The organism is Acinetobacter bohemicus ANC 3994, from assembly GCF_000367925.1.
In the GTDB taxonomy this organism is placed as follows: Bacteria; Pseudomonadota; Gammaproteobacteria; order Pseudomonadales; family Moraxellaceae; genus Acinetobacter; species Acinetobacter bohemicus.
The window spans coordinates 350349-465691 of the sequence record NZ_KB849164.1; the positions used below are offsets into that span (position 1 = coordinate 350349).

The window sequence follows — 115343 nt, forward strand, 5'->3', positions numbered from 1 at the left end:
ACTTCAGTGGTTGGAGCAGATGGTCAAAGCATTTATACCGTAGCAACAGCACAAGATGTAAGTTTCGATAAAGTAACCGTTGGCGGTGTTGTACTAAACAAAGCCAATAATGACATTACGGGATTAAGCAATAAGAACTTATCGGCAGCAGACTTTGCTACACAAGGTCGTGCAGCGACAGAAGAACAATTGAAACTTGTGAGTGATGCACAAGCAGCAACAGATAGTGCAGCAGTGAAGTACGACAGTGCAGTAACGAAAGACAAAGTCACCTTTGGTGGAACGACAACAAGCAGTACAAAAGATGCAACCACAGGCAAGATTACTACGACAGGTGGTACAAGCCTAAGCAATGTAGCTAGCGCAGGTGATTACACCAATATTGCTAATGCAAGCAAAGGTGTTAACGCAGGTGACTTAAACAATGCGGTCATTGATGCAAAAACAGCAGTGACCAACATAGGCATCAAGTTCGGTAATGGTACAAGCTCTAACCAATACAAGTTGGGTGATATCATTAATGTTAAAGCCTCAACAGATGGCAGCATTACCAGTACCACGACAACAGACGGAGTACAACTAGGGTTAGGCAATACCGTTAAAGTTGGTAGTGGTGCTACACAGATCACTGTTGATGGCAGCACAGGAAAAATTGGTGGATTAAGCAATAAGACATGGAATGCAGCCAGCATCACCAGTGGACAAGCTGCGACAGAAGACCAATTAAAGCTTGTAAGTGATGCACAAACTGCAACAGATAGTGCAGCAGTGAAGTACGACAATGCAGCGACAAAAGATAAAGTTACTTTAGGTGGCGGAGCAGCAGGTACCACGATCACCAATGTGAAAGATGGCGCACTGAATGCCAGCTCAAGCGATGCAATTAATGGCAGTCAGCTTTATACGGTATCGAACAGCATTAAAAATGCAATTGGTGGTAGTACGACTATAAATGCAGTGACAGGCGCTATTACTACGACCAACATTGGTGGAACAGGTGCAAACACGATTGATGGTGCGATCAACAGTGTTAGCAATACAGCGAAAGCAGCGAAGACCGAAGTAAAAGAAGGCGACAATATTAAAGTCACTTCAGTGGTTGGAGCCGATGGTCAAAGCGTTTATACCGTAGCAACAGCGCAAGATGTAAGTTTCGATAAAGTAACCGTTGGTGGTGTTGTACTGAACAAAGCCAATAATGATATTACGGGATTAAGTAACAAAGATTTGAAAGCTGCTGATTTTGCAACGAAAGGTAGAGCTGCAACTGAAGAACAATTGAAGCAAGTGATTTCTAGCAACATCACCGAAGTTGTCGATGCTAGTGGCAATAAAGTCAATATTATTGATCAAGTTGTAAACACTAAACTGGATAATACCAATCAAGATTCATTGTTCTTAACTTATAACAAGCAAGGACAGGAAACTACGGATCGTTTGACGATTGGTCAAACTGTTCAGAAGATGAATACAGAAGGTACGAAATTCTTCCATACCAATGCGGACACGTCTAAAGGTGATTTAGGCACAACCAATGATTCAAGTGCAAGTGGTCTAAATTCTACTGCAATAGGTGTCAATGCTATTGTCGCTGCGGGTGCGGATAGCTCAGTTGCTCTAGGTCATAATGCTAAGGTTCAAGGTATACAATCAATCGCAATTGGTAATGGTGCTGAGGCATTAGGTACACAATCAATCAGTATTGGTACGGGGAATAAAGTTAAAGGCAATCATTCTGGTGCAATTGGCGATCCAAGCATTGTTAATGGTAGTAACAGTTATTCTGTAGGTAACAATAACCAAGTGCTTACAGACGATACTTTTGTACTTGGAAATAATGTGACTAAGACAGTTGCTGGTTCTGTTGTATTAGGTACGGGTTCTGCTGCCACAACGGGTGCAGGTGTTACAGGTTATGCGTTGTCTACTGCAACAAATGTAGATAAGACTGCAATCAATAAAACAATGTCAACGACTGGTGCTGTTGCAGTTGGTGATGCAGCAAGCGGTATTTATCGTCAGATTACGGGTGTTGCAGCAGGTACTCAAGATGCTGATGCCGTAAACGTTGCACAATTGAAAGCAGTTGGTAATCAAGTTGTTACGACCCAGAATTCACTTGTAAATAGTTTGGGTGGTAATGCGACTGTCAATAAGAATGGAACCATTACTGGGCCTACCTATAATGTTGCGAAAAGTACTCAAACGAATGTTGGTGATGCGTTAGATGCATTAGACAAAGCCATTGAATCTACAGCTGTAACTTCTAAAACAACAGTGACTAAAGGTCAAAATATTGTTGTGAACAAGAGTAAAAACGTTGATGGTTCAGATAATTATGAAATAGCAACTGCGAAAGATTTAACAGTTGATTCTGTTAAAGCTGGCAACACTGTTCTCAATAATGCTGGTATTACGATTGGTAATAATACTGTTGTGTTAAATAACACAGGGTTAATTATTGCAGGTGGTCCAAGTGTCACAACTCAAGGTATTAATGCGGGCAATAAGCAAATTACCAATGTTGCTGCTGGTACAAATACAACTGATGCTGTGAATAAAGGACAATTAGATTCAGCAATTAATAGTGTGGCGAGTGATGTCACTCAGCTTTCTAATAATGCGGTGAAATATGACACTGCATCTAAAGATAAAATCACATTAGGTGGTTCGAATGGAACCACGATTACTAATCTTAAAGATGGTGCTGTTGTTCAAGGTTCGAAAGATGCTGTGAATGGTGGTCAATTGTGGACTGTTCAACAACAGGTGAGCCAAAACACCAATGATATTCAAGGTATTCAAACCAACATTAGTAATATCAACAATGGTAAGTCTGGTTTAGTGCAGCAACAAACACAAGGCGGCGATATTACTGTTGGTAAAGATGCGGGTGGTACAACACTCAATGTATCTGGTACTCAGGGTGAACGTGTTGTAACAGGCGTGAAAGATGGGGCAATTAATGCAACATCGAAAGATGCTGTAAATGGCTCTCAACTTAATGTAACAAACAATAAAGTGGCTGAATTCTTAGGTGGCGGAGCTGGTTATAACAACATCACTAATAGTTTTACCAACCCAACGTATAAGGTTGATGGCAAAGACTACAATAATGTAGGTGGTGCAGTGGATGCTTTAAACAAAGCAGATCAAGCCTTAGGAAATCGTATTACCAATCTCGGTGATCGTTTAGAACAAGCCTTTACTGAAACCAACCAACGTATTGATGGTATTGAGAAAAAAGCGAATGCAGGTATTGCAGCAGCGATGGCGTTGGAAGCAGCACCATTTGTTGCGGGTAAATTCACGTATGCAGCAGGTGCTTCTTATCATGGCGGTGAAAATGCGATTGGTGTGACTTTACGTAAAACAGCTGACAACGGACGCTGGTCAATAACAGGCGGTGTTGCAGCAGCATCACAGGGTGATCCAAGTGTTCGTATCGGTATCAGTGGCGTAATTGACTAAGGTGTGAGAAGTGGAGAAAAACGTACACAGTTTTTCTCCATACTGCAAAAATTCAAGAGTAATCAATATGAAAAAAGTTATTACAATCGCACTTTCAGCAGCGCTTTTTGGTCTTGCGTTGCCGGTTTATGCAGCAACACCTGTCGCAGTTGAGCAGGAAGATGCTGTCTATTTCCCTGCGATCGAAAAAAGTTATCTTAAACAAGTTAATCGCTATGAATACAGCAATGCTGCCCGGTTAGAAAAAGGGTTAAGTAAGGATCAGATTCGTCACTTACTTGGTAATCCTCAGTTTAGTGAAGGTCTATTTGCAGTTAAAATTTGGAATTATGTTTTAGATATTCGCGTTCCGAATAGCCAAGACTATAAGCGCTGTCAATTACGTATCGATTTCAATAAAAATCTTGCTGAGCGCCTATCTTGGAAAGGTGAAGAATGTGAGGACATGATGCAGCGTAATATTTATGGGCAGCAATCCTCTGAAGTTCAACCAATCACATCAGCGGTGAGCTCGGCAAATATTTTGTTTGCATTTGACCGTTATGATGCCGATGCGATACAGCAAGGTAGGCAAGCAGCGGCAGTAATTGCTCAGCAAATTAAAGGTTCTGATTCTAATCATGCTGTTATTGTTTCAGGCTTTACTGACCGCATTGGTAATACGGGCTATAACCAGAAATTATCAGCGCAACGTGCAAATACAGTGGTGGATTTGTTGGTGCAGCAAGGCATTAATGCTAACCGCATTCAGCTCAATGCCAATGGCTCAACCGAACAATATCAATATTGTGAAGGCAAATATTCTCGTGCGCTGGTGGAGTGTTTGCTACCAAACCGCCGCGTCAATGTAAGTTGGTAATGATTCTTTCTTCTCAACAAACGTGAGTGATGAGATAGATATTCGATAAGAGGGAAAGGATTTTTTTCCTCTTATTGCCCGATTTAAGGATCAAGAGCATGACTGAGTTCGCACAAGTTTTAATCAATATCGAGCGCATTGATTATCAAAATATTAATTTTTTTTATTATCTAAATAGAATCATAGAAAGTGAAGATAGATACTGTATTCTTAAGATCATGAGTAAGTTTATTGAATATACGAATTCTTATTATTATGATAAATATAATTTTTTTATACGTAACTTTCCCGAAGAAATGATAAATATTGTTTATCAAAAACAATCTATTGAAAAATTAAAGAAAATTTATCGAGATTATGAAGGTCATCATATTGAAAAAGATGAATTATGTGAAGAATTAAGTGATTGGATATTAGCTGTACCCGCTCAGGCCTGAGCTGACAATGACTCAACTTTTTCTATCCAGTAAACTTTCAAATAACGCATGTCTACAGAATATTTTTTCTTGATGGGCACATTGAGTATTATAAAATTCAGCCACTTGTCTAAATGAGTCGCGTCTTTAGATAAAAGGAATACGGTGCTCTTTGTTAGCTGTTCTACGTTATTGATTCAAAAGTTATAGCAAAAGCTATTCTTACTTTTGCTGAACATGATCAATGTTAGCTGAATCTGTAATTTTCATTCACTGGCTTTGGTCGGTGTTTCAGCCAAAGATTTTTCAGCATAAAATTCAATCAATCCAATGAGGCCGTGCTGATTTTAAACAACCGAATATTGAACATTTTTAAATTTATGGGTCAGCATAATATCGGTGCTGTATGCACAGTGCTCCCGCCAAACTCAAAACTTCGGTTCATTGATCGAGGTTTTTATCGTTAGGGCTTTTTTTTCTTCACAGTACACGTGCATAGTCAGATTGGCCCCTAAGCGTTATTATAGCGCTCTTCATGTTATTGGAATGTGCTATGAAAATCGTCGCAGATGAAAATCTGGCTTTTACTGAATATTTCTTTGCAGATTTTGGAGAAATTCAACAAGCGGCAGGGCGTACTTTAACCCAAGCAGATGTACAGGATGCAGACGCTTTGTTGGTGCGTTCTGTGACGAAAGTAAATGCGCAGCTGATGGAAAATACCGCAATTAAATTTGTCGGCAGTGCCACGATTGGTACAGATCATTTAGATATTGCAAGCTTAGAAAAACATCACATCGCATGGTCAAATGCGGCAGGCTGTAACGCTCAAGCAGTCGCTGAATATGTCATTACGGCATTGTTATATTTACAGCCCGATTTAATTGAAAAAAATGAAAAATTTACCTTAGGGATTGTTGGCTTAGGAAATGTCGGTTCGCGTTTAGCATGTATGGCCAAGTTGTTGGGTTGGAATGTGATTGGTTGTGATCCCTTTGTGGATAGGGAAACGGTCCAGCAAGTTGAATTGGAAGCATTGTTAAAAACGGCAGATGCCATTTCGCTTCATGTTCCCTTAACCCAAACAGGGGAGCATCCGACGTTTCATTTGATCAATACCGATGCTTTGGCACACATGAAACCTGAAGCGATACTGATCAATTCAGCACGTGGCCCAGTGGTGGAAGAGTCGGCTTTGATTGCTGATCTTCAAAGCACCAAACGCCAAGTGGTGCTAGACGTATTTGAGCATGAACCTGAAATTTCAGCAGAATTACTCAATTTAATTTCTTTGGTCACTCCTCATATTGCGGGCTATAGCTTGGAAGGTAAGGCGCGCGGTACGCAAATGATTTACGATGCTTTCTGCACAACCTTTAACTTTAGCACAAATAAGCAATTTGAAACACAATTACCTGTATGTGATCAATATTTCCAAAATCAGGATTTAAAGCAAGCGCTGAAACAACATCTGAGTCAAATTTATGATATTGCGCGAGATGACTCAAATTTACGTGCCTGTTTAAAAGCGGGCAAAGTCGATCAACAGGCTTTTGATTATTTACGTAAAACCTATCCATTACGTCGTGAATGGGCAGCACACGGAGGCCCTAAAGCATGAGTATGGAAAGTTCTGAAATGGTAGACACTGAAATAGTCAATTATCGGCCCACCTGTGATATTAAAGCTTTAAAAGCACGTGCCAAAATGTATACACAAATTCGTCAATTTTTTGCCGAACGTGAGGTACTGGAAGTAGAAACGCCAATATTGTCTCAAGCGGGTGTCACCGATGTGCATTTAGCGTCAGTTCAGGCACAGCGTCATTTGGGTGGAAAGCAACACACTCATTATTTACAGACTTCACCTGAGTTTGCCATGAAGCGTTTATTGGCCAGTGGTAGTGGGCCGATTTACCAAATTTGCAAAGTCTTCCGTGATGATGAACATGGACGTAAACATAACAGTGAATTCACCATGTTGGAGTGGTATCGTCCAAATTTAAGCTTAAAAGAGTTAATGTTTGAAGTCACTGATTTACTCAATGTGACTTTGGCACATCGTTTTGGCGAAGTGCGTCCAACCATTTTAAGTTATAAACATGCATTTATGGATCGTTTGGATCTCAATCCATTACAAGCCAGCTTAAAACAGTTAAAGGATTGCTGTAACCGTGTCGGTTTAAATCTGGATTTGGGTGATGATCGTTTGGGTTATATCGACTTGTTGTTTTCACATATGGTTGAACCGAGTTTAGGCTTTGATACCCCCGTATTTTTGACCGATTTTCCGGCTGAAATGGCATCTCTTGCCAAAGTCAGAATCGATGAAGATGGCGAGCACGTTGCAGCACGTTTTGAGCTATATATTGAAGGCTTAGAATTGGCAAATGCCTATGATGAACTAATTGATGCTGCGGTATTACGTTCTCGCTTTGAAGCGGATAATTTGGAGCGTGAAAAACTCGGTTTACATGTGATGCCGATTGATGAATATTTACTGGCAGCATTGCCGAATATGACTGAATGTTCTGGCATCGCTTTAGGAATTGATCGTTTATTGATGATTGCAACGCAGCAGATGAAGTTAGAGAAAGTGATTACTTTCCCTGCTGATGTTTCTTGAAATATCGCTAAAAAATATTATAAATCAATCCATTGCGAAACAATGTTTCTCACCCTTTAAAAAAGGGAGGGGAAAGTTCTTCATTTTTAAAGATGAATCGAACTGCTATGCAATGGAGGGATTAAAAAAGCTTCTCATAAGAGATAATGCCGGTCAGTTAAGTATTTTTAAATCCTCCCCAACCCTCCTTTTTCAAAGGAGGGAGTTTCAAGAATATAAAATGATTTTAAATTCTCGATAGTTCCGCTCTTTTTCAAAAATGAAAAGCATTGCTTCGCAAGAGGGGGGATTTTTAAATGAGTAATCATTGAATTACTCTTAACTGATCAGCATTACTCAGAAGAGAAGCTTTTTTCTAAGCTAGACAATTAAAACAGTTTGCTGTGCTTTTAACGCTTCAATTGCTTTGATCCGACGCTGAATAAGCATTTCACCAATATCGGGGCCTTGAATATCGGGTGGCAGATCTTGCGCCTTAATGCCACGAACAACTTCCATCGCATCCAGTACATATTGCGCCTGTGGATATTCACGATTTTCTAAACCGAGACGACCCCGTGAATCACATTCACAAGCTTGAACATAGGCTTCAACACGTTCAGGACGACGTAATACATCTAAACGTTGTAATAAGCGCCATAAAGTGCCCGGTTTAAGGGTTAATGCTTGATGGCATTTTAAATGTTCCTTACAGACCGCAATTGCAAGCTGTTTGGTATGGGTTGGCACTTTAAGTCGATCACAAACCTCAGTGACAGGTATTATGCCTCGTTCTTCATGCATGATATGACGCGGCAATTCATCGACTGGAGTAAGTGCTTTACCTAAATCATGCATTAAAACAGCAAAGCGTACTTCCAATGAATAATTGGCTTTACAGGCTTGTTGTAAAGACATCATGGTATGAATACCACAATCAATTTCTGGATGATATTCAGGGCGTTGTGGAACGCCATAGAGAGCATCTAATTCTGGAAATAAGACTTTTAAAGCACCACAAGCACGCAAAGTTTCAAAATACTCATCAGCATGATCTTCCATCAAGGCGCGGGCAGTTTCTTTCCAAACACGTTCAGGTGTTAAAGCTTCTAATTCGCCTGATTCTGCCAATTGCTGCATCAGTGCTAAGGTTTCAGCGGCAATGCTAAATCCAAATGATTTATAACGTGCTGCAAAACGTGCAATACGCAGAACACGTAAAGGATCTTCTACGAAAGCATCGGACACGTGGCGGAGCACCCGATCAGCCAAATCTTGTTGACCCTTATAGGGATCATAAATATTGCCATCGTCATCCATGGCCATGGCATTAATGGTCAAGTCACGACGGATCAGATCCTCTTCAAGTGTGACACTGACATCAGTATGAAATTCAAAACCATGATAACCATGACCAGATTTGCGCTCAGTACGGGCTAATGCATATTCTTCTTTTGTTTTGGGATGTAGGAAAACAGGAAAATCTTTGCCTACAGGTTGATAGCCAAGCGCGATAAGTTGTTCAGGTGTAGCACCGACAACGACATAATCTTTTTCGTGATAGGGGTGACCGAGTAAGTGATCACGTACTGCACCGCCTACTAAATAAACTCGCATGAAAAAACCTCTATTCTTCAAGCAATCATGCTACAGAATAGAGGTTTTCTCAAGTAAAGAACCTTAGCTTTTTGCTAAAGTTGAATACTAGCCTTCTTGTGACTGTTGAATTTCAGCAACTGTCAACGCTGTCATATTGACCACGCGACGTGTTGTTGCAGTCGGTGTCAAGATATGTACAGGTTTTGCAGCACCCAACAAAATTGGGCCAATCGTTACATTGTTACCTGAAGTTGCTTTTAACAAGTTAAATGAAATGTTTGCAGCATCAAGGTTTGGCATAATCAGTAAATTTGCAGAACCTTTGAAACGTGAGTTCGGGAATGCAAAATGACGAATATTTTCATCAAGTGCAGCATCACCGTGCATTTCACCTTCAACTTCTAGTTCAGGTGCAATTTCACTTAAAATTTCAAATACTTTACGCATTTTTTGTGCACTTGCATCGGTTTGGTCAGAACCAAAACTTGAATGCGATAATAACGCAATGCGTGGAGTCACACCAAAACGACGCACTTCTTCAGCCGCCAAAATGGTCATTTCAGCCAACTGTTCAGCCGTTGGGTTGGTATTGACATAAGTATCGGCAATGAACAAGTTACGATCTTGAAGCATTAACGCATTGAGGGTAAAGAATGTGCTACGACCTTCTTTTAAGCCAATTACGTTTTTCACGAAATCTAAGTGAATGTCATAGCTTGAATATGTACCACAAAGCATACCGTCTGCATGACCATGTTTCACTAACATTGCAGCAATTAGGGTCGAGCGACGACGTGCTTCACGATGTGCATATTCAGGCGTTACACCTTTGCGTTGCATGATTTGATAGTAATCATCGGCAAAAAATTCGTAATCTGGATTTTTCTCTTGATCCACAATTTGAATGTTAACGCCGTGTTCAAGACGCAAGCCCAATTTTTTGATGTTTGCTTCAATAACAGCAGTACGACCAACAAGAATAGGGAATGCTAAACCTTCATCGACCGCAATTTGAACTGCACGAAGCACACGAAGATCTTCACCTTCCGCATAAGCAATACGCTTCGGTGCTGTTTTTGCTTGGGCAAAGATCGGTTTCATCATAAATGCAGAGTTATAAACAAACTCAGACAATTTTTGACGATATGCAGAGAAGTCTTCAATCGGACGAGTCGCGACACCAGAATCCATTGCAGCTTGAGCAATAGCAGGGGCAATTTCAAGAATTAAACGTTGATCAAGTGGGCGTGGGATTAAATACTCACGACCAAAAGATGCAGATTTTTCACCATAAGATGCTGCATCTGCTTCAATGTGTGCCATACGTGCAATCGCATGTACGCAAGCAATTTTCATTTCTTCATTAATGGTGGTTGCGCCAACGTCTAAAGCACCACGGAAGATATAAGGGAAACAAAGTGCATTATTCACTTGGTTTGGATAATCCGAACGTCCTGTCGCCATGATCACATCAGGGCGTACTTCATGTGCATGTTCAGGTAAAATTTCTGGATCTGGGTTTGCTAAGGCGAAAATGATCGGATTTTCAGCCATCACTTTAACCATTTCTTTGGTTAAAATGCCTGCCGCAGAAAGTCCGAGGAACATATCTGCACCGGCAATCACATCTGCCAATTGAGTGCCTTCAATGTCTTGAACATAGCGTTTTTTAGATTCATCAAGGTTGTCACGTTTAGTTGTTAACAAACCACGTGAATCGGCAACGGTAATGTTTTCCTTGCTCGCACCTAAAGCACAAAGCAAATCTAAACATGACAATGCAGCAGCACCTGCACCTGAAGCGACAATTTTAATTTCTTCAATTTTTTTGCCAGTCAATTGTAAAGCATTGAGTAATGCTGAACCGACAATAATTGATGTGCCATGCTGATCATCATGGAACACAGGAATATTCATGCGTTCGCGAAGTTTTTTCTCAATATAGAAACACTCTGGTGCCTTGATATCTTCAAGGTTAATACCACCAAAAGTCGGTTCTAATGCAGCCACGATATCGACAATTTTGTCTGGATCGTTTTCAGCAATTTCGAGGTCAAATACATCGACACCCGCGAATTTTTTAAACAGTACACCTTTACCTTCCATCACAGGTTTAGACGCTAATGGGCCAATGTTGCCTAGGCCTAAAACCGCTGTACCATTTGTAATCACTGCAACCAAGTTGCCACGTGCGGTATAAAGTGCTGCTGTTGATGGGTCGCGTTCAATCTCTAAACATGGCGCTGCGACACCTGGAGAATAAGCAAGCGCTAAGTCATGTTGGTTGACCAGCTGTTTACTTGGAGTAACACTGATTTTCCCTGGTGTTGGGTGTTCGTGGTAGTACAAAGCTTGCTGTTTTAATGATTGATCGTCCATCTGTATCTCTATTGTTGCTTGAGTTGCCCAGCCCGAGCGGGTGGTGGTTTTTTGCTTACTTTAGTCGAATATAACATTTGTTACGACCTTAGCACAGTCGCGAATATACCTTTTTCAAGTAAACTTATACTTAGGTCGGTAGACTTATATTAAGCAGATATAAGTCTACACTTGAGAAGGTATAAGCCTGTGTTGTTCTAAGAAGATAGTTGCTTCACTTTCGGGTAAAGGCTTTGAAAATAAGAAGCCTTGCGCAATGTCACATTTGAGATCTTGTAAGTACTCAAGTTGTTGCTTGGTTTCAATCCCCTCAGCAACCACCATCATGCCCATAGCTTTACCCATGGCAATCATGGCACTGACAATCGCTTCTTGTTTATTTTCACCAATTTTAGAAATAAAGCTTCGATCTATTTTTAATATATCAATTGGAAAATCAGCAAGATAGGATAGTGATGAGTAGCCAGTTCCAAAATCATCAAGCGAGATGTTGATTTTACGTTCTTTGATTTCATCGAGTAGATTTTTAACCGTAATTGAGTTCTCAAGCAGCGATGATTCGGTAATTTCAAGCTCTAGACTTGACCCTGATATTTGGTAAGTTTGAATGGCATAATCAAGGTCTTCAAGCAACTGCCCACGTTGTAATTGTTGGGCAACCACATTGACAGATACACATATATTATTAAAACCTAAATCATTCCAGTGTCTAATTTGTTTAGCGGTTTGTTGTATAACAATTCGACCAATATCTGAGATTAAACTGGTTCGTTCTGCAAGAGGAATGAACGAATTGGGTGGAATAATTCCTTTGGTTGGATGGTTCCACCGGACGAGGGCTTCAAAGCCATAAATATTTTGGTCACTAAAATTAATTTTGGGTTGATAGTAAACAACCAATTCATTGTTATTAATCGCAAGTCTTAAATCGCGTTCTAAATAAATACCTTGTTCAAGCAAGGCTGTATTTTTGTTTGAATAGTAACGAATGGTATTGCCACCTAAGTTTTTCGCTTCGGTTAATCCTTGTTCGGCACAATTATTTAAATAGTCGAGTTGGCGACCATTTTCAGGGTAGAACGCAATGCCCATAGAGAGGGTGATAATATGCTCTTGATCAAAAATATTGAAGGGCAGTGAAAAAGCTTTACTGATCCTTTCACAATGTTGTTGAATCGATGGTCGAATATGTGAAATTTCATAGACAATTGCAAAGTCATCACCATTTAAATGAGCCACAAATAAGGCTTCTGCGTTGGTGAGTCGCAGTCTTTGAGCAACTTGGCGTAATAACTCATCGCCACCACTATTGGATAAGAATTCATTCAAAGGTCTAAAACGATCGATATTGAGACGAATCACGGCAAGCTGCTGAATGGAATCTTTTTGGCTCACCAAATATTGGTGTAATTGATAATTATAATAAAAACGATTCGGTAGGTCGGTGAGCGGGTCGTAATTTTCTAAATAGGAGAGACGCTGTTCTTGTAGTTTACGTTCAGTTAAGTCAGAAACAATACCAATATAGTGCGTTACACGATTTTGCTCATCGGTGATGGCATTAATGTGCATCCAAACCGTGAGTTCTTTACCTGAGAGAAATTTCTCATTCATTTCTCCATCATATTCACCAGTTGTAAGTAATTGATTGATGATTAAATAATGATCATCTCTTTGTTGGGATTTATAGTTTGCAGTAATATCAAATAAATGTTTGCCAATGATTTTTTCTTGTGAAAAACCGGTCAATTTTTCATAAAATGGATTGACGTCAATATAAGCCAGTTGTTCATCGAGTATAAAAATACCTTCCGAAGCCTGTTTTAGCACGCTGGCGGCAAGTTTTAAACGTTCCTGATCGGTGCGTTCTTGCTGAATATCACGACGAATACCGACCATACGTAAAGCTTTTTGATTGATGGGGTCACGGCTAATGACTCTGCCAATATCATGTACCCATTTCCATTTTCCAACACTATTTTGAATTCGATACGTGGCTTCATACAGATCTGATCGACCGCGTAAATGTTGTTTCATCGAAGATTTGAAATGTTCGACATCGTCGGAATGAATAATATTTTGTAGCTGGTGCTGATGCTGTTTTAAAGGCTTTAATGTTTTTTGTTGTTTGGAGTTGGTGATTAAAATTTCCCGATCTTTAATATTCCAATCCCAAGGTCGAAGCCCTGCAATTTCATGTGCCAACACCAGATTTTGTTGCTGATTTTCTAAATCGCTGTTCATTTTAGCCAGATCGAAAGTACGTTCTTTGACTTTTTGTTCAAGCAGCTGATTGTTTAATTGTAATTGCAGTTCAATCTCTTTTGATTTGTTAATTTCGGTTTTTAATTGCTGGCATAACTCATCTGTCCATAGGACTTGTTGCTCTGCATTTTTAACCAAGCGGTTATTTTTGCAATACAGCGCTGAAATACGTTGATGAATACGAGAGCTTGTATTTGCACAAAGTAAAATGACAATCAGGGCAAAATTGATTGTTAAATGGAATAAATAATTTGAGGTGTCAGCAGAAATAAATTGTGAAGCAAGATAAGGTAAAATTGCCGGAATAAAGGCTAAGCAAAAATAATTGAGTCGTTGGGTTAAAAACGTTAACGCAAATGCTTGGCTCACAATCAGCAGTAAAGCCGATAACATCAAGCCATGAATTGAGTTGAAATCATGGTTATATTGCGGCAGATAGTAATAAATGAGAGCAATACCAGCCCCGATACAGCTTCCTATCGCTAAAAATTGAAATTGAAGCCAACGATGTGCATGTTTTAATGAGAAATTACGGGGCTTAAAATAGATACTGGTCATCAGTAAGCTGAAGCAATAAAACAGCGCCGTACTGATAAACCAAAGATTTAAATAGAAGGATGGTTTCGCAAAATAAAATTGATAAATACAATAAATATACAGGGATACAATCACAATACTGACGAGAAAAAATCGGCTAAGACGAATCGTATTGGTAATTTGTGCAGCACTGACATGCTGGTTGATATATTCGTCCTGAATATTTGACATAAAAGCAAAAACCTTATTTTTGTTTTGCGATAAATTAACCCATCAAAATTTACTAGCGTTTAAAAAAAAGCAAAACTTTTTTTAAGTCTATATTTATCATTAGAATCAAGAGTAATAATGTTATTTAAAAAAATCAATCGAATTGCGACTATTTACCTAGAATAAGGTGAACTAAACAGTTAGGTTATAATTTAAAATAGATAAAGCAACAATCGGCGCAGTTTCAGTGCGTAAGACACGATTGCCAATACACCAATTGATGAATCCTACTTTATTTGATAATTCAATTTCACTTTCACTTAAACCACCTTCGGGGCCAATCAGCAGTGCAATATTTGGCGTTGCATTTTCAAGGACATTGATTTGGTCTTTATTTGGCGCAAGTACCAGTTTGGTGGTGGGTAATTCAGTTGCAAGCCAGTCGGCTAATGCAAGTGGGGCTAAAATTTCTGGAACGCGATTCATGCCACATTGTTCACATGCTGCAATTGCAACACCTTGCCAATGGTCTATTTTTTTCTGGTCACGATCATATTTTAAACGCATTTCGCAGCGTTCAGACGTTAAAAGTTGAATTTGTGAAACACCCAATTCAACTGCTTTTTGAATGGCATAATCCATACGGTCGCCTTTGCTCATGACTTGTCCGAGCAAGGTGCTAAAAGCAGGCGTGCGATCATCTGGATTAAAGCTATCGACAGAAACACTTGCTGATTTTTTGGAAATATCAACAAGCGTCACTTCATATTCGCCACCTTGTCCATTAAACAAAGTGGCACTTTCACCGACTTTTGCACGTAATACTTTCACCCAATGGTGAAAAACGGTTTCCGTTAACTCTACATGCGTATTAACAGCCAAATCAGCTTCAATAAAAAAACGCGGCATGTGGTATTACTCTCAAAAATCGGGGAAAAGAAAAATTATGCTAAACCTAAGTCAAGCACAAGTTGACGATTAGGTTCAGTCTGGTTCATGGTGTAGAAGTGCAGACTTGGTGCACCACCTGCAATCAGGCGTTCACACAGTTTCACCACGACTTCATGACCAAAGGCTTTAATGCTTGCGCTATCATCACCATAAGTGGCCAATTGCTTACGAATCCAACGTGGGATTTCAGCACCCGTACCATCTGCAAAGCGAATCAGATTGCTAGCATTGGTAATCGGCATAATGCCGGGCGCTACAGGAAGATCAACGCCTTCTTTTTGTAAGCGATCGACAAAGTAGAAATACGCATCTGGATTAAAGAAGAATTGAGTCAATGCTGAATTGGCGCCTGCACGAGCTTTGGTAATAAAGTTTTGAATGTCTTGATCAAAGCTTTCGGCTTGTGGATGCATTTCAGGATAGGCTGCCACTTCAATATGAAAGTGATCACCTGAATGTTCACGAATGAATGCCACTAAATCAGAGGCATAGGGTAATTCACCCAAGCCCACTTGACCTGAAGGTAAGTCGCCACGTAGTGCAACGATACGGTCAATGCCTTGTGATTTATACAAATCGAGCAATTCGGCAATACGTGCTTTGTCATCACCAATACAAGACAGGTGAGGGGCAACGGGTGTGCCTTTACCATTGAAGTCGTTGATTGCAGCGAGTGTACGTTCACGTGTTGAACCACCAGCACCATAAGTTACAGAAAAGAACTCAGGATTCAGCAGTTGTAATTCTTGATGAACGACACGAAGTTTTTCTGCACCCACATCAGTTTTAGTCGGAAAAAATTCAAACGAAACCGGAATACGTTTGGTCATTTTTCAAATCCTTTTTTTAATACTATTTTAATTGCTTTGACCTCTCCTAAATCCTCTCCTAAAAGGAGAGGACTAACCCTCCATTTAATACTAAAAAGGATTTCCCTCTCCTGAGCGTGCTTTAAGCATTGCTTTAAAGTTCAGCGCAAGTGAGGGCTAGGGAGAGGTATTTATAAAAACTTAGTATTTATATGAGTCAGATTTGAATGGCCCTTCAACAGCAACGCCCAAGTAATCTGCTTGTACTTGAGTTAACTGAGTCAATACGCCGCCAAAACCAGCAACCATTGCTGCCGCAACTTCTTCATCTAATTTCTTAGGAAGTAGTTCTACGCGAATCGCCGCTTGTTTTTGATCTTCAGCAAGATCCGCAAATTTTTCAGCGAACAAGTGCATTTGACCCAATACTTGGTTGGCAAAAGAACCATCCATGATACGTGATGGGTGACCTGTTGCATTACCAAGGTTTACTAAACGACCTTCTGAAAGAAGGATTAAGTAATCGTTATCATTTTCTGTACGATACACTTGGTGTACTTGAGGTTTAACTTCAACCCACTTGTAGCCACGTAAATAGTTGGTGTCAATTTCAGTGTCAAAGTGACCGATGTTACAAACAACAGCGCCTGCTTTTAAAGTATCAAGCATTGCAGCATCACATACGTGGTAGTTACCCGTAGTTGTTACGATCAAATCAGTATTTTGAAGAAGATCAGCATTTACATCTTCTTTCTTACCCGTTTGAACGCCATTTTTGTATGGAGAAACAACTTCGTAACCATCCATACATGCTTGCATTGCACAGATTGGATCAACTTCAGTAACACGTACAATCATGCCTTCTTGACGAAGCGATTGCGCAGAACCTTTACCTACGTCACCGTAACCAATCACAAGCGCACGACGACCAGATAAAAGCATATCTGTACCACGTTTGATGGCATCATTTAATGAGTGACGGCAACCGTATTTGTTGTCATTTTTAGATTTTGTGACTGAATCATTGACGTTGATTGCAGGAACTTTGAGTGAACCGTCTTTCCACATTTCAAGAAGACGTTGAACGCCTGTCGTAGTTTCTTCAGTAATACCGTGGATTTTAGCAATCAGTTCAGGATATTTTTCATGAACAACAGCAGTCAAATCACCGCCATCATCTAAAATCATGTTGGCATCCCAAGGTTTGCCGTTCACATTAATTTGTTGTTCAAGGCACCACATGTATTCTTCTTCAGTTTCACCTTTCCAAGCAAATACTGGAACACCAGATGCAGCAATTGCAGCAGCAGCATGGTCTTGAGTCGAGAAGATGTTGCAAGATGTCCAACGAACTTCTGCGCCCAATTCAACTAGGGTTTCAATCAGAACCGCAGTTTGAATGGTCATATGAATACAACCCAAAATTTTTGCGCCAGCAAGTGGTTTTACAGCAGCGTAACGATGACGTAAACCCATCAATGCTGGCATTTCTGCTTCAGCAAGTTTAATTTCTTTACGGCCGTAATCAGCAAGTGAAATATCAGCAACTTTGTAATCTGTAAATGAAGCAGTAACCGCGTTCATCTGGATCTCCTAGTTATTAAATAACAATAAAAATAGATTGGATCGTTATGTTCGCGGATGCCGTTGTTGATCAAACCCGTATTTCACAGAAGCTTTGACCGAATTGTCGAGCCTAGCGATTTCACATTACTGTTTTTGAAAATCAGCCTGTGAAAAAGTCGCAGCACCCCTCGACGAGTCGCATATTGTACTTGGAAATGGTTGTAGTTCCAATGTCGTTTTGCTTATTATCAACACAATCATTTTTTTTGAATTGTGTTATGGCTTTGAACATCCCTGAATCCCTAATGAACCTTGAAGCAAATGGCGGTATCTATGCGGTATGGATGATGCTGCAACATTTAGGTATAGATGCTGATATTGAGCAGCTGATCGAGGTCTGTGCTTACGATGCAGAACACGGCACAACCACCATTGGTTTGGCGGTAGGTTTAAAAAAATTTGGCTTTAATGTTCAATTTTATACCGATAAAGACCCCGATATTCAGGAACAAGAAAAACTGAGCTATACAGAAGCAGAACAACTAAAACTCCCTGTTTTACCGGCCATCAATTACCAGCAAATTCAACAGGCATTTGAGCAACATAAATTTGTTATTGTCTATTACGATACTTTAGAAGATGTTGGAAACCACTCACTGGTTTATTCTATAGACGAGCAGGAAATCTGTTTCTTTGATAGTTTTGATGCTATGCCTGCATCTGTTTTTGAACAACAGCATCAAGCAGAGGGCATCTGCCGACAAGTGATTCTGATTGATGATTCAAACGCTCGCATGGATACAGAAAAATAAACATTAAAGAAGAAGCTTAAAATGAAAAAGATAATTGGAATATGCATGCTCATTTCCATGCAAATTGGTGCCAATGACAGTACGGGCTATGTTTCTACGGGCGGTGTGCAGTATCTGAAAAATAACAATATTCAAATGTACAGTGAAGACCTATTCATTAGCAAAAATCAGATTAAAGTTGATTATCAATTTAAAAATTTAACCCATAAAGACATCTCTGAAACGGTACTTTTTCCGCTTCCGCCAATAGAGAATTTTTTTGAATCAGATTTTGCGGATACGGAAAAATTGCTAAAGAGCTTTAAGGTGCAGGTGAATGGCAAAAATATTCAGCCAGAAATGCATGTGAGAACATTTATTCAAAAAGATGAGCATTCAAAGCCAATCGATGCAACCGAGCTATTTAAGCAATGTGGATTTACGCAAACTGAAATGCTAAATCCATGGAATCGGAAAACCTATGAATATGAAGTGTTTGAGAATAAATTAAGACACTGTTCAAATGCACAGTTAAAAAATCTTTTGCCAAAGAGCGAAAGTGAAGCAATTGTGTGGTCTTCTCAGGTGATTTACAGTTGGCAGCAAAGCTTTAAAGCCAATTCGCTGACACGTGTACAACACCAATATGCGCCATTAGTGGGTGGTTCAGTGTCTTTGTATCCCGCAGAAGATGAAAAAACTTATTGCATGGATGGTAATTTCAAAGCGGGTTTAAGGAAAGCGAAGTCGCAGCATGCACCTTATTCGGCTTTGGGCTATATTTTAAAAACGGGCGCCAATTGGGCTAAACCGATTGAGCACTTTAAGCTGACTATTGAGCGTGATCCAAACGAGTTGGTCTCTTTTTGCTGGGCTGGAAAGGTGACAAAAATTAGCCCAACACGTTTTCAAATGCTTGAAAATAATTTTCTGCCGAAGCAGGATTTAGAGATTATTTTTGTTCATAAATTTTAAGGAATGCAGAGCAAGAAGCCCATCATTTGATAGGCTTCTTGGTTTAATTTATTCGGCAGCCTTGGCTTTTTCAGACCATTCATCTGCTTTTGCTTCATCTATGTCTACACCTAAACCATGCTCATAGATGCAGACTAAATCACGCATCGCTTGGACTTCACCCAGTTCGGCTGCTTGCTTGACCAATTCAACCGATTTTGCCACATCCTTTTCAACCACATCACCACGACGGTAAAAATTCGATAACTCTAAAATTGCCGCAGGGTGTTTATGTTTACTGGCTTGTTCTAACCAGCGATATGCATGTTCAAAATAGGTTTTTGCCTCTTCAGGATCTTCTTCTAACATATCTTTTGCATAGAAAGTATAACCTTCACCTAACCAGTACATCGCTTCAACATGACCCAGTTGTGCGGCTTTAAGCGCCCATTCTTCAGCCAGTGCGACATGCTCTTCATTTTCACTTTGCATATAAATTTCAGCAAGTTCGAATTGTGCATCACGATTACCGGCCATGGCACGATTAAACAGTTCGGTAGAAATAGGGAGATCAGACATAACAAATCCAAAGGACATAATGTGTATAGCGTAAAGGGTTGGCACAAAAAAACCAATCCGTAGATTGGCTTTTTCAAACTGTTATTTAATTTTCAACGTTTAGATGAGATAGGTTATGCAGCTTAAAATGGCAATCACAATACACGCCATCACCAACTGTTTTGCTTTATGCGCAAAATAGCTTAAACATAAACCGACAAATAAAGCAGAGAAGGTCAGTGCAGCAACCCAATAGCTGATCATATTGCTTAAGTTGCCATGAGTAATACAAATCACCAGTGCAATGATCAATAAGACCCAACCTACAAGCGTTGCAAGTTTAGTTTTTGATGCTGTTAATTCACGACCAAAGATTTGCTTTTGATGTTTTGACATGCAACTTGCTAAAGCAAAAAATGCCACAGTACAGATTGACCAAATCAGGATGAAAAAAATCATGCTTCAGGCTCCTGAGTAACTTTGGCTTTTTTAACGGGTAGACCTTTGTGATTTTTCACTTTCTGATAAGAGTAGAAGAACAGGATTGCAAGTAGCCACATGGCTAAATCAAATGAAGCAATCATCCATTGCCCATTGGTAATACTGTTCCATAAGGCTTGACCACCTGTCATAAAGTTAATGACCGGTAATAGGGCAAATGCAAGCGTTGCAAAAGCAAGTAATTCTAACCATGCTTGACGGTGTGGACGAAGTGCAGCATAAATTAAACTGAGTAGCCAGATGATAAAGAAGCTACGAATTTCCCAGTCTGAACGCATATCCATTTGCGTAGGAATAAAACGGTTGGCATAAAAATATGCAGCACAGGCAATGGGTAAACCAATAATCGCTGTAATATTGGTGACTTCGACGATACGATAACCAAAGGATTTATAGCCTTGTTTTTGTTGCTGCGGTGCACGTTTGACACACCATAGTATTAGACCTGTTGCCACCATCAATGTGCCAACGATACCTGAACAGAACAATAACCAACGTAGGGCTAAATCGACACCACGGGCTTCATGAAGCACGGTCACGACATTGTAAATAGCCATCGGTACAGATGGATTTTTTAGACGTGAACTGTCATCTGTGATGTTTTGACCTGTTACCGCATTAAATTCTAAGCTGTCATAAACATTGCGATGGGCAACACTTTCCCCCAATAGGGCACGTAATTCAATTGTGGCTTGATTGGTATTTGGTGCAATGATGCTGATTGAACCTACAGGATTGTCTTTCCATTTTTGTTGTGCAGTTGCCAAAATAGGCGTTATGTCTGTTAACGGTGCTGGTTGAGCTTCAGGTTTTTGATGCTGTTGACGTTTTTCACCACGTTGTTCGGTATTTTCACCACGAGCTTGTGAATTGTTTTGACGTTTAGTATTACGCCCCTCGGCACGTTCGTTTCTATTTTCTTTATTTTCGACCAGTGCACGACTTTGCTCTTGTAGGAACTGTCCTCGGTTTTCATAAATTTGGTTAATTCCCCAAGGCATGAGTGTAAATAGCAGCAGTAATAAGCCACTAAAAGTAATCATGATATGAAAGGGTAGGGCAAGTACAGCAGTGGCATTGTGTGCATCTAACCAAGAGCGTTGTCCTTTACCTGTACGGAAGGTAAAGAAGTCTTTAAAGATTTTTTTATGGGTAATTACGCCACTAATAATGGCAACCAGCATGAGTAGGGTTGCAATTCCAACCAGCCAACGTGTCCATAGTCGCGGTAAGCCATACAATTCAAAATGGAAACGATAAAGGAAACTACCACCACGGGTGTCTCGTGCTTCAAGCACTTCACCTGTTGCACTATCTAACGTGATTCGTTCACCGCCACGCCGTGCGCGAGGATCTTCCCCAATTTTACGAACAGTAAGGATCGTTGTATTTTGCCTTGCATTCGGAAGTTGAATATTCCAACTTCCAGCATTCGGATGGTTTTTTTGGAGATAATTGAGCGCCACTTGCGTTTGTTGAATTTGACTGTTTTGAGGCACAGATTGGTGTAATTCAGGTTTCATCCAAACAGTAATTTCATTTTGGAAAAAGCTTAAAGTGCCAGTCAAAAATATTGCATACAATAACCAGCCAAGAATTAAACTTGCCCAAGTATGTAACCATGACATGGACTGGCGTGGGCCTTCCGGTTTTGCATCTATACGCATATTAGTTTCCTAAAAACTTATAAATAACAAATAAGAAGATACTTGGAAGAATAATACCTAAACTGGCCTTTAGTGTTTTATTGACGATAAAAACCCAGATAAATGCACATGCCCAAAGTGTAAAAGCAACGAGAGTCGCACTCATTGCAGCACTACCACGAGATTCTGCAAAAGATTGTGCAATAACCACAGCACTTAAACTTGCCAGAACATAACCGCCTAACAGCGCTAGGATAAAACGATAGAAAATCATAAAGCGGTAAGCGAGTAATAACGATTTTTGCTGCGTTTTTTTAGCTGCTGAAGTGGCGAGGTGATTTGTTGCCAAAGCATCAAGTTGGGAACTATTCATCATTTTAAATTCAATTGTGACTAGGCGTGATTATTTATAATGAAAATGATAACAATTATTATTAATGTTTAAAATGATTGATTTAAAAAAATGCAGATTAAATGACATTCCTTTTAGGGCTGTTTATTTTAGAGGGGATGATGTGGCAAGAAATGGCAAATTGGATTGCTGATTGATTTTTGCAGTTGTGAAACAAGAACAGCGACCGAAGTCGCTGTTTTTAGTCCAACAGAGCTTAAGCTTCTTGTTGGATACCTGCCACCAACCAATCTTGGTTAGAACTTGCAGGTTTGGTGAAATGCCAAATTTCTGCAAAAGATTGCGGTAAGCTGTTTAAGTCTTCGCTTACAGTACCTGTGAAACGCACACTCACCACATATTGACCATTTTCATTTGCAGAATCTGTCACCATTGCATTGAGGTTCGAGAATTCAGCCACGTCTTGGTCTTGGTTTGCCATAATGTCGTTATACATCGACTGATACAGATCAGGTGTTAAATAACGTTGAATTTCAGCAATATTGCTTGCTGTATTCATCGACTGAATATGGTTAAAACGCTGACGAGCAACACGTAAGAAAGCAGCAGGTTCAGTGCCATCTGGTAATTGATTGCCATTGCTGGTCGAAGCACTACCAAAAGGCGCTTGCGTCGCTGCACCCGCAGAACCACCTACAGATTGACCAAAAATATTGCTATTGTCATTTGAAGTACGTGGTACTGCTTGTTGACCAAACGGCGCTGTATTGCCAGCATTGTTTGGTGCGTATGGGTTATTAGTGGCTAGTTTTTTTTTTGCTCCGAATTTACGGAACAAGAAGAATGCGCCTGCTGCCGCTAGAAGCATCCAGATCCAACCCGGAATACCACCTTTTTCTTCCTCTTGCTGTGCAGTCACATCAGCACTGCTCGCAGCAGGTTTATCATCGGCCATTGCATTGGCTGCAACTGCACCAATTGCAGCACCAGCAACACCAGCAGCAACCATTTTACCTACGCCAGAACCCGATTTTTGTTGAGTAGGTGCAGTTGTTGGTTGTGGGGCAGGAGTAGCTTGACGGGGTTGTTGGTAAGATTGGCTTGGAGCAGCAGAACGACTCATGCCATGGCTTTTACCGCCACCTGCACGTTTCGCTTCAGCCATTGGTGCAACCACCAAAGCGGCCATTAAAATACCTGCCATCAAACTACGCTGTCGAACTTCCATCATTTTTTCCTAAATAAAAATAAATTATAGCTACATAGTTATGCAGTCATTTACACCAGATTTCAATATTAAATCGGTGTTTTTTTTAACATAATCTTTCAACTGTTTAAGCTTAAGCCAATTCTTCGGTCAAGTTCATGGCTTCGGTTAATGCTTCATGTAAACGTGCCACTGAAATGATTTGCACGTTTGGAATGGGTTTTTGAGGAGCATTGCCTCTGGGTAAAATAATATATTTGAAACCATGTTTAATGGCTTCTTTTAAGCGTTCTTGACCATTTGGCACAGGACGAATTTCACCAGAGAGTCCAACTTCACCAAAGACAGCCAGTTGTTGCGGTAAGGCTTTGCCGCGTAAACTTGAGGCACAGGCAAGTAACACCGCAAGGTCAGAACCGGTCTCGGTAATTTTTAAACCACCGACGACATTGACATAAACATCTTGGCCTGATGTCTGTACGCCACCATGACGGTGCATGACGGCAAGCAGCATATTGAGTCGGTTTTGTTCTAAACCTAAAGCCACACGGCGCGGTTGTCCATGTGCATCATCCACCAAAGCTTGCACTTCTACCAACAGTGGACGTGTGCCTTCACGGCTAATCATGACAATCGAACCGGGAATGGCTTCATCATAGCGACTTAAGAAAATGGCAGATGGATTAGCAACTTCTCGTAAGCCTTTATCGGTCATGCCAAACACGCCTAACTCATTGACTGCACCAAAACGGTTTTTGACTGCACGAATCATTCGATAACGTGAATCAGATTGACCTTCAAAATAAAGCACACAATCGACCATATGTTCTAGAACGCGTGGCCCAGCCAATGCACCTTCTTTGGTCACATGCCCCACCAGAAACAATGAAGTGCCACTATTTTTAGCAAAACGGGTCAACAGTGCGGCAGATTCACGAATTTGTGAAACGCCACCGGGCGCAGATTGCAGTGTCTCGGTATATAGCGTTTGAATCGAATCAAGAATGGCCACCGCAGGGCGGACTTGCGCTAAAACTTCACAAATTCGTTCCACACAGGTTTCCGCCATGACTTGAAGATGGTCTGTCAGTAACTCTAAACGATGGGCACGTAAAGCCACTTGTGAAAGTGATTCCTCACCCGTGACATAAAGCGCTGAACTTTGTGCCGATGCCATGTGTGTGGCAGTTTGTAACAAAATGGTTGATTTACCAATGCCGGGATCACCACCAATCAACACAACAGAACCCGTCACTAAGCCGCCACCTAAAACACGGTCAAATTCAGCAATTCCTGTCGCTAAGCGGGTTTCATGTGAAACGGAAATTTTATTTAAGGTGGTAATGTTGGCGACTTGCCCTGCATAACCACCGCCCATTTTGGGTTGCGCGCGATGAGTGACGGCGGGTTCTACACGGACTTCCGTTAAGCTATTCCATTCGCCACATTCCGAACATTGACCTGACCATTTTGGATGATCAGCACCGCATTGCTCACAACGGTAAATACTTTTTGCTTTAGCCATATTTTGTTTTTTAAATGCTGAAAATAAATAATCTGATGACAGCATACAGATGAATTTTACTGAATTGAATGCTTGCTAGAATTTGAGTCCATAAAAAAGCCACCTTGGAGGTGGCTTGCTGAACTTTTACAATTAATACAATTCGCCTGACTTACGTTTTGCAATAAAATCTTTGGATTCTTTCGCAATGACAGTAGAAAGCAATAACAGTGCAATTAAGTTTGGAACGGCCATTAAGCCATTGAAGGTGTCGGCAAAGAGCCAAACCAAGTCTAGCGTGGCGACAGTGCCAATAAATACCGTGGCAATATAAATAAGACGATAGATGAGGACGTACTTTTCTCCGAAAATATAAGTACAACATTTTTCACCGTAATAACACCAACCTAAAATAGTGGAATAGGCAAAGAAAATAATACCGAGCGTTACCACCCAACCGCCGACACCGGGCAATAATCGATCAAAGACATGCGTCGTGAGTACAGCACCTGTTTCAGTTCCGAAGGTATTGCCTGCCATGATGAAACCCATCACCAAGACAATACCGGTAATGCTACAAACAATGATGGTGTCAATAAAAGTTCCTGTCATTGAAACCAAACCCTGACGTGCGGGATGATCTGTTTTTGCCGCTGCTGCTGCAATAGGTGCAGAACCCATACCTGCTTCGTTAGAGAAGACACCACGTGCAACCCCGTAACGAATCACAGCACCAATTGCACCACCTGCAACCGCTTCACCGGTAAATGCATCTTTAAAGATCAGTTCCAGTGCAGGTATCACCAGCTCAAGGTTATTGAGAATAATGACCAAACCACCGGCAACATAGCCCACAGCCATGACAGGGACAATCACGGTGGCTGCTTTGGCAATCGATTTAATTCCGCCTAAAATCACCAAGGCAGAGAAAACGGTAATGACGATGCCTGTGATCCACGTTTCAATACCCATGCTGTTTTGCACGGCAAGCGCAACAGTATTGGACTGTACTGAACTGCCAATACCAAAAGAAGCCACGGTGCCAAAAAATGCAAAAATCAGCGCCAGCCATTTCCATTTTAAGCCATGTTCGATGTAATACATTGGGCCACCGGACATCAGACCATTTTCATTTTTAACGCGATACTTGACGGCCAGTACGCCTTCACCATATTTGGTTGCCATACCAAATAAAGCGGTCATCCACATCCAAAAGACGGCACCGGGACCCCCTAGAACGCACGCTGTTGCCACACCCGCAATGTTACCTGTACCAATAGTGGCGGAGAGTGCGGTCATGAGCGAGGCAAAATGTGAAATATCTCCTGCATGTGATTGAGCTTGAGGGTGCTTACCAAAAACCTGTTTAAAGGCCAGTGGCAGCATACGAAATTGCCAGAACATGAGGCGGAATGTGAGAAATACACCAGTACCGACAATCAGTACCAACATGTACGGACCCCAGACCCATCCGCTGAGTGTTTCCATTATCGATTGTAAGTTTTGCATCATAGTTTCTTCTTATCGTCTTGAGTTTTGTAAATGGCTTATTTAGATTTATCAATGCTTAAGCAAGTGGTATGCCATATTTGTGACCTTCCTGATCATTTGTTATAACACGACTGAGATACTTATTTCTTAGGGTTGAAAAGGTTTTAATTTTTGTTACTCGGTGCTGGATTTTTTATGAACGCATTTTATTTTATTGTTAGTTATTTTTTAGCTAAAGTTCAGCACTTTTACAAGCATTTAAAATGAATTATTTATGTTTATTTTTAAATCAATTATTCATCAATTTTATATATAAGAAAAATAAATTAATGTTCGTGCTGAATTAAAAAATATAGATAGTTCAAAGTTTTTTGTTGTTTTCTGTGTTTTTTACGTTAATTTGGTGCGATAGACATCGAAGATGAATTAAATAATGTCACATCAAAATACAAGTTCGACTGCTGAAAAGGCTGAACTGCAACGGAGTTTGTCTAATCGACATTTGCAATTGATTGCAATAGGTGGGGCAATTGGTACGGGATTATTCATGGGCTCGGGTAAAACCATTAGCCTAGCGGGTCCTTCAATTTTAATTATTTATATGATTATTGGTTTTATGGTGTTTTTTGTCATGCGTGCGCTTGGCGAATTATTGCTGTCTAACTTGAAATACAAATCCTTTATTGATTCTAGTGCCGATTTAATTGGACCGTGGGCAGGCTATTTTGTCGGCTGGACCTATTGGTTATGTTGGATCACAATCGGTATTGCGGATCTTTCTGCGATTATTTATTACTTACAATTTTTTAATAATGGAATGCCCTTTAGCCCATCAGAAGGGGTCATGATCAGTGTTGCCGCGATTGTTTTCATCATGGGTTTAAACCTCGTGACTGTAAAACTGTTCGGTGAACTTGAATTCTGGTTTGCTTTAATCAAGATTATTGCCATTGTGGTGCTGATTGGTGTCGGTTTATGGATGATCTTCACTGGTTTTACCTCAACAGCAGGTGAGGTGGCATCGTTTACCCATTTATGGTCGCATGGCGGTATGTTCCCAACAGGCGTAACAGGTTTCCTTGCGGGCTTCCAAATTGCAATTTTTGCTTTTGTGGGTGTAGAGCTGATTGGTACAACAGCAGCTGAAACGAAAGATCCTGAACGTAATTTGCCAAAAGCGGTCAATTCTATTCCTATTCGTATCATCATTTTCTATGTGCTGGCACTGGTGATCGTCATGTCTGTGACGCCGTGGAATAAAATTGATCCAAGCATTAGCCCATTTGTAAACTTGTTTAGCCAAGCCGGTATTGCAGCAGCAGCCATCATTATGAATTTGGTGGTGTTATCGTCAGTGATGTCATCCATGAACAGTGGTGTATTCTCAACCAGTCGGATGTTGTTTGGTTTATCTCGTGAAGAGCAAGGGCCTAAAGCATTTGGACATTTAAATAAACGTGCTGTTCCAGCCAATGCTTTGTATTTCTCTGCGGTATGTTTGTTGTTAGGTGCTGCACTTCAGTACTTTGTACCAAATACCGTTGAAGCCTTTACTTTGGCAACCACGCTTTCAACTATCTTGTTCATTTGTGTATGGTTGATGATTATCTGGAGTTATATTGTTTACTATAAAACGCGTCCAGAACTTCATGCGAAATCAACCTTTAAATTACCGGGTGGCTTGTTTACCTGTTGGGTGGTGATTGTCTTCTTTATTGGCATGATTTATGTGTTGTCATTAGAAGCCGATACCATGAAAGCCCTGATGGTGAGTCCAATTTGGTTCATTATCCTGATTGTTGGTTACTTTGGTTTCTATAAACCGAAACATAAATAAGCCCTTTGTTTGTGAAAAACGCCAGTTTCAAACTGGCGTTTTTTTTTAACACACGATAATCTCTAGCGTTTAGCACTTTGGTCACGGCTGTGATCGAGTTATACTTCTTTGAAAACATAGGATAGGTGGTCAGATGCGTCTTGTCATTTGCTACATCAGTTTATTGGCGACAGGTTTTGCCTTAGTCGGTTGTGGTCAATCTGGAGCTTTACAGTTACCCAATGATCAGAATTACGACAAGCGTTCCAAGTATTTGTTATATCCCAATGTCGATTCCAAAAAGCAGTCGGAACAGAAACAGCTTGCAACACCGAATACTGACTCTAATCAACCTGCTACACCTTAACGCTTTCATAGAAAGGATACATTCATGAGTTTTACCCGCATTCATGGGGTTCTGCACGCAGAGCAATGTTCGTTGCAACAACTTGCACAGCAATTTGGCACGCCACTTTATGTTTATTCAAAAGCCACTTTTGAAAAGCATTATCTCGATATGGATCGTGCATTTAGCTTTATCGATCATCAAATTTGTTTTGCGGTCAAGTCGAACTCTAATATTGCGGTATTGAATGTACTGGCGAAGCTGGGTGCAGGTTTTGATATTGTGACTGGTGGTGAGCTTGCCCGTGTGCTAAAAGCAGGCGGTGAAGCTTCTAAAATTGTATTCTCTGGTTTAGGTAAATCAGAAGCAGATATTAAAAAAGCTTTAGAAGTGGGTATTGCTTGCTTCAATGTTGAATCGTATGCAGAGCTGGATCGCATTCAAAAAGTTGCGGCTGAACTGGGGCAAAAGGCACCTGTTTCTTTACGTGTCAACCCAGATGTCGATGCGAAAACACATCCATACATTTCGACGGGCTTAAAAGAAAATAAATTTGGTATTCCCTCGGACAGCGTATTTGAAACCTATCAATACGCAGCTTCATTATCGAATTTAGATGTGATTGGCATTGACTGTCATATTGGTTCGCAACTGACTGAAACTCAGCCTTTTGTCGATGCACTTGATCGTGTGATCATGATGATTGATCAATTGAAAGAACTGGGGATCAATCTTAAACACATCGACATCGGTGGTGGTTTAGGCGTGACCTATAAAGATGAAGTACCGCCAACCGTTACTGAATATGCCAATGCACTGAAACCTGCTTTAGAAAAATTGGGCTTAAAAGTGTATATGGAACCGGGGCGCAGTATTTCTGCCAATGCAGGTGTATTGCTGACCAAAGTTGATTTACTCAAACCGACCAATCATCGTAATTTTGCCATTATTGATGCGGCAATGAATGACTTGATTCGTCCAGCATTATATGAAGCGTGGATGGATATTCAAGAAGTGACACCACGTACCGATGTTGAAGCAAAAGAATGGGATGTGGTGGGTGCAATTTGTGAAACGGGCGATTTTTTAGGTAAAGAACGCCAGTTAGCAATTCAAGAAAATGATGTCCTTGCAGTCTTGGGTGCAGGGGCATACGGTTTTGTGATGAGTTCAAATTACAACAGCCGTGGTCGTGCGGCTGAAGTAATGGTCGATGGTGATCAAGCGCATTTAATTCGTGAACGTGAAACCATAGAATCATTATGGGATAAAGAACGCTTATTGCCTTAAGGAGTCATTCAAGATGTTTTTAGAATTTACTAAAATGCATGGCCTAGGCAATGACTTTATGGTGGTTGATCTGATCAGCCAGCGTGCTTACCTAGATACCATGACCATTCAGCGTTTAGCCGACCGTCATTTCGGCATTGGCTTTGACCAACTGCTGATTGTTGAACCACCCGATTTACCCAATGTCGATTTTAAATATCGTATTTTTAATGCAGATGGTTCTGAAGTTGAACAGTGCGGCAATGGCGTTCGCTGTTTTACACGCTTTGTGCATGAGCGTAAATTGACCACTAAAACCAAAATTAAAGTACAAACCAAAGCGGGTATTGTTGAACCTGAACTGGGTCAAAATGGCTGGGTTCGCGTCAATATGGGCTATCCAAAATTCTTACCGAACCAAATTCCATTCCTTGCGGATGAGCCTGAAAACCTATATAGCTTAGCTTTAGCCAATGATGAAAGTATTATCATTGATGTGGTAAACATGGGTAATCCGCATGCCGTGACCATCGTTCCTGATGTGTTAACTGCTGATGTTGCAGGCATGGGACCACAAGTGGAATCACATGAACGTTTCCCGCAACGCGTCAATGCAGGTTTTATGCAAATTATGGATGAAACACATGCGCGCTTACGTGTATTTGAACGTGGTGTGGGTGAAACTTTAGCCTGTGGTACGGGGGCTTGCGCCGCTGCAATTTCTGGGATGCGCCGTGGTTTACTTGCCAATGCTGTGGAAATTGAATTGGCTGGTGGCAAGCTACAAATTGAATGGCGTGAAGGCGATGTGGTTTGGATGACGGGTCCAACCGCAAATGTCTATGAAGGTCGTATCGATTTGAGTTATTACCAAGCATAAGAATGTATGGTTTGATTAAAAAGCACTGTCATCATGATGGTGCTTTTTATTATAAATAGACTATGCTGTAGCTCTACGCTCATTTTTTTCAAAGGCTGAGGCTGAATGAAACATCTTGTTTTTTTATCTGGCGCTTCTGGAAATACTGCATTTTGGGATCCGTTAATTGCTCAGTTACCTGCAGAATATACCAAGCAAGTGATTGCTTATCCTGAATTTGATCATGCACCTGTGCATCCTGATGTGTACGATTTTGCAAGCCTCGGCAATTATGTATTAGCACAGATTCAGCAAGAATGTATTATTATTGCTCAGTCTATGGGCGGCATTTTTGCCGTGCAAGCGGCATTGAAAAAGTCTAAATTAGTTCAAGGCTTGGTGCTCATTGCAACTTCGGGCGGTATTGATTTAAGTTCTTTTAATGTTCAGGACTGGCGTAGTGCTTATCAAGCCTCTTTTTTGAATCATCCCAATTGGTTTGTTACTGCGCAAGCCGATTATTTGGTTCAGCTTCCAGAAATACAAGCGCCAGTTTTGCTACTTTGGGGAGATAGTGATCCAATTAGTCCTGTCGAGGTGGGACAATATCTCAATCAGCAATTCAAAAATGCATCGCTGCATATTATTCATGGTGGCGATCATTTTTTTGCTGAACAGTATGCATCGGAAACAGCTCAGTTGGTTTCTGAATATTTAAAGCGCCTTGCAGCGATAAGTTTGGAAGAGTTAAATGTCATTTGAAACTGACTCTGCAACCTTGCTGGTGATGTGGCTCAAAGAAAGAGAAATTCAAAATCAATCTAAACATACACTGCAAGCGTACGAGCGTGATGTTTCCGATTTTTTAAATTTTTGTGCTGTTAAAAAGCTTAGTTTAATGAATGTGGAATCTACAGATTTACGTGAGTTTTTAGCGCAAAAAGTAGAACAGCAACAACTCAGCTCCAGTAGTTTACAACGCTTATTATCTTCAATTCGGCAGTTTATGAAATGGGCAGAGCAGGGGCAGTATTTAGCTTTTAATCCAGCCGATGATTTTCAGTTAAAACGCCAGCCCAGACCTTTGCCGGGTATGGTCGATATTGAAACGATTAACCAAATTTTAGATCAGCTTAAACCTGAAAGTGAAGTACAGCAGCAAATGTGGCTGCGTGATAAAGCGATTTTAGAATTGTTGTATTCCAGTGGTTTACGCTTGGCAGAAGTACAAGGCTTGCGTATTAAAGATATTGATTTTAATCGACTTCTTTTACGTATTATCGGTAAAGGCAATAAAACACGTATTGTACCGTTTGGTTCAAAAGCCAAAGATGCAGTCATGCAATGGTTACAAGTTTATCCGCTTTGGAATGGTGATTTTGTTCCTGAAGCCAATGTATTTATTACTCAAAAAGGTAATCCGCTCGGTGCACGGCAAATTGAAAATCGGGTGAAATTTCAAGCGCAACGGGCAGGGGTAAATATTGATTTGCATCCACATCTATTACGGCACTGTTTTGCCAGTCATATGTTGTCGAATAGTGGTGATTTGCGTGCGGTGCAGGAAATGTTAGGGCATAGTAATTTAACCACCACACAAATTTATACCCATGTCGATTTTGAGCAATTGGCGAAAGTGTATGATCAGGCACATCCACGAGCACAAAAGTCTTAAGCTTATCCAAGAATATTTGGGGATTAGCTTTTAATTTTCTTCAGGATATTTCAGCCGTATTTTTTGAAAATACTGTTGCAAAGTGGCGATGTTGGCTTGTGGATCTATCAAGGCGATATAGGTATCAGGACGAATGAAATAAACCGCATTTTCGAGTAAACCGACCTTTTTGCAGTTTGCATCCCAAACACATTCGGATAAAGGCAAATGGTGCTGATGGCACCATGTTTGCAGCTCTGGCTGTGCTGTGCCATAGATATGAATTTGCCAAAGCATCTGTTTAAGCGACTCAAAATTGTTGCTTCGCGCTTGTTGAATCCAAGGCAAACGATCGCCGGCATGAATTTTACCACTTTTGCCTTGGCTGAGTGGGCTTTGCCGATAATGGATGCCAAGCTGTGAAATGATACGGAAAATAAAGTGACTCAGTGGCGCATTGTTATAAATTTTAGGCAATAGGTAGGGCGCAATTTGGGTTCTAATTTTAGCGGCTAAAGCACCTTCAGCGGTGATAATGCTAAAAATTCGATCGGTGCTTTTGACCAGTTTTTCGGCAAACGCTCGCCGTTCAATTTGATAGCTCTCTAACAGTTGTTCCGAGGCTTGATTTTTGATGACTGCGGCTAATTTCCAAGCCAGATTGATGGCATCACCAATGCCTGTATTCATTCCTTGAGCACCTGCTGGACTATGCAAATGTGCAGCATCACCCACCAGAAAAACATTACCGATGCGATAGTCTGAAACAATACGGTGATGTACTCGATAGGTCGAAAACCAATTGACCTTTTGGATGGTCAGACCTAGGTCTTGAATGGCGGTATGTGCGACATCATCAAAACTTAAGTTTTGCCCAGATTGAATACGATCCTCACGAATTAGCCCAATTAGGCGTGCTTGCCCGAGTTGCCCATAAGAAAACAATAAAACAAAATCTTCTCGATCTAAAGAAACATGCACACCACCATCGACGGATGCTCCTTGTACGTTGACATCCGCAACATAGAAAAGTTTTGAATATGTCCCACCAGAGAATTTCAGTCCTAATAGATGTCGTATTGGCGACTTTCCACCATCACAGGCAGCCAGAAAACGGGCAGAATAGTGTTCTACACCCTGTGGAGTACGAATTTCTGCACAAACATGCTCTGCATGGTGGGTGAAACTAAGCAGTTCGCTGGAGCGTTCCACATGCACGCCAAATTTTTCTAAATGTCGCATCAGCAGTCGTTCATGTTGATCTTGTGGATAGATCAAAATAAAAGGATAGGGTGTGAGTGTTTTACCTTGTTCGATCAATTTTAAAACACCGCGCTTTTTTCCCAACGCCCATAAGTTGAGTTGTACATTCGGATAACCGGCTTGGATGACTTCCTCTGCCAAATCCAGCTGTTGATATAATTCGAGCGTGCGTGCATGAATCCCCAGCGCCCGTGAACTCTGACTGGGTTCTGTATTTTTATCAATAATTCGGACAGCAATGCCTTGTTTACTGAGCCAAAGTGCAAGGACTAAACCCGTCGGCCCTGCACCAACAATCAGAACATTATTTTTCATATGATTTCCTAGAAATGACTTCTGAAAAGTGACTATTGAAAATAATTCTTGAAAGTGAGTAGGTGAAAGTTGTTCAATATTTGCTGTGAAAGGGCGCTTTATTTGGTTGTTAGATTTTTGAAGGATTTTTTAGCATAATCCTTTCACATGGGCAGATTTGCAGCAAAATTGTAGGTTTTTTTATTTTTTGTCGCCGTTAAAATAAACTTCAGGGCTGTGAACTGTTATAAAACATCTAGCTTAGTTTGTATGTTTTTTATTGCGATTCATAAAATTGGAACAATACCTGCATATTCTTTAGCATGAAAATAGAGAATATGCCTGAGCTTCAGTTTAGTAAAAAAGTCGGTCCATTATAGGATGGTCGTATTTTATTTTTGTAGAATAAAAATAATATAGTGAATTGAAAATGATGAATGCGTAGATGGAGGGTCACTGAAATGAAAAATATTGAACAAAAATATGCACAATTAACCGAAGCACAAAAAGAAATTTTTGCCGGTTATGGTTTAAGACAGGTCAAACATTTTGTGGAAATTAGTTTGCCGAATATCGAACCCGCTTTACCGGAAAATACGCATGTGCAAGGCATTAATGCCGAAGGTAAGGTTCAAGCGGTTAATTCTGAGACTAAAGAAACTTATCTTTGGATTTCAGACCTACAATGGCAAGAACGTCCGATTACGATGGTTAATGTTGATTTAAAAGAAGACTTTTTGGAAATCTGGAAAATATTTAATCTTCAAGCGTATGAGCTGATTGATTTAAGTCATATTCATCGTGATTTTTTAGAAAACCAGCTGGTTTAAATTGAGCTGCATTTATTTGATAAAGCACATGTTCTTGTAGTGGGCTACCTTGATCTAATGCAGGATGATTAAAATAATATTGAAATTGCATTCCTAGACGTTGCATTACGGCTTGGGATTTACTGTTTTGTTGTGTGGTGAATGCGACGACTGCATTTAAATGAAGTGAATTAAAAGCAAAATCTAAGCAAGCAATCGCGGCTTCGGTTGCAAAACCCTTGCCCCAAAATTTTTGCTCAAGTCGCCAGCCAATTTCGATACAGGGTGAAAATGTAAATTGATCGGGTTGCCGATGTAAACCAATGAAACCGATAAACTCACCCGTTTGTTTTAATTCTACTGCCCAGAACCCCCAACCTTGAATGTCGATTAAGGTTTGAAACTTTTGTGCTAAGGCATCACTTTGTAGTTGCGTTAAGCCATGTGGAAAATAGCGCATTACTTCTGGATTGGAATTTAGCGCATAAAACGGCTTGAGATCGGAATCTTTCCATGACCTCAAAATTAAACGCGCTGTCTCAAGCTGTCGATTCAAAATACTGTCCTAAAGATCATCCAGTGGAAGCTGAAAACTTTGTTTAATAATTTGACTGGGTAAATCCGTTTTCACACTGGTAATGCCATTTTTCTTGGTTAAATGTGCAGACTGAAATTTACGATAGCTTTCTAAATCTGGAACCACCACTTTCAGCATGGCATCAGATTCACCTAAAATAATATAACACTCCATCACTTGAGGCAGTTCTTTCATTGCCTCGATAAAGCAATCAATCGTTTCAGCATCCTGCCCAACCAGCCAAATACGTGAAAATAAAATCAGTTGTAAACCAATTTTTTGCGGATCGACAATGGTGGTATAGCTTTGAATAACACCTGATTCTTCCAGTAATTTTACTCGTCGTAAACAAGAGGACGCTGATAGTCCAATTTCACGAGCCAAATCATTATTTTGCATACGGCCATTGATTTGTAATTCACGAATGATATTTTTATCTATACGATCAAGTTTTATTGAAATAGATTTAGATAATGGTTTCATAAATTAGAATATAATTCGAAAAATAATTTTAATTATAGAATATTTTGAAACCCTATTTCGTACTATTTATTCGATACTTATTTCCACTTTCAAAATATAGAAAGGGAAGAAGGAAATGTCTGTATTTTTACTTTTTGCGCTAACGGTAATTCCGCTTATTTTTACCCCAGGACCAGATATGTTGTTTATCTTGTCACAAGTGATGGGTAAAGATGCAAAAGCTGGCATGATGGCAACTGTTGGGGTCTGTTTGGGGTATTTAGTCCATTCTGTTTTGGTGGCTTTAGGTATTGCTGCGATTATCGTGTCTTTTCCCATTTTGTTTGAAACCATTCGCTGGTTGGGGATCGCTTACCTTTTATTTTTAGCTTTTAGTTTAATTAAATCGGTTTTTAACACGCAGAAACTAGCGATTGAAAAGAAAAATACAGCCAACCCGATTCAAAAAGGCTTCTTTACTGCTTTATTAAATCCAAAAGGCATGTTGATTTACTTTGCAATTTTACCGCAATTTATCGACAAAACAGGCAATACCGTCAGTCAGGGCTTAATCCTTTCTTTTATCTTTATTGGCTTATGTTTTGTGGTGTACTGTAGTTTGAGTGTGATTTTTGCCAAAATTAGCCAAAATACACAGATTGATGAACGTAAACAAAAATGGATTGATGGTGGTTCAGGCGGCTTATTAATGCTTGCTGCAACTTGGCTTATTATTCAATAACCGAACTAAAAAAGCATGTCTAAATGGCATGCTTTTTATATGCAGCACTTTATGCCGTGTTAGATTTACAAATTAAACGTCATTTGTTACCTGTTTAACTTAAAGAAGTGACCCGTTTTACGATAAATACAGCAAAGTAATGCGATCAATCTGTCTTAAATGACAGGACATAACTTATACATTTGTGCAAGAAGGGTAAGTGACTTAAACCCAAAAACAATCCCAAACACGTATTAAATCAGAACCTTTGATGAGCTTAATCAAATAAAAAAATAATAAAAATCAATGCTTAAAAAATAACTAAATAATGAGAGAATTCATTTGAATAAAAACATTTGAAAAAAACATGAACGCCTAGTTCAAGGAATTTTACGCATTTTTACGGCTGTTTCGATAATTGTGACTTGACCGAAATGCCATACACATTGCAAGATAGGGCACCTAAAAATTTTAACTGAAGAGTTATTATAACTTTTCTCAATATTTACTTTTGCTAAAACAGCCGAGGATTACATGAAGGCTCTTGTTGCTGTAAAACGTGTGGTTGATGCCAACGTTAAAGTTCGCGTTAAACCGGACAATAGTGGGGTAGACCTTACTAACGTTAAGATGTCGATCAACCCATTCTGTGAAATCGCAGTGGAAGAAGCAGTTCGTTTAAAAGAAAAAGGAACAGTTTCGGAAATCGTTGTGGTTTCTATCGGTCCTAAAGAAGCTCAGGAACAAATCCGTTCTTCTATGGCACTGGGTGCTGACCGCGGTATCTTAGTAGAAACGACTGATGAGATTGGTGCACTTGAAGTGGCTAAAATCTTAAAAGGCATTGTAGAACAAGAAAAACCAGAACTGATCCTTCTTGGTAAGCAAGCGATTGATGATGACTCTAATCAAGTCGGTCAGATGTTGGGTGCTTTACTTGGCGCTGGTCAAGGTACATTTGCTTCTGTAGTGAATGTTACTGGCGACAAAGTTCAAGTAACACGTGAAGTAGACGGTGGTTTACAAACTGTTGAATTGAATCTTCCTGCAATTATCACCACTGACTTACGTTTGAATGAGCCACGTTATGCGGCGCTTCCAAACATCATGAAAGCGCGTAAAAAACCGCTTGATGTTAAGTCTCCTGCGGATTATGGCGTTTCAGCTACAACTAAACTTAAAACAGTTAAAGTTGAGCCACCAGCAGAGCGTAAAGCTGGCGTACAAGTGAAATCTGTTGATGAGCTTGTTGAAAAACTTAAAAACGAAGCGAAAGTGATCTAATACAGAAGGATAAAATCATGAGTATTTTAGTTATCGCTGAGCACGACAATAAGACACTTAACGGTGCAACTTTAAACGTTGTTGCTGCAGCTCAAAAAATCGGTGGTGATATCACTGTATTGGTTGCGGGTTCTGGCGCTCAGGCTGTTGCTGACCAAGCGGCTCAAGTTGCGGGTGTAAGCAAAGTACTACTTGCTGACAACGCGGCTTATGCACACCAATTGGCTGAAAACGTAGCTGCTTTAGTTGCTGAGTTAGGCAAAGGTTATTCACATATCCTTGCGACTTCTACAACCACAGGTAAAAACGTACTTCCACGCGCGGCTGCACTTTTAGACGTAAGCATGATCTCTGACATCATTGCTGTTGAAAGCCCTAAAACTTTCAAACGTCCAATCTATGCAGGTAATGCAATTGCAACTGTAGAATCTTCTGAAGCTATCGTTGTTGCAACTGTACGTGGTACTGCATTTGATCCTGTCGCTACAACAGGCGGTTCTGCTGCTGTTGAAGCTGTTGCTAATGTTCAAGATGCTGGCATCTCTAAGTTCATTTCTGAAGAGATTGTGAAGTCTGAACGTCCTGAATTAACAGCTGCGCGTATTGTTGTTTCTGGTGGTCGTGGTGTGGGTTCAGGTGAAAACTATCACACTGTACTTGATCCATTGGCGGACAAACTGGGTGCGGCTCAAGGTGCATCACGTGCTGCGGTTGACGCTGGCTTCGTTCCTAACGACATGCAAGTCGGTCAAACGGGTAAAATCGTTGCGCCTGACCTGTATATCGCTGTGGGTATTTCTGGTGCGATTCAGCATTTAGCTGGTATGAAAGATTCTAAAGTGATCGTTGCGATCAATAAAGATGAAGAAGCGCCAATTAATGCAGTAGCAGATTACTGGTTAGTGGGTGACTTGAACACTGTAGTTCCAGAATTGGTTTCTAAAATCTAATTTCTGAACTTGTGTTTAAATAAAAAACGCTCCGAAAGGAGCGTTTTTTTGTGTTAAAAAATAACAACAAATAAACGGAGGATTGTAGATGAATTATCGTTTTAAAACCTATTTTCTAATGTTAGCTCATTATAATCAGTGGGCAAACCAAAAGTTATTTTCTATTTTAACCACGCTAACAGAAGAACAATTAAATCAAGATTGCGGAGCCTATTTCAAATCCCTTATGCAAACGGCAAATCATCTACTGGTAGGTGATTTACTTTGGTTTGAACGTATTAAGGGCGGAGTGGCCTCCAATTACGCCTTAGATGAGATCCTTTACCCTCAGATCAGTGCGTTGACCCCTGCGAGGTTTGAGCATGATCAGCGTTTAATTGGCTTTCTTAATGAATATGATGATGCTGCATTCAACAGGCTTATCACCTATATTCGTCGTGGTCAGACTTATACTGAACCGTTAATCGAGATATTAGCGCATCTATTTAATCATCAAACTCATCATCGAGGACAGATGCATAGCATGGTTTTTCAACTTACCGGTAAATCACTCGAGTTGGATTTAATTTTTTTCCAAAGAGAAAATGCCCATTTCTATAAATGATGGTTTTTAATTTACGCTGACTTTTTCTATTAGAAATAGCGTTATTTTAGATTAAAAAATAAGCGTTTATTCTGTTCGTCAAAAAGTAGAAAATTAGATTTTTAACTTATTAATTCTAATAAAGTTTTTATTGTAAAAAAATGCTATTTTTCAGATTACGAAACTCCCTGTTAGTGAGCCTTTTATGCTATAATTTACGGCTGTATTTAGACTTTAGCTCAGCTTATTTTGGGTTAATTTTTGCAAGATTGATTATATAAAACGAGCGGTTCAATACTGTACTGTTTGTAATAAGGAGTATGCATGAGCGTATCGGAAATTAGACCGATTGCCATTGAGGATGAACTTAAAAGCTCATATCTCGATTATGCCATGAGTGTTATTGTATCTCGTGCATTACCAGACGTGAGAGATGGTTTAAAGCCTGTTCATCGTCGTGTGCTGTTCGCTATGCACGAATTGGGCAATGACTACAACAAAGCTTATAAAAAATCTGCGCGTGTAGTCGGTGACGTGATCGGTAAATATCACCCACATGGTGATTCTGCTGTTTATGAAACCATTGTACGTATGGCTCAAGATTTTAGCTTGCGTTATCAATTGGTCGATGGTCAAGGTAACTTTGGTTCTGTCGATGGCGATAGTGCTGCGGCAATGCGTTATACCGAAGTGCGTATGCGTAAATTGACCCATGAAATGTTGGCTGATTTAGAAAAAGATACAGTCGAATGGGAAGATAACTACGACGGTTCTGAGCGTATACCGCAAGTCATGCCGACCCGTATTCCAAATTTATTGATCAATGGTGTCACTGGTATTGCTGTTGGTATGGCGACCAATATGGCGCCGCACAACATGACCGAAGTGGTCAATGCTTGCTTGGCTTATGCAGATAACCCGAACATTAGCATTGAAGGGTTAATGCAGCATATCTCAGGGCCTGACTTCCCTACAGGCGGTATCATTTACGGTAAATCAGGTATTGTAGATGCCTACCGTACAGGTAAAGGCCGTTTGCATATTCGTGGTAAGTATCACTTCGAAGAAGATCCGAAGAATGGTCGTATCACCATTGTCTTTACTGAAATTCCTTATCAAGTCAATAAAGCAAGAACCATTGAACGTATTGCTGAATTGGTGAAAGAGAAAAAACTTGAAGGGATCTCAGAGCTGCGTGATGAGTCTGATAAAGACGGCATGCGTATTGCAATTGACTTGAAGCGTGGCGAAAACGCTGAAGTGATTGTGAATAACCTGTTCCAAAATACTCAGCTTGAAAATTCGTTCAGCATCAACATGGTTTGCCTAGACAATGGTCAGCCGAAGTTGATGAATTTAAAAGATATCATTGCTGCATTTATTCGTCATCGTCAAGAAGTCGTGACCCGTCGTACCATGTTTGAGTTACGCAAAGCGCGTGAACGTGGTCATATCTTGGAAGGCTTAACCGTTGCTTTAGCCAATATTGATGCGATTATTGAAACCATTAAAACCTCTGCCAATCCAGCTGAAGCGCGTGAGCGTTTACAAGTCGGCGAGTGGGCTGCGGGTGGCGTGGTTGCATTGCTGGAAAAAGCAGGTTCAGTTTCTGTACGTCCAGAGATTATTGATGGTGAAGACCTGTCTAAACCGTATGGTTTTGATGGTGGCATTTACCGTCTTTCACCTGCGCAAGTGGGTGCAATTTTAGAATTACGTTTACACCGTTTAACGGGTCTTGAACAAGACAAGTTACATGCGGAATATTCTGAAATTTTGGGTCAAATTGCTGAACTCACTGCCATTTTAAATGACTTTAATTTATTGATGGCTGTGATTCGTGAAGAACTCGCATTGATTTTGCAACAATATGGCGATGCACGTAAAACCGCGATTGTTGAATCACGAATTGATTTCTCACGTGAAGATTTAATTCCTGAAGAACAAATGGTGCTTACCGTTTCTAAAACAGGTTATGCGAAAACTCAGCCATTGTCTGACTACGCTGCACAGCGTCGTGGCGGTCGTGGTAAGTCTGCAACTTCAATGAAAGAAGATGATTACATTCAACATCTGATTGTGACATCGAACCATGCGACGGTTCTATGCTTTACCAATGTGGGTAAAGTGTATCGTTTGAAAGTTTATGAAGTGCCACAAGCATCACGCGGTGCAAAAGGTCGCCCAATGGTGAACCTGTTGCCACTAGATGCCAATGAGACCATTACAGCGATTCTTCCTGTGATTGATGCACCGAAGAAATTTAAAGATCGTTTGGTTGCGTTCCAAGCATTTGTCAAAGCCAATAAAGCTAAACTTCAAGAAAATGAAGTGATTAATGGTCATTTTGTTGAACTTGAAGCGGCTTTAGCTGAACTTGAAGATGGTGCAGATGACTTGTCTGATGCATTACGTGTTCAATTGAAACAGTTAGGTGTGGAACTTTCTACAACTGATCTGGATGATGACATCATTGCTGATTTTGCGCAGCAAGCTGAAAGCGTCCGTAAAAACTTCTATGTCTTTATGGCGACTGAGTTCGGTACGATTAAACGCGTTGAACTTGAACAGTTTAGTAATGTTCGTTCAAATGGTTTACGTGCGATTGAGTTAAATGAAGAAGATACCTTAATTGGTGTGGCGATTACCGACGGCGAACAGCAAATTATGTTGTTCTCCAATGAAGGTAAAGCGATTCGTTTTGCTGAAACTGATGTGCGTTCAATGGGTCGTTCTGCCAAAGGTGTACGCGGTATGCGTGTCACGATTGGTGCAGCACAAGTTGAAGATGCAGAAGATACCGATGTAGAGTCTGATGATGAAGATGGTTCGGATTCAGTTCTAGTCAGCCGTATTGTATCGTTGGTCGTAGTACCTGAAACAGGTGAAGTACTGTGTGCTTCTGCACATGGTTACGGTAAACGTACTCCAGTCGGCGACTTCCCAACCAAAAAACGTGGTGGTAAGGGTGTGATTGCACTTAAGACTTCAGAACGTAATGGCGAGCTTGTTGGTGCAGTTGCGATTGATGCATCTAAAGAGTTGATGCTGATTTCTGATGGCGGTACTTTAGTGCGTACTCGTGCTTCTGAAGTTGCACAAACCGGTCGTAATGCGCAAGGTGTTCGCTTGATCCGTTTAGGTCAAGAAGAAGTACTTGTGGGCGTTGTTGCTGTCGAAGCTGTTGAAGAAGAAGAGTTTGTAGAAGCTGTTGAAGGTGAAGAAGTCGTGACTTCTGGAGCTTTGATTGATTCTGAAATTTTGATTGACGACGAAATGATTGCTGATGAAACTGGCAATGAATCAGATTTAAATGAGTCTGAAGAAGAGTAAGTTTTGACGGTGATAAAAAGGACGCTTAGGCGTCCTTTTTTATGCTCTAGATAAAAAATGAATTAGAGTATTTTATGATTCATTATGCATTTAATACCCGTTTAAAATTATCATCATTACTACAATGTGCTAAACAATCTTTAAGAATTCCAACTGCACGATAAATGTGTTCAGGTTTATCTAAAAATACTTGTCCATTTGCTTGTACTTCAAGTCCCGCACGAAATAATTCAAGTTTTCGTTGATCATCAATTGGAACTGCAAACTGAATCGTTGGACGTTTACGATTTACATCGTATCTAAATAACCAACGATTATTTTTGTTTTGAAAAAGAATAGAATAATAACTTTCAGTATCTCTAGCTGTTAATTCTGCGTCAGGGAATAATTCACTAACAATACGGTAAAGATCCTGTTCATCTTTCGTCGTCACAATTTTTTCATTGTCTGGGTGAATAATATCAACAGGTTGATGGTCTATTATTGGTTGTTCAATTTTAGTTGGTTGAGGTTCTATAGGTTGTGCAGTAATAATCGTAGGTGAAGATAGTCCTTTAACCACAGTATCGCTAATAGCTTGTTCAACTGCTTGTTTTACAAAGGGCTGTATCGTTTCTAGAAATTTCGTGTTTAATTGACGTTGAATATTGGCCTGTTGTGCAACATAACGAACAAAATCTAAATCAACTTCATTAATACTTTTCTTTATTACTGTTTTAAACTGCTGGATATATTGATTTTCTTCAGCAAAAAAACGTAATTTTTCGACATGAAAATTATCGTGTTTAAATTCGGCTAACTGTACCAGTTCTTCAGCTTTATGTTTCATAAAGTCTACAGTAAGAAATGGTTTTTCATCCATTACATTGGTATTGATTAAATCGGTAAAGAAACGCCATTCTTTACCATTGGTAATTGCTCCGATTGTAACGCCAAGACTGCTATTAAAATAACGGGATAATTGTGGGGCATGGTTGGTCAGATTTGCATTATAAGGTTTGGCTTCAATGAACATAACAGGTTGCCCATTGCAATATAAAGCATAATCAACTCTTTCTGTGGCTTTGACTCCGGGAAAGTCAGCAGCAAATTCTGCTAATACTTTTGTTGGGTCATAAGGGTTAAAACCTAGAATGTCTAAGAGCGGTAAAATTAAAGCTTGTTTTGTTGTTTCCTCAGTGGAGCAGTGTTCCCCAACACGTTTAACGTGTTCAATATGGCTTTGAAGTTTATTGATAAAATTATTCATATATTTCCTATTCTGAGTTGTTGTTGATTATGATTTGATCAGTATTCACTTATTTTCTTTATTTTTCAATTATTAAAATGATAAGTTGGGTTGTTTGAAAAATCTACTTATTTTAACCCTCAGTAAAAATTTTACTAAGTTCAGCGCGTAAAAAAAGGAAGCCGAAGCTTCCTTTTTTAATTTCATGAATTACGCAGCATCCTGCATTTTAATCTCATGATTTTTTTGCATTACAATTGCATAATTCTTTTGTTTTTCAGTATCGAATTGACCTTCCCATTTACTAATTACAAGAACAGCCAAAGAGTTACCAATGACATTCAATGCAGTACGTGCCATATCTAAAATACGGTCAATACCTGCAATAAATGCAAGACCTTCAAGCGGAATACCCACACTACCCAATGTTGCTAACAACACCACAAAAGACACGCCCGGAACACCAGCAATACCTTTAGAGGTAATCATTAAAGTTAACACTAAAATAATCTGTTGAGTCAGGCTTAAATCAATACCATAAAGCTGAGCAATAAAAATAGCTGCAATACTTTGATAAAGCGTAGAACCATCTAGGTTAAATGAATAACCAATTGGAATCACAAAACTGGTAATGGATTTTGGTGCGCCATAGGCTTCCATTTTTTCCATAATACGAGGTAAAACAGTTTCCGAACTCGCAGTTGAATACGCCAGAATCAGTTCATCTTTTAGAATTTTAATAATTGCCCAAATGCTGAAACCACAGAATTTAGCAACTGCACCCAAAATAATAAAGGTGAAGAAGAAAATAGCGCCATACACTAAAAGCGCCAACTTCACTAATGGAAGTAAAGAGCTAAAGCCAAAGTTTGCAACTGTTGCCGCAATCAGACCAAATACACCGAAAGGTGCAAAAAGCATGATCATATGCGTCACTTTGAACATGGTTTCAGAAACGGCCTGTAATACATTAATTAAAGGCTGTTTGGTTTCTTTAGCTAACGATCCTAAACCAACACCAAAGATCACTGAGAAGAAGATGATCGGCAACATGTGCCCATCAGTCAGTGCTCCAAAAATATTAGAAGGAATTAAAGATAAAATGGTATTAACCAGACCGTGAGCATGGCTACTCACTTCCTGTGTTGTTGCTTGGTATTTAGAGATATCGGTTTGCGTTAAACTCGACATATCAATGCCAGCACCCGGCTGGAATACATTAGCAGCAACAAGACCCACAATAATGGCAACGGTGGTAATAACTTCAAAATAAACAATGGTTTTGAAGCCAAGTTTACCTAAATTTTGACCGTGACTTGTATTCGCAATACCTAAAATCAGCATTGAAACGACAAGTGGAATAACGATCATCTTAATCAAATTAATAAAAATGGCACCCAATGGGCTAAGTACATTATTAATTAAAACTTCACGATATTCGGGAGAGTAGTGTAAAAAAGAGCCTACAAGCACACCTAAGATGAGTGCAATTACGATTTGCCATGCAAGGCTAATCTTAATTTTCTTCATGTTAATCCCTTAAAATCAGATATTTAGTGAAAAAAAGCTGTAATAACGCTGTCGATATCATCACGACATGTTAATGGGAGCGCGGGAGCGAATAATAAATATATTCTGGGAGTTCGGAAAAAGGGCTATTCTGCATTGATAAATGCCTACAATCTAACTTTTTCTATCGAATACTTGTTCGATTGATCAATTTTTTTACAGTTTTAGCTGAATATACGATCTGTCTGTTAAGTTTTATTTATTAATATTATGATGTGCCTTATCAAAGCATGATTTTTTATTGTTTTGCGTCAATCGAAAATACCCCAAAACCAATAATATAGCCCCAACAGTTGCCAAATAAATCATTTTTGGAATGATCAGATTCGTAGGTACACCCATCTGATTTAGTTGAATAAACATTTGAATGCCTTGGGTAGACGGCAGTGCGTTGCCTAGGTATTGCATCCATTTGGGCATGGCTGCATGTGGCCATGCTGTGCCTGACAGTAAAAATAGCGGAATGGAAGTAAATACAATGACGTGTCCTGCGCGTTCTGGCAGATCAAAAAATGAAGCAATCACCATCGTCAGTCCAATCACGCAACTGATAAAGATCGGCACTGCCAAAAGCATGCCCCAAAAATTGCCACCATGTGGATAATCATAAAGCCAGAAGGTAAAACCAAATAAATAAAAACAGCCTAAGCAGCCAATGGTTAAAAGGGCACAGAATAATCCGAAAAATTCCGTTTTTTTAGGCTGCCAATTGGATTGCCTATAACCTGCAATCAGCATACTTAAACCTAAAACAATGGTTTGATGAATAATTAACGGGGCAATTGCAGGAAAAACATAACTGCCATAACCAGATAGCGTATTAAATAAAGGGACTTGATGGATCGAAAGTGCAGGGCTGAAATGTGAAATATGGCCAAATTTTTCGGCCTGTTCAGCAATCGCTTGTTCAATCGAGCTGGCTATACCTAAGCCAATTTGTTTGGTTTTGAGAAAGTAAGCAGCACTTAAATATAAACCAATACCACCGACTTCACCACGATGAACGCTATTGGATAAATTATCGGGCAACAATAAAATCCCGTCAGCTTGCAGGGTTTTGACCATCATTTGCGCTTCAGCAAAGTTTCCTGTGACGGCTTTAATTTTTACATTTGGGCTTTTTGAAACTTCAGTAATAATGGTGGACGTCAGTAGGCTGTGTTCTTCATCCACAATCACAATAGGCAAAGACTCTGCATGTTGGGCTTTATAGGCTGTGGGGTAGAAAAAGCTATATAAAAATACTGATAAAACCAAAGTGGTAAAGATTGAGCTATTACGGCCAATATCTTTAAAGCTTTTGAAGTAAAAATGAAGGAATTCTTTCATGCTATTTTTCATGAGTGAACTCCTTTTAAATATTTTTTCAGGAACAAATACGCTGTCGCAAAATAAAACAAACAATACGCTGCCAAAATTGCCAGTGGTAAGAGTGAAGTTGAAACAGGGCTGCCGATCACCCATTGTTCAGTTTGCAATTTTGCATATGGGGTATAAGGAATAATATTGGCCCAAAATTGGGTAAACAGTGGGGCATTGTTTAAAGGTAAAGTGACTCCCGCAAAACTTAACGATGAGCCACCATAAACGGCAATAAAACCGAAGGATTTGGCTAAATCACGGGTTGCTAAAACGACAGTGCTACTAATTAAGGCATAAGCACTGTAAAAGAAAAATTGACCAAGTAGAATCATCCATAACTGACCTGCGACAAACCAACCCCGAATTTCAATAAGCCAGAACATCCAAGCCCATGTCCATACAGTAAAAATCACAACATAGACTAAAACTTTAGACAATAAGGCACTGAAAATACTGTGCTGATTTAACCATTGCCCCGTGGTGTTAAATTTCAGCTCTTGTCCCACTGCAAAGGCCACGCAACAACACAATAATAAATGCAGAATTGCAGGAATCATGAAGGGTTCTAAGTAAAACTCATAACTTAAACTGGGATTGTATAGCGGCGATATTTTCACATTCGGGGTTGGAATATCCAAATAAGGAAGACTATTGGCTAAATAGTTTTGCCGAGTGAAATCAATAGTCGCTTCTAGGGTGCTGAGTAACATCGCCGATGAAATCGCATTGCCCACACTAAAATAACTTTGGTTAAAAGCAATGCTGATTTCGGCATCTTGAGCTTGAACCAACCGTTGTTCCGCACCCGCAGGAATAGAAATATAGCCCCAAATTTTAGTTTGATTCAGCAGCTTTTCCACTTCATCTGGGCTTTGTGAAATTAGTGCAATTTCTAAAGTTGAATTATGACTGACATATTTTTCAATATTTCGACTTAGTTCGCTTTGGTCTTGGTCAATAATGGCAATAGGCAAATGCTCAGGTTTGCCCTGATAAAACATGCTGCTGAACAACACAATAATGAGTAAAGGGGTAAGTGTGACTAAACACAAGTCCCATTTATGTGTCAGTAAATAGCGCAGTTCGCGCAGCATGCCCGACCACATTATTGCGGCTCTTTGATTTTAAACAGCACGCTCATACCGACTTTTAAATCTGTAATTGGCTGCACAGGGGCCAAATGAATTTTAAAGCTACGAATATCGTAACCGCCAGTTTGGCGCGTGGTTTTAATAGTGGCAAATTCACCTTCAGCATCAATCGTTTTAATTTTAAAAGTTGCCGTTTGGTTCAGCGCAGGAATAAAACCATCCATGCTTTTGGCTTTATAAATTTGTGCATATAGGTCTTCACGTACATTTACGCTGACCCATAAATCATCATCCTGAATAATGCTGACCACAGGCACACCCATAGCTACCAGTTCAGAGACTTTGCCGTAGGTTTTGGAGACTGTACCGTCGATAGGCGAGCGCAGTTTGGTTTCAGCTGCTAAAGCATTGGCTTCAGCGACAGCGGCCTGAGCAATTTGAACTTGCGCATCGGCGGAAGATAGTTGTTGTGGTGTGCTGCCACGTTTGGCACGTGCATATTGTTGGTACGCAGCTTCAGTGAGTTGACTTGCAGATAAGGCCGCGGCCTGCATTTCATCGCGTCGTTGGCGGGAAATCACCCCTTCTTTAAATAAGTTTGCACCACGTTGATAGGTGGTTTTAGCCAATGCTTCCTGTGCTTTTAAACTTTGCCAATTGGCATATAAGCTATCGATATTTTCTTGTTGCGAGCCTCGTTCAGCCGTCGATTGCAGTGCCAAAGCCGATTGTAAAGCGGCTAAGGCTTGCTGTTTTTTTGCATCTACTTCAGGGCTAAATAAACGAACCAATTCCTGATCTTTGCTGACCTTTTGTCCATCATGTACATAAATTTCTTCAATACGACTGGGAACTTTGGTACTGACATGAATGGTGTCGGCTTCAACTCGCCCTTGTAATTCAATTTCTTTGGGTTGGTAGCTTTTCCATAGACCAAATGCAATGAAGCCTAAAAGTAAAATAAGCACCATTAAACCGATTGCTTTTATGGAGGCTGATTTTTTTGGTTCGCTGTTTGTATCTACTGCTGCTTGGGTTTGAGTATCCTGCTGATTTGGTGCTTCCGGTTCTGCATCTGTTTGTTGTTCAACAGGTATTTCTTGCGTGTCTTGAGTTGATGTCGCTGTAGAGTTTCCTTGCGATGAGGTGTTTTCTACATCTTGATCAGGCTTGCTTTGATCTTGAGTCATTTTGTTCCCCATCAAAAATTAACGAAGGTAGTAAGTTTGAGTTTGATTGACATAGCTTTGAAATTGGTCAATAGAGCCATGACTTTGCAATAAAGTTGCCAGTGACATGACATATTTATAGGCATTCAGTGCCATTTCACTTTTTAAACCAGTCAGAGTATTTTGTGCATCAATCACTTGTGTGGCTGTGCCCATATCTTCTTTAAAAGACAGGGTTTGAATACGCAAATTTTCTTGCGCTGCTTGCATATTTTGTTGTAAAAGTTGATGACTTTGTTGTGCCGTCGTCACTTCGCTATAGGACGTGTAAATAATATTTTCAATTTCCTGTTTAGTGCGTTCTGTCAGTAATTCAGAGGCATAGCGTTGTAATTCCGCGGCCTGAATATTTTTGTTTTTATCGACTCCTGAAAATAAATTATAGCGAGCGACCACACCGACAATCCAGTTTTGTTTATCATCTAGACTGTATTCACCAAAGGCAAAAAGATTAGGTTTTTTTGCCGCACTTTGCACTTTTACATTGGCATTGGCCAGTTGTGTATCCATCTGCATTTTACGAATGAGGGAAGATTGATCTTGATAGGTTTTGAGTAAACCATTTAAAGATTGGCTTTGCGCAGAATTGACAAATAATGGGGTGCTCAGCTCAGTAATTTGGCTGCTTTGTAAAAGATTATTCAGTTGAAATAAGCTCGATTTGAGATTGGCTTCAGTATTTTGCTCCAGACGTTGCGCATTATTTTTTGCTACTTCAAATTGCATGCGTTGGCCTTTGCTAATAAAGCCCTGATTTTCCAGTTTGAGTGCATTGCTATAGTGCGTTTGCATGGCATTCAAATTGGAATGGCTTGAATTCAATAATTGCTTTTGCAGTTGCACATTAAAATAGGCTTGAATCAGTTCAAAACGTTGTACATCTTGTTGTTGTTTACTGCTCAGTTGACTACGTTCGGCTTTAATATTCGCCACTTCTTTGGCACTCGAGGTTAAACCACCAGTATAAAGCGGCATCAGTATCGACACCGTTGGACGAACGACTTGATCTTCTAAAATTACATTTGCAGAATCGGGAAATAAACCGACACCACTATGAATGGTTTGATTGATGCCTTCTTTTAACGGGTCCGAAATATTAGGCGGCAGGTTTTGTTGATTGATGCGGTCATTAATGCCCTGAGAAAGTGTTTGTTCCAAATTGTTTTTAAATGAATCTAGAGGAATATCCACTTCATTATGAAAAGCATAAGCCCTGACATTTAAATCGACACGCGGTAGACCTAAACCTTTGACGGCTTCTGCTTCTAATTTGGCAGCTTGTTGTAAGGCTTGATTGGCTTGGGTGCTATATGAATCCGCTAAGACAGATTTTTCAGCTTGTGCATAGCTGATGCTTTGAGCAAGACTGATTGAACTTACAAATATGGAAGATGAAAAAATTAAAATTTGTACAAGCGGCTTTTTAATCAAGATATCTCGTTTAAAACCTGAAAAGGGCGGTGAACGCTGTAACATCGAATAGACTCTCCACATCGTAATTTTAATTATAAAGCATCATTTCATGATGTGTTTTGATATCGGTGACTGTCTTGTACGAGATGAGCCAAGCGTGAAAAACATAAATTTATCGATTATATTGTAGTTAATCTCATACATTTAAATAAATATAAGATGGATTTACAAGTTAAACAGCCGAATAAATTTCCAGATGAATGTACGCTCAATCAAGCCATCGATCTTTTTTATCAGAAGAATGGTTTTGGGCCAATTGTTGGCGATCGTGAGCCTTTAACCGTAGGCGTGTATACCGGTTGTTTAATTGTCCCTATGCCAAACATCGGTGTACGCCATAAGTATTTAAAATATCATGATATTCATCATATTTTAACAGGTTATACCGTGGGGCGTATTGGCGAAGGGGAAGTCAGTGCATGGGAGCTTGGAACGGGGTCAATGTTTAGCCATCCCATATTGGGCATTATGAATTTGATTGCACTGTCTACCGGATTTTTTTTAGCGCCTAGACGTATGGTGCATGCGTATAAGTTGGGTTTGAAAAGTTCAAACAACTATGACTTAAAAACCCGAGTATGGTTAGATTCAAAGGCTGATGAGGTCACCATACGAGAGTTAACACAGTTTAAACTGGCACATAAACCCCAAATTTTTTTGTATTGGCTGCGTTGGATTGAATTTTCTGGGTATTTAACTTTAGCAATTTTAATTCATGCAATTGTGGTTATTCCTGCCTTAATTTTACGCATCGTGAGTTATTTACTCGCTGGTGAGCCATTCATTGACATTATTAAACCTGTCAAACGGTCAGATCTTTATTGAAAATTTGACTTCAAATGTCCGACAGCATTGAAATATTTTCAGGATAATTTACTGCAAGCACAGGTTATATGTGGTTAAATGCCATCATTTTATTGTGTTTCACTTTGAAAGGAAAAATCATGCGCGCGTACAATTTCTGTGCTGGTCCTGCTGCATTACCTACTGCCGTTTTAGAAAAAGCTCAAGCTGAAATGCTCGATTGGCATGGCAAAGGTCTTTCGATCATGGAAATGAGTCATCGTAGTAGTGACTATGTTGCTGTTGCAGAAAAAGCAGAAGCTGATTTGCGCAAATTGATGAACATTCCAGAGAACTATAAAGTATTGTTCTTACAAGGCGGTGCTTCACTTCAATTCTCTGCCATTCCTTTAAACTTGTTGGGTAAAAATAATAAGGCAGATTATATCCATACCGGTATTTGGTCTGAAAAAGCGCTCAAAGAAGCACAACGCTATGGCGACATCAATGTCGTGGAAGCGGGCACCACCATTAACGGTAAATTAGCAATTACTGATCAAAGTCAGTGGAATTTATCTGATGATGCTGCTTATGTACATTATGCAGAGAATGAAACGATTGGTGGTCTGCAATTTGCAAGTGTACCTGACGTGAATGCGCCGTTAGTTTCAGATTTATCTTCAAGCATTCTTTCAGCGCCGATTGATGTATCTAAATTTGGTTTAATTTATGCGGGTGCTCAAAAGAATATTGGGCCTGCTGGTTTAACTTTGGTCATTATTCGTGAAGACTTACTTGATCAAGCGAAACCTGAAATTCCAAGTATTTTGAAATATTCTGCCCAAGCGAAGAATGATTCAATGGTCAATACACCATCGACTTATGCTTGGTACTTATCAGGCTTAGTGTTTGAGTGGTTACTAGAAAATGGCGGTGTGGATGCCATGCATAAAGTCAACCTTGCAAAAGCAAACTTACTTTATGGCTATATCGATGCAAGCGATTTCTATGCCAACCCAATTGCTGTTCCAAACCGTTCAATTATGAATGTGCCGTTTACTTTGGCAAATGCTGATTTAGAGAAATTGTTCTTGAAAGAAGCAGAAGCAAACCATTTGCTTAACTTGGCAGGTCACCGTTCAGTCGGTGGTATGCGTGCCAGTATTTATAATGCGGTGCCTTTAGAAGGCGTGCAAGCATTGGTTAACTTTATGGATGATTTTGCAAAACGCAATGGTTAATCCCTGACACTAAAAAGCCCATCAAATGATGGGCTTTTTGCTATTTATTGAAATGAGTTTGGTGAAAATCAGTCTAGTAAAATAAGGTCAGAGAATAAAGTGGTGTAAAAGATAGGCAGACATAAACATGCCCAATACAAAAAACAGACATGAAATTGAGTCTAACTGGAAACGTGTGCTGATTTGATGCTCAACGTGTTGTATATTTTCTTCTTGTAAGATTTTCATGGGAAATTCTATTCCGATTTATTTATCGTTAATTCCTATTGCTCGTTTGTATTTTTAGCATAAAAAATTGATTAAATAAAGTACTAGATTAAAACCTTTAAGTGTTATCCAGTCTTGTGAATAAATTGAAGCTTTAATGCTCACCCCAATAAGTGAAATGGATATAAAAAGCAGCTAAATATGCGTGTTGATTATCATAATTGAGCTGCTTTTATAGATTATTGTTTTTTAGCGTGAATATTGACTTGAATCCATAAGTTACCACGAATGAATTGACCAATCTGAAAGTCTTTGTGCGCTGCATTTTTGCTTGCAATACGAATCAGCGTTGCTTCTTGATCTTCATCATGAATCAGGGCAACGTCATAAAGCGTATATTCTTGCTCCATAAAGCGCATTGCAGTTTTACCGACAATATTGCCTTGGAACCAAGCTTCATCTTCTTGACCCATTTTTTCGCCATAAAGATAAGCCACCATTTTTGAAAAATCGACGGTTACGGGTTCTTTATCATCGTCCGATTTAGGTTCCCAAGCGTCAATTTGTTCTTGCAAATTGGCTGGGGCAATCCCGTTATTGGCAGCTAAAATATCATTTAAAGCACGGTGGTGTTTAATCGAAGCAGGATCATCAACCACCAATTGTTCATGGTTTGAAACAGCTTCCAGTTCATACGCCCAAGCATTGAATTGCGCAAGATAGTTTTGATCTTTTTCATATTGCTCATGATTGACGCTATATAAGCTATCAAAAGCATAGACAACAGTATTTGCACCTAAATTAAGCTGTAAGACGGCCTGTGTATTTGATTTACAGGTAATAATACGCTCAATCGTGGCATTCACTTTATAGGGGCTTTCAAAACTTGGAAATGCCGTTTTGACACATTGAGGTTTGTTGTTTTCAACTGCAATCACTTGCGTGATTTTTACCGCAGCTTTGTTTGGTCCTTGAATTAACCATGTAGCTTCATCCATGTCCGATTCTTCTTTACACAAACCCATCGGCATAACAGGTGCATCTAGTGCTAAGCCAAGCCACTTAGGCACATCTGTACATGGATTATCTGTGAGTAAATTCCAATGTTCGACATGGCTGCCAAAGTTCTGATCTTCAATGGTGATAATTTCTGGTCTATTTTGATTTTTCATATTCACAATTGATGTTGGGTTGTATTTGTATATTAAATCGAGGGTTATTTTAAAATTTCAAGTCACCCAGACTAAATTTAACCATCAAAGTAAGTGAAATAGAGCAAATACCTTGAATTAAGCTCACTTAGGCAGCAATCGTTTGGCGCTAAAAAATGTTATTTTGCTAAATTGAGCTAAAAGAGCCGAATGGATTAAGTGGATTTATCCATCATCTTGTCATATGGAATTTGTTAAACTAAGTGTTCGTCTTATTCTTGTTATGGATGCTTTGTGCTGCCATTTAAACTTTGGGTCGATGCCGATGCATTGCCTAAAATTCTACGTGAAGTCATTCTTCGTGCTTCAGATCGTTATCAATTAGAAGTCACTTTTGTGGCCAACCAAAATGTCGGGATTACACCTTCGGTACGGATTAACTCCATTCAAGTGATGAGTGGGGCGGATGCCGCAGATAAAGAAATTATCGAACGCATGAAAGAGCATGATATTGTGATGACACAAGACATTCCTTTGGCGGCACAGGTGATTGAAAAGGGCGGAATTGCGATTCATCCACGCGGTGAGGTTTATACCACAGCCAATGTAAAAGCCCGTCTGCATTTACGTGATTTTATGGATTCTTTACGCGGGGCAGGTGTAAACACGGGTGGCCCACCACCGATTTCTGAACGTGATAAACGTGAATTTTCCAGCTCACTCGATCAAACGATCCAAAAACAAAAACGTAAAACTGCACTTTAAGCCGAGCCCATTATGCCTTCTCAAGCCAATATCGTGTCAACTTATGCCTTGTTGGTGTTTATTTGGGCCACAACGCCATTGGCAATAGTGTGGAGCGTCGCTGATCTACATTTATTCTGGGCTTTGGTGCTGCGGTTTTTTATCGCTTTACCGCTGGCTATTATGTTGCTGCTGATACTGAAAGTTAAATTTCCAACGGATCAAATCTCTTGGCATAGCTATTTGGCGGGTTCATTTAGCTTAATGGGGTCTCAAATTTTTACCTATATTGCGACCAGTTATTTAAGTTCTGGGATTATTGCGTTGATGTTTGGTCTAGCCCCGATTATGGCTGGTCTGATTGGATATTTTGGCTTTAAACAGCGTTTAAGTCGTTTACAGTGGTTGGGTATGGTGATTGCTGTGGCTGGATTGACGATCATTTGCTTTGGCGGTGAAAATCAACATATAAATCCGATTGGGATCGGTTTAATGTTGATGAGCGTATTTACCTATGCGTTATCCATTTTCTGGGTCAAAAAAGTCAATGCAAATATTGAGCCTGTGGCACAAGCAACGGGTTCAATTCTGGTTTCGACCATTGCAGCTATCTGTATTGTGCCCTTTATTTGGCAATATGCACCAACACATATTCCAGCTACAAAGTCTTTATTGGCGCTGATTTATACAGTGGTCATGGCATCACTGATTGCGATGTTCTGTTATTTTAAATTGGTACAAAATATTCAAGCGACGACGTTATCGTTAACCACCGTCATGACCCCGATGATTGCTTTATTGATTGGTGCTGTTCTGAATCATGAATCATTGTCTGCAATGGTTTTTGTGGGGGCATTCATTTTGCTCTTTGGTTTGTTTATTTACTTCTATCGCGACCTTAAGGCGAGTCGAACACTCGCCCAGAAGATTAAATCTAACCCTTAAATCTTTTAATCTTTATTTTTGCTTATAGAGATACATTCGGCAAGCTTGACGCGATCCTGTGGATGTAAGGTGATGAAATAGGCTCCTGTACGGGATTTACCATTTTCTTCTGTACGGCTATAGACCACTTGCGCAGTTGCAGCAATATGAAAGAAATTTTCCGGATGGCTTAAGGTTACGTGAATGTAAGTTCCTTCTTGAATGAGACGATCATTAAAAAAGCTGAATCCTGTTTCTGAAAAATTAACATCTTCTGGTACTGGTAACATGGATTGTACAATTGTGTCGTATAAGGAACCGGTAATAAGGTTTAATTTTTGGTTGAATAAGGATAAGATTCGAGCAATTTGTTGATCTCTTTCAGTTAATTGTTCTAATTCGTAGTTTAAGGCATGATCAAATTGATCTAATTCTGCGAGTAGTAGAAAATAACGTGGCAGCACAAAGTTAGGATCATAAGGGTCATTTAATGCGACATCATCAGAAATAATCTGATAATTAATTCGCAAGGCAGCATCTATACGTGACATCACACGTCGTTCCATGTTGCCACTTTGATGCTGTAAATTTTCCATAATTATTCCTCGGACTAGATGGTATGTTTAAACCAATCTCGCTGTATATAGGGTTGAGATATACCCGCGCACGGCGTAGTAACCACTTTATTTCTTTTATTGCGTTGGTTTCTATGATCGGTCTCACCTTAGGTGTGGCTGTACTCATTACAGTCTTATCTGTTATGAATGGTTTCGACCGAGAGTTGAAAAACCGTGTCTTAGGAATGATACCTCAAGCTACTGTTTCTTCAACGCAAATTTTAACAAATTGGCCAGAACTTGCAAAAAAAATTGAGCAACACGAGCATGTCAAAGGCGTAGCGCCATTTACCCAGTTACAAGGCATGCTGACCGCACAAGGGCAAGTGGCTGGAATTATGGTTTCAGGCATTGAACCTGAATATGAAAAGAAAGTTTCAATTATCCAAGATCATATGGTTGAAGGCAGTATAGACCGTTTGAAAAAAGGTGAGTTTGGCATTGTTTTAGGTAAACAAATGACCGATTCGCTTGGTTTAGGACTGAATGACAATATTACTTTAGTACTTCCTGAGGCAACACCGTCACCAGCAGGTGTGGTGCCACGTTTTAAACGCTTTAAAATTGTCGGTATTTTTAGTATTGGTGCAGAAGTGGATTCAATGATGGGCTATATCGCCTTGAATGATGCATCTACATTGTTACGTTTACCTGACGGTGCACAAGGTGTCCGTTTAAAACTGGATGATATTTTCCTTGCACCCCAAGTTGCCGATGACATTGTGAAAGACTTACCTTCGAACTTTTATGCATCGAATTGGACTTTTACCCATGGTAATTTGTTTAGTGCCATTCAGATGGAAAAAGCCATGGTGAGCTTGCTGCTATTTTTAATTGTTTTGGTTGCGGCATTTAATATTGTGTCATCGTTGGTCATGGTGGTGACGGATAAAAAATCAGACATTGCGATCTTACGTACACTGGGTGCTTCACCTTCAACTATTACCCGAATTTTTATGGTGCAAGGCACAATCATTGGTGTGATTGGTACAGTCTCAGGTGCTATTTTGGGGATTATTTTTGCCTCAAGCATTAGTGGTTTTATTGGTTGGATCAATACCGCCTTTGGTTTGAACTTATTTGATGCCTATTTCATTAACTACTTACCGTCTTATTTGCGTTGGCAAGATGTGGTGGTGATTGTTTGCTTATCCTTACTTTTAAGCTTCCTTGCGACAATTTATCCAGCATTCCGTGCTGCCAAAACTCAACCCGCAGAGGCTTTACGTTATGAGTAATATTGTCCTCGAAGCCAAAAACATTTCCAAAAGTTTTACTGACGGTAAAACCACAGTAGAAGTGATTAAGAACTTGTCCTTGCAAGTCAAAGCAGGGGAGTTTGTTTCGATTGTGGGTTCAAGTGGTTCAGGTAAAAGTACCTTGTTGCATGTGTTGGGCGGCTTAGATTGTCCAACAGAAGGACAAGTCTTTTTAAATGACAAGCGCTTTGATATTTTGGGTGAAGCTGAACGTGGTTATTTGCGTAATCAGCATTTGGGTTTTGTCTATCAATTCCACCATCTTTTGCCTGAATTCAGCGCTTTAGAAAATGTTGCGATGCCATTGATGCTGCGTGCAGGCACCAACTACAAACAATCTAAAGAACAAGCTGAATACTTGTTGAATCGCGTAGGGCTGTCACATCGCATGACGCATAAGCCCGGTGAGTTATCTGGTGGTGAACGTCAGCGTGTGGCTTTAGCACGTGCTTTGGTAACTAAACCTGAGCTAATGTTGGCCGATGAACCGACGGGGAATTTGGATCGTAAAACGGCAGTAAAAATTTTTGAACTGCTCAGTGAGTTACGTCGTGAGTTCAATATGGCCATGCTAATTGTGACGCATGATGAACAATTGGCCCAAGCGGGCGATTCTATTTTGCATATGCAAGATGGGGTTTGGATTGACGATTAGACACTGATCGATAAATTAAAAAAATGATTGAAGCTCACTGCGGTGGGCTTTAATATTGCGCAAAATTAAAAAACTATAAAAATAATGATGCAATTAATCTGTTTAGGCTGGGTCATTGGAATTGCCACGATGGGAAAAACCTTCCCAATGTTACAGTCGTTGCTTATTCCGAGTATTGTTCTTTTTATCATCGTAGTGTTGTTGAAATGGACAGTGTTAAAACATGACCATTCATTGTATTTCAAATGTTTACAGCTCTGTATCGGCTTTAGTCTTGGCATGACGCTAGGCTATAGTTATGCCTATATGCAACTAACTGATCGTTTAGCGTTTCGGGAACAGCAGACAGAACAGGTTGAAGTGATTGTCTATGTCAAAAATTTGAATGAATGGGGCGATCAATCGATACAACAAAAAATTCAGGTGTTGAATCGGCATGCCGAAGTTGTGCAATGGCAAGCATTTCTAAAAAATGAAATAGATTTAAAGCAGCAAACGTCACTTGAGCTGGGTCAATACTATCGCTTACAGGGCAACACACGACCTGCACATAGCTATGCAACAAAAGGTTCTTTTGATCAAGAGCAATGGTATATTCAGCAAAATATCATGTCAGGGTTTAAAGTTTCGGCCGTACAAAAACTGTCTGAGCAAGATATTTATAGCTTGGGTTATGGCCGTTATGTAAGGCAACAACATTCAGTTTTGAATCAAGTGCGACTTTGGGTGGAGCAACAACGTCTGGCACTGCGTCATTTTATTGCTCAACAACCAGTCCGCAATAAAGGGCTACTTTTGGCTTTATTGACTGGTGATCAAAGTCTACTTCAACCAGAAACTGAACAATTGTTCCAACGTTTTGGGATGAGTCATTTATTGGCAATATCTGGGCCGCATGTTCTGATTTTTGCTTTACTGCTATGTTGGAGTTTGCATCAACTGATTTGTCGTTATTGTCCGCAAATTTATTTGAAATGCCCCAAGCAATATCTGTTGATTTTACCTTTTTGCCTATGTGTATTGTTGTACTGTGCTTTTGTCGGTTTTGAAATTCCTGCACTCAGGACATTATTGACCTGCTTACTGATGAGTGCATTTGTACTCTTAAAGCAAAAGATTCAACCCTTAAGTATTTTGCTGTTTAGTGCTTCAATTTTACTCATTTTTGATCCTTTTAGTATTTTATCGGCTGCTTTCTGGTTGTCTTATGGCGCGTGTTTTGTGTTGCTGCGGATTTATCAAACGGTGCAGCAGCAAAATCATCTGGAGGAAATAAAGACTTGGACTCAGGCAATCAAAATCCAACTGAAAATTTTAATTGAATCGCAGTGGAAAATATCTTTGGCTTTGCTGCCACTGATGTTGGTGTTCTTTAAACAGATTGCATGGGTGACACCATTGAGTAATCTGTTTGCCATTCCATGGATTGGTTTGCTGATTGTGCCCTTAGATATTATTGCGGCATTCGGCTATTTCATTTTTGAACCTTTGGGTGGGTTATTTTTTCAAATTAATGATCTGTGTATTTCTGGATTACTCCTTTTTATCCAATGGTTAGATTGGATTTTTTCACCTACATTACAACCGATTGCGATGAATACGTGGACATTATTCAGCCTGTGTTTGGGCTTGGTAATTCTATTTTTGCCGCGTGGTGTGGTGCCAAAATTGTGGGTTATTTTGTGTTTTATACCTTTGATTGCGGTTGATGCTGATCAAAATGATTTTGAATTGACGGTGTTAGATGTGGGGCAAGGACAAGCCATTTTTATCCGTGATCAAGAACAGACTTTAATGATAGATATGGGTGGAAATTATGATGAAAGTAAATTTAGTGTGGGTAAGCAGATTATTTTGCCATTTTTATCCGTAAATGGTGTGTCGCAATTGAATCAACTGATTTTGACGCATTTAGATCAAGATCATCGTGGTGGATATGAGTCGATCAAGCATGATTTCCCCATCAAAAAGGTATATTCCAATGAACAGCTGGATGTCGAAAATTTGAGTCAGTTTGATTATTGCCATCAGGGGCAGCAGTGGCATTGGAGCGATCGCGTTAATATTAGCGTGCTATCACCGAAACCTGAGCACTTGGCACGGGCTAAATTTGAAAAAAATGAAAGGTCTTGTGTGGTTTATTTACAGGTGAAAAATGTTCAACCGTATCAAAATTTTTTGTTGATGGGGGATGCAGGCTGGGAAACGGAATATCACATTTTACAGGCTTATCCCGATTTAAAAGTCGACGTTTTAGTTTTGGGGCATCATGGTAGTCGACACAGTTCAGCCTATCATTTTTTAAAGCAATTGAAGCCAAAATTAACAGTTGCTTCAGCGGGTTGGAATAACCGCTATGGACATCCAAGTGTGATGGTTGAATCTCGTTTAAAAGACTTAAACATCCCACTATTAACCACCATAGAACATGGCAGTATTCGTTTTTTTAAGCAGAAAAATATCATGTCTATCGCATTTGAACGAGACAGCCAGCGCTGGTTAAAGCACTAAATAATTTTAGTCTGAGCATCTTGGCGACGGACGTCTTCAACCAATTTAAGCGCTTCATCTGTATTTAAATGATAGAGATGATCTAAAGCTGGATTAGCTTTAAAGCGTTTATAACTCCAGTGATAATGTTCTGGATAACGACGAATTAAATCTTCGATGGCTGCTAAAATAACAGCCGTACCCTGATTGGGATTGCCTTGATAAATGCGATCATCTATTGGCTCAATGTGCATATCGAAACCATGATCATCATTACGCATCGCATATAAAAATAAAGTTTTGGCTTTGGTTTTTTGAATCAGTTTGGCACTTAAATTACTGGTCGCGAGCGGTATGCCAAAATAAGGAATCATTTCCCCACCAAAATTAGGCGTGTGATCTGGCAAAATAACCGTCGTACCGCCTTGTTTTAATGCTTTAAAAATTTGTCTGACCCCCGATTCATCGGTAGGAACGAGGTTTGCCTGTTCACGACTTCGGGCTTCACGTACAAATTGATTGGCGGATTCATTTTTGACAGGTTTATAGAGAATGGTCATTTGGGTGAATTGAGCCAGATAGGCATTCATAATTTCCCATGTACCAAAGTGCGGCACAATCAGTACCAAACCTTCAGGCGCTGTTAGCGCATCTTTGAGTAACTGCTCTCCAGTAATGGAATGAATACGAGCAATATTTTTATTGTTATCTGCACCCCAAATGCTAAAAAATTCGAAATATGAGGTCAGTTCATTACGAATCGCCTGCGGAATAATCTTTTCATGTTGTTCCGCTGTTAATTCGGGTAATGCAATTTGCAGATTAAGACGGATCGTATCTGAGGTTTTTGACATTTTAAGTAAATTCACTAGACCTGCTAAACTTCGAGCAATAAATCTAGAAATTTGAATGGGTTGTCTGCTTAAAAATTTAAGTAAGCGATACGTCGTATTCGTTGAAGTATGGTCAGTCATTGCCTGTCGTCAATGTAAAAAAAGAGTCAAAAAGAAAAATATTATAGGTGAAAACAGATTGTTTAGGCAGATTTCTATGATTCAGTGTATATAATGAGTTCAATTTAACTCATCATTGGATTATTTTCCATGTCCGATTGGCCGCCAAAACCAGAAAATGACATTCAGAATACACAACATAATACGCAAAATATAACTGGCAAAGAATGGCATATTTTAGAGAAAGCCGTTTTAGCTTCGGTAGAAGAACAGCGCCGTGCGCGTCGTTGGGGAATCTTTTTTAAATGTCTCACTTTTGCTTATATCCTTTTTGTTTTAGTGTTAATGGGGAAAAGTTGTAGCACATCAACCACAGATCCTACCGCAACCACAAGTTCGCATATTGCGGTGGTTGATATTATTGGCACAATTGCTGCAGACAAACAAAGTGTAAATAGTGCGGATACGGTAAAAGCATTAAAGAAAGCTTTTGAAAGTAAACAAAGCCAAGCGGTGGTTTTAAATATTAACTCACCAGGTGGTTCACCAGTGCAGTCTGATGAAATTTGGCAAGAAATTCAATATTTGAAAAAGGCCCATACTGGTAAAAAGTTGTATGCCGTGATTGGTGATACAGGCGCTTCAGGGGCGTATTACATTGCATCTGCTGCGGATGAAATTATTGTTAATCCATCCAGTCTTGTTGGGTCGATTGGTGTCATTATGCCGAACTACGGTGTGACGGGCTTAATGCAAAAGTTAGGCGTTGAAGACCGTACCATGACTTCTGGTGAGAACAAGGCATTACTTTCAATGACCCAGCCTGTAGATGGCGCACAAAAAGCACATGTACAAGGTGTACTGGATAATGTGCATGATCACTTTATCAATGCAGTTAAACAAGGTCGCGGTAATAAGTTGAAATCACAAGATCCAGCAATCTTCTCAGGTTTGTTCTGGACAGGTGATCAAGCCGTAAAATTGGGTATTGCAGATCGTACCGGTAGTTTAAATACGCTGAAACGTGAACTCAAAATTGATAAAGCTGTGAACTACACTATTGAATACAGTCCTTTTGATTCGGTACTTGGACGTATCGGAAGTTCGATTGGTCAGGGTTTTGCGAGTTCACTTTCGCAGCAAGTTCAATCTGAACAAACGACAAAATTACAATGAAACCACTGATTCATTTTGCGCACGCCAATGGCGTGCCATCTCAGGTTTATCAAAAGCTATTTGATTTACTTAAAGATGAATATGAGGTTATTTATGTGCCATTGCTTGGAACAGATAAGCGTTACCCCATTGATAATCATTGGGAGAGCTTAACCAACCAAGTGATTGACAGTATTGTCCGTCAAGCGAAGGGTAGACCTGTCATTGGTTTAGGTCACTCTTTGGGTTCAGTGCTGACCTTTCAGGCAGCTTTAAAGCGTCCTGAGCTATTTTCACAAGTGATTATGCTTGATCCACCTTTAATTATGGGGAAAGACGGTTTTGCATTGCATGTTGCGAAACTGTTGAAACTCAAAGCGGTGGATCGAATGTCACCTGCGGCACTGTCATTGCGTCGTCGTGATCATTGGGATAGTCGTGAGCAAGCAGCTGAATTGCTTCGTCCGAAAGGTTTTTATAAAGACTTTGATGCCGACTGTTTTCAAGCCTATATCGATTATGCTTTAACCGAAGATAAAGTTCGCGGTGGTGTTGAACTCACTATTCCAAAAATGGATGAAGTGAAGGTTTTTAGAACCAATCCATCACTGTGGTGGTTGCCTCGGAAAAAAATTCATCTGCCAATACATCTGGTGGTTGCAGAGCAAAGTCCATTTTTACCGCGCCGTTTTCCACAGATGGTGAAAAAGAAATTCGGCGTGCCTTTTAGCATTACCGCAGGTGGACATATGTTCCCACTGGAGCATCCAGTTGAAGTGGTTAAATTGGTCAAAGAGCTGATTCAGCAACAAGCTCAATAATGGCTATATCCATATTAAGCTTAATAAAAAACGCATCCGAGGATGCGTTTTTTAAATCTTTAAATTTATTAGAACTTGGCAAATTGCACAGGTTCATACAGGACTTGACCACGATACAACACAGCCTGTTCAGTATGCTGAATTGCACCTGTACAAATCCATTCCACCACTTGCGGGTAAATGACATGTTCAAGCACATGGACTCGGCTCGCCAATGAACTGGCATTATCATGCACATTCACTTTCAGCACGCCTTGCGCTAAAGCCTGACCTGCATCTAGTTCTGCCGTTACATAGTGAACGGTACAACCGTGAAAGACATCGCCTGTGTTTAGTACGCGCTGATGGGTATGCATACCTTTATAATGAGGCAATAGAGAAGGGTGGATATTGACCATTTTCCCTTCCCATGCTTGCACAAACTTGACACTTAAAATACGCATAAAGCCAGCAAGAACCACTAAATCAACATCCCAATCGAGCAATTGTTGATGCATCACATCATCAAATGCTTCACGGTTGGGATATTGTTTATGTTCAATTACCGCAGTGGCAATACCTGCCTTTTGAGCACGTTCTAGAGCATATGCTTCAGGCTTATTGGAAATAACCCCAACAATTTGCCCTGATAGATTGGCATCAATCAAAGCTTGTAAGTTACTTCCACTGCCTGAAACAAGGACCGCAATTTTGATCATGTTATGCAAAGATTACGCGAATCTTTTCATCAGCACCGGCAACAGATTCAGCATTGTCGACAATGTGACCCATATTCCATGCTTTTTCGTCAAGGCTGGTCAATAATTCAACTGTTTTATCAGCATCTGCTGCATCAACAGCAATTACCATGCCTACGCCACAGTTAAATGTGCGATACATTTCGTGCTGTTCAACACCACCTTCACGTTGAAGAAGTTTGAACAGTTCTGGCCATTCCCAAGAAGACTCATTAACAATCGCTTGAGCGCCATTTGGAAGTACACGAGGTAAGTTACCCGGTAAACCACCACCTGTGATGTGCGCCATGGCATGCACGTCAACTTCTTTGCAAAGTTGCAATAATGATTTAACGTAAATACGTGTTGGTTCCATTGCCACATCGGCAAGTGGGCGACCATCTACGATTTGGTTTAAATCAACGTTTTTAACGTCTAAAATTTTACGCAGTAAAGAGTAACCGTTTGAGTGAGCACCGCTTGACGCGACACCAATCAATACATCACCAGATTTTACTTTGCTGCCATCAATAATTTTGCTTTGCTCAACTACGCCTACACAGAAACCTGCAAGGTCATAATCTTCACCTTCATACATACCTGGCATTTCAGCAGTTTCACCGCCAACTAATGCACAGCCTGCAAGTTCACAACCAGCGCCAATACCTGTTACTACATTGGCAGCAACATCGACATTTAAGTGACCAGTCGCATAGTAGTCAAGGAAGAATAATGGTTCAGCACCACAGACAAGAAGGTCGTTTACGCACATTGCAACCAAGTCTTGACCAATAGTGTCATGACGGTTCAAATTGAGTGCTAAACGTAATTTTGTACCAACACCATCTGTGCCAGATACGAGAACAGGTTCTTCATAACCTTTAGGGATTTTACAAAGAGCGCCGAAGCCGCCTAATCCGCCCATCACTTCAGGACGTGCAGTGCGCTTAGCGACTGATTTGATTCGGTCGACTAGTGCGTCTCCCGCTTCAATGTCGACACCCGCATCTTTATAGCTTAAACCAGTGTTTGGGGAAGTTGAGTTGCTCATATTGAAGTCTCCGCATTCGCGCCGCGATTATACCCGAATATACGAAACTCTTATGTTATTTATGCGCCAAAATGCTATCTTTATTCAAATATTTTACTTTCTATAACGAATAAACCAAAAAAAGGCTCGAATCTATGGTTGATCGCACCTTACGTCGTATTTTTATACTCTCAGGGATTGCACTCATCCTTTGGGTTTTGTATTTGCTTAAGCCTGTGGTATTGCCTTTTATAGCAGCATTTTTAGTTGCTTATTTATTTAGTCCGTTGGTGGATAAGCTTCATCGAATAGGTTTGCCGCGCTGGCTATCTATTGGCATTGTTTTTATCGGGATTGGTGTGATTGTCACGTTGGCAATTTGGTATGTCGTTCCACTGGTTTGGCAACAGCTGATTTATGCACGAGACAGTATTCCCGCCGGTATTCATTGGTTGAATTACACCTTTTTACCGTGGGTGTCGCAGACCTTTAATGTCGAAGCAATGGAAATTGATACTGAACAGATATCCAAGGTTGTCATGGAATATATTCAGACCAATTATAGTGCCGACAGCATTCAGAGTGTGGTGTTGCGTGTTGCACAATCGGGCTTGAACTTTATTCAAATTGGCGGTGTCGTTGTTTTAATTCCGATTATTGCCTTTTATTTCCTGCTAGATTGGGATCGGATGCTTGAAAGTTTACGTCGCCTGATTCCTCGTCATTATGAAAAAACCACATTAGGTATTGTGGGCGAATGTCATAATGTATTGGGTGCATTTGTGAAGGGACAATTTTTGGTCATGTTCCTGTTAGGTGTGGTTTATGCTGTCGGTTTACAACTGATTGGTTTAGAAGTTGGCTTGATTATAGGCATGGTTGCAGGCTTGGCCAGCATTATTCCTTATCTAGGCTTTGGCGTGGGTATTATTGCCGCAGTGATTGCAACGCTTTTCCAGTTCGGAATTGATTGGACACATTTGGCACTGGTGATTATTGTCTTTATGATTGGACAAGCCATTGAAGGTTATATCCTTCAACCTTTCCTATTGGGCGATAAAATTGGTTTATCACCTGTTGCTGTTGTTTTTGCCGTGTTAGCAGGGGCGCAACTTGCAGGTTTCCTTGGTATGTTGATTGCTTTGCCTGTTGCAGCTGTGATTGTGGTTTTACTTAGACATGCACGTGAGTGTTATGAAAAAAGCCGATTGTATGACTTATCCGCTGTGGTGATACAGGGTTCTTCATCAGGTGCAATGAGTCTGCAAACTGGGCAAATAGAAGTAGATGTTGAAATTCAATCTGAAGCACTAGAAAGTCAGCAAGGTGCTGAAAAATCGAGTAAGATTGAACCATTAGACAATAAAGAATCCTAAGGTCAAAACACAGATATGCGTCAGTTGCAGTTAGATATAGAGCCTCAACTCGATGCCCGAATCAGTGATTTTTCGGGTCCAAGTTGGGGGCATGTTATTGATGCAGTTCGACAACTTCATGCTGGTTTAATGAATCGTTTTTATGTGTATGGTGGTGCAGGTTCGGGTAAGAGCCACTTACTTTCTGCCATTTGTGACTCTTATTTAGATGTTGGCAAATCTGCAATTCAAGTTTCATTACTTGAATTACTCGATGCACCGACTGAAGCGATCACATCATTAGACCGCTATGACCTTGTGGCATTGGATGACATTGAAGCGATTAGTGGCGTTCCACATTGGCAAAAAGCAGTTTTTCATTTAATTAATTATAATAATGAGGGTGGCGGGCAGTTGGTTTTCTCTTCCCGTATTGCACCGATTGAATTAAGACTGGAACTTCCAGATTTACAATCACGTTTAACCCAAGCTGTCAGTGTAAAAGTGCCAACCGGCAGTTTATATGCAGATCGCTATGCGCTCGTGACATCGGTATTAACACGTCGTGGAATTCATATTGATCAACAAGTGATAGACTATTTGCTCATGCAAGGACCGCATCAAACGTCTGTTTTATTACAAACCTTAGAGCAATTGATTCAGTTGTTAAAAGGCGAAAAAATTAAAATTAGTCATGCTAATTTAAGACAAATCTATGCCTTAATTGATGAATATCGGTAAACAATAAAAAATCTTGAGAAATTATTAAAGCTGTGACAAAGTACAGCAAAATAGTTCGATGTTGCAGGGAATTTGCAGCTAAAGAATAAAAATATATAAAAGAACACAAGGAGAAAGATATGCTCAAACGGAGCATAGGCATAGGCATGTTATGCGTTGCAGGACATGCTTATAGCGGCGAAATTAAAGTTACTACAATTGAGGATGTTTCTAAAGATGACACGGAGTGTTCTCTTCGTGAAGCCATTGAATATGTCAATAAAGACTTCGTGGATAGTGGTTATCAGGGGTGTGTGGGGCGTATAAAAGACACGGACTCAACCATATTATTAGAGAGTAAATTAACCTATAAATTAAACACACATATTAAAATTTCAGTACCGCTCAATTTAAGGACACTTTATAACGAGACAACAGGTTTTGATAAGCCTGCTGCTGGTATTAATAATGCCATGATAAAAATGTTGGGTAAGGACAATATTTTCGTTATCGATGATACAAAAAAAGAAGTCTTCGCGATAAAAATGACTGAATTGACACTTCAAGGATGTAATCAGTCTGTATGTGCCGACCAAGGTGGCTTGATTTATAATAATGAATTTCTGACTTTAGAATATGTAAAATTATCGGGTGGTAGCGCAAGACAAGGTGGTGCGATTTATAACGTTGCTGTGCCTGTGGGGCAAGATGCTAAAGAACGCAGTCTTGTGAATATTAAGTATAGTTTATTTGAAAAAAATACAGCAGTTGAAGGGGCTATTCTTTATAGTCAGGTTCCGCAATTTAGAATATCAAACTCAGTTTTTCGTGAAAATGAGACGACATTAGCGAAGGGTGCAAATATATATTCTGCTGCATCTTTAGATGATGCTGCAATTGCTGCTTTCCCATTAATGACTTCTGGTGTTATTAATAGTACTTTTTATAAAAATAAAGGTTTTATCATTAATGTCCGTGATGGCATTGGTTTAAATAATTTAACTGTTATTGGTAACTCGGCAGGCTTGCAATTTAATGCGCCGTTAAAAAAAGCATATCTTGCTAACAGTATTATCTTGGGTAATCCATATCCAATCACAGAAGATAACAATTGTGATTTTAAGGCTGGGGATAATAGTTTTATCCAAAATAATCTTGTTACAGATAGCTGTAACTCTGGTGATAGCAACTATCCAAATGATATTTGGCAAGGGACGGAGCTTATTGCTGGCAATGATTTAGAAGGTAAATGTAAGACTTTAACTGAAGATCCAAATGCGCTGTTGTGTCCTTATATTCAACCTGATAGTGCTTTTTTAGGATATTTCCGACCACGAATCGTGATGAGTTATAAAACCTTATTTGACAGCTTAATTGTTAACAAAGGTAAATTACAGCTTGATTCAACTGCAAAAATCGTGACTTGTGAAACGTCTGATCAACGTGACAATATACGAGATGATGATCAGCATACTTGTGACCGTGGGGCAATCGAAATTATTGTGCCGAATACGAGCCTAGTGGGTCAGGATTTAATTCTTGGTGGTATTGCCAAAATCAATATTGCCGACAAACTCGGAGATAGTGATTTAATTCCGAAAGAAGAATGTGAAGCACTAAAAGATAAATTAGATGAAAAAGCATTAGGTGAGTCATGGCAGGCTGGCTGTATGCAAGTGATACAGGTCAAGACCCCATCAAAAGGTAAACTCACCATTGATGAAGCAGGAAATTTAGTCTATACCCCACAAGGTTCGTGGGCGGGTGCAGATATTTTTAAAATTCGCTTAGTGACGTCAACCACGCGTTTTCATAAAACTAATCCATACCTTGAAATTAATGTACAAATTGTACAGCAACCCCAAAATGATATGGAAAGCAGCAAAGTGAGTACATCAGGTGGGTCATTTGGATTTTTCAGTCTATTTACAATATTAGGTCTTGTTGGACTGCGCCGATATAAAAATAAGCAAGGATGACCGATGAAAAATTATAAAAAAGGATTTCTCTGTACCATGATATTGTCTGCAATGTCATTAATGGCAGCAGAAGACAGCACAATTTATGTCAATACTTTTGTCGATGAAAATGGTGAAAATTTAAATAATTGCTCATTGAGAGAGGCTATACAAACAGCCAAAGATAATAAATCACATGGCGGGTGTAATGCAGGTAATACGAGCAATGGTCAAAAGGATATCATTCAGCTTGAAGCGGGTGAATATATTTTAACAAGTGAGCTAAAGCCAGAATCGGACGTTTTTATTTATGGTAAATCCCCGGCAGATTATGCAACTAAAAATGTTTTGACACATAGTTATCCAGCCGTTAAAGCGTTGCAAACCAGTATTAATGCAAATAATGCTTCGCGTATTTTTAATACCTCAGCTACCAAGGCAAATATTAATCTGGCTAATTTGATCTTAAAAAATGGTTATTCTGAAAAATTTGGTGGTGCACTCTTTGTTGGTGCTTCATTAAATATGGTGAATAGTGCAATTTTAAATTCTGAATCCACGCAAGAAGGCGGAGCAATTTATTTTGTTGCGCATAATGAAGGCAAAGAAATTAATTTATCTCAAGTACTTATTCAGGGAAATAAAGCCAAACAAGGTAGTGTTTTGGCTATGGACTGTGAGGCTAATCTAAAAGATACACAAGCTCTTATTAATATTAGTAACAGCAGTATTGTGAAAAATCGATCAGCAAGCAGTCTCAGTATGATTGAGCTGTGTGGTAATCCAAATCTAAAACTTATTGCAAACACAATTGCAAAGAACCAAGTTGACAGTGCAAAGGGCAGTATTATTCGGGCGGTAGGTGATAATCATCGCCTGAATTTGAATTATGAATTCACTGCAGAAAGCAATACGATTGTGGATAATGATGCTTATAGTACTTTTTATTATGATGATAATGGTGCAATTGACTTAAGGTTTAACCTTTTAGCGTTTAATAAGGGGAAATCTTGTCGTTATGCCTTGAATAATGGTGATTTAACAGACACAAAACGGAAGATTGCTGCGAGTCAAAATGCCTTTAGCTCAGAGGGTGTGTGTGATTTACCGACCGCTTCAAATGCTGGAACGAATGATTCTAATAGCAATTTAAATTTAGGTGCTACGAATATATTCACTGTCTTGTCACCTTATCAAGAAGCATCAGAATATAATCTATTTCTACCTTTGTACTATCCAAAAAACAATCAAAATGAATTTGATTTAGTTAATGTAAATAAGGAGGGGTGTAGTAAAACGGATCAACGCGGTATAAAGCGAATTACTGATGGTACGCTGCTGCTGAATCCAACCATGAAAAATACTTGTGACATTGGTTCGGTTGAACTGATGCGTTTAACTGCGGCAGATATTACCAACTTATTTAATGATTCATATACAGAACGAATTGCTGACTATAAAAACGTAATTGATAAAATCAAAGCTAATATTAAAGACCCGAATCGTAAGGATCGCTTAATTCAAGATACAGAAGACTTAAAAACAGTTGAAGATTTATTAAAATATACCACTGAAAATCAACAATATCGGGCGATTTATGTCGATCCATTTGCATTGGCATTACCGAATGATGAAGAAGTGCCAAATAGTAATGGTGCGATGCAGCCGAAAGCATTAAATGTTGACAATTATAATATTATCGTGCAAGAACGCGGTGAGTTGGTTGAAAAAAATGGTGGAAGTGAATTTGTGGGGAACCCAGATCCAAACTTTAAGTGTGTTTGGAATAGTGATTTGAAGCGAATTATGCTTTATCGCACAGATGGTAAGTTGGCAGATTTAACAGGCTCTTCTTATTGTTCCTATACGATTCAATCTATACAAGATACAGGTTTAGAATCGACAGGTGTTTTAAAAGCACAGTTTAAGAATATTGCACCAATTGCCAAGTCAGATGAATACTCAATTACCCCAAGTTCAAACTCAATCCTGAGTATTAATCCATTGGAAAATGACAGCGATGATGGCGATGGACCTACGGCAAAGTTAAATGCTCCTTATAAAGGTGCATTTTATAAAAATGTAGCTGGTGTAGAGTTGCCGATTCGAATTGAAACCATTCCTGCGGGTTTAATTGTGACTGCTGACCATACTGGCCCATGTCCTGGTAATGACATCCGTTTTACCTGTTATGGTGGTCAGTTGCATATGCAAGCAAAGAATAATTTTAGCCCATTTGACTATGAGCTGAAGTACAATATTTATGATGCAGAAGGTTTAATTTCAAAGGAAGCAACAATTTATTTGAAGAATACCGCAAAAAATACCAGTTCTACCGCTTCTGGTGGAGGAGGTGGCAGTATTGGCATTTATAGTATTTTAGGTTTAATAGGGCTTGGCTTATATAGAGCGCGAAGAAAAAAACAGTAAAGTTAAAATGCCTCATTTAATGAGGCATTTTTTATGAGAATCTAAGTAATAATCAATCAAAATTTTAAAAATATATCAGTCTTTATGTTCAATCAATATTGGGTGCAAAGTGGCGTTTTTTCTTTGGGTTTCTACTGGAAATATGACTTTTAAAACCTAATTAATTGCTGATTAAAGGTGAAATTCGAGCCAATATTTTTATCACCAAGTCGGATGCTTGAGCAAAGTTAAATCTAAAGATAATGACCATCGTTTGATCGTCATTATCTAGATTTAATGGCTGATAGATTGGGGTTGCAAATATTTATTAATGTATTCATCGCGAATAGCAGGTCTTTCTTCATGCGTGGCTTTTTGCATGCGTCGACCTAAGTCTTTACGCTCTTGGCTACTCATTTTTTGCCAAGTTTCACGCATTTTTTGCTTTTCTTGTTCGGGAAGTTGGGTAAACCAATCCATACGCTGATGCAAAGCTGAGCCCTGTGCTTCAGGTAATTCCTTTAATGATTGATAACGTTGAATAAGTGCCCGTTGTTCAGCATCTGATAGCGTTTCCCATGTTTCTGTGACTTGAGTGTCCGCATCTTTAGAAAAAATCCAAAAACGCTCAAAACCTGCAAAACTGGTTTGTAAAAATCCGAGTGCACAAAAAGCAAATGCTAATCTTTTAGCTGCCATGTGGAACTTTATCCTCGCCTAAAACCATCAACATTTCCAAATCTTCAACCATTTGTGGGGAAAGTTTTGGAGTAACAACCACTTGATTTTGCGGTTTTTCGGCCATGTCAATTGAGTTTGGGAATACCACGAACCCTGTAATTGCAGCGGCAAGTGCAAAACCTGACATTTTCCAAAGTCCGTAACGAGAGGCTGCACGGTCTTGAATTGTTTCAATGACCTGATTCATCACCACGGGTTTGTCTTTATGATGTTGTGCCAGTGCATCGAGTTTGGAAGTAACTTGTTTTAAGAAATCATCTTGTTTCATTCGGATGACCCTCCACCATATGGATTTAAATGTGCTAAAGAAGCCCTAAGCCCTTGAATAGCACGGTGATAATGTGTTTTTACACTACCTTCACTGCATTCCATAATTTGCGCAGTGGTGTGTGTATCAAAACCTTCCCAAGCACGAAGCATGAACGCTTGTTGCTGTCGAACAGGAAGCTTGGCAATCGCTTCTTGTATTTCTTCAGCAGTTACGGCTTGATCCAGAAAATCAAATGGACTAGGCATGTTTTCGTCAACGATATCATTGAGTTCTATATCGTCATCATCTAAGCTCACCTTTTTGAAAAAAGAAAAAGGTTGCGCTCGACGGACTTCTTTTCTGCGCCAGTCTTGTAGTTTATGGTTCAAAATGGTGTAAAACAGGGGATACCATTCATCAGTCGATTTTTCAGCATATGCTTTATGTAAGGAAATGAATGCTTCTTGCACTAAATCCATTGCGATGCCTTGTTGACCTTGAGTAGCACTTTCCATCATCACTAAAGCACGTCCAGTCACATCCTGCATAAAAATTTTCAGGCGTTGTTCAGCCGTACTCTTAAGAGTACTTAAGTTTTCCGACTGAGACTGTTTTGGTGCTGAATCCATAGAGATGGAAAATCCTGTCATTGGATACCCACCATTATTTCCATATTCATACATATATAACGTTGGAAATAATGGTTTGGTTGACAAAAAACTTATTATTTTTCTAGCGTAATCTATTTTTAAACATCAATGAACGCTGTTTAAAATAAAGTAACGAAAGAACAGGCTTATAAACGTTGACGAACCATCTCAAAGAAACAAATAGAGCCTGCAACTGCAACATTCAATGATTCTTGTCCACCGGGCTGTGGAATAGAAACCGCTTCTGCATGTTTTAACGCATAGGCAGATACACCTTGACCTTCATTGCCTAGAATCCAAACACACTGTTTTCGCAAATTTTTTGAGTAAAGGCTTTCAGATTGGTGCGAACTGGTGACATAAACTGGTATGGTGAATTTTTCTAAAAGGTCTTCTAACGCAATATTTTCATAAGTTTGCAGAGAAAAATGTGCACCCATCCCTGCACGAAGGACGCGTGGTGACCAAATCGATGCCGAACCTTTGGTGCATACCACTTGTTCAATGCCTGCCGCCGCAGCAGAACGTAGCAATGTTCCCACATTACCCGGATCTTGGATATTGTCTAGAATGAGGGTGTCTTCTTTAAAATTCAAAGCTTCAGGTGAGCTTGGTAAGTCGACAATTGCTAAACACGCTAAAGATGTACCTAAAGTACTTAAATCTTTATATAAAGATTCACTGATAACAAAGACATAACCATCATAGAGTTCATTGATTTTCTCTAAATCAGGATGGCTCATTGCCACTTCAGTGGTGAAAATAGAATGAATTTTACGATTTTTTGCTAACCATGCAAGGGTTAGATGTGTGCCTTCAAGTACGGTTTGACGCTGTTTCTTACGAAAGGAATTTTGTTCAATCAATCCACGGAGGTGTTTGATTTTTGGATTGTCTTTTGATTCAAGAAAAAAAGCTGGCATGGGAGAGTTATCCATGGAAGTAAGTGAAATACACTTACTTCCATTTTTTAAATTAATGGTGGTAGCTGGTTGCTAATTCAACTTCGTTTTTAGAACCAATGATCACAGGCACACGTTGATGCATTTCAGTCGGTTGAATCTCAAGAATACGAACACGACCAGTAGTAGATGCACCACCAGCTTGTTCCATCAACATACTCATTGGGTTGGCTTCGTACATTAAACGCAGACGACCTGCTTTTTGCGGATCTTTGGTGTCGTATGGATATAAGAAAATACCACTGCGGCAAAGAATACGGTGAATGTCGCCAACCATACATGCAACCCAACGCATATTGAAATCTTTGCCACGCACTGCTGTTTTGCCATCTTGAAGTTCAGCAATATAGCGTTTTACAGGTTCTTCCCAATGACGTTGATTAGAGGCATTGATGGCATATTCTTGCGTGTCGGCAGCGACTTGAACATTTTCAGAAGTGAGTAAGAATTCTTGAGTTTCTGGATCAAAAGTAAAGAATACAACGCCAGCGCCTACCGTCAGTGCCATCATGGTAGATGGACCATACAATACATAGCCAGCAGCGACTTGTTCTGTCCCAGCTTGCATAAAGTCTTCAGCTTGGGTCACTGCATTTTTTGCAGGAAGGATAGAAAAAATGGTGCCTACACACATATTGATGTCGATGTTGCTTGAACCATCCAGTGGATCGAACAACACAAGGAATTTACCATTTTCTTGCGCAGGCGTGAATTCATCAAGCTCTTCAGAAGCTAAGCCACCGACTTGTGGATGAACTTTTAACGCATCAATTAAATAATCATTTGAGATGACATCAAGTTTCTTTTGAGTTTCACCTTGTACATTTTCATGTTCTGCACTACCCAATACACCTGCTAAGGCACCTTTTTGCAATGCTTGATCAATTGTTTTACAAGTATTTGCAATTGTTTCAATTACTTGAGAAAGTTCTGGTGTTAAGTTCCCTGTTTTTTGTTCTAAGAATTGGGAAAGGGTGAGGTATGACATGCTAGGAAAGCTCCAACTAGAAAATGATAAAAAACTATCAAAAGAATATGGGGATTCATTTTAGATGAGAACGAGACAAAAGAACAATTAAACTCGACTATTTGTCGTGATTTTACCCTTGTAAGTTTTGTGGAAAATGCTATGTTGATGTAAGCAGAGACTATTTAAAAACAGGGATAGGAGCACGATTATGACAACACAAAAGTTTGATGCGACTCCAACGCCAAATGAAGCGATGAATTTAGACGATATTTCTGCCGAGAAAGTAAAAGAAGCATGGAAAGATTACGAAGCTAAGCCTGAATATAAAGAATTCAATAAGCATGATCTGATCGAATCTATGCAAAGCTCGCATGAAGAACCGGATACATCTGAAAAAGTTTAAATGCTAATCTAAGTAATTAAGTAATAAAAAAGCGCTCAATTTGAGCGCTTTTTTATTAAAAGTCATTATTTTAATAAAGGTGGAACGGCTTCGTAGTTAAGTTCTACGCGGCGATTTTCTTTCCAAGCATTTTCATCATGCCCTGCATTAATCGGCATTTCTTTACCATAGCTTACGGCTTCTAATTGTGTTGCTGCAACACCATTGGTGATTAAGAAGCTTTCGACCGCTTTGGCACGACGTTCACCCAAAGCCATGTTGTATTCGCGTGTACCACGTTCATCGGTATGACCTGTTAAAGCCACTTTCGAATTTGCATTCGCGACCAGAAATTGTGCATGGGCTTGAAGCGTTTGGTAATCGTCATTGGAAAGATCACTGCTGTCATAGTCAAAATGCACCACACGTTTTGCTAAGAATGCTTTGTTTGCGGCAGTTACACCTTTTGAAGAAGCACCCGCTAAGTTTTGAGCATTGAGTGCCGCATCTTCACTTAAACCTTCGGTACTTACTGTACCCGCACTGTTCGGGTTTTGACCTGCTTGAATTTCAGCAGCAGGTTTACGGCTTGCACAACCTGTCATAACTAAGGTTGTTGCAAGCACAGGAAGGACCAATAATTTTACTAATTTCATTTTCATCTCCATGATCATCATTGCTTTAAATTAAATTGTTATTTAGGTGCCCAAGCTGGCTCACGAACTTCACCTTGTTCACTGGGTAAATTCATGCGGAAACGACCATCCAGTGACATGATGGATAATAACCCACGATTACCTTCACGCGTTGCATACACCACCATTTGCCCATTTGGAGAGAAACTTGGTGATTCATCCAAACTGGTTGGGGTCAGAATGTTGGTAATCCCTGTATTGATGTCTTGAATGGCAACTTTGTAATTGCTACCACTTGGACGATGGACCAGAGCGATTTTTTTACCATCGGCACTTAAAGTACCCCGTGCATTAAATGCGCCACGGAAAGTGAGGCGTTTACTTGAATCATCAGCAAAATTATAGCGATAAATTTGTGCTGAACCACCGCGATCCGAGGTAAAAATAAAGGATTTACCATCTGGGGCATAGCGTGCTTCAGTATCAATTGCACTATCATTGGTCATACGCTGTAAGGCACGCGTTGTTAAGTTCATTTGATAAATTTCAGGATTGCCATGCAAGGATGCGGTAAACAACATGCTTTGACCATCTGGGGAGAAGCTAGGTGCACCATTTAAACCACGGAAGCTTGCGAGTTTTTCACGTTGTCCTGTCGCTAAATCTTGTACATAAATTGCAGGACGCTTGGTTTCAAAAGAAACATAGGCAATTTTCTTTGCGTCTGGTGTCCATGCAGGTGACAGAATGGGATCACGTGAAGTCAGAATTGTTTTGGGTTGTTCGCCATCGGTATCGGCAATTTGTAAAGTATAACGTTGTTCAGGTGTGGCTGGGTTACGTAATACATAAGCAATACGACCACTAAAGTCACCTGCAATGCCTGTCAGTGCTTGATAAATGGCATCACTAATCATGTGTCCAGCTTGGCGAATACGTGAAGCTGGAACTGTAAGTAACTCGTTGAGTAGATATTGTTGTTTTTCTACATCATAGAGTTGATAGTGAACTTCAAAGCTGCCATTTTCAGTTGTTTTGACTGTACCTGTGACTAAATAGGGAACACCCGCAGTTTTCCATGCCTCTGCATTTGGAGCATTCATACTTGCAGTTGCAGGTAAATTTTTTGAAGCACTTGAAAATTTGCCAGAGCGGTTGAGGTCACTTTCGACAATCGGATAAATATTTTGGTCATTATTGAAGGGAATAATGGCAATTTTAGGTGCTGCTTCTGGTGCTTTAGCAATTTCTAAATGCAGTTGGGCATAAGATTGGGTGGCTAAAACTGGGCTTAATGCTGTCAAAATGGTGAGGCAAAGTAGATGTTTACGCGTCATTTCCGTCATCCGCTACGTACTCTAAAAGATGTGAATTATTGTGAATTCGGTTGTGTCACATAATGGCATGATTTTAAATTATTAAAAGTACATCATTATGTCAAAACTGTTATAAGACTGTGAAAGATGAATGAAATATCATCATCTTTGCTGAGCTTAAATTCAATGTTAAATAGCCACATCAAATTGAATTGATATGGCTGTTTTTTTATTTCGCTGTAAAGCTAGAGGTAAATGTTCTGGCTTCACGTCGGGCATCTGGATCCGACGGCATTGGATAAGGTGCCGCCGCACGTACAGCAGCCTCTACACTGGCTTTCATATCTGGATCACTTGAGTTCACAATGACAGATTGAACTGCACCACTGTCGCTTAAAGTCACACGCGCAGTGGCTTTCTGGCCTGATGAACCGTTTGGAATATCCCAAGCGCGTTTAACTTTATTTTCAAAATCACGCTTTGCAGTGGAAGCAATTTTCTTCGCTTCTGCTTTTTTCGTGGCAGCTTCTTCTGCGGCTTGTTTTGCAGCCGATGCTTTAGCTTCTTCAGCCGCATCCGCTCGGGCTTTTTCAGCAGCGTCAGCTTTGGCTTTGTTCGCAGCATCGGCTTTGGCTTTATTAGCAGCGTCAGCTTTGGCTTTATTAGCAGCGTCAGCTTTGGCTTTATTAGCAGCATCAGCTTTGGCTTTATTAGCAGCATCAGCTTTGGCTTTATTAGCAGCATCAGCTTTGGCTTTATTTGCTGCATCTACTTTAGCTTTTTCAGCAGCATCCGCTTTAGCTTTATTAGCAGCATCGGCTTTGGCTTTATTAGCAGCATCAGCCTTGGCTTTATTAGCAGCGTCAGCTTTGGCTTTATTTGCAGCGTCAGCTTTGGCTTTGTTCGCGGCATCAGCTTTGGCTTTGTTCGCGGCATCAGCTTTGGCTTTGTTCGCGGCATCAGCTTTGGCTTTATTCAAAGCATCAGCTCTAGCTTTTTCAGCAGCATCGGCTTTGGCTTTATTAGCAGCATCCTCTTTAGCTTTAATTGCAGCATCAGCTTTAGCTTTATTAGCAGCGTCGGCTTTGGCTTTGTTTGCGGCATCGGCTTTAGCTTTTTCAGCAGCGTCGGCTTTGGCTTTATTCGCAGCATCGGCTTTGGCTTTATTCGCAGCATCGGCTTTGGCTTTATTCGCAGCATCAGCCTTGGCTTTATTTGCAGCATCAGCTTTAGCTTTTTCAGCTGCGTCAGCTTTAGCTTTATTTGCAGCATCCGCTTTAGCATCAGCGTCAGCTTTGGCTTTTTTAGCAGCTTCAATCTTGGCTTTATTTACAGCATCAGTTTTAGCTTTTTCAGCAGCTTGTTGCTCTGCTTGACGCAATGCTTCTGCTTTGGCTTCTTGTAGGGCTTTATTTGTATCAGGTTTTGGGGTTATAGGTGAGGGTGGTGCAACTGGAATAATCGGCGCGGGTTCAACACTTGGTTCCGCTGTTTGTTGCACTTGTTCTGCAACTTTTTCATGTGCTGTTTCTGCTGAATCTGTTTGTTCTAAAGGCACAGGTTCAGGTGGGATTAAATCTTCTGGCGTGATTAAAACCATTTTAATTTGTTTAGGGGGTTCGACAGGTTTACTCATACCTAAAAAAAGTAAGCCAGTGATAGCCACCACATGGACCGCAACGGTAAATCCAAGCGCAATGGTTTTTTCTTTAGCTGGTGGCTTTTTGAAATCTTTCATACTTTATTCTAAAGGCTGAGTGAGTAAGCTAACTTGTGTTAAACCGGCATCTTGAAGACTAGACATTAAAGCCATGACATCTCCATAGGGACGAGTGTTATGACCGTTAATGACGACATTCAGTTCTTTATTATCATTTTTGGCTTGTGTTTGTGCTTCAACGAGAACATCAGTTAACTGCGTAAGATCAACTGGACCCGTTTTTTGGCTTTTATATTCCACATAATAAAGACCATCTTTATCCAAAGTGACGATGGTCGGTGCATCTTTAGATTCAATCGGATTACCATTGGCTTGGGGTAAATCCACTTTAATCCCACTGGTGATCATGGGTGCAGTGACCATAAAAATAACTAAAAGTACCAGCATTACGTCAATATAAGGAACGACGTTCATCTCACTTTTTAGGGGTTTTTTGACACGCTCAAAGCGTCCAGAACGTTGAATCGCCATTAGTCATTTTCCTGTGTAGAACTCACAGTTTGACGTTGTAATAGCGCCACCATTTCTTCAGCAAATAATGCACGGTCTGAATAGACGGTTTCACCTTTTGCTGTGTAATGGTTAAATGCCAATACCGCAGGAATGGCAGCAAATAAACCAATAGCGGTTGCAATAAGTGCCTCAGCAATACCCGGAGCAACTGTTGCAAGTGTGACTTGGTCAACATCTGCCAGACCAATAAAGGCATTCATAATGCCCCAAACCGTACCGAATAAACCGATATAGGGTGCAACAGAACCAATACTGGCCAATGCGCCTAAGCCTTTTTCCAGTAAACCTTGGTCACGACTTAAACCGACACGTAAAATACGTTCAGTACCTTCAATAGTTTGCTGGGTGGTTGCTTGAAATTTTTTGAGTTTAAAAAATTCACCAATGCCTTGGTAGAAAATATCTTCTAAACCAGTACGTTTAGAATTGAGTTGTGCGTTGTTGTAGAGCGTATTGAGTTCAGCCCCAGACCAGAAGATTTTTTGAAAATGTTCATCATCGGCCTGGGCTTTTTTATAACTCATATGTAACTTGGCAATCAGATACCAACTGTATAAAGATGCCAGTAGCAGTACCAACATAACCAGTTGAACGACAGGGCTTGCTTGTAAAATAAGATCTGATACGTGTAAAGAAGATTCTAATTGAGTTGCCATAGTTACATTGTGCCAATAAATTTTTAGTCTTGTCCTAACTCTTTTAGAATTAGTTGACGGATTTCCTCGGGAAGCCGTGTTGGACGCATGCCGTCTACACTGATACATGCCAATTCGACTTCACCAGATGCCAGCATGATTTCACCACGATAAATATTTTGTTGCAATACAAAAGATGTTGCTTTACATGAAACAACACTTGCTGTAACCGTAATCAGGTCATCCATGAGGATTGGGCGTGAATATTTCACATTTATTTTGTGTACCACAAAGTGATAATCTTTTTGGTGCCAGTAATGTTCAACACCTGCCGCACGTAACCATTCAGTACGGGTACGTTCCATAAAGCGAATATGATTTGCATGATAGACAATGCCACCTGCGTCAGTATCTTCAATGTATACACGAATTTGAAATTCGAATTTATTCGCCATGATCTTGTTCCATTTGGGGTTCGGTTTTATATTTTAAAGCCGTACTTTTAGGGAGATTTTCATCTTTTAAAATGATGCTACTTTCGCTAAGAGTCAAGCTGTGTAATGCATTGCAGTTTAGCAGTTTGATTTTTTCCTCCAATGGCACAAGGTTTCAAATACAATTTGAAGCTATATAAAATTGTTGCTGAACTAAGATACACTCTTGCTGTTCTGGGGGAGAACATGCAATGAATCGATATATAAAGTGGTTGGTCGCACTGGCAATAGGCTATGCGCTTTGGTCGTATTGGGCGGCACCTCATTCTGGTATTCAGGATTCGACTGATTACCAAGTGGTTGATGGTGTGCATCATAGTGATCAGTTTATGATGACCAATTTGGCACCGTATGCAGGTGAGTTTCGAGTTTTGTCCAAAGAAAACTATAACTTGGGGCGTGAAGCTGAACTCAGTCCAGTCGATTTTGCTTTAGGCTGGGATCGAATGGCAGATCCTGCGGTTTATAAGCAGTTGTCAATTCGACAGAGTAACCGTTGGTATTATTGGCGGTATGAAAATGCACCGCCTATTCCTGTCAATGAAATATCAAGTCAGAGTGCCAATACGCATTTAATTCCTGCAACCAAAGCAATCGCCAAACAACTGGCTCAAATTGATCAAGATAATTTGATTTATTTAAAAGGGCAGTTGGTTGAAGTGAAGGCGCAAGACGGATGGACATGGCGTAGTTCCCTTAGCCGTGAAGATACTGGAAATGGTGCATGTGAGTTGATGTTGGTGGAAGAGGTTAGGGTAATTTCTAAGTCTTAGATCTTTTATTTGTTGAATTAAGCAAGAATATGATTTTGTGGAGAGCATAAGCTAATTGAACTTGGTTTCAGGCACTCTTTCTAATGGTGTATGTGATTAATTTTCTATATGGTTTGGTCTATTTACTTTTGACGGGACAAAAGTAACAAAATTCCGCTGTTGGATTGAGGGTATATCCTGAGCAAGCTTTAAGCACTGCTTTAAAGCGTAGCGCAAGTGAATCCAACGGGCGACATCCATGTCACCTGTCATGTGATTTTTTAAAGTGATGAATTTTTAAAAATAAAATATAAATTTATAATCAAATATTTGGAAAGAAGAAATTAGACAGTTTAAGCATGAAAGTTATTTGAGTATTTTGAAGAGGAATTCGGAAGAATTATGGAGGGAGAATAAATCTCTAATGTCAGTCAGTTAAGGGTTTTAGAAATAAAATCCTTAGTTTTTAGTTGTTCATGACGGAGTCTTATATTTTTTAAATCAAATACTTAGAGTTAATTTATTGCTTTGGATAAGCCCAAATGAGAAACTCAAAATATATTTTGAGTTCGCAAGAAAGGCATCTTGCGGCGCAGTGCGCCTCACCGCAAAACTCGCCAAATCCCTTTTATTGATTAATAAATCGCAGAAACCTTACTTTTCCAATCTTGCGGTGTATACACCTCATGCCTCGAACAGTTGCGGATGACGTTTCCGTGTATCGAATAACATCATGAATTTAAGATATAAAATGCCAGTCAATTTCTTAACTGACTGGCATTAGAGAATAAATTTCCCTTTTCTCATTTATCCTTTTGGCTCAGGTGGTGTCATCCCAAACTGTAAATACGCCATATTAGTGGCAATACGACCGCGTGCTGTACGCATTGCATAACCTTGCTGAATCAAATAGGGTTCAATCACATCTTCTAAGGTCCCTGAATCTTCTGCCATCGCCGCAGCCAAAGCTTCAACACCAGCAGGGCCACCATCAAAACGTTCTAACAACATGCTTAAATAACGACGGTCTAAAGTATCTAAACCATCTTTATCAACATTCAGCATATCCAATGCACGTTGCGCCATATCTTGGTTGACTTCGCCAGTCCCTTTGACTTGAGCATAGTCTCGCACACGACGCAGTAAACGATTGGCAATACGGGGTGTACCGCGTGCGCGACGGGCAATTTCTTTCGCGCCATCGGCAGTCATGGGAACATCCATCAAGCTGGCTGAACGTGACACAATGTGGGTGAGGTCAGCAACCGAATAAAACTCTAAACGCTGCACAATACCAAAACGATCACGTAGTGGAGAGGTCAGTAAGCCTGCACGAGTTGTTGCCGCAACCAAAGTAAACGGCGGTAAATCCAGTTTAATAGAGCGTGCGCCCGGTCCTTCACCAATCATAATATCGAGTTGGTAGTCTTCCATTGCAGGGTAGAGAATTTCTTCAATCACAGGTGAAAGACGGTGAATTTCATCAATAAATAAAACATCACCTTCTTCAAGGTTGGTCAGCATGGCGGCCAAGTCACCGGCACGTTCTAGCACTGGACCTGAAGTAGACTTTAAGTTACCACCCATTTCACGTGCGATAATATTGGCCAGTGTGGTTTTACCTAAACCGGGTGGGCCAAAAATTAAAGTATGGTCAAGTGCTTCACCACGACCACGTGCTGCGCCAATAAAGATTTCCATTTGCTCACGCACCACAGGTTGACCCACATAGTCATCGAGTGAAGTGGGGCGAATGGCACGATCAAAATGATCTTCAGGTTTTTCAGAACCACTGATTAAACGGTCTTGCATAATGATTTAGATTTACCTTTGGGGGCATCAATTGAGTCTGTGATGATTCATACAGTCTCAGATAAATATTTGAGTTTAGATGTCATTGTGCCGGCATAACTTTACTTTTGACAGATGAGCAGTATACCGCGCAAGGTAACAAAACCCTTTTGTTAAATAGAGGATACATCTTATATCCTCTGTTTAACTGGCGACATCCATATCGCCATTCGTGTATCGAATTTCGTGTAGTGTTAGATTTAAATTTTTTTATCGATTCATCGACTTTAACGCAGCACGAATAATATCACTGGCTTCAGTGAAATCTGCTTTTACTGCATTAATCAGTTTTTGTGCTTCGGCAGGTTTATAACCCAGCGATTGTAACGCAGCTTCTGCTTCGGCAACCGGTGAATTTGAATTGAACTGAATTTGAGTTGTGGTCGAGTTTACAGCGGTTGAACCTGATGCCAGTGTTTTAAAGCGATCACGCAGTTCAATCATCAAACGTTCAGCGGTTTTTCTACCCACACCCGGAACTTTAATCAGTGTATTGATATCTTCATTTTCAACGGTATGAATGAGCAGGTCGATACTTAAAGTGGACAGAATGCCTAAAGCCATTTTAGGGCCAACGCCATTTACTTTGAGGAGGGTACGGAAAATGGTTTTTTCTTGTGCATCTAAAAAACCATAAAGTAATTGCGCATCTTCACGTACGGTTAAATGCGTCCATAACGTGACTTTTTGCCCCTTTTGTAATTGGCAAAAGGTCGAAAGTGGAGTGTCCACTTCATAGCCAACGCCATTTACATTTAATAATACCGTTGGTGCTTCCAAAGCAAACACTTCACCAATGAGACATCCAATCATTTTGATTTTTTCACTTATCTATCGTTCGTTGCATAGTAGTGAGCATTTGCCATAAAGGCAAAATGCTCGGTCATTTTTTTGCTGAAATGATCAGCAAAAGTATTCAATGAAGCTGCATTATTTTAAATGCTTAAATTAAACCCGCTTTATTGCCTTGAAGTTCTTGTGACAGGTTATAGGCCTGATGATCGGAAAACTTCGAGATAATATCCAGTACCTGCATGATATTTTCATAATGGTTACTTTCAAAAGTCACACCTGCGCGCTGTAGCATCGACATTAAGCGTTGTTCTTTGAAACTTAAGGTTTTATGTGGCGTCGTCAGGGGAATAAAGGCATCCAAAATGTTTTGCAGACTTTGATGGGCAATAATCTCTAACCCTGCTTTTTGTGGATGTTCAAAAATTTTGTCGCGGGCTAAGTTCTTTGCCCGTTCAATTCCACGTTCAATATCTTCAGAACAATATTGCAATAAGCTGCCTTTGAGTTGACCGGATAAAATTTCAAAGTGATGTTTAGCAAAGGCTGTGGTGACTTCATCGACTAGACGTTTCATTACACGACCCCGTAAAGCGGCAATTTTCTGCTGCCATGTTGTGGTGGGTAGAGAAAGTTCAGAGGGTTTGCCATAGTCGGCAATCAAATCAAGGAAAATAGGCTCTACTTCTTCATAAGACAGCATATTTAAAATAATGCCATCTTCAAGGTCAATCAGGGCATAACAGATGTCATCTGCGGCTTCCAAAAGGTAAGTTAAAGGATGACGGCAATAGTGGTATTCGCCCAGTTGAATTAAACCGAGTTGTTCTGCAATCTGTTTGAGGATTTCTTTTTCTGATTGATAACAGCCAAATTTTGCCCGCTGACTGGCAGGACGATCGCCTTGAGATGCAATGGTTTTAGATAACCAAGGGTACTTTAAGTAAGCGCCTAGTGTTGCGTAAGTCAGGCGCATACCACCATCATTGGGATGATAATCAATTTTAGTCAGTAGACGTAAACCTTGTGCATTGCCTTCAAATTGGCGTACATCGGCTTGTTCTTCCGCAGTGAGTTTTTCTAGAAAGTTACCGTGTGAAGCATCGTCGAACCATTCACGAATGGCGTATTCACCAGCATGCCCAAAAGGTGGATTACCAATATCATGCGCAAGGCATGCGGCTTGAATAATCGCGCCAACATCGGCAGGGGAAATCCATACAGGTAGTTGATCTTTGATTTTTTCAGCTGCCAACATGCCCAAAGAGCGACCAATACAGGACACTTCAAGCGAGTGCGTTAAACGCGTATGAATGCCATCGTGTTGTGTCAGTGGATGAACTTGAGTTTTGCGATTCAGTTGTCGAAAACTTTGTGAAAAAATAATGCGGTCATAATCTTTATGAAATGGGCTACGTGCCTGTTCTGTACTTTGTTTTTTGCTACCAATACGAACTGTTGAAAGCAGTTCAAGCCAACGCATTTGAGTCATTTATCATTATTCAGTTATCGCTTATCAGCATCATGCCAAAAAACTAAAAAAAGCACTAGAGCAGGGCGACATGATTTGTCTTATATCTTGTCGTGTTTTTGAAGATGCTTTTAATTCGCATTTATTTGGGTTTTTATGAAAGCGTGGCAATGTTAACGGTCATTGATCCTGCATTATTTCTGGATAAGGTTCTTGTAATCAACATTATTTTATTGAATGCATAGATGAAAGGTGATGTATTCAATTTTATGTCATGGCAGTACAGTATTTTAATCTTAAGTCAGTGGAAATGATGGCCAAAACAGTCGGGTATTGACTAGAAATATGGGCTTCACAATAGCCCGAAGTATGTTAAATAATATTTAGAAACAAGATATCTATGCATCAGATATCAGGAAAATTCAAAATTTTTGGCTGAAAATTAAAGTATTCTTAAGAGATCTTGCTTGAATAGATGGCACATTCGTGAATTTCTATCTAGCTGATTTGGTCAATACGAAGTAGAATATGCGCTCTCTCTAAGTCACATTGGCGGTATGGTCCAAAAGACCTGCCCGTGGAGCCAAAATCAGCATGTTTATCGTGGCCGGTGCGCAAGCACACTCTTCTTTTAAGAAAACTCAACTCTTAAACCGCCTCGCGTCATTGAGTTCTGTTCAATCAATTGAAAGTCAATGGATTTATCTGTTTGATCAAGCGCTCAACGAGCAGCAGCATCAATCTGCATTACAACTATTAAATGATGGTGCTTCTTTTGAAGTTCGCCAAGCCGAAAGTGATGAAATTCAAATTCTTGTCACGCCGCGTTTAGGTACGATCTCTCCGTGGTCGTCTAAAGCAACGGATATTTTTGCCAACTGTAATACACCTGTACACCGCCTTGAACGCGGTGTTTTGTTTACTTTAAAAGGTGTTTCTGAAATATCTGCTGAAGTGAAACTTGCGTTACATGACCGCATGACCGAAAGCGTGTTCAATCAAATTGAAGATGCTGCTGCATTATTTTCGGAAACTGAGCCAAAACCGCTCAATTCAATCGATATTTTAGGTCAAGGCAAAGATGCATTGGTGAAAGCCAATTCTGAATTTGGTTTTGCACTGTCTGATGAAGAAGTTGATTATTTAACTGCTGCATTTACCAAAATGGGTCGTAACCCCCATGACATCGAACTGATGATGTTTGCACAAGCGAACTCAGAGCATTGTCGTCATAAAATCTTTGGTTCTGAATGGACCATTGATGGTGAAAAACAACCTTTATCATTGTTCCAAATGATTAAGAACACCTATAAAGAATCGCCTACAGATGTTTTGTCAGCCTATAAAGACAATGCTTCTGTTATCGTCGGTTATGACACGCAACGTTTTTATCCAAAACCAGATGAAAATGGTCATTACGTTTATAAATATAAGAGCCAAGCGGCTCACATTTTGATGAAAGTGGAAACCCATAACCATCCTACAGCGATTGCACCATTTGCCGGTGCAGCGACGGGTTCGGGTGGTGAAATCCGTGATGAAGGCGCAACAGGTCGTGGCGGTAAACCTAAAGCAGGTTTAACGGCATTTACCACGTCTAACCTAAATATTCCGGGCTTCGAACAACCGTGGGAAGATAATTACGGTAAACCATCTCGCATGGCATCTCCGTTGCAAATTATGATTGAAGGCCCACTGGGTGGCGCTGCATTCAACAATGAGTTTGGTCGTCCTGCGTTAAATGGTTACTTCCGTACCTTTGAACAAAATGTAAATGGTGATGTTAAAGGTTTCCATAAGCCGATTATGATCGCTGGTGGTTACGGTAACATTCGTCCTGACCATGTTGAAAAAGATGCAATCCAACCGGGTGACTTGCTCATTGTGTTGGGTGGCCCTGCAATGCTGATTGGTTTAGGCGGCGGTGCAGCATCTTCAGTAGACAGTGGTAAATTGGGTGAAAACCTTGACTTTGCTTCGGTACAACGTGAAAACCCAGAAATGGAACGTCGTTGCCAAGAAGTGATTGATACATGCTGGCGCTTTGAAGATGCCAACCCAATCGTTTCTGTACATGATGTGGGTGCGGGTGGTGTTTCCAATGCCATGCCTGAGCTGGTGAATGATCACGAACTTGGTGCAGTGTTAAATCTTCGTAAGATTCCTTCATTAGAGCCGGGTATGTCTCCAATGGAAATCTGGTCAAACGAAGCGCAAGAACGTTATGTATTGGCGATTCGTCCAAGTTCTTTGGCATTATTTGAATCGATTTGTGCACGTGAGCGCTGTCCGTTTGCTGTGTTGGGTGAAGCAACTGAAGCGCGTCACTTAACGGTTGAAGATCCATTGTTTGATAACAAAGCTGTGGATATGCCAATGCAAGTCATGCTGGGTGGTACACCACGCATGAGCCGTTCATACGAGACAATTGAACGTCAAGGCGATGACTTTGATGCATCAAAAGTTGATTTGAAAGAAGCGATTTACCGTGTTCTTAAAAATCCAACAGTAGCGTCTAAATCGTTCCTGATTACCATTGGTGACCGTTCAATTACCGGTATGGTTGCACGTGACCAAATGGTGGGTCGCTGGCAAGTTCCTGTAGCGGATGCTGCGGTAACAACTACAAGTTTAGTGGGCTTCACAGGTGAAGCAATGGCGATGGGTGAACGTCCTCCTGTTGCATTGTTAAATCCTGCTGCATCTGCACGTTTGGCTGTGGCTGAAGCAATCTCCAACATCATGTGTGCCAACATCGAACAGATCAGCGACATTAAATTGTCTGCGAACTGGATGGCTGCTGCTGGTCAAACAGGTGAAGATCAAGCTTTGTTTGAAGGTGTTAAAGCCATTGGGATGGAAATGTGTCCGGCACTTGGCATTGCAATTCCAGTCGGTAAAGACTCATTGTCTATGCGTACCACGTGGAATGATGAAGGTGTTGATAAGTCAGTCACTTCACCAATGACGGGTGTGATTACCGCATTTGCACCCGTAGGTGATGTACGTAAAACACTGACACCTGAATTGAAAAATGAAGATTCAGTATTGGTTCGTATTGACTTGTCTAAAGGTCAATTCCGCCTTGGTGGTTCGATCCTTGCTCAAGTGTATAAAGCGATTGGTTCAATCACACCGGATGTGGATAGCTTCGATGAATTCAAAGCATTCTTTGCATTGGTTCAAGACTGGAACAACCGTGGCTTAATCAAGGCTTACCATGACATCGGTGATGGTGGCTTGCTTGCGACTGTTGCAGAAATGATGTTTGCATCACGCTTGGGTGTAGCACTACAAGATCAATCTACAGACAGTTTATTTGCTGAAGAAATTGGTGCAGTGCTTCAAATCAGTGCGGCGGATTGGGAATCACTTCAAGCAGAAGTTGCCGCATCGATATTGAAAGATGCAATTGCAGTGGTCGGTACAGTCAATACAACGGATACTTTAACGATCAATGGTTTGAACTTAGACCGTGCTGATTTACAACAAGCATGGACTGAAGTATCGCATCAAATCCAGCGTTTACGTGACAATGTTGAAACAGCAGATCAAGAATATAGTTTGATTGCCAACAAAGAGCACAAAGGTATCATTGCATTACCAACATTTGACTTAAATGAACCTGTTGAAGCGCCGTATATCAATTCACGTCGTCCAAGTATGGCAATTTTACGTGAACAAGGTGTCAACGGTCATATCGAAATGGCAGCGGCATTCGACAAAGTGGGCTTCAATACTGTTGATGTTCACATGAGTGATTTGATTGCGGGTCGTGTTGATCTTGATGATTTTGAAGGTCTGGCAACGTGTGGCGGTTTCTCTTACGGTGACGTTATGGGTGCAGGGGGCGGTTGGGCGAAGTCTGTTCTATTCAACCCTAAACTTCGTGACCAATTTGAGAAATTCTTTAACCGTGATGGAACCTTCTCTTTAGGTGTGTGTAATGGTTGTCAAATGCTATCGCAATTGGCTCCACTTATTCCGGGTGCTGAAAACTGGCCACGTTTCCACCGTAACACTTCAGAAATGTTTGAAGCGCGTGTGGCGAATATCCGCATTGAAAAATCAAACTCTGTCTTGTTAGAGGGTATGGAAGGTTCGATTTTACCAATCGCAATTGCGCATGGTGAAGGTCGTGTTGTTGCAAGTAGCGAGAACATTGCTGCTTTAAATGCAGGCAATCAAGTCAGCCTACGTTATGTCGATAGCTTTGGTAACGCAACACAGCACTATCCATTGAACCCGAATGGTTCGCCAGAAGCGATTACAGGTGTAACCTCTGCTGACGGTCGTGCAACCATTATGATGCCGCACCCTGAACGTAACTTCCGTGCAATTCAGCATTCTTGGAAACCTGAAGAATGGACTGAAGATGGTGCATGGTTACGTATGTTCCGTAATGCACGTAAGTTTATTGGTTAATCTGAAGTAAATTTTTAAAGCCACCTTCGGGTGGCTTTTTTATTTGGCTGTATTTTTTTCTTTAAATTTTTTAACTCTCCTGCTGGACTTGGTTTGGATTTTGCTTTTATATTGGAGTGAAATACATTTTGTATGTTTTATGCGCAATGATGATGCAATATAGATTAAAGATGGTGAACCCAATATAAGTTCAGGATTGAATCTCGAAGTGAGGTGACACAATGCTAAAAACGATGACATATACGAGCGTTGATAAAACAGCGCTGCGTAAGAAAGGCTGGAAGCTGTTTGTGGTGGTTGTGAGTTTGCAATTGATATTTCTGATTTTAGGTTATGCCTTACAGATGTGATAGAAAAACCACCGGAAGGTGGTTTTTCTAAAAACCATCTTCTCTGGGAGATAACCACGTACTATATTTTTCTTTTAATTGCTGTTTGAAAGATTCATCCTGAATAATAAAATCTATACCTCCATCGTATGGTGAAACTATTATTTTTTTCTCAAAAGAAATGAGGAATGCTTTAACCTCATCATTTGCAATTTTTAATAATAAATCATCATGAAAATTTGGTTCCCATGTGGTTTTGAAATGTAGGGGTAAGTAGTTAAGATCGTTATCCTCACCATCATCAAAAATGATAGGGTCACTTTTATGTAAGTTTAGTATAGGTGATGTGATAAAACTATATGGAAGAGTTTTTCGCATATCGTACTTTGAATCATTTTCATTTCCATATAAATAATTCCCTGTAACAATAAAAATAGATGTTTGCGGATGGAAACAATCAGTAATGATTTGATTGTGTCGTTTCAGTAAGAGTTCATATTCTTCTTTAGTTTCAGCATATCGCTTTGAATCAGGTAAGCTATGAATGCGAAACCATTGCTCTGGAAAGTAATGTGGTAACAAGTGGGGAATAGGTATTTTTTTTGGAAAAGAGTTATTCCATAGTTGTTCAAAGGTTTGGGTCATCTTTAATTTTTGTTTATTCATAATTAATTTAATATAGCTTAGTATCAGATAAATTTTCCACTTATTAAATCCAATGCTTAAACTTATCTACTACGTTCCCGAATCCCATCTTGAATCCACTAAACTTGCCATCTTTGAAGCAGGAGCAGGCGGTATAGGCAACTATGAGCATTGTGCTTGGCAAGTGTTAGGTACAGGGCAATTTAAACCTGTAAAAGGTGCGAATCCGTTTATTGGTGAGTTAGATATTTTAGAACAAGTTCCTGAATGGCGTGTCGAAACGATTGTTCCTGAAGATAAAGCATCTGCCGTTGCAAAAGCTCTGAAAGCAAGTCATCCGTATGAAGAGCCTGCTTTTGAGTTTATTCAAATGGTCGATGTTCTTTAATGGTGAATCTAAAATATATTTGATACACGTTAACGTCATTCGCAACTGTTTGAGGCAGGACTTAATTTATTAGATAAAGTTTCTGCGATTAAATTGATAAAAGGCGGAATAGAACGAGTTTTGCGAATGACAATGGTTTTGCCTACTTTTCCCGAAAGAAAAGTAGGTCGAACCGAAGGTTAATCCTGAAATTAAAACTTTAATGAAAAGATTCCATTGAGAAAATCAATATTAAACCTTCTGAATAAATAAATTACGGTCAAAACGGTATTGCGGGAAGAAGACTCCATCTTCGGCACGTTCACCCGCAGCAATCACCATCACAGGATACTGCTGGTTATTCAAGTTTAAAATTTTGCATACTAACGGTTCGTCAAAACCTTCCATCATACAACTGTCAAAACCATAAGCACATAAAGCCAGTACAAGGTTTTCACAGGCCAAAGCTGTGGTTTTACTGGCCCAAAGTTTTGCATCTGCTGGATTGAATGCCGTTACAGGCAGTTGCTTGTCAAACTGACGTGCAACTTTGAAAGCCACTTTCTTAAAGTTACCAAGCGCATTGAAATAACCCGTTTTATAGTTATAGGGAATAAAACGATAATACTTTTGTACAGTTGCAGGCGCTTCGGGGAAAGGAAACTCAGTAATGTTCATTTTCGCCATTTCATCTAAACGGTCGGTACGTGCTACACAAACAATTAATTCCGAAGCTGTTTTTGCAGCCAATTGATTCAAACACGCTTTGACCAATTGCTTTTTCTTCGCTGCCGATTGCACTACATAAAATGTCCACGGTTGTAAGTTAGAGGAGTTGGGTGCCAGTAAAGCCAAGTCTAAGCATTCATCTAATACTTCCGCAGGAATGGCTTTGTCGGTAAATTTACGTACCGAACGACGACTTGTAACGACCTTTTTAAAGTTTTCGACATCAATATCCTGTGGTGCAGGTTCGTAATAGCGTTTTTTTTCAGCGTTATTTTGAGACATAATGTTCGCCTAATATGAATGTATTGAGGAAAATGGAATCATTGAAAGTATAAAACCACTTAGCAATCTAAATCACTAAGTGGTTTTTAATTTTTAAGTGCTTAAATTTAGTTAAATTGAGCAAAGTCAGGCTTACGCTTTTGCATAAATGCAGCCACGGCTTCAGCCATTTCTGGTGAAGAAACGCGCTTCATAAAGATCACTGCTTCATCATCTACACAGTCTAAAATTTCTTGTAAATTATGTTTCATTAAAGCTTTAGTTTGCTTAATAGAAGCCAATGGAAGTGCTGCTAAAGTTTGTGCTTGTTTTAATGCATGCGCATAAACATCATCTTCAATGCTATTCACCAAACCTGCATTTAAGGCTTTTTCACTGTTAAATTTTTGTGCAGTAAATAGAAGCTCAGCAGCTTTGTGGTAACCCGCTTGTTGAATGAGTAGTTTGCTTGAAGCACCTTCAGGAGACAGACCTAGACTTACAAATGGAATTTGGAATAGGGCTGTATTGTCGCTATAGACTAAATCGGCATGCAGTAGAATCGTTACACCAATGCCAATCGCAACACCACGAACAGCACAAATCAGCGGTTTAGAGAATTTCGCAGCAGATTTTAACACCACAAATGGAGGCGCATCACCTGCTTTACCTGCCAGTGGCGTTTGAATAAACTGCATGAAGTCCTGCATGTCATTACCAGCACTGAAGTCAGCATCAGCACCACGTAAAATCACCACGCGAACTTCTTTATCTTGATCGGCTTCATCTAAGGCTTTGGCAATCCATAAATAAAGTTCGCCATATAAGGCATTTTTTGCTTTTGGTCGATTAATGGCTAAAGTCAGTACGCCATTTTCTAAATTCGCATCCAAATGTTCATGAGGTTGTTGAATACAACTAAGTGTCATCGTACTATCCTTGCTTTAAAACTTAATTTAATTTTATGGCGTTTATTATGTCGTAAATTGATTTAAGTGGCACAACTCATGAGTCATAAAAAATTTGATCCCTTATGAATTATACCTTTGATTATCTCGTTTTTATTGGTCGTTTTCAGCCTTTTCATTTGGCACATATGCAAACCATTAAAATTGCCTTGCAGCAAAGTCAGCAGGTGCTTTTGGCACTGGGTTCAGCGCAAAATGAACGTAATATTAAAAATCCGTTCAGTGCAAATGAACGTGAACAAATGATTTTATCTAACTTTTCAGCAGCGGATCAACAGCGAATTAAGTTTGTGTATGTTGTTGATGTTTATGATGATAAAAAATGGCAAAAATTGGTGACATCGCTTGTTGAAGGCGCTGTTAATCTTGAAGATAAAGTGGGTTTAATTGGTCATTTTAAGGATGAATCTTCCTATTATCTCCAACTTTTTCCAGAATGGGAGATGGTTGAACTGGATAGTCTAAAAGATGCCATTTCAGCGACTCCACTGCGTGAAGCCTATTATCGTGGGGAAATAGTCGAATCTGCTTTTCCACTCGGAACCAGTGAGTTTTTACACAAATTTCAGCAGACAGCGACTTACCAACAATTGCAGCACAAATACCTGACACAAGATAAAAGCAATCTTGAATAAGCTAAGCTTTCCTTATTTCAAAAGGAGAGTTGAAAATATGGCTTCGATCTAAAATTTGCATAACTCAATTAAAAATTGGGTTATTGATCAAATTTTTGGTTCATATAGGTTGGTGCTTTTTCTAAAATATCGTGAGTGAGTTGTTGTAAAGGTTTGGATTGTTGCTTCCAATGATGCCAATACAACTGAATATCCGTTCGTGCCTCTGGTAAAATTTCAACCCATTCGCCTGTAAGTAGGCGTTGTCCAATTTGATAATCAGGTACCATCCCAAAACCTAATCCATAAGCAATCGCTTCAACAAAGGCCGTTGAAGAAGGAATGTAATGGTGCGGATAGCTGTCGATGTTCAAACCATAATGCGCCAAGATAATGTCGGTATGAATATGATCTTTATCATTATAAATGACGGCAGGTGCCATTTTTAAGGCATTCCGATGTAAGCCTTGAGCGAACCAGTGTCTTGTAAACTCAGGGGTTGCAACCATTCGATAGCTCATTGAGCCTAATCGGGTAGCTAAGCAGCCTTTCATGGGGTGTTGTTCAGTCGAAATACAAGCACTGACCAGACCCGCTTCTAACAAATGATGGGTATGCGCCTGATCATCTACTTTTAAATGCACCACAATTTTTTCGCGTAATAGTGTTTCTCGAATAGCCCTGAACAGCCAAGTCGCCAAAGAATCATCATTTGTTGCAATATTCAGTTGATAAAAAGGCGACTCATCAGTTTGCCCAGTCAAGTCTTGCAGCAGGTTTTGTTCGAGTCGTCGTGTATGTTGTAAATAATGCAATAAAGACTGACCCGCTTGCGTCACGCGGCATGGACGTTCACGCACAATGAGCAAATGTCCTAAGGTCTTTTCAAGACTTTGAACGCGTAAAGTTACCGCAGATGCTGTAATACATAAGCGTTCCGCTGCTAAATCAAAGCTCCCAATTTCTGCGACGGCCAGAAAAGCATCACATTGTTTACTGTTTAGCATAACTTTTGCTTCGTTCTTTTCATTTGTAGTAATCACTATAAACTAAAAATAATTTAGTTAAATTGATATTTTCTTAATTATATTTAGTTTTAGGTAAAAGCATCGATAATGCATTTCAGCCAAAAGAGCATGGAAAAAGTTGATGCTACATAGCTATCTACAAGGTTTTGCAATAGGTTTAAGTCTTATTGTTGCTATTGGAGCGCAAAATGCATTTGTACTAAAACAAGGCTTAAAGAAACAAGCCGTGTTCTGGGTTTGCTTTGTCTGTGCGCTTTCCGATTCTATTTTAGTGGTGCTGGGTATCACGGGTTTTGCTACCGTGATACAGCTTTATCCTGAGCTTGTTGGTTTTGCCAAATGGGCTGGAGCTGTATTTTTATTGTGGTATGGATTACAACATGCGATACAAGCTTTTAAGTCGAATCAGTCATTGCATGCTAGTTCGCAGAATGAAATTCAATTGAGTAAAATTATTATTGTGTGTCTGGCTTTAACTTGGTTAAACCCACATGTGTATTTAGATACGGTGGTTTTAATTGGTTCTATTTCGACTCAATTTGAGCAAACCAAACTATATTTTGCTTTGGGCGTAATCACTGCTTCTTGGTTCTTCTTTTTTAGTCTGGGTTATGGTGCTCGAGTGTTAATTCCCGTCTTTGCAAATCCTAAAGCATGGAAAGTGTTAGATGGTGTTATTGCACTGATTATGTGGAGCATCGCAATTTCTTTAATAATGACTACCTAAATGATGAGTAGCTAAAGGTAAAAGCCCAAAACGAGTTTGGGCTTTTAGCTGTGACATTTAAACAGCTTGTAAAGCTTTTAAATCTTGCAAGACTTGTTCTGCATGACCCGCTGCTTTGACTTTACGGTATTCTTTAACCAGTTTGCCATTATGGAAAATGAAGGTTGAGCGCTCAATGCCCATCACTTTTTTACCGTACATATTTTTTTCTTTAATCACATCAAAGTGCTTACACAACACTTCTTCTTTGTCACTAATCAGATTAATGCTCAGTGATTGTTTTTCAGTGAAGTTTTGATGTGCTTTTACCGAATCCCGTGAAATACCGATAATCGTGGTATTTAACGCTTCAAATTGATCTTTCAAAGCAGAAAAATCGACTGCTTGCGTCGTACAACCCGGTGTTGAATCTTTTGGATAAAAATACACAATCAGCCATTCTGATGGAAGGGTCGATAAGTTCACTTCGCCAGTGGTTGTTGGGAAATTTTGGTTTGGCAATTGAATATTTTCAGTCATGCTTTAATCCTTGATTAAAATGAATTGCTTTCTAATTCGAGTGCTAAAAAGGCATAATTTTCATGATATAGAATATCACCTTTGCGTACAGCAATTGGTGCTGTAAATAGAGGTCCATCAATCACGGTGCTGTGAAATTCACCGCCTTCACCGCAAGGATCAATCCCTCGATTTTCTAATTCTTGAATATAATCCAGAGTTAAAACTTTTCCTAAATCATCAACTTTCATGCCCAAGTCAAAATTAACAGTCACAATCATGGTCTTAAAACCAAGCTGAATGAATTCTTCAATCACTTCCCGATGTGGACGTTCCCAAAGTGGCATACAGAGTTTCAGCCCCGCTTGTTGAGTAATACGATCATGCCAACAACCATGTTCAGGCATATCTAAATCACCTGTGACTAAAACCTCTGCACCTTGCTGTTTGGCATGTGCTAATAATTTTAAAAATTCAGTTTCATAGTCATTCCAGCTTGAAGACGCGGTAATGATAGGTAAACCTAAGGCATTGGCTTGTGCTTGAATGATATCCATGCTCATGGCATGTGAACGAGAACGCAGTCCTTGTTCTTCAAGCATCACAATTAAGCCAATGGCTTTACCGACCTGCATCGCATGATACAAGGCGAGGGTGCTGTCTTTACCACCGCTATAAGATACGATGAATTTTTGTTCGGTGGCGTTGGTTTTCCATTGCTGTTGCATACATTATCCATAGCTAAAAAAGCCTGCAATTATATAATGCTGATCAGTTAAGAGGTTTTACAATTAACTTCTTAGCTTTTTAGTTATTCACGACGGAGTCTTATATTTTTAAATCAAATACTTGGAGTTCATCTATTACTTTGGATAAGCCCAAATGAGAATCCTCAAAATATATTTTGAGTTCGCGAGAAAGGCATCTTGCGGCGCAGTGCGCCTCACCGCAAAACTCGTCAAATCCCTTTTATTGATTAATAAATCGCAGAAACTGTACTTTTCCAAAGTGGTTTTGCCTCGAACAGTTGCGGGTGACGTTTCCGTGTATCGAATAACATTATGAATTTAAAAAAAATGCCAATCAGTTTCTTAACTGACTGGCATTACTGCAATTGCAGGCTTTCTGTGGTATCTAAATCAACTTATTTTTTAGCTTGAGCAGCCTGTGCCGCTTTCATTGCTTCTTCAGTTAAGCTTTTAAGCTTGCTGGTCAATTGTGGGCCAAAACACGTTTGTAGATCTTTATTTTGCTTTTGAACAAAAGCTAAGGTCGCAGGGCTTTTCTTTTGATTAATGGTACTTTGGATTTCCCATTTTTGCGCATTGGTTAATTTACCGTCAGCTTCAACCGCACAAGTACAGTATTTACTGACTTCTGCCGCTGATAATTTTTTACTTTTACCGGTTTCATCTTTACAAACATTAATTAAAGCCGATTTTACATTGGTGCTTTTATATGCTTCCTGAAGTTTGTTTGCTTCAGCAGCATGAGAAGCAGTTGCCATCATTGCAACAGCAGAAACGAATGTAGAAAGAATAATGTTTGATTTCAAATTTTTCATAAACTGTACCTTGTTAAGACGGTATATAACGTGTTGGATCTGTGATACCTGCATCAACAAAACCTTGCTTACGTAAGCGGCAACTATCACACTTGCCACAAGCACGCCCTAGGTCGTCTGCTTGGTAGCATGACACTGTTTGACTATAGTCTACGCCATGTTCTATACCTAAGCGAATGATATTTGCTTTGGATAAATGTAACAAAGGTGTTTCAAATTTAAGAGGTTTTCCTTCCACGCCAACTTTAGTTGCAAGGCGTGCCATGGTTGCAAAAGCATCAATAAATTCAGGACGACAGTCTGGATAACCTGAATAATCAACGGCATTGATGCCAATGACAATGGCTTCTGCACCAAAAACTTCCGCGGCTGCGAGCGCGTAGGAAAGAAAAATGGTGTTACGTGCTGGAACATAAGTTACAGGAATACCCACTTGTTCCTGTTCAGGGACATCAATGCTTAAGTCTGTTAAAGCAGAGCCGCCTAAGTTACCTAAATCAATATTTATGACACGATGTTCTACACCAGCGCGTTGGGTTAATGCACGCGCAGCATCAAGTTCAGTGGTTGAACGTTGACCATACATAAAACTGATGGCAATACATTCATAACGTGCTTGCGCCCAAGCCAAACAAGTTGTTGAGTCTAAGCCGCCAGATAACAAAACTATGGCACGAGGGCGCATATGAAAATCTCCAAATAGATGTATTTAAGAACAGAATAAATTAACGACCAGTTTCATCATTCCAAAGCAATTTGTGTAATTGCAATTGGAAGCGAACAGGGAGATGGTCTTCTAAAATCCATTGTGCTAAATCACGCGCAAGTTGCGGTAAACGAACATTACCTTTCTCAACAGCAAAGGCAGGAGAGAACCAAACAGTACTCACTTTATCCACCAATTGATATTGTTCAACTTGCTGTTTTGACCATTCATAATCTTCACGATTACAAATCACAAATTTGATTTGATCATGCTGAGTTAAATGATCCAAATTACTGAGTAAATTTCTTTTTTCTTCACCAGAGGTTGGTGTTTTTAAATCAAGTACTTTAGAAACACGCGGATCAACTTTAGAGACATCTAAAGCACCACTGGTTTCAAGAGACACTTCGCAGCCCAAATCGGCAAGGCGTGTCATTAAAGGAAGAGCATTGGGTTGAGCAAGCGGTTCACCGCCAGTCACACAAATATAAGGGGTTTTAAAATCGAGCGTTGTTTGAATAATCTGCTCTAAAGATTGACGCTCACCACCTTCAAAAGAATAGGTAGTATCACAATAAGTACAACGTAAAGGACAACCCGTTAAACGAATAAAAACCGTCGGTAAGCCCGCAGCATTCGCTTCACCTTGTAATGAATAGAAAATCTCCGTGATACGTAAACCCGCAGACGGATCAGAAACAGGAATAGTAGAAGATCGAAGAGTATTCATAACAAGAAATTACCACACTAAACAAATGAGAGAGTACAAAAAACAAAAATCTCTACGCTCATGTCTGACCGTAGAGATGAGGAGCAATCGCTCCGCACGAAAATGAATAAAAAATTATTCGTCGCGTAATAAATCGTTCAAGCTTGTTTTAGAACGTGTTTGCGCATCTACTTTTTTCACGATGATTGCAGCATAAAGGCTGTAAGTACCGCATTTAGAAGGCAAGCTACCCGCAACAACAACAGAACCCGCAGGTACGCGACCATAATGAACTTCGCCAGTTGCGCGGTCATAAATTTTAGTTGATTGACCAATGAACACGCCCATTGAAATCACTGAACCTTCTTCAACGATTACGCCTTCAACGATTTCAGAACGTGCACCAATGAAGCAGTTGTCTTCAATAATTGTTGGGTTTGCTTGTAATGGCTCAAGAACACCACCAATACCTACGCCACCCGATAAATGTACATTTTTACCGATTTGAGCACATGAACCGACAGTTGCCCATGTATCAACCATTGTACCTTCATCAACGTAGGCACCAATGTTCACATAAGATGGCATCAATACCACATTTTTAGCTTGGAAGCTGCCTTTACGAGCAACAGCAGGCGGTACTACACGTACGCCAGCAGCTTGAAATTGTGCTTCAGTCCAGCCTTTAAATTTAGTGTCTACTTTGTCATAGAAACGAAGATCACCAGACTCGATTGGTTTGTTGTCGTTCAATTTGAAAGATAACAAAACTGCTTTTTTAAGCCATTGATGAACAACCCATTCACCATCGATTTTTTCAGCTACACGAAATGTGCCGTTATCTAGGCCAGCAATAGCTTCTTCTACAGCGTTACGAATTTCTACAGCGCAATTTGCTGCTGTGAAATTTGCACGATCTTCAAAAGCTTGTTCAATGATTGTTGAAAGCTGAGACATGATCTTCCATTTCCAAAAAAATTTTCAAGATTTTACACTATATTGAGACAAGAATAGATGAAAAAGTCGCTTTAGATCGGAATTAATTATTAAAGCTGAGCTGAGGGGTATAAAAAATAAAAAGCTGAGTATTTAGTAAGCAAATAATGGGCAAGAAAAGTTAATAATCAAAAATAAATTGTATCAAAAAATAACAAAAAATCAGCAAAATTAGAATAAAAGTTAAGCGATTTTTATTTTATAGTCCAAGTACAGAAAACATGCTTAATGATGAAAATAACGTTTTGAGGAGATATACAATGAAGACTTTACGCACTCTTCTTGCCGCAACTGTATTGACGGCTATTGCAGGAACAGCGATGGCTGATGAGACAGTCGTAAAAGATGGTTATGCATTTGATCGCAATCAACTTGTGCCAACAGGTGTTCGTGCTGAAGTGGGTACAACGGGTTATGGTGGTGCTTTACTTTGGACTGCAAATCCTTATGTCGGTTTAGCATTAGGTTATAACGGTGGTGATATTTCTTGGTCTGATGATTTATCTGTAGATGGCGTAAAATATGACGTTGATATGGATAATAAACTTGCATACTTAAATGCAGAAATTCGCCCTTGGGGTGCTAGTTCAAATCGCTGGGCACAAGGTGTGTATATGGCTGCAGGTGTAGGTTATTTAGACAGTGAGTATGAATTAAACTCTAGAGCTGGTAGTGGTCAGATTGAAATTAATAACACCCCGACAAGCTTTAGTTCAGTCAATGGTAAAGTGTCGTACGATAATGATATTGCACCCTATCTTGGTTTAGGTTTTGCACCTAAAATCAATAAAAATTGGGGCGTATTTGGTGAAGTGGGTGCTTACTACACAGGAAACCCAACAGCTAAATTGACAGGTGTCGGTGGCACTGTTGCAGATCAGGCATTATTAGCTGATCATGAGCGTAATATTGAAAATGATGATGAATACCAATGGTTGCCAGTGGGTAAAGTGGGTGTAAGCTTCCACTGGTAATTTAAAATTTCATGCGTTAAAAAAACGAGCTTCGGCTCGTTTTTTTATTTTAAAGATCAGATATTTTACGTTAAAAACGATAACCCATTTTTATGCCATAAGCTAAGGCATGGTTATTGTTCACCGAAGATAGCGGTTTAAATAAACTGCCCGAACCATTTGAGTCTTGTTGAACTTTGGCTTTGTTTAACCTGAAGTATTTAATTCCGCCAGCAATAAATAAATTCGAGTGAATCTGATAAAAACTTCCGAGTCCTAAACTATAAAGACCATTTGAAGGGCTCAGGGTTGAAGCTGGATTATCAATACCGCTATCACGGCCTATATCTATTGTAGATGTCCATTTGTCGCTGAATACATGGGCCATACCTAGCGTTGTTGCCCACTGATCGTTTTGATAATCCACTAACATGACCGGGTTATTACTACTTGAACTGATCAATGGTGAAGCAATTTTAAAATTTTGCCAATTGACCCAACGTAACGAAGCATAAATTAAATTATGCGCTGTTATACCGGATTGAAACTCAAGGTTGACGGATTGAGGTGTTTCAATCGTGGTGTTTTGATTTGAGCTTAAATTAAGCAGAGGTATTGTTGGCGTGGTGGTCGTTTGTTCATTAAAGGGGTGTTTATGTCGAATTTTAGCGCGATACGTTAAGGATGTTTTGAGTACATATTCTGGAATCTGATAGCTCATTCCTGCGAGCCAGCCATGAGCAGAATTTTTTTGAATGTCTCCATGATAGTCGATCAATAAACCCGATGATTGTCCCGAAATTTTTACCTGTGTGCTTAAGGTTTGATGGCTTAAACCTGCATAAAAATTCAAAAAAGGATTGGGTTGATAACCTAAAAGAGAGCTTAGATTTTTTGTGTCTAATTTAAATTGAGTTGCATTGATTAAATTAGCGGGACTGCTTGGAATAGGGTCAAAAGTGTAATCGACATTTGTCCCAAAGGGTTGGTCGTAAATGAAACCTAAAGACCAATTGGGGTGTAGTTGCAATTTTAAGCTGGTGTTAAACAGAACATAGCGACGGACAAAATTTGGCGTAGCAACCTCTGTTAATGTCGAGAGGTCTTCAGCTTCTGGTCGGTAAATGTTTCCTGAAACATTGGCATCGACAATTGCGGTTGAAAATTCTAAGTAATTGTTGGGTTCTAAAAATGAAGCAATACTTTGGTTAGACGTTTCAAGGGCTGCGGAAAATACTTGTGTTGGCAGAAAAATGCACACACTTATACAAAGTGCCGTAGCTTTCATGGAGAACCCCGAATGAAAGAATAAGTTTGCTTAGATCGTGGATGTATCAAATTAAATGACACGCGCTGTAATTCAGTTTTTATTCAGTGTTCATACTTTATGCTGTTTTGTTTGGTTCGAGCAAGCAGAGTTTTAACATTGTTTATACTAGCGGCTATTGTTATTTGATAATCACAACCAAGTAATCAAATCAAAATATAAGCTAGAGCAATAGCGTTTTCATAATTTTACTTGCGCTTGCCATATCGAGTGGCTATAGCGAGAAGTAGATGGGTTGGGTAATTGAATTCTACTTACTCGCCATTTTTTGCACAGCCAATGTCAACAGACTTTAATCTTAGTAGATTTTATTTGTAGCCAATTTTAAATGCTGCTAAGAAGCGATTGGGTTGATGAGCATCAAAAACCACCTGATCGAGAGGACTGGTTTGTGGGGCTTTTATAAAGGCATTACTTTTTAGCGTTGGGAACTGTGTTACTTGCATTTTTCCTTCATCAATTAAGGCTTGTGCCGCTTGTGTATAGAGGTCTGGACGATAAACTTGCTTAGCCGTTTCTAAATACCATTGATCTGTTTGGCTCGTGCTGATTTGACCCCAACGACGCATTTGGGTTAACCACCATACTGCATCTGAATAATAAGGAATGCCATACTGTCCTTTGAAGAAAGTATGAAATGATTTTGCTGGACGAACATCGCCTGGTTCGTATTCAAATACGCCTGTCATGCTATTGGCAATAATGTCTTTATCAACACGGATATAATTATCTTGAGCAATAATTTCGGTGGCTTCTTTACGGTTTGTATCGTTGTTTTCATCTAACCAATGCGAAGCTCGGATTAAAGCTTTAACTAATTTAAGCGTCGTGGTTGGGTTTTGTTGTGCAAATTTTTGGGTTAAACCAAATACTTTATCCGCACCATTTTCCCAAATGGCATCTGAAGTAATTACCGATACACCAAAGCCTTTTTTAACTGCTTTTTGATTCCAAGGTTCACCTACGCTATAACCTGAAGTTACACCTTCGACCATCGTTGAGATCATCTCTGGTGGGGGAATAACGGTTAAATCTACATCAGAGCCAATGTTACCACTGGTATTATTGTGTGCCGGATCATATGTTCCTGGATGAATTCCACCCGCGGCAAGCCAATAGCGCAGCATATAATTATGTGTGCCTGTAGGAAAGGTCATGCCTAATTTAAACACTTTTTGTTGCTGTTTATATTGAGCAATGACAGGTCTTAAACTGTTGGCACTGATCGGATGTTTAGGCAGATTATGTTCCATCGGAACATTTTTTTTCATTTCATTCCAAACACTATTTGAAACAGTAATCGCAGCACCATTATAGGACAGCGTGAAAGGAGTAATGATTGGGGTTTTATTTGATGATGGATCAATGAATGATGCTAAAGGCATCGCAGCGAGCATATGGGCTGCATCTAGTTCATCTTTTTGTACACGTTCGTAAAGCACGCCCCAACTGGGTTGCGCTTCGAGTGTGACATTCAGGCCTTCATCTTTAAAAAAACCTTTTTCGACAGCGATGGCTAAAGGTGCCATATCGGTCAATTTCACAAAGCCAATTGTGAGGGTCGTTTTTTCAATCGCTAAAGGGCTTGCGGCAGTTTCTTGATCAGGTTCTTTTTGACAACTGGCCAGTAAAAAACTGAGTCCCACTAAATAGAGTATAAGAAAAACTTTGTTTAATAATATTTTTTTCATTAATTTACCGAATTTTATCGTGGATTGAACGCCCTCAAACAGCAAGATAGATGCCAAATGTTCGCTAAATATAGAGAAATTGAATGTCGAGTTCCTGATGGAATAGAAATAGAAAATGTTACTGGGAAAAGTGTATTTAATGGATTTGAGTGTGTTTGCACTCTAAAAGAGTTTAACTTTAGGATTATTTGATGATCTAAGTCTGTCCGGTTATGGAATAGACCTCGAACTTAATTTGGGCATTTTTAAACAAGATGCACATTTTACGTACGCCAAATATTTTTATGCGCGAAAATTGAGCGCTAAGTTGTTTATAAATAAGCTGCTTTGGGATTTTGCTTACATATTTTTTTTGCACAGCACATATCAACAGCCCCTATATTTTATAGCGTTAAAATGATGCATCATTTTAATCAATACGCCGTTCAAGAAAAATAGTGAATTAAAAAAGGGATATTTTTATATCCCTTATGTTTAAACATAATGTGAGTGTTAATCTTCTGGGTAAGCCACTTTTTTCAGGGCTTTAATATCCGCTTCTGGTGAGCAGAGTGAAATAAACTCATAACCATAACCGCGAAGTAAATGACCTTTACGGACTGCAATCCAAGTGGTATTCACACCAAAAATATCTGTTGGGATTTGTTTTAAACGGTAATCACGTTCTGCATCGTAAGCGACATTGTTCACAATACCAACCCCCATGTTCAGTTCGACATAGGTTTTAATCACATCTGCATCCAATGCTGACATCACGATATCTACATCAATGCCCGCATCTTCGAAGGCTTTGTCAATTTTTGAACGGCCTGTGAAACCGCCATGGTAAGTGATAATCGGATAGTGAGCTAAATCTTCTAAAGTAATATCTGTTTTATTGGCGAGTGCATGGTTTTGTGGAACGATAATGCTGTGTTGCCACTGATAGTAAGGCACACTTGCAAGGTTATCTTCCGTGGTTAAAGATTCAGTTGCAATGCCAATGTCAGCTTCGCCTTGAAGCAACATTTCAGTAATTTCAACTGGGCTGGCTTGTTGTAAAATTAAATGAACTTTTGGAAATTCTTTTTTAAATTGGTTCACAATATGTGGTAACACATAGCGTGCTTGAGTATGTGTGGTGGCAATGGTCAGGGTGCCTTCATCAACACGGTTAAAGTCATCTGCAAGGCGTTTAATATTGTCTGCATCAACCAACATCCGTTCAACAATCCCCAGTAAAGACTGACCCGGTTCAGTTAAACCCAAGAGACGTTTACCTTTACGAATAAACAGCTGTACACCGAGTTCATCTTCTAAATCTTTAATATGTTTACTCACACCCGATTGTGAGGTGTAAAGTGCTGCTGAAGCTTCCGTTAAATTAAAATTTTGTCTAACAGTTTCTCGAATAATTCTTAATTGTTGGAAATTCATAATGCTGTATACCTTAAAAATAGAATGGGGCTTTTTTGCCCCATCGATGTGCAATTAAGCAACGTCATTGGCAAATAAATGTAATGCCGTTGGGCTTAACCACACCGTTTGATTCGGTTTAAATTGATGTAATTTTACTTCATCTGAATGAAGCGAAATTTCAATTAAATTACCTTGGCGATCTTGCAGTTCGGCAAGCACTTTACCCGCAATCCAGATTTCACGTAAAAAAGTGGCTTGGATGGCATTTTCTTGTGGAGTCGCATGAATGTGCAGTTCATTTGGACGGGCAAAGGCAATAATTTCACCTTGTGGCGCATCTTTTACTTGTGGCAACTGAAGACGATCTTCACCAATGTGAATAATGCCTTGTTGGTTTTGACCTTCAAAACGATTGGCTTGACCCAGAAAGTCGAAGACGAAAGGTGTTGCCGGCTTTTCATAGACTTCACGTGGTGAACCAATTTGCTCTACATTGCCTTTATTCATCACAATAATTTGGTCCGCAACTTCTAAAGCTTCTTCTTGATCGTGTGTGACAAAAATTGAAGTAATATGTAATTCGTCATGCAAAGTCCGTAACCAGCGACGCAGCTCTTTACGGACTTTAGCATCTAATGCACCAAAAGGTTCATCCAGTAATAGCACACGTGGTTCAACCGCGAGTGCTCGCGCCAAAGCAATACGTTGACGTTGTCCCCCAGATAACTGTGCAGGGAAACGGTCAGCCAAAAAGCCCAATTGAACCAGATCAAGTAAACGCGTGACACGTTTTTTAATTTCGGCCTCAGAAGGACGAGTAGAGCGTGGACGGACACGTAAACCAAAAGCAATGTTTTCGAACACAGTCATGTGGCGGAAAAGTGCGTAATGTTGGAAGACAAAACCGACTTGACGTTCACGTACATGCACATCAGTAGCATCTTCGCCTTCAAGGATCACTTGACCGCCATCTGCTGATTCTAAACCGGCAATAATGCGCAGTAGCGTAGTTTTACCACAACCTGAAGGGCCAAGTAATGCAACCAATTGACCCTCTGGAAAATCCAGTGAAATGTTATTCAGTGCATGGAATGCACCAAAGTGTTTTTCAATATTTTTAACTTGAATACTCATGATGTCATTCCTTAAGAAACTGTTGCATCTTCATTACGTTTACTTTGATTTTCTTGGCGAATCTCAACCCATGCTTTTAAAATGAGGGTCACAATCGCGAGCAGAGCCAACAGCGATGACACGGCAAATGCAGCACTAAAGGTATATTCGTTATAAAGGATTTCAACGTGTAAAGGTAGCGTATTGGTTTCGCCACGAATATGTCCGGAAACTACCGATACCGCACCGAATTCACCCATTGCACGTGCATTACACAGAATTACGCCGTAGATTAAACCCCATTTAATGTTCGGTAAGGTCACTTTCCAGAAGGTTTGCCAGCCTGAAGCACCCAGTACAATTGCAGCTTCTTCTTCCTCTGTGCCTTGTGCTTCCATTAAAGGAATCAGTTCACGAGCCACAAATGGCACAGTAATGAAAATGGTGGCAAGCACAATGGCAGGTGTGGCATACAGGATTTTAATATCGTGATCCATCAGCCAACCGCCGATCCAACCTTGAGAACCGAAAATCAATACCACCATCAAACCTGCGACAACGGGCGACACAGAAAACGGCATATCAATAATGGTGGTTAAAATAGATTTACCACGGAAGTTAAATTTTGCCACCGACCAAGCCGCGGCAACACCAAAGATCACATTGATGGGCACAGCAATTGCCGCCGTAATTAAGGTCAGTTTTACCGCAGACAAAGTATCTGGATGAACCAAAGCTTGGAAGTAAACGCCAACACCTTGTTTAAAGGCTTCAACGAACACCAAAATCAAAGGTAAGATCAGGCAGCTCATAAAGAAAATCAGTGCAATGGTGATGAGCGTATAACGTACCCAAGTCGGTTCACGGGTCGCATCACGAGATTGCAGTTTTTCTGCTAAGGCATTGCTATTGGTCATTAAGCTCATGGCGTAGTTCTCCCTGTACGACGGCTTGCCCATGCTTGTAGCAAGTTAATCAGGAACAAAATAGCAAATGAAAGAACCAACATGACCACGGCAATGGTGGTTGCACCGGCGTAATCATATTCTTCTAAACGAGAAATAATCATCAAGGGTGCGATTTCAGTTTCAAAGGGTTGATTACCCGCAATAAAAATAACCGAACCATATTCACCGACACCGCGAGCAAAGGCCAAAGCAAAACCAGTCAGTAATGCAGGAAATAAAATCGGCATAATGATTTTGGTCACAATTTGCAAACGGTTAGCACCCAATGCTGACGCAGCTTCTTCAAGTTCAGTTTCTAAATCGCTCAAAACAGGTTGTACAGTACGCACCACAAACGGTAGACCAATAAAAATCAATGCCAATGTAATACCAATAGGCGTATAAGCCACTTGAATGCCTAATGGTTCTAAGTACTGACCAATCCAACCTGTCGGTGCATATAAAGATGTGAGCGCAATACCTGCCACTGCTGTGGGTAGAGCAAAAGGTAAATCGACCAATGCATCAACAATACGTTTACCGGGGAAGGTATAACGCACTAAGCACCATGCCAGTAATAAGCCAAACACCACATTGATTAAGGCTGCAATAAGTGCAGCACTAAAACTTAACTGCAAAGATTTCAGGATGCGTTCTGAACTGAGAATTTCCCATAGACCATCCCATCCAATTCCCAATGATTTAATAAACACGGCGGACAATGGAATAAGAACAATTAATGATAAATACGCTAGGGTAAAGCCTAAGGAAAGACCAAATCCTGGCAGCACTCGGGATCGCTGCGACATGACTACTCCTTAAAAGAGCGAAAGCTGACCAATAAAGTCAGCGAAAATAAATGTTTAATTGGCGCAAGCATAATTTGCAGACTTTAAATTGCAAATTTAAAAAAGTACTTGCTATCATCAGTAAAATTGATGTGCTGCAATACATTTTCTGAAATTAAGTAATCATAAATTTCAGGAAATGGACCAAAGCCAGAAGCAACATTAATATGTCCCACTTGACCTAAATTAATCGGATTGAGTTGCCATGCTTTGGCTAAGCATTTTGCATCTGCAAAATTTAACCAAGGATCATTTTCACTAATGAGTAATGTAGTTGGGACGGCAATTTTGAGTTGATGAAAATAGCGTTGATAATCTTGTTGGCTATCACGTGAAAAACCAGCTTCACCAAAACGTGCAGGATTAGCAGGAGCCACCAAAATCAAATTTTTAATTTTTTGATTTAATTCTGGATGCTGAGCCAGTGCTGCAACTGTGGTGAGACAGCCAAAACTATGTGCAACAATTTGAATCTCATTTTGGATTGGGCGTACTGTATTTACAAATGCGCTAATCCAGTCTTGCAAGATGGGTTGATTCCAATCTTGCTGCTGTACACGTGAGCAAGACATGAGTTGTCGTTGTAACCAAGATTGCCAGTGGGCATATTCGCTGCCTCCAACGCCTGGCACAATAACGGTATGAATCATGTCTTTGCTCCAATGAATACTGCTGAATCAATAATGGCTTATTGCGTATTGTTTGCTTTTACAATTTGATCGAAAACGCCACCAGTTTCGAAGTGTTTCTTCTGAACTTTGTTCCAGCCACCAAATTCTTTATCAATGGTCACCAGTTTTAATGGCTTAAATGTAGTGCTGTATTTTTTCAACACGGCTGCATTACGTGGACGGTAATAATTTTTGGCTGCAATGTCCTGACCCAGCGGTGAATACAAGAAATTCAAATAAGCTTTTGCCACATTGGCATTGCCATCTTTCTGAACATTTTTTTCAACAATCGCCACCGGTGGCTCAGCTAAAATAGATAAAGATGGGGTAATAATTTGGAATTTACCCGGTTGTTCGCGAACAGCTAAGTAAGCTTCGTTTTCCCAAGCCAGCAATACATCGCCAATACCGCGTTCAGCAAATGTTGTGGTTGAACCACGAGCACCTGAGTCCAGAACTTTAGTTTGTTTATAAATTTGACGTACAAATTCATGGGCTTTTGCATCATTACCGCCCGGTTGGTGTTTAGCCCAAGCCCATGCTGCTAAATAGTTCCAACGTGCACCGCCGGAAGTTTTTGGGTTTGGGGTCACAATTTCGACACCCGGTTTCACTAAATCGCCCCAATCTTTAATCTTTTTAGGGTTGTCTTTACGAACCAAAAAGACAATAGTTGATGTATATGGGGTTGAATTTTGTGGGAATTTCTTTTGCCAATCTTTAGGCAGTAAATTGGTTTTTTCTGCAATCGCATCAATGTCTGCTGCTAAAGCCAGTGTGACCACGTCTGCATCTAAACCATCAATTACCGCACGCGCTTGTTTACCTGAACCACCGTGTGACTGTTTGAAATTAAGCTCTTGTCCAGTCGATTTTTTCCAATATGTACCGAACTCTTTATTGAAGTTTTCATAAAGTTCACGGGTTGGATCATAGGACACGTTTAAGAAGTCTTTGGCTACAACATTCAATGATGAAACAGAAAGAAGTGCCGCAACAATCCCAAGTTTTAATTTTGAAAAGCGCATGTGTTTTCCTCAATAATTTTTAGATGTTTAGAACATGGGCTGAGAATAGCGCTATCTTTTATGCGTAAAAAATAATAAAAAATGAATTTTATATGAATAAAAGAGATATTAAACGCATTCAGCTGTTCTTAAACTAGGTCATCATTCACAGGATGTTTTGAAATGCTCAGTTTTAAGAATGCGCAGCAAATAAGCGAGGTCACATTATTGGACCGTGCTTTCCATTATGGTGATGGTTGTTTTAGTACAGCACGCGTTCGGCATGGCAAAATTGAACTTGAAAATTTGCATATGGCACGCTTAGCTTTTAGTTGTGAACGTCTGCTGTTACAAGCCGATTTAAAGTTGATTCAAAAAAGTTTAGTTTTACTGCAACAGCAATATTTAGCCGTGAATGGCACACTTAAAATTGTGATTAGTCGTGGTGATGGTCAGCGTGGCTATAGTTTGCCTGATCATCCTGCCGATGTATGGGTGTTTTTTTATCCCAAAGCAGTGGATGATTTTCAAGTTGAAAAAATTAAATCGGGTTTATTGCAGCAAGTTCTCGGTTTAACCATGCCCAGTTTGGTTGGTTTAAAAAGTCTGAACCGTTTGGAACAAGTTTTATTAAAACATGAGGCAGATCAGAAAGGCTGGACTGAAGCACTGGTCACCGATGTACAAGGTTCGGTGGTTGAAGGCGTCAGTAGTAATTGCTTCATTCGTTTAAACAATACATGGATTACTCCAGAACTTCGTTATAATGGTGTGCATGGTGTGATGCGTGCCGAGATTTTATCTCGTATGCAGCAACAGGGGATTGCTTGCGAACAGCGCTTTATTGATCTGGAAGAAATTTCAAAATTTGAAAGTCTGTTTTTCTGTAATGCCTTAAGCCCAATGAAAGTCGTGACTGAATTTCAGCAGCGACCTTTGAATGTTCAAGCCTGTATTGAACTCTTTAATATCCTTCAATTGAATCAGATTCGTTAATATGTCCAGCACAAAGCAAAAATCAAAAAAGAAAGCAGCAATATTTCCTTTGAAAGGCTTGGTTATTTTCATTGTCGGGCTTATTGCGCTGGCTTCCGTTATCTTATGGTCAAGTTTATTTAAGTCCTATCCGATTGAAGGCAAAAAACAGATGCTCGCGATTGGAGCTGGTGACACTTATTCTGGTTTTATTGATCGTTTAGCCAAAGAAGATAAAATTAGTTTTCCCATTATTCTTAAGCTTTATCAAAAAATTATGATTCATGACACCTTAAAAGCAGGTGTTTATGAGGTTCATGAAGGCATGTCGGTGCGTCAAGTCATGGACATGCTGTCGAATTCTGAAAATGCACAAATGAATCGTATTTTGGTGATTGAAGGCACGACATTTAAACAGTTAATTGAAAGCTTAAAAAAAGATGATTTAGTCACGAAAGAAGTTTTGAATCTTCCTCAAGATCAAATGCTGAAAGCGTTAAATATTCCGTTTAATCATCCTGAAGGATTGTTTGCACCAGATACCTATTTCTTTGCCAAAGGTGAAACAGATAAAAAGATTTTGACTGATTTATATCATCGTCAAATGAAAGCTTTGGATGCCGCATGGGCAAATCGTGCAGCTGATTTACCGTACAAAGATAAATATGAAGCCTTAATTATGGCTTCAATTATTGAAAAAGAAACCAGTCTTGATCGTGAGCTAGAGCAAGTTTCTGGCGTATTTGTGCGACGTTTAAAAATGGGCATGCGTCTACAAACGGACCCTACGGTAATTTATGGTATGGGGGATCGTTATAATGGCAATATCACCCGTACAGATTTACGTACACCTACCGCCTATAATACCTATACCATTAATGGCTTACCACCAACCCCAATTGCGTTGCCAAGTCAAAAAGCAATTGAAGCAGCCATGCATCCAGATGGTTCAAATAATATTTATTTTGTTGCAACGGGCAATGGCGGGCATACATTTACCGCAAGTTTAGATGAGCATAATCGTGCAGTGCAGGATTACTTATCTGTATTAAAATCGAAGAAGGAGTGATGGATGTTTATTAGTTTTGAAGGCACTGAAGGTGTCGGGAAAACCACACTCATTCGTAAAATTTATGAATATTTAGTGCAGCAAGGGCAAGAGGTGGTATTGACGCGTGAGCCGGGTGGTACACCGATGGCAGAACAAATTCGTTCGCTGTTGTTATCCGTCAATCATGATGAAAATATGTCGAATGATACTGAGCTGCTTTTAATGTATGCCGCACGTGCGCAGCATTTGCAACAAGTGATTGTACCGGCTTTGCTGGTAGGGAAAACCGTGTTATGTGACCGTTTTACCGATGCCAGTTTTGCCTATCAATGTGCAGGTCGAGGCTTAAGCCGAGAAAAACTGAATGTGTTGAATCAAAACTTTGTTTCACATATGCCCAGCGTTACTTTCTGGCTTGATGCACCGATTGAACTGGGCATGTCTCGTGCACGGGAACGTGGTGCGTTAGATCGTTTTGAACAAGAGAAAGTCGCTTTTTTTGAAAAAGTCAGAGCAGGTTATCAGGAACTATTTGAACAGTCTCCTGAACGCATGAAACGCCTAGATGCCACGCAAAATCCTGAACAAGTCTTTGAACAGGCTGTGGCTTATCTGAAGTAGCTTGTTTTAGATTAAAAAAAGATCAAAAAATCAGTGCTTAAGGTAAATTATTCTTTTATATTCAGAGTCATCATGGATGAAGATGAACGTAAATGAAAAGTACCAAGGCAGAGATTATTTCTTTTTTACAGGCCGAATTTCCACAAAGTCTTGAAAAATGCGAGATAGAAACCGTAACTGAAAAGGGGGCATCCATTATTTACCATGTGGGTGCTGCTGATTTACGACCGGGCGGAACAGTGTCAGGACCGACGATGATGACCGCTGCCGATTATGCGCTTTATATTGCGATATTGGGCGAAATTGGCATTGTCGCTTTGGCGGTAACCACCAATTTATCCACTAATTTTTTAAGAAAACCGTCAGCAGAACAGAATATTCGTGCGGTTTGTAAATTAATGAAAGTCGGTAAGGCACTGATTGTGGGTGATGTATGGTTATATTCTCTGGATTCAGATGAGCCGATTGCGCATGTGGTGGGAACTTATTCCATACCGCCGCAGCGATAAAGACTTTCTATATTGATTTAAAAAAAGCCGAACAAAAATGTTCGGCTTTTTTATGGGTTTTACCAGTACTTAAATTTAACTTTCTGCATTGACCAAGGGGGTTTCTGTTTGAAAGTTTGGTGGCAGTAATATGGTTTTACGTAGTTCGGGAGCAAGTTCAGGATAGTCTAAGGTAAAATGTAGACCACGTGACTCTTTGCGTTCCATGGCGCAGCGTACAATCATCTCAGACACCAGAACTAAATTACGTAGTTCAATCAAGTTCTTACTTACTTGATAGTCATGATAATACTCATTAATTTCTTGTTTAAGCATTTCAATACGATGCAAAGCACGTTCTAAGCGCTTAGTAGTACGAACAATGCCGACATAGTTCCACATGGTCTGACGTAGTTCATCCCAGTTTTGCAAAATAACCACGTCTTCATCGGGATTAGTGACTTGCGAATCGTCCCAAGCAGGCACATTTGGAGAGACATAGTCGGTATTAAACTGGCTTTCAATATGTTTAGCCGCACTCATACCATATACAAAACACTCTAAAAGTGAGTTGCTTGCCATTCGGTTAGCACCGTGTAAACCTGTATAAGAGGTTTCACCAATGGCATATAGTCCTTCGATGTCGGTCTGACTGTTTTTGTCGACCACAACACCGCCACAGGTATAGTGAGCGGCAGGAACGACAGGAATCATCTCTTTGGTAATATCAATGCCCAATTCTAATAAACGAGCATAAAGTGTAGGGAAGTGTTCTGTGACAAATTCAGCAGATTTATGCGTGATGTCGAGCCAGACATGACGAATGCCTAAACGTTTAATTTCATAGTCAATCGCGCGTGCCACAATATCGCGTGGAGCAAGTTCAGCGCGTTCGTCAAAACGCAGCATGAAACGCTCACCATCTGGAAGGCGTAAATAGGCCCCTTCACCGCGCATGGCTTCAGTAATGAGAAATGAACGTGCTTGAGGATGATAAAGGCACGTTGGATGAAACTGATTAAATTCCATATTGGCAACACGGCATCCAGCTCGATATGCCATAGCAATACCATCACCTGTTGCGATATCAGGATTAGAGGTATAAAGATAGGCTTTCATTGCCCCGCCACAAGCCAAAGCAATTGAAGGCGCTAAGAAAGTGTGTATTTTTTCAGTTTTCTCATCTAGAACATATAGGCCCAATGCACGATTCTTTACATCTTCTAAGCCCAGTTTTTGTGAGGTAATCAGATCAATCGCAATGTAGTTTTCAAAAATGGTAATATTTTTCTTTTCTTCAGCGCGTTGTACTAAGGTGGTTGAAATAGCACGACCCGTTGCATCTGCTGCATGAATAATTCGGCGCTGTGAATGTCCACCTTCACGGGTTAAATGCAATTGTTCTTGTTCATCTAAGGTGAATTGCACGCCATGCTTTAACAGGAAATCAACCGAAGGTTTTCCGCCTTCTACCGTTTGTTTGACGGCTTCCAGTTCACAGAGCTGCGCACCTGCGATCATGG

104 protein-coding genes (1 of these 104 only partly in view) are annotated in these 115343 nt (G+C 39.9%); 44 read left to right on the forward strand and 60 right to left on the reverse strand.

Going from position 1 to position 115343, the window contains the following annotated elements:
• The 5 genes from F994_RS01610 to epmA all read left to right on the forward strand — a co-directional run.
• The coding region (locus tag F994_RS01610) for a YadA-like family protein (protein ID WP_004648265.1) at positions 1-3471 on the forward strand (3471 nt) is incomplete at its 5' end.
• A gap of 67 nt (positions 3472-3538) precedes the next feature.
• Positions 3539-4330, forward strand: coding sequence for a trimeric autotransporter adhesin/peptidogylcan-associated protein TpgA (gene tpgA, locus F994_RS01615; RefSeq protein WP_004648266.1), 792 nt, complete (start codon positions 3539-3541; stop codon positions 4328-4330).
• 98 nt (positions 4331-4428) lie between these two features.
• Positions 4429-4767, forward strand: a complete 339-nt coding sequence (locus F994_RS01620; protein WP_004648267.1) for a hypothetical protein — start codon at positions 4429-4431, stop codon at positions 4765-4767.
• 532 nt (positions 4768-5299) lie between these two features.
• Positions 5300-6367 (forward strand): 4-phosphoerythronate dehydrogenase, encoded by a 1068-nt coding sequence (locus tag F994_RS01625; protein ID WP_004648269.1) that lies wholly within the window; start codon positions 5300-5302, stop codon positions 6365-6367.
• A gap of 17 nt (positions 6368-6384) precedes the next feature.
• Complete coding sequence (gene epmA, locus F994_RS01630) at positions 6385-7371, forward strand: EF-P lysine aminoacylase EpmA (protein ID WP_034696613.1); 987 nt, start codon at positions 6385-6387, stop codon at positions 7369-7371.
• A 360-nt stretch (positions 7372-7731) separates the two neighbouring features.
• Here epmA and F994_RS01640 read toward each other — a convergent pair whose 3' ends face one another.
• From F994_RS01640 to ahcY, 6 genes are all read right to left on the reverse strand, one after another.
• Positions 7732-8967, reverse strand: a complete 1236-nt coding sequence (locus F994_RS01640; RefSeq protein ID WP_004648271.1) for a multifunctional CCA addition/repair protein — start codon at positions 8965-8967, stop codon at positions 7732-7734.
• A gap of 87 nt (positions 8968-9054) precedes the next feature.
• The gene (locus F994_RS01645; protein ID WP_004648272.1) at positions 9055-11328 is read right to left on the reverse strand and encodes an NADP-dependent malic enzyme; all 2274 of its coding nucleotides are present in this window, start codon (positions 11326-11328) and stop codon (positions 9055-9057) included.
• Positions 11329-11493: 165 nt separating this feature from the next.
• Positions 11494-14361, reverse strand: coding sequence for an EAL domain-containing protein (locus F994_RS01650; protein WP_004648273.1), 2868 nt, complete (start codon positions 14359-14361; stop codon positions 11494-11496).
• Positions 14362-14532: 171 nt separating this feature from the next.
• On the reverse strand, positions 14533-15249 hold the full coding sequence (locus F994_RS01655; RefSeq protein WP_004648274.1) for a 16S rRNA (uracil(1498)-N(3))-methyltransferase: 717 nt from the start codon (positions 15247-15249) through the stop codon (positions 14533-14535).
• Positions 15250-15284: 35 nt separating this feature from the next.
• Positions 15285-16121 (reverse strand): methylenetetrahydrofolate reductase [NAD(P)H], encoded by an 837-nt coding sequence (metF, locus tag F994_RS01660; protein WP_004648275.1) that lies wholly within the window; start codon positions 16119-16121, stop codon positions 15285-15287.
• 180 nt (positions 16122-16301) lie between these two features.
• Positions 16302-17684, reverse strand: a complete 1383-nt coding sequence (gene ahcY, locus F994_RS01665) for an adenosylhomocysteinase (RefSeq protein ID WP_004648276.1) — start codon at positions 17682-17684, stop codon at positions 16302-16304.
• Between the two features lie 260 nt (positions 17685-17944).
• Between ahcY and F994_RS01670 the strand changes: the two genes are divergently transcribed.
• Together F994_RS01670 and F994_RS01675 are read left to right on the forward strand one after the other, a co-directional pair.
• Complete coding sequence (locus F994_RS01670; RefSeq protein WP_004648278.1) at positions 17945-18478, forward strand: cysteine peptidase family C39 domain-containing protein; 534 nt, start codon at positions 17945-17947, stop codon at positions 18476-18478.
• A 21-nt stretch (positions 18479-18499) separates the two neighbouring features.
• A complete protein-coding gene (locus F994_RS01675; RefSeq protein ID WP_034696453.1) occupies positions 18500-19432 on the forward strand; it encodes a DUF4424 family protein in 933 nt (310 codons plus the stop codon).
• A gap of 48 nt (positions 19433-19480) precedes the next feature.
• Here F994_RS01675 and F994_RS01680 read toward each other — a convergent pair whose 3' ends face one another.
• The 7 genes from F994_RS01680 to F994_RS01710 form a co-directional block, all read right to left on the reverse strand.
• Positions 19481-19990 carry a tetratricopeptide repeat protein gene (locus F994_RS01680; RefSeq protein WP_004648280.1) on the reverse strand — a complete coding sequence of 170 codons (510 nt, stop codon included), beginning with the start codon at positions 19988-19990 and terminating at the stop codon, positions 19481-19483.
• Between the two features lie 99 nt (positions 19991-20089).
• Positions 20090-20428: a DUF3325 domain-containing protein gene (locus F994_RS01685; RefSeq protein ID WP_004648281.1), complete on the reverse strand. Its 339-nt coding sequence runs from the start codon at positions 20426-20428 to the stop codon at positions 20090-20092.
• Positions 20425-22137, reverse strand: coding sequence for a PepSY-associated TM helix domain-containing protein (locus F994_RS01690; RefSeq protein WP_004648282.1), 1713 nt, complete (start codon positions 22135-22137; stop codon positions 20425-20427). The genes F994_RS01685 and F994_RS01690 overlap by 4 nt, the downstream gene beginning before the upstream one ends.
• Position 22138: 1 nt before the next feature.
• The gene (locus tag F994_RS01695; protein ID WP_004648283.1) at positions 22139-22492 is read right to left on the reverse strand and encodes a hypothetical protein; all 354 of its coding nucleotides are present in this window, start codon (positions 22490-22492) and stop codon (positions 22139-22141) included.
• 232 nt (positions 22493-22724) lie between these two features.
• Entirely contained in the window at positions 22725-23696 is a 972-nt protein-coding gene (locus F994_RS01700; protein WP_004648284.1) for a Tim44 domain-containing protein, read from the reverse strand.
• A gap of 112 nt (positions 23697-23808) precedes the next feature.
• Positions 23809-25200 carry a DNA repair protein RadA gene (gene radA / locus F994_RS01705; RefSeq protein ID WP_034696615.1) on the reverse strand — a complete coding sequence of 464 codons (1392 nt, stop codon included), beginning with the start codon at positions 25198-25200 and terminating at the stop codon, positions 23809-23811.
• A gap of 132 nt (positions 25201-25332) precedes the next feature.
• Positions 25333-26688, reverse strand: a complete 1356-nt coding sequence (locus F994_RS01710; protein WP_034696617.1) for an alanine/glycine:cation symporter family protein — start codon at positions 26686-26688, stop codon at positions 25333-25335.
• Between the two features lie 415 nt (positions 26689-27103).
• Between F994_RS01710 and F994_RS01715 the strand changes: the two genes are divergently transcribed.
• From F994_RS01715 to xerA, 6 genes are all read left to right on the forward strand, one after another.
• A complete protein-coding gene (locus F994_RS01715) occupies positions 27104-28507 on the forward strand; it encodes an amino acid permease (protein ID WP_004648287.1) in 1404 nt (467 codons plus the stop codon).
• A 133-nt stretch (positions 28508-28640) separates the two neighbouring features.
• Positions 28641-28853: an LPS translocon maturation chaperone LptM gene (lptM, locus tag F994_RS01720; protein ID WP_004648288.1), complete on the forward strand. Its 213-nt coding sequence runs from the start codon at positions 28641-28643 to the stop codon at positions 28851-28853.
• A 24-nt stretch (positions 28854-28877) separates the two neighbouring features.
• Positions 28878-30122, forward strand: coding sequence for a diaminopimelate decarboxylase (gene lysA / locus F994_RS01725; RefSeq protein ID WP_004648290.1), 1245 nt, complete (start codon positions 28878-28880; stop codon positions 30120-30122).
• Positions 30123-30135: 13 nt separating this feature from the next.
• A complete protein-coding gene (dapF, locus tag F994_RS01730) occupies positions 30136-30981 on the forward strand; it encodes a diaminopimelate epimerase (protein ID WP_004648291.1) in 846 nt (281 codons plus the stop codon).
• Positions 30982-31086: 105 nt separating this feature from the next.
• Positions 31087-31722 (forward strand): alpha/beta fold hydrolase, encoded by a 636-nt coding sequence (locus F994_RS01735; protein WP_004648292.1) that lies wholly within the window; start codon positions 31087-31089, stop codon positions 31720-31722.
• On the forward strand, positions 31712-32635 hold the full coding sequence (gene xerA / locus F994_RS01740) for a site-specific tyrosine recombinase/integron integrase (RefSeq protein ID WP_004648293.1): 924 nt from the start codon (positions 31712-31714) through the stop codon (positions 32633-32635). The genes F994_RS01735 and xerA overlap by 11 nt, the downstream gene beginning before the upstream one ends.
• A gap of 30 nt (positions 32636-32665) precedes the next feature.
• Here xerA and F994_RS01745 read toward each other — a convergent pair whose 3' ends face one another.
• Entirely contained in the window at positions 32666-34192 is a 1527-nt protein-coding gene (locus tag F994_RS01745; protein WP_004648294.1) for an FAD-dependent oxidoreductase, read from the reverse strand.
• A 440-nt stretch (positions 34193-34632) separates the two neighbouring features.
• On the opposite strand from F994_RS01745, the gene F994_RS01750 reads away from it, so the two are divergent.
• Positions 34633-35001 carry a hypothetical protein gene (locus tag F994_RS01750; RefSeq protein ID WP_004648295.1) on the forward strand — a complete coding sequence of 123 codons (369 nt, stop codon included), beginning with the start codon at positions 34633-34635 and terminating at the stop codon, positions 34999-35001.
• Here F994_RS01750 and F994_RS01755 read toward each other — a convergent pair.
• Both F994_RS01755 and F994_RS01760 read right to left on the reverse strand, forming a co-directional pair.
• Positions 34928-35536: a GNAT family N-acetyltransferase gene (locus F994_RS01755; RefSeq protein WP_004648296.1), complete on the reverse strand. Its 609-nt coding sequence runs from the start codon at positions 35534-35536 to the stop codon at positions 34928-34930. The two genes, F994_RS01750 and F994_RS01755, sit on opposite strands and share 74 nt — an antisense overlap.
• Positions 35537-35545: 9 nt before the next feature.
• Entirely contained in the window at positions 35546-36040 is a 495-nt protein-coding gene (locus F994_RS01760; RefSeq protein ID WP_004648297.1) for an Lrp/AsnC family transcriptional regulator, read from the reverse strand.
• Positions 36041-36155: 115 nt separating this feature from the next.
• Between F994_RS01760 and F994_RS01765 the strand changes: the two genes are divergently transcribed.
• From F994_RS01765 to gyrA, 5 genes are all read left to right on the forward strand, one after another.
• On the forward strand, positions 36156-36761 hold the full coding sequence (locus F994_RS01765; protein ID WP_004648299.1) for a LysE family translocator: 606 nt from the start codon (positions 36156-36158) through the stop codon (positions 36759-36761).
• 513 nt (positions 36762-37274) lie between these two features.
• Entirely contained in the window at positions 37275-38024 is a 750-nt protein-coding gene (locus F994_RS01770; protein ID WP_004648300.1) for an electron transfer flavoprotein subunit beta/FixA family protein, read from the forward strand.
• 17 nt (positions 38025-38041) lie between these two features.
• On the forward strand, positions 38042-38974 hold the full coding sequence (locus F994_RS01775; RefSeq protein ID WP_004648301.1) for an FAD-binding protein: 933 nt from the start codon (positions 38042-38044) through the stop codon (positions 38972-38974).
• Positions 38975-39062: 88 nt separating this feature from the next.
• Complete coding sequence (locus F994_RS01780; RefSeq protein ID WP_004648302.1) at positions 39063-39578, forward strand: DinB family protein; 516 nt, start codon at positions 39063-39065, stop codon at positions 39576-39578.
• A gap of 303 nt (positions 39579-39881) precedes the next feature.
• Positions 39882-42890 carry a DNA gyrase subunit A gene (gene gyrA / locus F994_RS01785; RefSeq protein ID WP_004648303.1) on the forward strand — a complete coding sequence of 1003 codons (3009 nt, stop codon included), beginning with the start codon at positions 39882-39884 and terminating at the stop codon, positions 42888-42890.
• Positions 42891-42972: 82 nt separating this feature from the next.
• Here gyrA and F994_RS01790 read toward each other — a convergent pair whose 3' ends face one another.
• From F994_RS01790 to F994_RS01815, 6 genes are all read right to left on the reverse strand, one after another.
• Positions 42973-44139, reverse strand: a complete 1167-nt coding sequence (locus F994_RS01790; protein ID WP_004648304.1) for a type I restriction endonuclease — start codon at positions 44137-44139, stop codon at positions 42973-42975.
• Between the two features lie 189 nt (positions 44140-44328).
• Positions 44329-45648, reverse strand: coding sequence for a glutamate/aspartate:proton symporter GltP (gene gltP / locus F994_RS01795; protein WP_004648305.1), 1320 nt, complete (start codon positions 45646-45648; stop codon positions 44329-44331).
• A 234-nt stretch (positions 45649-45882) separates the two neighbouring features.
• On the reverse strand, positions 45883-47016 hold the full coding sequence (locus F994_RS01800; protein ID WP_051061090.1) for an ABC transporter permease: 1134 nt from the start codon (positions 47014-47016) through the stop codon (positions 45883-45885).
• Between the two features lie 8 nt (positions 47017-47024).
• A complete protein-coding gene (locus F994_RS01805; protein WP_004648308.1) occupies positions 47025-48155 on the reverse strand; it encodes an ABC transporter permease in 1131 nt (376 codons plus the stop codon).
• Entirely contained in the window at positions 48155-49330 is a 1176-nt protein-coding gene (locus F994_RS01810) for an HlyD family secretion protein (RefSeq protein WP_004648309.1), read from the reverse strand. Before F994_RS01810 ends, F994_RS01805 begins: the two co-directional genes overlap by 1 nt.
• A gap of 18 nt (positions 49331-49348) precedes the next feature.
• Entirely contained in the window at positions 49349-50845 is a 1497-nt protein-coding gene (locus tag F994_RS01815) for a TolC family protein (protein WP_004648310.1), read from the reverse strand.
• A gap of 156 nt (positions 50846-51001) precedes the next feature.
• Between F994_RS01815 and F994_RS01820 the strand changes: the two genes are divergently transcribed.
• Positions 51002-51667: a hypothetical protein gene (locus F994_RS01820; protein WP_004648311.1), complete on the forward strand. Its 666-nt coding sequence runs from the start codon at positions 51002-51004 to the stop codon at positions 51665-51667.
• A 119-nt stretch (positions 51668-51786) separates the two neighbouring features.
• Entirely contained in the window at positions 51787-52866 is a 1080-nt protein-coding gene (gene serC / locus F994_RS01825) for a 3-phosphoserine/phosphohydroxythreonine transaminase (protein WP_004648312.1), read from the forward strand.
• Positions 52867-53312: 446 nt separating this feature from the next.
• On the opposite strand, the gene F994_RS01830 is transcribed toward serC, so the two are convergent.
• Positions 53313-54245, reverse strand: a complete 933-nt coding sequence (locus F994_RS01830; protein WP_004648314.1) for a hypothetical protein — start codon at positions 54243-54245, stop codon at positions 53313-53315.
• A 273-nt stretch (positions 54246-54518) separates the two neighbouring features.
• Between F994_RS01830 and F994_RS01835 the strand changes: the two genes are divergently transcribed.
• Positions 54519-54989, forward strand: a complete 471-nt coding sequence (locus tag F994_RS01835) for a YaiI/YqxD family protein (RefSeq protein ID WP_004648315.1) — start codon at positions 54519-54521, stop codon at positions 54987-54989.
• A 12-nt stretch (positions 54990-55001) separates the two neighbouring features.
• Positions 55002-55913: a DMT family transporter gene (locus F994_RS01840; protein WP_004648316.1), complete on the forward strand. Its 912-nt coding sequence runs from the start codon at positions 55002-55004 to the stop codon at positions 55911-55913.
• Between the two features lie 5 nt (positions 55914-55918).
• Here the strand turns inward: F994_RS01840 and F994_RS01845 are convergent, their stop codons facing one another.
• Positions 55919-56488 (reverse strand): PilZ domain-containing protein, encoded by a 570-nt coding sequence (locus tag F994_RS01845; protein WP_004648318.1) that lies wholly within the window; start codon positions 56486-56488, stop codon positions 55919-55921.
• 23 nt (positions 56489-56511) lie between these two features.
• Here F994_RS01845 and F994_RS01850 point away from each other — a divergent pair, with 23 nt between their 5' ends.
• The 3 genes from F994_RS01850 (at position 56512) to F994_RS01860 (ending at position 60934) form a co-directional block, all read left to right on the forward strand.
• Entirely contained in the window at positions 56512-57747 is a 1236-nt protein-coding gene (locus F994_RS01850) for a lipoprotein-releasing ABC transporter permease subunit (protein WP_004648319.1), read from the forward strand.
• The gene (gene lolD, locus F994_RS01855; RefSeq protein WP_004648320.1) at positions 57740-58423 is read left to right on the forward strand and encodes a lipoprotein-releasing ABC transporter ATP-binding protein LolD; all 684 of its coding nucleotides are present in this window, start codon (positions 57740-57742) and stop codon (positions 58421-58423) included. Before F994_RS01850 ends, lolD begins: the two co-directional genes overlap by 8 nt.
• 84 nt (positions 58424-58507) lie before the next feature.
• Positions 58508-60934 carry a DNA internalization-related competence protein ComEC/Rec2 gene (locus F994_RS01860; RefSeq protein WP_034696456.1) on the forward strand — a complete coding sequence of 809 codons (2427 nt, stop codon included), beginning with the start codon at positions 58508-58510 and terminating at the stop codon, positions 60932-60934.
• Here F994_RS01860 and F994_RS01865 read toward each other — a convergent pair.
• Positions 60931-61887, reverse strand: a complete 957-nt coding sequence (locus tag F994_RS01865; RefSeq protein ID WP_004648322.1) for a lysophospholipid acyltransferase family protein — start codon at positions 61885-61887, stop codon at positions 60931-60933. The two genes, F994_RS01860 and F994_RS01865, sit on opposite strands and share 4 nt — an antisense overlap.
• A 129-nt stretch (positions 61888-62016) precedes the next feature.
• Here F994_RS01865 and sppA point away from each other — a divergent pair, with 129 nt between their 5' ends.
• Both sppA and F994_RS01875 read left to right on the forward strand, forming a co-directional pair.
• Positions 62017-63042: a signal peptide peptidase SppA gene (gene sppA / locus F994_RS01870; protein ID WP_004648323.1), complete on the forward strand. Its 1026-nt coding sequence runs from the start codon at positions 62017-62019 to the stop codon at positions 63040-63042.
• Positions 63039-63842, forward strand: a complete 804-nt coding sequence (locus tag F994_RS01875) for an alpha/beta fold hydrolase (protein ID WP_004648324.1) — start codon at positions 63039-63041, stop codon at positions 63840-63842. The genes sppA and F994_RS01875 overlap by 4 nt, the downstream gene beginning before the upstream one ends.
• 68 nt (positions 63843-63910) lie before the next feature.
• Here F994_RS01875 and purN read toward each other — a convergent pair whose 3' ends face one another.
• Both purN and purM read right to left on the reverse strand, forming a co-directional pair.
• Positions 63911-64540 (reverse strand): phosphoribosylglycinamide formyltransferase, encoded by a 630-nt coding sequence (gene purN, locus F994_RS01880; RefSeq protein WP_004648325.1) that lies wholly within the window; start codon positions 64538-64540, stop codon positions 63911-63913.
• Between the two features lies 1 nt (position 64541).
• Positions 64542-65609, reverse strand: a complete 1068-nt coding sequence (purM, locus tag F994_RS01885) for a phosphoribosylformylglycinamidine cyclo-ligase (protein WP_004648326.1) — start codon at positions 65607-65609, stop codon at positions 64542-64544.
• A 134-nt stretch (positions 65610-65743) separates the two neighbouring features.
• Between purM and cxpE the strand changes: the two genes are divergently transcribed.
• The 4 genes from cxpE (at position 65744) to F994_RS01905 (ending at position 72051) form a co-directional block, all read left to right on the forward strand.
• Entirely contained in the window at positions 65744-66964 is a 1221-nt protein-coding gene (gene cxpE / locus F994_RS01890) for a chloramphenicol efflux transporter CxpE (RefSeq protein ID WP_004648327.1), read from the forward strand.
• Between the two features lie 15 nt (positions 66965-66979).
• Positions 66980-67684 (forward strand): DnaA regulatory inactivator Hda, encoded by a 705-nt coding sequence (gene hda / locus F994_RS01895; protein ID WP_004648328.1) that lies wholly within the window; start codon positions 66980-66982, stop codon positions 67682-67684.
• Between the two features lie 119 nt (positions 67685-67803).
• Positions 67804-69642, forward strand: a complete 1839-nt coding sequence (gene rbtA, locus F994_RS01900; RefSeq protein ID WP_004648329.1) for a rhombotarget A — start codon at positions 67804-67806, stop codon at positions 69640-69642.
• A 3-nt stretch (positions 69643-69645) separates the two neighbouring features.
• Positions 69646-72051 carry a CSLREA domain-containing protein gene (locus tag F994_RS01905; RefSeq protein WP_004648330.1) on the forward strand — a complete coding sequence of 802 codons (2406 nt, stop codon included), beginning with the start codon at positions 69646-69648 and terminating at the stop codon, positions 72049-72051.
• Positions 72052-72324: 273 nt separating this feature from the next.
• On the opposite strand, the gene F994_RS01910 is transcribed toward F994_RS01905, so the two are convergent.
• From F994_RS01910 to F994_RS01930, 5 genes are all read right to left on the reverse strand, one after another.
• Entirely contained in the window at positions 72325-72729 is a 405-nt protein-coding gene (locus F994_RS01910; RefSeq protein ID WP_004648331.1) for a DUF3106 domain-containing protein, read from the reverse strand.
• Positions 72719-73039, reverse strand: a complete 321-nt coding sequence (locus F994_RS01915) for a hypothetical protein (RefSeq protein WP_004648333.1) — start codon at positions 73037-73039, stop codon at positions 72719-72721. The genes F994_RS01910 and F994_RS01915 overlap by 11 nt, the downstream gene beginning before the upstream one ends.
• Positions 73036-73650: an RNA polymerase sigma factor gene (locus tag F994_RS01920; RefSeq protein WP_034696466.1), complete on the reverse strand. Its 615-nt coding sequence runs from the start codon at positions 73648-73650 to the stop codon at positions 73036-73038. Before F994_RS01920 ends, F994_RS01915 begins: the two co-directional genes overlap by 4 nt.
• A gap of 167 nt (positions 73651-73817) precedes the next feature.
• Positions 73818-74594 carry a TrmH family RNA methyltransferase gene (locus F994_RS01925; RefSeq protein WP_004648335.1) on the reverse strand — a complete coding sequence of 259 codons (777 nt, stop codon included), beginning with the start codon at positions 74592-74594 and terminating at the stop codon, positions 73818-73820.
• A 52-nt stretch (positions 74595-74646) separates the two neighbouring features.
• A complete protein-coding gene (locus F994_RS01930; protein WP_004648336.1) occupies positions 74647-75621 on the reverse strand; it encodes a class 1 fructose-bisphosphatase in 975 nt (324 codons plus the stop codon).
• 190 nt (positions 75622-75811) lie between these two features.
• Here F994_RS01930 and F994_RS01935 point away from each other — a divergent pair, with 190 nt between their 5' ends.
• Entirely contained in the window at positions 75812-76006 is a 195-nt protein-coding gene (locus F994_RS01935; protein WP_004648338.1) for an NF038105 family protein, read from the forward strand.
• Positions 76007-76071: 65 nt separating this feature from the next.
• Here F994_RS01935 and pal read toward each other — a convergent pair whose 3' ends face one another.
• The 6 genes from pal to ybgC all read right to left on the reverse strand — a co-directional run bounded on the left by pal (position 76072) and on the right by ybgC (position 81259).
• Entirely contained in the window at positions 76072-76641 is a 570-nt protein-coding gene (gene pal, locus F994_RS01940) for a peptidoglycan-associated lipoprotein Pal (RefSeq protein ID WP_004648339.1), read from the reverse strand.
• A gap of 38 nt (positions 76642-76679) precedes the next feature.
• Positions 76680-77966 carry a Tol-Pal system beta propeller repeat protein TolB gene (gene tolB / locus F994_RS01945; protein WP_004648340.1) on the reverse strand — a complete coding sequence of 429 codons (1287 nt, stop codon included), beginning with the start codon at positions 77964-77966 and terminating at the stop codon, positions 76680-76682.
• 199 nt (positions 77967-78165) lie between these two features.
• Positions 78166-79674: a cell envelope integrity protein TolA gene (gene tolA / locus F994_RS01950; protein WP_004648342.1), complete on the reverse strand. Its 1509-nt coding sequence runs from the start codon at positions 79672-79674 to the stop codon at positions 78166-78168.
• 3 nt (positions 79675-79677) lie between these two features.
• On the reverse strand, positions 79678-80127 hold the full coding sequence (tolR, locus tag F994_RS01955) for a protein TolR (RefSeq protein WP_004648343.1): 450 nt from the start codon (positions 80125-80127) through the stop codon (positions 79678-79680).
• Positions 80127-80825 (reverse strand): protein TolQ, encoded by a 699-nt coding sequence (gene tolQ / locus F994_RS01960; RefSeq protein WP_004648344.1) that lies wholly within the window; start codon positions 80823-80825, stop codon positions 80127-80129. The genes tolR and tolQ overlap by 1 nt, the downstream gene beginning before the upstream one ends.
• Positions 80826-80848: 23 nt before the next feature.
• Positions 80849-81259, reverse strand: a complete 411-nt coding sequence (ybgC, locus tag F994_RS01965) for a tol-pal system-associated acyl-CoA thioesterase (RefSeq protein WP_004648345.1) — start codon at positions 81257-81259, stop codon at positions 80849-80851.
• 230 nt (positions 81260-81489) lie between these two features.
• Between ybgC and F994_RS01970 the strand changes: the two genes are divergently transcribed.
• Positions 81490-82071: a hypothetical protein gene (locus tag F994_RS01970; protein WP_004648346.1), complete on the forward strand. Its 582-nt coding sequence runs from the start codon at positions 81490-81492 to the stop codon at positions 82069-82071.
• Between the two features lie 786 nt (positions 82072-82857).
• On the opposite strand, the gene ruvB is transcribed toward F994_RS01970, so the two are convergent.
• From ruvB to F994_RS01985, 3 genes are all read right to left on the reverse strand, one after another.
• Positions 82858-83862, reverse strand: a complete 1005-nt coding sequence (gene ruvB / locus F994_RS01975) for a Holliday junction branch migration DNA helicase RuvB (protein ID WP_004648347.1) — start codon at positions 83860-83862, stop codon at positions 82858-82860.
• A 249-nt stretch (positions 83863-84111) separates the two neighbouring features.
• A complete protein-coding gene (ruvA, locus tag F994_RS01980; protein WP_004648348.1) occupies positions 84112-84714 on the reverse strand; it encodes a Holliday junction branch migration protein RuvA in 603 nt (200 codons plus the stop codon).
• Positions 84715-84844: 130 nt separating this feature from the next.
• A complete protein-coding gene (locus F994_RS01985; RefSeq protein ID WP_004648349.1) occupies positions 84845-86185 on the reverse strand; it encodes a deoxyguanosinetriphosphate triphosphohydrolase in 1341 nt (446 codons plus the stop codon).
• Between the two features lie 573 nt (positions 86186-86758).
• Between F994_RS01985 and purL the strand changes: the two genes are divergently transcribed.
• Together purL and F994_RS17925 are read left to right on the forward strand one after the other, a co-directional pair.
• A complete protein-coding gene (purL, locus tag F994_RS01990; RefSeq protein ID WP_004648350.1) occupies positions 86759-90589 on the forward strand; it encodes a phosphoribosylformylglycinamidine synthase in 3831 nt (1276 codons plus the stop codon).
• Between the two features lie 233 nt (positions 90590-90822).
• Positions 90823-90939 carry a KGW motif small protein gene (locus tag F994_RS17925; RefSeq protein ID WP_265103317.1) on the forward strand — a complete coding sequence of 39 codons (117 nt, stop codon included), beginning with the start codon at positions 90823-90825 and terminating at the stop codon, positions 90937-90939.
• 27 nt (positions 90940-90966) lie between these two features.
• Here F994_RS17925 and F994_RS01995 read toward each other — a convergent pair whose 3' ends face one another.
• The gene (locus tag F994_RS01995) at positions 90967-91584 is read right to left on the reverse strand and encodes a DUF3885 domain-containing protein (protein ID WP_004648353.1); all 618 of its coding nucleotides are present in this window, start codon (positions 91582-91584) and stop codon (positions 90967-90969) included.
• A 52-nt stretch (positions 91585-91636) separates the two neighbouring features.
• On the opposite strand from F994_RS01995, the gene F994_RS02000 reads away from it, so the two are divergent.
• The gene (locus F994_RS02000) at positions 91637-91951 is read left to right on the forward strand and encodes a YqfO family protein (protein ID WP_004648354.1); all 315 of its coding nucleotides are present in this window, start codon (positions 91637-91639) and stop codon (positions 91949-91951) included.
• A gap of 231 nt (positions 91952-92182) precedes the next feature.
• Here the strand turns inward: F994_RS02000 and F994_RS02005 are convergent, their stop codons facing one another.
• Complete coding sequence (locus tag F994_RS02005; protein WP_004648355.1) at positions 92183-92941, reverse strand: nitroreductase family protein; 759 nt, start codon at positions 92939-92941, stop codon at positions 92183-92185.
• A 107-nt stretch (positions 92942-93048) separates the two neighbouring features.
• Complete coding sequence (locus tag F994_RS02010) at positions 93049-93849, reverse strand: enoyl-CoA hydratase (protein ID WP_004648356.1); 801 nt, start codon at positions 93847-93849, stop codon at positions 93049-93051.
• A gap of 104 nt (positions 93850-93953) precedes the next feature.
• Here F994_RS02010 and F994_RS02015 point away from each other — a divergent pair, with 104 nt between their 5' ends.
• Entirely contained in the window at positions 93954-94523 is a 570-nt protein-coding gene (locus F994_RS02015) for a nicotinate-nicotinamide nucleotide adenylyltransferase (RefSeq protein ID WP_004648357.1), read from the forward strand.
• An 80-nt stretch (positions 94524-94603) separates the two neighbouring features.
• On the opposite strand, the gene F994_RS02020 is transcribed toward F994_RS02015, so the two are convergent.
• Positions 94604-95509 carry a LysR family transcriptional regulator ArgP gene (locus F994_RS02020; RefSeq protein WP_034696470.1) on the reverse strand — a complete coding sequence of 302 codons (906 nt, stop codon included), beginning with the start codon at positions 95507-95509 and terminating at the stop codon, positions 94604-94606.
• Positions 95510-95651: 142 nt separating this feature from the next.
• Between F994_RS02020 and F994_RS02025 the strand changes: the two genes are divergently transcribed.
• Positions 95652-96257, forward strand: a complete 606-nt coding sequence (locus tag F994_RS02025) for a LysE/ArgO family amino acid transporter (protein WP_004648359.1) — start codon at positions 95652-95654, stop codon at positions 96255-96257.
• A gap of 57 nt (positions 96258-96314) precedes the next feature.
• Here the strand turns inward: F994_RS02025 and F994_RS02030 are convergent, their stop codons facing one another.
• From F994_RS02030 to dapD, 6 genes are all read right to left on the reverse strand, one after another.
• Positions 96315-96776 (reverse strand): peroxiredoxin, encoded by a 462-nt coding sequence (locus F994_RS02030; RefSeq protein ID WP_004648360.1) that lies wholly within the window; start codon positions 96774-96776, stop codon positions 96315-96317.
• 14 nt (positions 96777-96790) lie between these two features.
• Positions 96791-97483 (reverse strand): Dph6-related ATP pyrophosphatase, encoded by a 693-nt coding sequence (locus tag F994_RS02035; RefSeq protein WP_004648361.1) that lies wholly within the window; start codon positions 97481-97483, stop codon positions 96791-96793.
• 416 nt (positions 97484-97899) lie between these two features.
• Positions 97900-98319 (reverse strand): hypothetical protein, encoded by a 420-nt coding sequence (locus F994_RS02040; RefSeq protein ID WP_004648362.1) that lies wholly within the window; start codon positions 98317-98319, stop codon positions 97900-97902.
• Positions 98320-98332: 13 nt separating this feature from the next.
• Entirely contained in the window at positions 98333-99004 is a 672-nt protein-coding gene (queC, locus tag F994_RS02045; protein ID WP_004648363.1) for a 7-cyano-7-deazaguanine synthase QueC, read from the reverse strand.
• 40 nt (positions 99005-99044) lie between these two features.
• Positions 99045-99755: a 7-carboxy-7-deazaguanine synthase QueE gene (queE, locus tag F994_RS02050; RefSeq protein WP_004648365.1), complete on the reverse strand. Its 711-nt coding sequence runs from the start codon at positions 99753-99755 to the stop codon at positions 99045-99047.
• A gap of 114 nt (positions 99756-99869) precedes the next feature.
• The gene (gene dapD, locus F994_RS02055) at positions 99870-100691 is read right to left on the reverse strand and encodes a 2,3,4,5-tetrahydropyridine-2,6-dicarboxylate N-succinyltransferase (RefSeq protein WP_004648366.1); all 822 of its coding nucleotides are present in this window, start codon (positions 100689-100691) and stop codon (positions 99870-99872) included.
• A gap of 299 nt (positions 100692-100990) precedes the next feature.
• On the opposite strand from dapD, the gene carO reads away from it, so the two are divergent.
• Positions 100991-101704, forward strand: a complete 714-nt coding sequence (gene carO, locus F994_RS02060) for an ornithine uptake porin CarO (RefSeq protein ID WP_004648367.1) — start codon at positions 100991-100993, stop codon at positions 101702-101704.
• 70 nt (positions 101705-101774) lie between these two features.
• Here the strand turns inward: carO and F994_RS02065 are convergent, their stop codons facing one another.
• The 8 genes from F994_RS02065 to F994_RS02100 all read right to left on the reverse strand — a co-directional run bounded on the left by F994_RS02065 (position 101775) and on the right by F994_RS02100 (position 110706).
• Entirely contained in the window at positions 101775-102971 is a 1197-nt protein-coding gene (locus tag F994_RS02065) for an outer membrane protein transport protein (RefSeq protein ID WP_004648368.1), read from the reverse strand.
• A gap of 347 nt (positions 102972-103318) precedes the next feature.
• Positions 103319-104701, reverse strand: coding sequence for a CmpA/NrtA family ABC transporter substrate-binding protein (locus F994_RS02070; RefSeq protein ID WP_004648369.1), 1383 nt, complete (start codon positions 104699-104701; stop codon positions 103319-103321).
• A 492-nt stretch (positions 104702-105193) separates the two neighbouring features.
• Positions 105194-106117 (reverse strand): CysB family HTH-type transcriptional regulator, encoded by a 924-nt coding sequence (locus F994_RS02075; protein ID WP_004648371.1) that lies wholly within the window; start codon positions 106115-106117, stop codon positions 105194-105196.
• A gap of 54 nt (positions 106118-106171) precedes the next feature.
• Complete coding sequence (locus F994_RS02080; protein WP_004648372.1) at positions 106172-107233, reverse strand: sulfate/molybdate ABC transporter ATP-binding protein; 1062 nt, start codon at positions 107231-107233, stop codon at positions 106172-106174.
• 11 nt (positions 107234-107244) lie between these two features.
• Positions 107245-108138 (reverse strand): sulfate ABC transporter permease subunit CysW, encoded by an 894-nt coding sequence (cysW, locus tag F994_RS02085; protein ID WP_004648373.1) that lies wholly within the window; start codon positions 108136-108138, stop codon positions 107245-107247.
• The gene (cysT, locus tag F994_RS02090) at positions 108135-108968 is read right to left on the reverse strand and encodes a sulfate ABC transporter permease subunit CysT (RefSeq protein ID WP_004648374.1); all 834 of its coding nucleotides are present in this window, start codon (positions 108966-108968) and stop codon (positions 108135-108137) included. Before cysT ends, cysW begins: the two co-directional genes overlap by 4 nt.
• Before the next feature lie 83 nt (positions 108969-109051).
• The gene (locus F994_RS02095; protein ID WP_004648375.1) at positions 109052-109657 is read right to left on the reverse strand and encodes an alpha/beta hydrolase; all 606 of its coding nucleotides are present in this window, start codon (positions 109655-109657) and stop codon (positions 109052-109054) included.
• Between the two features lie 38 nt (positions 109658-109695).
• On the reverse strand, positions 109696-110706 hold the full coding sequence (locus tag F994_RS02100; protein ID WP_004648376.1) for a sulfate ABC transporter substrate-binding protein: 1011 nt from the start codon (positions 110704-110706) through the stop codon (positions 109696-109698).
• Positions 110707-110868: 162 nt separating this feature from the next.
• On the opposite strand from F994_RS02100, the gene pabC reads away from it, so the two are divergent.
• The 4 genes from pabC to F994_RS02120 all read left to right on the forward strand — a co-directional run bounded on the left by pabC (position 110869) and on the right by F994_RS02120 (position 113841).
• Positions 110869-111681 carry an aminodeoxychorismate lyase gene (gene pabC / locus F994_RS02105; protein ID WP_004648377.1) on the forward strand — a complete coding sequence of 271 codons (813 nt, stop codon included), beginning with the start codon at positions 110869-110871 and terminating at the stop codon, positions 111679-111681.
• A gap of 1 nt (position 111682) precedes the next feature.
• Positions 111683-112729, forward strand: a complete 1047-nt coding sequence (gene mltG, locus F994_RS02110; protein ID WP_004648378.1) for an endolytic transglycosylase MltG — start codon at positions 111683-111685, stop codon at positions 112727-112729.
• Positions 112730-112732: 3 nt separating this feature from the next.
• On the forward strand, positions 112733-113332 hold the full coding sequence (tmk, locus tag F994_RS02115; protein WP_004648379.1) for a dTMP kinase: 600 nt from the start codon (positions 112733-112735) through the stop codon (positions 113330-113332).
• 92 nt (positions 113333-113424) lie between these two features.
• Positions 113425-113841 carry a PaaI family thioesterase gene (locus F994_RS02120; protein WP_004648380.1) on the forward strand — a complete coding sequence of 139 codons (417 nt, stop codon included), beginning with the start codon at positions 113425-113427 and terminating at the stop codon, positions 113839-113841.
• Positions 113842-113916: 75 nt separating this feature from the next.
• Here F994_RS02120 and nadB read toward each other — a convergent pair whose 3' ends face one another.
• Positions 113917-115343: the 3' portion of an L-aspartate oxidase gene (nadB, locus tag F994_RS02125; RefSeq protein ID WP_167555788.1), read on the reverse strand. 217 nt of this gene lie beyond the right edge of the window; 1427 of the gene's 1644 nt are visible here — the last part of the coding sequence; its start codon lies off the right edge, out of view — the gene reads right to left on this strand; the stop codon is at positions 113917-113919.

Coding starts and splice junctions, on each gene's coding strand:
- ruvB (WP_004648347.1), bottom strand. CDS start 83,862: ATGCAAGACCGTTTAATCAGTGGTTCTGAAAAACCTGAAGATCATTTT.
- F994_RS02035 (WP_004648361.1), bottom strand. CDS start 97,483: ATGCAACAGCAATGGAAAACCAACGCCACCGAACAAAAATTCATCGTA.
- F994_RS01650 (WP_004648273.1), bottom strand. CDS start 14,361: ATGTCAAATATTCAGGACGAATATATCAACCAGCATGTCAGTGCTGCA.
- F994_RS01830 (WP_004648314.1), bottom strand. CDS start 54,245: ATGAAAAATCAAAATAGACCAGAAATTATCACCATTGAAGATCAGAAC.
- F994_RS01780 (WP_004648302.1), top strand. CDS start 39,063: ATGAATTATCGTTTTAAAACCTATTTTCTAATGTTAGCTCATTATAAT.
- F994_RS01860 (WP_034696456.1), top strand. CDS start 58,508: ATGATGCAATTAATCTGTTTAGGCTGGGTCATTGGAATTGCCACGATG.
- gyrA (WP_004648303.1), top strand. CDS start 39,882: ATGAGCGTATCGGAAATTAGACCGATTGCCATTGAGGATGAACTTAAA.
- F994_RS02075 (WP_004648371.1), bottom strand. CDS start 106,117: ATGAATTTCCAACAATTAAGAATTATTCGAGAAACTGTTAGACAAAAT.
- F994_RS01700 (WP_004648284.1), bottom strand. CDS start 23,696: ATGGAAGTTCGACAGCGTAGTTTGATGGCAGGTATTTTAATGGCCGCT.
- F994_RS01840 (WP_004648316.1), top strand. CDS start 55,002: ATGCCTTCTCAAGCCAATATCGTGTCAACTTATGCCTTGTTGGTGTTT.
- F994_RS01970 (WP_004648346.1), top strand. CDS start 81,490: ATGAATCGATATATAAAGTGGTTGGTCGCACTGGCAATAGGCTATGCG.
- F994_RS02070 (WP_004648369.1), bottom strand. CDS start 104,701: ATGAAAAAAATATTATTAAACAAAGTTTTTCTTATACTCTATTTAGTG.
- F994_RS01690 (WP_004648282.1), bottom strand. CDS start 22,137: ATGCGTATAGATGCAAAACCGGAAGGCCCACGCCAGTCCATGTCATGG.
- F994_RS01810 (WP_004648309.1), bottom strand. CDS start 49,330: ATGACTCAAGATCAAAGCAAGCCTGATCAAGATGTAGAAAACACCTCA.
- tolR (WP_004648343.1), bottom strand. CDS start 80,127: ATGGCGATTCAACGTTCTGGACGCTTTGAGCGTGTCAAAAAACCCCTA.
- F994_RS02015 (WP_004648357.1), top strand. CDS start 93,954: ATGAATTATACCTTTGATTATCTCGTTTTTATTGGTCGTTTTCAGCCT.
- ruvA (WP_004648348.1), bottom strand. CDS start 84,714: ATGATTGGATGTCTCATTGGTGAAGTGTTTGCTTTGGAAGCACCAACG.
- pabC (WP_004648377.1), top strand. CDS start 110,869: ATGCTCAGTTTTAAGAATGCGCAGCAAATAAGCGAGGTCACATTATTG.
- F994_RS01640 (WP_004648271.1), bottom strand. CDS start 8,967: ATGCGAGTTTATTTAGTAGGCGGTGCAGTACGTGATCACTTACTCGGT.
- F994_RS01905 (WP_004648330.1), top strand. CDS start 69,646: ATGAAAAATTATAAAAAAGGATTTCTCTGTACCATGATATTGTCTGCA.
- F994_RS01735 (WP_004648292.1), top strand. CDS start 31,087: ATGAAACATCTTGTTTTTTTATCTGGCGCTTCTGGAAATACTGCATTT.
- purN (WP_004648325.1), bottom strand. CDS start 64,540: ATGATCAAAATTGCGGTCCTTGTTTCAGGCAGTGGAAGTAACTTACAA.
- F994_RS01865 (WP_004648322.1), bottom strand. CDS start 61,887: ATGACTGACCATACTTCAACGAATACGACGTATCGCTTACTTAAATTT.
- F994_RS01920 (WP_034696466.1), bottom strand. CDS start 73,650: ATGGATTCAGCACCAAAACAGTCTCAGTCGGAAAACTTAAGTACTCTT.
- cysW (WP_004648373.1), bottom strand. CDS start 108,138: ATGAGCTTAATGACCAATAGCAATGCCTTAGCAGAAAAACTGCAATCT.
- F994_RS01765 (WP_004648299.1), top strand. CDS start 36,156: ATGTCTGTATTTTTACTTTTTGCGCTAACGGTAATTCCGCTTATTTTT.
- F994_RS01695 (WP_004648283.1), bottom strand. CDS start 22,492: ATGATGAATAGTTCCCAACTTGATGCTTTGGCAACAAATCACCTCGCC.
- F994_RS02120 (WP_004648380.1), top strand. CDS start 113,425: ATGAAAAGTACCAAGGCAGAGATTATTTCTTTTTTACAGGCCGAATTT.
- F994_RS01750 (WP_004648295.1), top strand. CDS start 34,633: ATGAAAAATATTGAACAAAAATATGCACAATTAACCGAAGCACAAAAA.
- F994_RS02080 (WP_004648372.1), bottom strand. CDS start 107,233: ATGAGTATTCAAGTTAAAAATATTGAAAAACACTTTGGTGCATTCCAT.
- lptM (WP_004648288.1), top strand. CDS start 28,641: ATGCGTCTTGTCATTTGCTACATCAGTTTATTGGCGACAGGTTTTGCC.
- F994_RS02030 (WP_004648360.1), bottom strand. CDS start 96,776: ATGACTGAAAATATTCAATTGCCAAACCAAAATTTCCCAACAACCACT.
- hda (WP_004648328.1), top strand. CDS start 66,980: ATGCGTCAGTTGCAGTTAGATATAGAGCCTCAACTCGATGCCCGAATC.
- F994_RS01815 (WP_004648310.1), bottom strand. CDS start 50,845: ATGTTACAGCGTTCACCGCCCTTTTCAGGTTTTAAACGAGATATCTTG.
- ahcY (WP_004648276.1), bottom strand. CDS start 17,684: ATGAACGCGGTTACTGCTTCATTTACAGATTACAAAGTTGCTGATATT.
- F994_RS02040 (WP_004648362.1), bottom strand. CDS start 98,319: ATGAAAAATTTGAAATCAAACATTATTCTTTCTACATTCGTTTCTGCT.
- rbtA (WP_004648329.1), top strand. CDS start 67,804: ATGCTCAAACGGAGCATAGGCATAGGCATGTTATGCGTTGCAGGACAT.
- purL (WP_004648350.1), top strand. CDS start 86,759: ATGTTTATCGTGGCCGGTGCGCAAGCACACTCTTCTTTTAAGAAAACT.
- queC (WP_004648363.1), bottom strand. CDS start 99,004: ATGCGCCCTCGTGCCATAGTTTTGTTATCTGGCGGCTTAGACTCAACA.
- gltP (WP_004648305.1), bottom strand. CDS start 45,648: ATGAAGAAAATTAAGATTAGCCTTGCATGGCAAATCGTAATTGCACTC.
- F994_RS02065 (WP_004648368.1), bottom strand. CDS start 102,971: ATGAAAGCTACGGCACTTTGTATAAGTGTGTGCATTTTTCTGCCAACA.
- lolD (WP_004648320.1), top strand. CDS start 57,740: ATGAGTAATATTGTCCTCGAAGCCAAAAACATTTCCAAAAGTTTTACT.
- F994_RS01655 (WP_004648274.1), bottom strand. CDS start 15,249: ATGCCGCGTTTTTTTATTGAAGCTGATTTGGCTGTTAATACGCATGTA.
- F994_RS01670 (WP_004648278.1), top strand. CDS start 17,945: ATGGCTTTGAACATCCCTGAATCCCTAATGAACCTTGAAGCAAATGGC.
- tmk (WP_004648379.1), top strand. CDS start 112,733: ATGTTTATTAGTTTTGAAGGCACTGAAGGTGTCGGGAAAACCACACTC.
- F994_RS01790 (WP_004648304.1), bottom strand. CDS start 44,139: ATGAATAATTTTATCAATAAACTTCAAAGCCATATTGAACACGTTAAA.
- F994_RS01625 (WP_004648269.1), top strand. CDS start 5,300: ATGAAAATCGTCGCAGATGAAAATCTGGCTTTTACTGAATATTTCTTT.
- F994_RS01875 (WP_004648324.1), top strand. CDS start 63,039: ATGAAACCACTGATTCATTTTGCGCACGCCAATGGCGTGCCATCTCAG.
- xerA (WP_004648293.1), top strand. CDS start 31,712: ATGTCATTTGAAACTGACTCTGCAACCTTGCTGGTGATGTGGCTCAAA.
- F994_RS01760 (WP_004648297.1), bottom strand. CDS start 36,040: ATGAAACCATTATCTAAATCTATTTCAATAAAACTTGATCGTATAGAT.
- F994_RS02095 (WP_004648375.1), bottom strand. CDS start 109,657: ATGATTCATACCGTTATTGTGCCAGGCGTTGGAGGCAGCGAATATGCC.
- F994_RS01775 (WP_004648301.1), top strand. CDS start 38,042: ATGAGTATTTTAGTTATCGCTGAGCACGACAATAAGACACTTAACGGT.
- F994_RS01930 (WP_004648336.1), bottom strand. CDS start 75,621: ATGTCATACCTCACCCTTTCCCAATTCTTAGAACAAAAAACAGGGAAC.
- carO (WP_004648367.1), top strand. CDS start 100,991: ATGAAGACTTTACGCACTCTTCTTGCCGCAACTGTATTGACGGCTATT.
- sppA (WP_004648323.1), top strand. CDS start 62,017: ATGTCCGATTGGCCGCCAAAACCAGAAAATGACATTCAGAATACACAA.
- F994_RS01915 (WP_004648333.1), bottom strand. CDS start 73,039: ATGAAACAAGATGATTTCTTAAAACAAGTTACTTCCAAACTCGATGCA.
- dapD (WP_004648366.1), bottom strand. CDS start 100,691: ATGTCTCAGCTTTCAACAATCATTGAACAAGCTTTTGAAGATCGTGCA.
- epmA (WP_034696613.1), top strand. CDS start 6,385: ATGGTAGACACTGAAATAGTCAATTATCGGCCCACCTGTGATATTAAA.
- F994_RS01675 (WP_034696453.1), top strand. CDS start 18,500: ATGAAAAAGATAATTGGAATATGCATGCTCATTTCCATGCAAATTGGT.
- dapF (WP_004648291.1), top strand. CDS start 30,136: ATGTTTTTAGAATTTACTAAAATGCATGGCCTAGGCAATGACTTTATG.
- F994_RS01925 (WP_004648335.1), bottom strand. CDS start 74,594: ATGCCAGCTTTTTTTCTTGAATCAAAAGACAATCCAAAAATCAAACAC.
- tolQ (WP_004648344.1), bottom strand. CDS start 80,825: ATGGCAACTCAATTAGAATCTTCTTTACACGTATCAGATCTTATTTTA.
- cxpE (WP_004648327.1), top strand. CDS start 65,744: ATGGTTGATCGCACCTTACGTCGTATTTTTATACTCTCAGGGATTGCA.
- F994_RS01710 (WP_034696617.1), bottom strand. CDS start 26,688: ATGCAAAACTTACAATCGATAATGGAAACACTCAGCGGATGGGTCTGG.
- queE (WP_004648365.1), bottom strand. CDS start 99,755: ATGAATACTCTTCGATCTTCTACTATTCCTGTTTCTGATCCGTCTGCG.
- F994_RS01820 (WP_004648311.1), top strand. CDS start 51,002: ATGGATTTACAAGTTAAACAGCCGAATAAATTTCCAGATGAATGTACG.
- serC (WP_004648312.1), top strand. CDS start 51,787: ATGCGCGCGTACAATTTCTGTGCTGGTCCTGCTGCATTACCTACTGCC.
- F994_RS02020 (WP_034696470.1), bottom strand. CDS start 95,509: ATGCTAAACAGTAAACAATGTGATGCTTTTCTGGCCGTCGCAGAAATT.
- pal (WP_004648339.1), bottom strand. CDS start 76,641: ATGAAATTAGTAAAATTATTGGTCCTTCCTGTGCTTGCAACAACCTTA.
- ybgC (WP_004648345.1), bottom strand. CDS start 81,259: ATGGCGAATAAATTCGAATTTCAAATTCGTGTATACATTGAAGATACT.
- F994_RS01620 (WP_004648267.1), top strand. CDS start 4,429: ATGACTGAGTTCGCACAAGTTTTAATCAATATCGAGCGCATTGATTAT.
- F994_RS01800 (WP_051061090.1), bottom strand. CDS start 47,016: ATGAAAGAATTCCTTCATTTTTACTTCAAAAGCTTTAAAGATATTGGC.
- F994_RS01770 (WP_004648300.1), top strand. CDS start 37,275: ATGAAGGCTCTTGTTGCTGTAAAACGTGTGGTTGATGCCAACGTTAAA.
- F994_RS02100 (WP_004648376.1), bottom strand. CDS start 110,706: ATGCGCTTTTCAAAATTAAAACTTGGGATTGTTGCGGCACTTCTTTCT.
- F994_RS01645 (WP_004648272.1), bottom strand. CDS start 11,328: ATGGACGATCAATCATTAAAACAGCAAGCTTTGTACTACCACGAACAC.
- F994_RS01715 (WP_004648287.1), top strand. CDS start 27,104: ATGTCACATCAAAATACAAGTTCGACTGCTGAAAAGGCTGAACTGCAA.
- tolB (WP_004648340.1), bottom strand. CDS start 77,966: ATGACGGAAATGACGCGTAAACATCTACTTTGCCTCACCATTTTGACA.
- F994_RS01745 (WP_004648294.1), bottom strand. CDS start 34,192: ATGAAAAATAATGTTCTGATTGTTGGTGCAGGGCCGACGGGTTTAGTC.
- cysT (WP_004648374.1), bottom strand. CDS start 108,968: ATGTCGCAGCGATCCCGAGTGCTGCCAGGATTTGGTCTTTCCTTAGGC.
- radA (WP_034696615.1), bottom strand. CDS start 25,200: ATGGCTAAAGCAAAAAGTATTTACCGTTGTGAGCAATGCGGTGCTGAT.
- F994_RS01935 (WP_004648338.1), top strand. CDS start 75,812: ATGACAACACAAAAGTTTGATGCGACTCCAACGCCAAATGAAGCGATG.
- F994_RS01995 (WP_004648353.1), bottom strand. CDS start 91,584: ATGAATAAACAAAAATTAAAGATGACCCAAACCTTTGAACAACTATGG.
- F994_RS17925 (WP_265103317.1), top strand. CDS start 90,823: ATGACATATACGAGCGTTGATAAAACAGCGCTGCGTAAGAAAGGCTGG.
- purM (WP_004648326.1), bottom strand. CDS start 65,609: ATGAGCAACTCAACTTCCCCAAACACTGGTTTAAGCTATAAAGATGCG.
- F994_RS01850 (WP_004648319.1), top strand. CDS start 56,512: ATGTTTAAACCAATCTCGCTGTATATAGGGTTGAGATATACCCGCGCA.
- F994_RS02005 (WP_004648355.1), bottom strand. CDS start 92,941: ATGTCTCAAAATAACGCTGAAAAAAAACGCTATTACGAACCTGCACCA.
- F994_RS02000 (WP_004648354.1), top strand. CDS start 91,637: ATGCTTAAACTTATCTACTACGTTCCCGAATCCCATCTTGAATCCACT.
- F994_RS01685 (WP_004648281.1), bottom strand. CDS start 20,428: ATGATTTTTTTCATCCTGATTTGGTCAATCTGTACTGTGGCATTTTTT.
- F994_RS02025 (WP_004648359.1), top strand. CDS start 95,652: ATGCTACATAGCTATCTACAAGGTTTTGCAATAGGTTTAAGTCTTATT.
- F994_RS02010 (WP_004648356.1), bottom strand. CDS start 93,849: ATGACACTTAGTTGTATTCAACAACCTCATGAACATTTGGATGCGAAT.
- F994_RS01680 (WP_004648280.1), bottom strand. CDS start 19,990: ATGTCTGATCTCCCTATTTCTACCGAACTGTTTAATCGTGCCATGGCC.
- metF (WP_004648275.1), bottom strand. CDS start 16,121: ATGACCAAACGTATTCCGGTTTCGTTTGAATTTTTTCCGACTAAAACT.
- F994_RS01845 (WP_004648318.1), bottom strand. CDS start 56,488: ATGGAAAATTTACAGCATCAAAGTGGCAACATGGAACGACGTGTGATG.
- lysA (WP_004648290.1), top strand. CDS start 28,878: ATGAGTTTTACCCGCATTCATGGGGTTCTGCACGCAGAGCAATGTTCG.
- F994_RS01805 (WP_004648308.1), bottom strand. CDS start 48,155: ATGTGGTCGGGCATGCTGCGCGAACTGCGCTATTTACTGACACATAAA.
- mltG (WP_004648378.1), top strand. CDS start 111,683: ATGTCCAGCACAAAGCAAAAATCAAAAAAGAAAGCAGCAATATTTCCT.
- tpgA (WP_004648266.1), top strand. CDS start 3,539: ATGAAAAAAGTTATTACAATCGCACTTTCAGCAGCGCTTTTTGGTCTT.
- F994_RS01985 (WP_004648349.1), bottom strand. CDS start 86,185: ATGACTCAAATGCGTTGGCTTGAACTGCTTTCAACAGTTCGTATTGGT.
- F994_RS01910 (WP_004648331.1), bottom strand. CDS start 72,729: ATGGCAGCTAAAAGATTAGCATTTGCTTTTTGTGCACTCGGATTTTTA.
- tolA (WP_004648342.1), bottom strand. CDS start 79,674: ATGAAAGATTTCAAAAAGCCACCAGCTAAAGAAAAAACCATTGCGCTT.